This is a genomic window from Pseudomonas serbiensis (genome assembly GCF_030580745.1).
Lineage (GTDB): Bacteria > Pseudomonadota > Gammaproteobacteria > Pseudomonadales > Pseudomonadaceae > Aquipseudomonas > Aquipseudomonas serbiensis.
In genome coordinates this window covers 1-114,775 of record NZ_JAUQOO010000016.1, presented here as the reverse complement: position 1 = coordinate 114,775, position 114,775 = coordinate 1, and the positions used below count along the sequence as shown (strand labels likewise).

Here is a 114,775-nt window from a genome sequence, read left to right as displayed (position 1 = left end):
CGGGATCGGAGGCCACTTGCTGGTCTACAATGGTTTTAAGATAAGCATACGCACCGGGGTAATTACCCTGAGCTTGCAAATTACCTAACGTAGAGACCTGGCTTGGGTTAAGGCTCAAAATGCTCATGACATCCCTCTCAGCGAATACCAATAGATTCAAGTAGTTTCAATAGCTTTTCATTCAGTGCTTCAAAATCATCACGAGCAATATCAAACTGGTATAACAGTTCAGCACCCCCCGACAAAATCCGATTGCCTTCATATGTACTCAAACCACGAGTCACGTATACGACTTCGCTCCCCTTATCGACAAAGGTATAAATCACCCGACCGCGAACTTCGTATTTCGAGCGCCCCTTATTGATTGAAACAGGCTCGAAACCGCGCAAACCAACCTGTGAACGAGCAACGGGTATCTCGACGCGACGAATACGTACAATGACTTGATTACCTTGTGCCTTCCCGGGAGACACAATACTCATGTCATCGGTATTAACACCAAAAGTCACGACGCTCGAAGAGGTCGACTGCAAAATGTCACACGTCGCCGAGGAAACACTAAATTTCATTCGAGCAACGTCACAGCGACCCTCGTATGATTGAGAGGTCTCTGGAAGTAAAAGTACGACCAATAAGAAACAACAGCAAAACAGTAATAAAGAACGCTTCAAACTGCTCATCCTTGCTCTTGGCCACATAGAAATTTCTTCTACCGCTCCCTCAAACTCTCCGACGCATGCTGCTGCAACGGACTCAGGAAGTACTCAATCACCCGTCTCTTATTAGTCTTCACTTCCGCCGTCACCGCCATACCCGGCGACAACTTGATATCCGTGCCATTGATATTCAGCGTGTCGCTGTTAAGACGAATCTTGCTGCTGTAGATCAGCCCACGCTTTTCATCTTCGATGGCGTCACTGGAGACGCTGATGACTTCGCCTTCGATGGTGCCGTACTTGGTGAAGGTGAAGGTTTCGACTTTGACGGTGACGGGCTGGCCGGCGCGGACGAAGCCGACGTCCTTGTTTTCCAGCATGGCTTCCACTTCCACAGGCTGGCCATCGGGGACGAGGATCATCAGGGGTTGGGCGGGGGTGACGACGCCGCCGACGGTGTGGACGTTCAGTTGCTGAACGGTGCCGTCCACCGGGGCTTCGAGGGTGGTGAGGTCTTCCTGATAGCGGGCTTTGGTGAGGTCCTGGCTGAAGGCCGCGATTTTCTGGTCGGCCTGTTGCAGCAGGTCGAGCATGGCGCGGCGGGTCTGGGCTACGACGCCTTCGCGGCGGCGTTCGGCTTCCTGGCGGGCGGCGGTGGATTGCAGCACGCTGGCTTGCTGGACGCTGAGCTGGCGTTCGAGGTCGAGACGGGCCTGCTCCTTTTCCAGGTAGGCATGGCGTGCGATGTATTGCTTTTGCAGGAGGCTTTCGTAGTCGTTGGCCAGTTTGGTGGCGATGGGCAGGGTTTTCTGCAGGCTCGCGACCTGGATGCGGGCGGCCTGGATATCGGCCTGGCGTTGCTGGATCTCGGCTTCGACCAAGTCCAGGCTGCTGCGGTACTCCTGATATTGGCCTTGCAGCCAGCGCTCGGCGGCAAGCACGTGTTCGGGGTCGGCTTCGGGGATGGTGCCCGTCAGGTCCCGAGGCGGTTTGCGCTGGTTGATGGAGTCGAGCATGGCGGCAGCGCGGGCGCTGTCGATGCGGGCTGCCAGCAGGTCGCTGCGTACGCGGCCGACATCGGCATCGGCGGCGGTGGAGTCCAGTTCCAGCAGCAACTGGCCAGCCTTGACCGACTGTCCGTCACGCACATGAATCGCCTTGACCACCGCCGTCTCGCTGGACTGGATGGTTTTGGTCTTGCCGCTGGGGATGACCTTGCCGCTGGCGGTGGCCACTACATCGATCCGGCCCAGACAGGCCCAGAGCAATGCCAGTGTGGCAAAGGCCATGATCGCCCACATGAAGATCCGCGGCGCGGGGTGGCTGGGTTTGTCCTGCAACTCAAGGGCTGCGGGCAGGAATTGCACTTCATGGGCCAGACGCTTGGGCGCATCCATTTCATGACGGCGACGCCAGGACTGGCGCCATACCCGGCGATAACGTTGCAGCAGTCCGTTTGATTCGGCGTTAGACATGACCGCCTCCTTGCTGCAGGCGATGCAGACGTGAGTAATGGCCAGCCTGATGAGTCAGCAGTTCGGCGTGGGTACCTTGTTCGACGATCTGTCCGCGATCAACGACCACGATACGGTTGGCATCGCGCACCGCCGACAGCCTGTGAGCGATGATGATCACGGTGCGGCCTTTACAGATGGCCTGCATGTTTTGCTGGACGATGCGTTCGGACTCATAGTCCAGCGCACTGGTGGCTTCGTCGAAAATCAGGATGCGCGGGTTGCCCATCAAGGCCCGGGCGATGGCGATGCGTTGGCGTTGACCACCCGACAGCGAGGCCCCGTGCTCGCCGACCATGGTGTCGTAGCCTTCCGGCAGTTCCAGAATGAAGTCATGGGCCCCCGCCAGTCTGGCCATTTGCATGACGGTTTCCAGCGGCGCGCCGGCATCGCTCAGGGCGATGTTTTCGCGGATGCTGCGGTTGAACAGCATGTTGTCCTGCAGCACCACACCGATCTGTCGACGCAGCGAGGACACATCAGCCAGCGCCAGGTCCATGCCGTCCACCAGCACGCGACCACGCTCGGGTACATAAAGCCGCTGCAACAGGCGTGTCAGGGTACTTTTACCCGACCCCGAGCGACCCACTACGCCAATCACCTGGCCCGGCATGATGGTGAGGTTGATGCCGCGCAGGATCTCAGAACCGTCAGGGCGATAGCGGAAATGAACCTGATCGAACTCGATGCGGCCCTTGATGGGCGGCAAGGCGCTGCGAGTGGCCTGGGAAAGTTCGTTACGAGTGTTAAGGATGTCGCCCAAGCGCTGAACGGAGACACCAGTCTGCTGGAAGTTGGTCCACAGTTGCGCCAGACGCATGATCGGCTGGGCCACGCGCCCGGCCAGCATATTGAAGGCAATCAACTGGCCGACCGAAAGCTGGCCGTCGATCACCAATCGGGCGCCGAACCACAAGGTCGCGACGGTTACCAGCTTGCCGATCAGGGAGACGCTTTCGTTGGCAATGGTGGACAGGTTCTGGGTCTTGAAACCGGCAGCGACATAGCCTGCGAGCTGGTTGTCCCACTTGCGGATGGCCTGGGGCTCCACGGCCATGGACTTGAGGGTATCGATGCCGTTGACGGTTTCCACCAGAAACGCCTGGTTCTCGGCGCCGCGAGCAAAGCTGTCATTGAGGCGCTTACGCAGCACCGGGGTAATCAGCACCGACACCAGCACATACAAGGGCAGCGACAGCAAGACGATCAAGGTCAGCCAGCCGCTGTAGTAGAACATCACGGCGATGAAGACCACCGAGAACAGCACATCCAGCAGCAGGGTGATGGCGTTGCCGGTCAGGAAGTTGCGGATGTTTTCCAGCTCACGAACCCGCGCCACGGAATCCCCCACGCGACGTGCCTGAAAGTACGACAGCGGCAAGGTAATCAGGTGACGAAACAGTTTCGAGCCGAGTTCCACATCAATGCGGCTGGCGGTATGGGCGAAGACATAAGTGCGCAAGCCCGACAGCGCCGACTCGAACAGCATGACGCCAGCCAGACCGATGGCAATCACGTCGAGCGTCGTCAGGCCGTGATGCACCAGCACCTTATCCATCACCACCTGAAAGAACAGCGGCGTGATCAGGGAGAAAATCTGCAGGACGAAGGACACCAGCATCACTTCACCCAGCAACTTGCGATATTTGACGATGGCCGGGATGAACCAGGTGAAATCGAAACGGGAGGACTCGCCCGGTGTGCCGGCTTCCGAGCGGATCAGCACCAACTGGCCGGTCCAGCGTTCCTGCAAGGCCTCGAAGGTAATGACTTCAGGACGCTGGGCGAGAGGGTCATGGATCAGCGCATTGCCTTGGTCCAGACGCGCGATGATAAAGAAGCCGCCGTTGTTATCCGCCGCGATGGCAGGCAGTGGCGTGCGGTCCAGACGCTCTGTGCTGGTTTTGGCCACCTTGGCCTTGAGGCCGAGCTTGCGTGCAGCCAGCAGCAGGCTTTCCAGGGGCAGATTCTGGTCGGGGCTGCCGAACTCATGGGCGAGTTGATCAGGCGAAGCCGCCACCTGATGAAAGCGGGCAAGCATGACCAGCGAGGCCAGGCCAGTGTCGAGGCGCGGGGCGCTTTCGGGCACCGCAGTGCCCATTCCTGAATCGTTCATAGCGCTTCCCTGCCGACATGCCACTTGGATGGGCAAATCTGATCAAGTTGTTAAACAGTAGCAATAAGCCACTGTGACGAGTATCACACTTTTTGAAACTAATGTATCGACATCGTTACTTTTGAGCTACGCACCCTAAAAAACCTTGCTCAAAGCCCTGGCGGCAGAAAATCCCGGGCCGGGTCATAGTCCTGTTTCAGGTACAAAGCGAGCGCCTTGAGGTCATCGGGGCTGAGGGTGCCAGCCGCCTGTTTAAGCCTGAGATTGTCGAGAATGTAGTCATAACGGGCATCGTTGTAGTCACGGACTGCCGCGTACAACTGGCGCTGGGCATTGAGCACGTCAGCAATATTGCGCGAGCCGACATCCACACCGACCTGGTTGGCTTCCACGGACTTCTGGCCAGACACAATGCTTTGCCGGCGGGCCGTGATCTGCTCTATCCCGGCGTTGATACCGCGAAAGGCATTGCGCGTGTTCAACACCACTTCGCGGCGGCGGTCTTCCTGTTCGTCCTGGCTCTGATAAAGGCGCTCGGTGGACTCCTTGATCTGGGAGTTGGTCATCCCGCCCGAATAAAGGGGAATGCTGAGCTCAATGCCGATGCTGCTTTGTGCAACCTTGTCGCGATAACCGTTACTGCCAAAATCGGTAGGGTTGCTGTAGCCAAAACTGTCGTTGTCGCCCTTGCGATAGGAGGCCACGGCATCGATGGTCGGCGCATGCCCGGCCTTGCGTTGATTGAGCGTCTGCTCGGCGGCAGTGACCGCATGTTCGCTGGCTTGCAGCTCCAGGTTCTGCCGCACGGCGGTATCCACCCAGGCGCGGGCATCATTAGGAACAGGCGCTTCGACCGGCAGTTGATGGCCCATGCCGGCAATCGAGGTGTAAGTGTGTTTGGTCAGGCGCTCCAGTGCCTCATAGGCATCGTCCACTCTTCGCTGGACCTGCTGACGGTTGGCGCGGGCATTGTCATAGGCAGCCTGAGCGTCATACACGTCGGTGATGCTAGAAGCACCGTCTTCCAGACGACCCTGAGCCTGATCGCGCTGGCGCAACAGTGCAGCCTCTTCAGCCTGGGCAGCGGCAAAACCGTCCAGTTGGCGCAGGGTTTCAAAGTAGGCTTGAGCAGCCGTCAGCACCAGCGTCTGCTCTTGAGCGGAAAGCGTCAGTTCGGCCTGGCTCACGCTCGACTGTGCTGCTTTCAACTGGAACCAGCGATCGATACGGAACAACGGCTGGTTGAGGTTGGCACGAAAGGTCGTGCCGCTGCGCTCGCGATTCAGCGAGGGCTCATCCCGCTCCAGACGGGTTACTTCAGACGTCGCCCCGGCGGTCAGATTCGGAAGCAGTCCTGCCCGCGCCTGCGGAACCGCTTCGCGCTGGGCCTTGTAGGCATGGCGTGCAGCCGACAATTGCGCATCGCTGACTGCTGCGGCCTGATAAACACCTAGCAGATCCGCATGTTGCCCAGACAAATCACGTGATAAAGCCGAGCCGCTGTATGCACAGGCGCAGCACAGGATGACAAGGCCAAGAGAAAATGAGGGATTCATCTACGTTCCATGCAAGAAAGGAATTCCTGAGCGTCATTTAATTGGCTCGCCATGGGTTCGGCGTAAAAAGGAAAAGCTTTAGGTCGTAAAAACGGTATTTTTTAAAGCAGGCATCCATGCCCTCTTCCCTCCACAAAAAACTCTCGAAACACCTCAGTCTTTGTTTTTCACGTTCACATTTGGGCGCTAAGCTTGGGCCATGGATGACTCAGACTATTTACGCCTGCTCACGAGCCAGGCCGAACAAGCCAACTCCTTCCTTTCCAATGCGCGAAAGTGGGAGCGCGAGCGTTGGGTTTGTCAGCGGCTGCTGCAAGGCCTGAATATTTCCCATCGCCACGAAGACTTCCTGCCTGCGGGTCAGGAGCCTCCTGACGTGCTGTTTCGGGATGCCTGCTTCGAGGTGTTCTTTGTTCTGGATGAAGGGCGACGCCTCAATGATGAGTGGCGCGAGGAGCTGGAACGACGACGTAGCGCGTTCTCGCTGAGCCAGTTGGTACGACGGGAGGCCAAGCCCAAACGTATTCCGGCGTCAGAGCTACTGCGAAGGCTGGCGCCTACACTGCGCAAGAAAGCCAGTAATTACCGTGAGCGCGGCCTGAATCTGGGCGAGCTGGATATCATCGCTTTTGCCAGCCTCAAACGCGAAGTGCTGGACCTCAACAGCCACTTTCCACCACCGACTGAATACCTGCGCCAGGGCTGGCGCTCGTTGTCGCTGGTAGGCCCGACCTTCGCCCGAGTATTGTTTGCCCATCCGGATGCTCCGGATTTTCTGCGAACCAACCTGGGACGCAGTGTCGTCTTCGATGTTGGAATCAGTTTATGAGCCCCCTGCAAGAACTGCTGGCCGATGTGCCTCAACAAGGCCTGGTGCGCTGGATCGGCGTGCGTCCGCAGTCACGCCTCGACATGATCGAGCTGCAAGCCGTGGAAGCTCGTCGCGAAGCAGGATTGACCGGGGATCACTCGCGTCCCGGCCCCCGTAATGCTCGGCAGGTCACGCTGATTCAGTGGGAACATCTGGCGGTGGTCAGTTCACTGCTGGGTCGCCCTGTGGATAACCCCATCGTGCCGCAGGACCTGCGCCGCAACCTGGTCATCAGCGGCATCAACCTGTTCAGCCTCAAGGGCCGACGCTTCAGGGTCGGTCAGGCGATCCTGGAAACCACCGGCTGGTGCCAGCCCTGCGCCCGGCTTGAGCAACGCCTGGGGCATGGAACCTTCCAGGCTGTACGTGGCCATGGCGGAATTACTGCCCGAGTGATACAAAGTGGAATCATCCGACTGGACGATATGCTGCGAGTAGAACCCTTGGATCTGCCCGCGGTATAACGTACTGACAGCAGGCAACGTCTGCGAGAGGCAAAAATGAGCAGCCGTCTGAACCCGGACGACCAAAGACGTGTCCAACACTACCTCAACGCCCCCCAGCATCAAGTCGAGCGCAGGCCTTTTCGGCCATGGCTGCTCCTTGTTCTGGTGCTTGCCGTGGTCATCGGTCTGGGTCTGTTGAGCCGTTTACTGAGCTATCTGACGCTATGAGCAGCCTGGCGCTCGCGAAGATCGAGCTCTCACCCCCGAATTCCTTAAACCTTCCGAGTAATCCTTATGACTCATCGTATTGTCATCGTTGGCGGCGGCGCTGGCGGTCTGGAACTGGCGACCCGCCTGGGTAAAACCCTGGGCAAGAAAGGCACAGCCAGCGTGACGCTGGTAGACGCCAATCTGACTCACATCTGGAAACCCCTGTTGCACGAGGTTGCCGCCGGTTCGCTCAACTCTTATGAGGATGAGCTGAACTACGTGGCGCAGGCCAAGTGGAACAACTTCCAGTTTCAACTCGGGCGCATGACCGGGCTGGATCGTGAAAGCCGCCAGATTCACCTGGCCGCCACGCTGGACGAGAACGGCGCAGAACTGGTTCCGGCACGCAGCCTGGGTTACGACTCGCTGGTGCTGGCCGTGGGCAGTACCACCAATGATTTCGGCACCAAGGGCGCAGCCGAGCACTGCCTGTTCCTGGACAGTCGCAAACAGGCAGAACGCTTCCACCAGCAACTGCTCAACCACTACCTGCGCGCTCACGCAGGACAAGCCGACAGCGCTCAGGAAATCACCGTGGCCATCGTCGGCGCTGGCGCAACCGGTGTGGAACTGGCGGCAGAACTGCACAACGCCGCCCATGAGCTGGCGTCTTACGGACTGGGCCAGATCAAACCGGAAAACCTGCGAATCACAGTGATCGAAGCCGGCCCACGGGTGCTGCCCGCCTTGCCTGAGCGCATTGGTGCGCCGGTACATAAAACCCTGGAGAAGCTGGGCGTTACGGTTCTGACCAATGCATCAGTCAGCGAAGTGACTGCCGAAGGCCTGATCACGGCCAGCGGCCAGGTCATTCCGGCGGTCTTGAAGGTGTGGGCAGCGGGCATTCGGGCACCGGCTTTCCTGCATGAACTCGACGGGCTGGAAAGCAATCGCATCAACCAGTTGCAAGTGCTGCCGACTCTGCAAACCACGCGAGATGAAAACATCTTTGCCTTTGGCGACTGCGCTGCCTGTCCGCAAAAAGGCACCGACCGCAACGTTCCACCCCGCGCCCAGGCCGCTCATCAACAGGCGTCGTTGCTGGTCAAATCGCTGCGTCTGCGGATCGAGGGCAAGGAACTGCCGGAATACACCTACAAGGATTACGGCTCCCTGATCTCCCTGTCGAGCTTCTCGGCTGTGGGTAACCTGATGGGGAATCTGATGGGCAGCGTGATGCTTGAAGGCTGGCTGGCGCGGATGTTCTATATCTCGTTGTACCGCATGCACCAGATGGCGCTATATGGCACTTTCCGTACCTTGATGTTGATGCTCGGGAGCAAGATTGGTAAAGGGACCGAGCCAAGGATGAAGTTGCACTAAGCGTAAGCTGTAAGCTGTAAGCTGTAAAGTTTAAATAGGCGCCTGGAGGTTCAGGCGCTTATTTCGTACTTTTTCATTTTCGAATACAGTGTCGGGCGACTTATTCCCAGCGCCAGAGCGGCTTTGGAGACGTTGAAGTTCATGGCTTGCAGTGCAAGAAAAATGGCTTGTTTTTCGGCATCGTGCATCAAGGGCTGATCAAAGTCAGGGCGTATCGCCTGATGGGAAACAGCAGACTGCCTGACAAGCTCATTGACTTCATTAATATACTCTTCCTCGGACCTGAAGCGCCGGGGAGCATTGACAAGTTTCCGAACCACCCGCTTCAACTGTGAAATGTTTTCTTTCCAGTCCTGTTTTTTCAGAAGTTTGCAAAGACGAGCGGGAATAGCTGATCTTTTACCCTGCGTACTTTCCTCATTCCAGAAAAAGCTCGCATACAGCTCCACATCTTTTGGCCTTTTGCGCAAAGGTGGCAGCTCAAGATTATGACGACTCAATATCCCGAGCAGTTTTGGATGCAGCCTCTGCTCGTGAAGTACCACGTCCATCGCATCGGTTGTGGCCATGACAATCTTGAGCCCGGATGTTTTTCCATATGCTTTCAGGGCTTGAACAAGGTACAACTGTGTTGATACGGGAAGCACATCCACGCCATCAATAAACAAGGTTCGGTTATAGGCATCCTGAAGAATATCGGGATGAAATTCCCACCTGCCGGTTTGATCATCCGCGATGACATACGACAGGACCTTTTCCTTGAAATCCGAAACAGACAACCCAGGGCAGTCGATGACCAGCATACCTTTTTGGGTGCTTTCATCCACACCATGAATCGCTTGTGCAAAGGTGCTCTTTCCGGTGCCCGGCTCCCCAGAGATCAACACGACTTCGCTCAACCCGGCATAGTGCTTCGCAATATCCAGTGCGCTCAGAAAGAGCGTGGACGCTCCCACCAATGTATCGAACCCGATGCCTGACTCCCTCCTCAGACCTGGATCGGGAAGCGTGGGCGCTGTAGAAAACCTTCTGAATATATTTACAACGGAAACAATTCTGCCGTCATCATCTGCAATGGGTATGGCGGTATCCACCAGCGGAATCTCGTCTTCACCCCGCAGAATGACAACCTTCTTGTTTACATAACCACGCTTCTGCTTGAAGACATCACCAATGACAGGCTCAAACCCGAGAAGGTCGCGAAACTGGCGTTTCGCATCGTCTATCTTGAGAATCTTCTTCCCGGCGTCATTTATGTATTTGAGAAAACCTGACTGATCGAGGACGAGCAAGCCGTCTTCAATCAGCCCGCTCACAGCATCTCGCTCGCGGATGGACTGCCTGAGAAAGATTGAAAACTTGTTGAGCAGAATATTTTGCCCAAAGAAGTGAACACCGATACGGCCGACCACCGACAGGATATTTTCATCGACTTGCGCCCTGCCGTCTTTCTTGATGGAAACGACAAAAAACATATCGACTTGATCGGGCAATATCTTCCAGTACAGCAAATGCGCATGACTCTTGTCTGAGGGTAATACCCCTGAGCGCTCTTTCAGGTCTTGAGGCAGCACACTCGGAATATAAACCAGGCCACGAGACGCAACAACACTACTGTTATGATCATAAATGGCGAGCGAGAAACTGTACTCGCCAACAACAGGAACCAACACATCCCACACCAGGTTCAACTCATAATCAAAATCACAAGGCTCGCCGTGGCGCGATGCCCTCATTCCATTGATGCCCACTTCATAGCCTGCCATGTAGATTATCGCTCTCTTTCTACCATAAAATCACACCAGCCTGCAGGCCCGCTCAAATTCGGTTAATCCTTTACCGCTCAAGCACTGCGAAGATATGACCACCCCCACATAAATGTAAAGTTTTTTTACAACAATTCAAAAAACGCCCTTACCCCATTCTCTAAGAATAGAATCTTTTGTTATTTGCAAAGCATTAAAACGACTGATAGTTTACCGAGCATATTGTGGAATCTCCATACGCTGAACTTACCCGGCAGTATCAAGGGATATCTCGTTTCCCACCGTGGAGTTATTTCATGCTAGAAGCCAAAGAATTATATAAATTTTTTGGAGAGAAAATGGTATTGGACGGCGTCTCCATTTCACTTGAAAAAGGAAAGGTTCTGGCACTTTGCGGCCCCAGTGGCTGTGGAAAAAGTACTTTACTGCGGATCTTGAGCGGACTTGAGCCGTCCACTCGTGGCTCGGTTCTTCTTGGCGATACTCCCATCAACCGTGAAGCCTTGCGCAAACCTGAAGTACGTGGCCGTATTGGCTTTGTTTTCCAGCGCCCGGCGCTTTATCCCAATATGCGGGTGATGGAAAACATCACGCTGGCCTTGCGTAAAGTCAGGCAACTGTCTCATCAGGACGCGCAAGAGAAGGCTTATGAAGCCCTTTGCAAAGTTCGCCTTACCGACAAAAGCACGGCCTGGCCCGCTACGTTGTCCGGTGGCCAGGCTCAGCGCGCATCCATAGCCCGCGCGCTGGCGCTTGAGCCGGATGTACTGCTGCTGGATGAGCCCACTTCTGCTCTGGACCCGGAACTTGTCCATGAAGTGCTTGAAGTCATGCGCGGTCTGGCCCGCGGCGGGACAACGATGGCCGTGGCAACCCATGAGCTTGCCTTTGCCCGGGAAGTCGCTCATGAAGTGGCCTTTTTCGACCAGGGCAAAAACCTCGAAACACAACCTGCCGAGGACTTTTTCAGAAGCCCGCAAACGGATCGGGCCGCTCGGTTTATCGAAAGTATCCTACATCGCTAATAACGTATTAATAAAAACTCTCCGCCATACCGTTACAACACACTGACCTCTACCGATAGCGGCCAGTGAGAATGACTGTATTCCGAAACAACCTACTGGATACTTATATGGGGTATGCCTATGAAAACAAACTTGTTATGGGCAGGGATTCTGGCCATCTCCTCTTGTCTTTCTCTGCCAGCCGTCGCAGCCGAACCGGTATCGATACTGGATCAGGTCAAACAGCGCTCAAAGCTCGTTATCGGCGTAGACCCCAGCGCCCCGCCCATGGCGCAGATCGGCGCGGATGGTCAGAGCGTCGGTTTCGCACCGGATCTTGCCCGTGCCGTGGCTAAAGAGCTGAATGTGAGTGTCGAGTTCAAACCCATCTCCGGAGCCGTTCAGATTCCCGCCATCAAGAACGGCGACATCGATGCGATGTTCGGGTCGACCACACCCACTGTAAAACGTGAGCAGGTACTGGATTTCACCATCGTTTATAACTGGGACTATGTAGTGCCGCTGGTTCGGGCCGGTGACAGTGGCGATATCAAGACCTACACGCCACCCAAACGTGTTTCCACGTCCAAGAACAATTACGCGGCTCAACTCTTCAAAGACCTTGTGCCAACCGGCCAGGTGACGTTCTTTGACAACTACAGCGATGCCGTTGAAGCCCTGCGCTCCAATCAGACAGATGCCGTGCTGCTCAACAGTTTTTCAGCCAAGGCCTACGCCAAACGTTATGGCGACAGCCTGAAGATTGGCGAAGCATTCTTTACCGATCCACAGGCAATCATCGTGCGACAGAACGATTCACTCTGGCGTAATTATCTGAACCATACCATTCAGAAGATCTGGGCCCGTGGCGAGTTTGCCGAACTGTACGAAAAGCATTTTGGCTACAAACCTGAATTCACCCTCTGGTCTCAATACAGACTGCAGCCAGGTATCGAGAATTGATATCGTTCTGGGATGAGGCGAGCACTCTGTTCGCCTCGGCTTTTACCACGACTCTGCTTTTGGCCGTCATAAGCCTGGGCATTACTGCAATCCTCAGTGCGCCTGTCGCTCTGGCACTGCATGCCAGGTCTGCATGGGCCCGGGGATATGTAGACCTCGCGATGAAAGTCCCTTTGATCGTCAAACTTTTCGTGTGCTTTTATCTTCTGCAACTCAATCCACTGATATGCGGAGTCATTGCGCTTGTACTGCATCAAGTCGGGTATTGCGCCGAAATCCTGTCGGGAGGGCTGAGAGCCGTTCCCACCGAGTATGAAGACGCTGCTCTGAGTTCAGGTTTGTCATGGTCGAGAACCGCTTTTTCAATCCGGCTACCGGAAGCCTTGCGTCTGGTCGCTCCCTCGCTGGTACTGCAAACCGCAGAAATCATTAAAAACACCTCGATAGTCTCGCTCATTGGTGTTGTAGAACTCACCGGCGCATCGGAAACATTGCAGTCTCAAACCTTTGAATACTTGCGCGGTTTCCTCGCCGCAGCGGCCTCCTATGCAGTGCTGACACTCCCGATAATGGCCGCCGGCTATTTCATGGAAAAAAGATTACGGAGCAGGATATGAAAACCGTCCTGTCCATTATTGGCAGATACCGATTGCTGATCATCCTGGCTCTTTTTGGTGTATGGGCTCTGCTCGATCCGATCTGGAAAGAACTGGCTTCGTCCTGGCAGTTTTTTCTGGAGGGTCTTTATACGACAGCCATCTATTCCCTGGCAGGCGTAGTACTGGGTTTGCTCTTCGGTGGATTATTGGCAAGTCTGCGGCTTGCCGGAGGCCTTGCGGGTTTTATCGGGGGCTTCATTGTTGTAGCCACTCAAGCCGTGCCGCCGCTCTTCATTATCAGCGCAGCCTATCTGGTATCACCGGAGGTATTACCGTTCAGAGTGACACCCGCAACGGCCGCAGTCGTGGCACTGACCGTGATCGGGGGAAGCTATTATTGCGAAGCCCTGCGCAGTGCAATCGCGGGAGTCGAACAGCTACAGATCGAAGCCGCTGAAATCACCGGCCTGTCACGCAGAACAACATTGCTTCGCATCATATTGCCCCAGGCGCTTATCTCCTGCGTCCCGGCGCTGGGCGCGATCTCCATTGTGGTTTTCAAGCTGTCCACACTGCTTTATCCACTCGGAATTACCGACTTCTTCAGAACAACCGTACTGGTGAATAACCGGGTGGTTGCGCCTTGGCAGTGCTACGCACTTATTGCCGGTTTTTACTATGTCATGAGCGATGTTCTGCAGTGGGTCATCAACCGGATATCCGCACGCATTTCCGGCAATTCAACCCTGGAGCACGAGAACCAGAGCGCCAAAGTTGCCGTTAGTTGAAACCTCATACAAGGAGTAGACCATGACCACTCAACGCCAACTGCACCTGGCTGCATTCGGCGCTCTTGGGGGTAACCACATTGCCTCCTGGCGTCATCCGAAAGCCGACACTGCCCAGGTGCTCAGCGCCGCCTACTACAAAGACTTCGCCCGACTGGCCGAGCGAGGTCTTTTCGACCTGATCTTTTTCCCGGACATTCTGGCCGTCGCACAGGACCGGGATAAAGACGGCTTTAAAAACATTGCCAAGGGCATTCCCTTTCGGGCGGAACCTATCAGCACGCTCGCACTGATTGCCGGTGTAACGGAGCATATTGGTCTGGTGGGCACGGTATCGACAGCACACACGCAGCCCTTCAATGTTGCCCGCACCTTCGCCTGGCTGGATCATCTCAGCGGCGGGCGCGTCGGCTGGAATATCGTGACGACTGCCAGTGAAGCGGAGTCGCGCAACTTCGGGACAAGCCTGCCGCCCCATGACGAGCGGTACGCACGCGCTGAAGAGTTTGTCGCCGTGGTACGAAAGCTTTGGGACAGCTGGAAGGATGATGCCATTCTCGGCGACAAGGAGAACGCACGGTTTGCCGATCCGGCACGGGTGAATCCCGTCGGCCATGAAGGCCGGTTCTATAAGGTTGAAGGCCCGCTTAACGTACCTCGCTCACCTCAAGGCCATCCCGTGCTGTTCCAGGCTGGCGCTTCCAATGTCGGCAGAAGCTTTGCTGCCCAGACTGCCGATGCCGTGTTCTTTGCAGCTCAGACTCGCGAGGACGCGCAACGAATCGGCTCGGATATCCGTCGGCTGGCGCAGCTCCACGGGCGATCGGCCGAAGGGGTACGCCTGCTGCTGGGTGTTCTGGTTATTGTCGGTGAGACCGAAGAGCAGGCCCGTGAGAAACAGGCCGAGCTGGGGCGTTTGCTGGAACCCGAGGTGGGTAGAGCCCTGTTATTTGAACTCATTGGTGTCGACCTGTCTGACTGGCCGCTGGACGGCCCGTTTCCAGAACTCGATCCCGCGGCCGTTCCCGGTATTAAAAGCCGATATGAATTACTTCGGGACATGGCGAAACGTGAGCAGATGACGCTCAGGCAGGTCATCGAGCGCGTCGCCAGCGCGGCAGGTCATCTTGTAGTGGTGGGTAATCCACAGCAGGTAGCCGACCAATTGCTGGACTGGTTCGATGCGGGGATCGTGGATGGCTATGCGGTCATGTGGCCACATCTGCTGGGAGGCATGCAGGACTTCGTCGACCTGGTCATACCTGAACTGCAACGACGTAATGCTTACCGCACCGCTTACACGGGCAATACGCTGCGCTCGCACCTGGAGTTGCCCGATATCGACTTGCCGGCGTGAAGCCGGGGGCAAATGCCCGGCAAAGCAAAGCCCCATCTCAAGGCAGGTGGGGCTAAAAGGATTGGGTCAGATTTTTTGACCCGAGACTTACACAATGAACTCTGGGTAATTGATAGACAGCGGAATTTCTTTATGCGGATTGAAAGAGTCGTAGGGATTTGAAATATGCCCTTTCTTGGTCGGATGCCGCGTAAAGAAAATCAGCATGTCCCGCGTGGCTCGTGAATCACTCACGGAGGCATGAACAGGCGAGAGACTGTGTTTGCGTTCATGATCGACGATCAGCAATGTATCCAGAAACTTTTTGTGCTGTGCCTGCCCCAGACGATATTCGGGGTTGGCTTCATTCCAGCGGGTGCCATTCTTTTCTCTGTTGTCATGGATAAACGTGATCGCACTGTTATCCGTAATATTCTCTTTGCCCAACAGAGTTGTCATCGTATGGTCGACCCCATCGGCATGCACTCCCTCCAGGGCAGGCTCTCCGAGCAATTCAGGTGTCGTGATGGTTCTCAAGTTGAAAACCGTGGACACCAGGCTGGTGGAATCATAATCAAGGCTTGGCCGCGGGCTTATAGAAGTGTCCTTGATCAAGTAGGCCTTGAAAAGCAGCAGCGCTTGAAACGCACGGTTCAATTGCAGATCGTCACCAATCCCCCTGAACTCTCTGACTTTCCCCGAGTCATGGCGAACAAAGTCTTCCTGGGCAGAAAGAACAAAAGGTTGAAACTCTATCCTGTTGATCTTTGAGTTGGCGAAGTCCAGCTCAAAACGCCCGTTCCTTGATTCGCGAAAAGGCAGGGTTGGATCAGGAGGCAGGTTATCGCTGACACTCTTGAGCGCTTCAAGATCCTCGTCCGTGGCCCCCAAGCCTTTTACGATTCTCGTTACATCATCCCCGTCCAGAGAAATGAAGCTTTCCCTGACATACGCGGATTTTACTTCAGACAAAAAACTGACCAGATTAAAACTACCCATTTTAAACCTCATTTAAATGATTGCTGCCATGCACTGATGAGTTTGATATCACTGAGACGTTTGGCCACGAGGATACGTGGACCACTTACTTAATATGCTTCACCCCTCCTACACCATTGACAATCCCGAAAACCAAACTCAAAATCCTTTATCACTTTATGTCTTCAGGGAAGAACATGTTAAAAGCAAGGTTTCACAATAATGCCGTCCTGCTTATTTCCTGCCTGTTCGTTGTGCTGTGGTCCACCGGCTTTATCGTTGGAAGAATGATCGTTGGCTCCGCGTCTCCCAACATCTTTCTTGCCAGTCGTTTTTTTCTTTCCTTTTTACTGTTCACTTTCGCAGCGGCCTTGCTGAAAAAAATATGGCCTCCACTTAATGAGTGGCACAAGCACATATTCGCGGGCCTGCTCATTAACGGTCTTTATCTGGGCGGAAGCTACTGGGCCATTTCAAAAGGATTGCCCGCCGCCCTGATGGCTCTGCTGGGTGCCCTGCAACCGCTGCTGACGGTCGTGATTTCGATAGCCTTTCTGAAGGGAAGAATCGCGCCCCTTCAAGCGCTGGGCATCTTCATTGGACTTTCCGGCGTAACCCTTGTCCTTTCCCCGTCATTTCAAACAGGCAGCCACATTGATTACTCGTTTTCAGTCTTGCTGATTGCCATACTTTCCGTTTTCTCGATAACGTTTGGCACCATCCTGCAAAAGACTTCACTTGGAAAGTCTGAACTTCTGCCCTCCATGGCCATACAGAACCTGTTTTCATCGGTTGCTGCACTGATATTTATCCTGCTCCTTGACGAGTCACACCTGATCGTCAATGCAAACTTTATATTTTCTCTTGCCTGGGCCGTATTGGTCTTATCAGGATTGGGAACGCTGTCCCTGGTCTGGCTGATCAGAAACGGGGACATGACCAAGACAACATCCCTGTTACTACTCGCTCCGCCTTTGGCGGCATTAGAGGCTTGGGCCTTTTTTGGAGATAAGCTCGTGCCGATACAGATTGCCGGGTTTATCCTTTCATTACTGGGCGTCTGGTTTTGCAGGGTAAAAATTGCTCCCCCTGTTACCCAATAGCTCTAATCACTTCTGTTTGCCGATAATTCCTCAGCGAAACCGCTGAGGAATTATCGCAACCCTCACCCAGACTTGTGGCCCCGTGAGAAACTCCAGATCTTTTGGACCTCCATTGAAAATGGTGAGTTTTAACTCCATTTGATTGTGTCGTCAGGAGTGGTTTATTTCTTGTGAAAATTTAGAGTAGATAATAATCACGGGCTAATATTTGGCAACTACCATTTTTCAACATGTTTATTCCAGCCTGGAATATACTTCGACTGACACGTGGTTCTGTAAAGAAACATTACACTGAGGTGTGATTTTTCAGAGTTTACTTTCCACACAAATAACCTTATAACTTCTTTTTATAAGAGCACTTCGGATAGCTTTTATCCGGGACCGGACTCTTCGCGAATGAATTCGCTCCTACGCCGTTTTAAACGCAGCATGACCGCCGTGTAGGAGCGAATTCATTCGCGAAACTGTTTATTGTGCGGTGAGCACAGCAGGAGGTGTGTTCTTTTTCATGGCGAAGATCAAACCGGCCATAATACACAGCGCACCAATGGTCCCGGCAAACCCCAGAGACTCGCCAAAGAAGGAAAATGCAAACAAGGTGGCAAAAAGAGGATCACTGGTTTCGATGATCTGGACCTTGCTCGCCTCTCCCTGATGCACAGCTTTGGTCGTGAAATAGAAGCCGCCAATAGTGGGCAGCAATACCAAGGCCGCGATTGCCAGTAGCGAAATACCGCTTGGGAATACAAAGCCCTCTCTGAGCAAAGGCACCGACAGATAAAGACTGCCGAAACCAAAGAGCCAGGCCAGTTGTGGCAATCCACTCCCCATGTTCATCAGTTTGGAAGTGAAGATGAACAAGGCATAACCCAACCCGGCCAGCAGCGCGAGAGTGACCCCAAGGTAGCTGCCGCTGATCTCTCCTTCGTAGCTCAGAATCAGGTAGACGCCCGCGAGGATGGCTGCAAAAGCGACGACTTTGTTGAACCCGATTCGCTCACCGAGGAACAAGGCAGACAGGATGATGGTCATGCCTCCAGCGGCATAAAGCAGAAATGCCACCAACGGGATGGACGCTTCCTGAAAGGCCCAGGTCTCGAAAAAGTAGAGGCAGAATATTCCCAGGAAGGCGAGCACAGCGAATTGAGGCCACTTGCTGGCCAGTGCCAGAGTTTCGCGCCTGCGCTCCTGAGTGATAGCGCAATAGAGGGCAATGACAAGAAAGGCTCCGAAACACTTCCAGAACGCAATCTGATTGGACGTTGAACCGTTTGCAAAGCCCACACGGGTCAAGGCTCCGATAGTACCGTTCAGAATCGCGGCAATCAGGGCATAAAACTCTGGGCGTTTAAATAAGCTGGCACTCATGGACATTCCTTACCTGGAAATGGAGAAGCCGCGTCATCGATGAAACGGCGGCATGCTTCCTTGCACAATGCGCTGGATTTTATAGCGCACAAAAGAAAAATGCCCGGTTTCAGCAGTCATGCTGGAACCAGGCATTTTCAGTCGCATCAAAAGCAGCGATTTTACTCTCTGCTGTTGTGCTGATATATGGTCGGGGTAAGGGGATTCGAACTCCTGACATCCTGCTCCCAAAGCAGGCGCGCTACCGGACTGCGCTATACCCCGTTGAAATCAAGACACCTCAACAAGCTGCCTGCGATCTTATGCTAATGGCATCAGATCTTTAAGATTCGGCTTCAAAGATGACTTTGAAACCAAAAATGGTGGGTCGTGTGGGATTCGAACCTACGACCAATTGGTTAAAAGCCAACTGCTCTACCAACTGAGCTAACGACCCAAATTATGGTCGGGGTAAGGGGATTCGAACTCCTGACATCCTGCTCCCAAAGCAGGCGCGCTACCGGACTGCGCTATACCCCGACTGAAACAACCTTGAATCTGGTGAAATCTGGCTCCACGACCTGGACTCGAACCAGGGACCCAGTGATTAACAGTCACTTGCTCTACCAACTGAGCTATCGCGGAACTTCAATTTCAGATTCAACTTACTGCATTGAATCAACTCGCTGTTAACTCGTTAATTCAACCTCTTCGACCTTTTCGCTTCGTTTGCAACGTTGCGTTCACGTCTCTGAGGCGCGCTATTCTACATTTTCAAAAACACCTGTCAACCCTCTAAATTGCTTTTAAGACAATGATTTGCGATTTTTTTTCAGATCGCCTGCGCACTCCCTGCAAACCCGATTCCTGCACCGCCAGCCGCCCCTATAAAAAAGGGCCCTCACCAGGAGAGCCCTTCCGTACGGCTATATAAAGAAGCAATCAGCCAAAAACGATCTCGCCATCCACCACCTTGCCGGTGATGCTGGAGCCTGGCACGAAGCTGCCCGACAGGATCAACTGGGCCAACGGGTTTTCGATCCAGCGTTGTATCGCACGCTTGAGAGGCCGTGCGCCATACACTGGGTCGTAACCAATGGCGATCAGCTTGTCGAGGGCTTCCGGGCTCAATGTCAGGGAAAGCTCGCGCTCTGCAAGACGGCTGCGCAGACGTCCCAGCTGAATCTCGGTAATGCCCGCGATCTGATCCCGCGCCAACGGCTCGAAGATCACCACTTCGTCGATCCGGTTGATGAACTCCGGCCGGAAATGTGTACTGACCGCATCCATCACCGCAGCACGCTGAGCTTCACGATCACCTACCAGCTCCTGGATCTGTGCAGACCCGAGGTTGGAGGTCATGACAATCACGGTATTGCGGAAATCCACCGTGCGACCATGGCTATCCGTCAGGCGCCCATCCTCCAGCACTTGCAGCAGAATGTTGAAAACGTCTGCGTGCGCCTTCTCGACCTCATCGAGCAGGATCACCGAATAAGGCTTGCGACGAACAGCCTCGGTCAGATAACCGCCCTCTTCATAGCCGACATAGCCCGGTGGCGCACCGATCAGGCGAGCGACGGAGTGTTTCTCCATGAACTCGGACATATCGATCCGCACCATGGCCTCTTCGGTATCGAACAGAAACTCAGCCAGCGCCTTGCACAGCTCGGTCTTACCGACACCAGTCGGGCCCAGGAACATGAAGGAGCCGCTCGGGCGATTAGGATCGGACAACCCGGCACGGGAACGACGCACGGCGCTGGCCACAGCCACTACGGCTTCACTCTGGCCTATCACACGCTTGTGCAGCAGGCTTTCCATTTTCAACAGCTTCTCACGCTCGCCTTCGAGCATTTTCGACACTGGAATGCCTGTCCACTTGGAGACGACTTCAGCAATTTCCTCTTCGGTCACCCGGCTGCGCAGTAACTGGTTTTCCGGCTTGCCGTGCTGATCGACCATCTGCAGGCTGCGCTCCAGATCCGGAATGATGCCGTACTGCAATTCAGCCATGCGGTTCAGATCACCGCGACGACGGGCCGCTTCCAGTTCCTGGCGCGACTGCTCGATTTTCTGCTGGATCTGCGCCGAACCGGTCACTTCAGCCTTTTCCGAAGCCCAGACCTCTTCAAGATCGGCGTACTCACGTTCCATACGCTCGATATCGAGTTGCAGCTTTTCCAGACGCTTGATTGCCGCCTCGTCCTTTTCCTTCTTGAGGGCCTGAGATTCGACCTTCAACTGGATCAGACGACGCTCAAGACGGTCGAGCACTTCTGGTTTGGAATCGATTTCCATGCGAATGCGGCTGGCCGCTTCGTCGATCAGGTCGATGGCCTTGTCCGGCAACTGGCGATCCGTGATGTAGCGATGGCTCAGTTTGGCGGCCGCAATAATCGCACCGTCGGTAATACCGACTTTATGGTGAACCTCGTAGCGCTCTTTCAAACCACGCAGGATGGCGATGGTGTCTTCTTCGCTAGGTTCTTCCACCAGCACTTTCTGGAAGCGGCGCTCAAGGGCAGCGTCCTTCTCTATATATTGGCGATACTCGTTGAGCGTGGTCGCGCCGACGCAATGCAGCTCGCCACGAGCCAGAGCCGGCTTGAGCATATTGCCCGCATCCATAGAGCCTTCACCTTTACCGGCACCGACCATGGTATGCAGTTCGTCGATGAACAGGATGATCTGGCCTTCCTGTTTACTCAGCTCATTGAGCAGCGACTTCAGGCGCTCCTCGAACTCACCACGGTATTTGGCACCGGCAATCAATGCGCCCATGTCCAGCGATAGCAGACGCTTGCCTTTAAGGCCGTCCGGAACCTCGCCATTAATGATGCGCTGCGCCAGACCTTCGGCGATGGCGGTCTTGCCCACGCCGGGTTCGCCGATCAGCACCGGGTTGTTCTTGGTCCGCCGTTGCAGGACCTGAATGGTCCGGCGAATCTCATCGTCCCGCCCGATCACCGGATCAAGCTTGCCCTCTTCGGCGCGCTTGGTCAGGTCGACGGTGTACTTGTCCAGAGCCTGACGCGACTCTTCAACATTGGGGTCATTGACCGCGCCACCGCCACGCAGGTTATTGATGGCATTCTCAAGCGCCTTCTTGCTCACGCCCTGACCGAGCAGCAACTTGCCCAGCTTGCTGTTCTCGTCCATGGCGGCAAGCAGCACCAGCTCGCTGGAAATGAACTGGTCGCCCTTCTGTTGCGCCAGACGATCAGCCTGATTGAGCAGGCGCGCCAGATCCTGGGACATGTTGACGTCGCCGGTAGGGTTCTGGATTTTCGGCAGATGGTCGAGCTCTTTGCTCAACTCTTTGCGCAGGCTGTTGATGTCAAAGCCCACTTGCAGCAATAAAGGCTTGATGGAGCCGCCTTGCTGTTCGAGCAAAGCCTGCATCAAGTGCGCAGGCTCGATGGCTGGATGATCCAGGCCCACGGCCAGCGATTGGGAGTCTGATAAAGCCAATTGCAACTTGCTGGTCAATCTATCGATACGCATTAGTCACCTTCCTTCAAAGCAGGCCGGAGCAATGAACACACCTATAACGAAAACCTGCTGGATAGTCAGTTAGATGTGGACGATTCTGCGGGTTTCAAGCTCGACTTGATTGATGCACATCAGCCCGACGCGCAAGCCAGCCATAACGGGCTGCACCAGGAGGCCTGCAATCAGGCTTGATCTATCCAGATCAGCGAGGCAAAACGGCCAGTGGTGGCACTACGGCGGTAAGAAAAGAAACGTGAGTCAGTGAACGTATCCAGTCCGCCACCATGGACTGATAAAACACCATAGGCGGCCAGCCGTAAACGTGCAAGGGCGTAGATATCGGCCATGAAACGCCCGGCATTGGCGCTTGGGATAAAGGCATCGGCCGTTTCAGGATGGGTTGCCATGAAGGTTTCCCGAACCTCTGGACCAACCTCGAAGGAAGGCTGCCCGATGGCTGGACCAAGCCAGACCATGATCTCCTCAGGTGCAACCTGCAAACTGCTGGCAGTCGCCTCAAGCACACCTGCCGCAAGGCCACGCCAGCCGGCATGTGCAGCAGCGACTCGGGTGCCATCGCGACGACAGAACAGAGCGGGCAGGCAATCGGCGGTCATGATGGTGCAAGCCACGCCGGGCGTGTCGGTCCAGCTTGCATCGGCCTCGGCCACCGAGGAAGGATCGGCATGCGCCACAACAACACCGTGTACCTGACGCAACCAGGCAGGCTGCACATTCAGTTGCGATGACAGGTATTGGCGATTACTGGCGACTGCTTGCGGGTTGTCACTGACGTGATCGCCCAGATTGAAGCTGTCGAACGGAGCCTGGCTGGCTCCGCCCGAGCGGGTGGTGATGCAGGATCTGACGTGCGCAGGCGCAGGCCAGTCTGGAATCAGCCAGTCACTCACCCGATGAATGCCTCGCGGTCCTGCTTGAGCAACGACAGCAGCCAGACGAAATCGTCAGGCAGTGGCGACTCCCAGCTCATGCGCTGGCCGGAGACCGGGTGATCCAGCTCCAGGAAACGGGCATGCAGCGCCTGACGCGGGAAAGTCTTCAACGACTCGACCATGGTCTGGCTGGCTGCTGGCGGGATACGGAAACGACCGCCATAAGCCGGATCGCCCACCAACGGATAGTTGATGTGCGCCATGTGTACGCGGATCTGGTGAGTGCGACCGGTTTCCAGCTTGACCCGCACGTGAGTGTGGGAGCGGAAACGTTCGAGCACGCGGTAATGACTGACCGCCTGCTTGCCGCCTTCCATTACCGCCATGCGCTGACGCTGCTGACCATGACGCCCGATCGGCGCATCGATCTTGCCGCCAGCGGTGACGACACCGATGACGATGCATTCATAGATGCGGCTGACACTGCGGTTTTGCAGTTGCGTCACCAGTTGAGTCTGGGCCTGAATGGTCTTGGCGACCACCATCAGGCCCGTGGTGTCCTTGTCCAGACGATGCACGATACCGGCGCGCGGCACGTTGATGATGTCCGGGACGTGATGCAGCAAGGCATTGAGCAAGGTGCCGTCGGCATGACCGGCGGCAGGATGCACCACCAGGCCGGCGGGTTTGTTGATCACCAGGATCTGGTCGTCTTCGTAGACGATATCCAGCTCGATATCCTGAGCAACCCACTCGCCCTGAGCTTCCTGCTCGGCAATCAGTTGCAGGACAGAGCCACCGTGAACGATGTCACGCGGGCGCAGGACACCGCCGTCCACAGTCAGACGGCCGTCCTTGATCCAGGCGGAAAGGCGCGAGCGCGAGTGCTCTGCGAATAATTGTGCGGCGACTTGATCGAGGCGTTGACCGCCCAATTCGGACGGCACCTCTGCGCGAAGTTCTATATTTTCGGACATGGCCAGACTAGAAGGCGCGGCTAGCCTTTGGTTTCGGCAGCGCGCTTGTGGTTAAATACGGCGTCTTTTGCCCCGCGGGTCTTGCGGGGCGCTCATCATAACAGGACGGCCCCGCCCAAGACAGCAGGCCGTTATAGGGACGCAAGCCGCCATGCAAGTGAAACACCTGCTGCTGATCGCCATCCTCGCACTGACTGCGGCCTGTTCGTCGAAGGAAGTCATCGACGAGAACCTCAGTGAGGTCGAGCTGTACCAGCAGGCGCAGGCCGACCTGGACAACAACAGCTACAACAGCGCCACCGAGAAGCTCAAGGCTCTGGAATCACGCTATCCGTTCGGTCGCTATGCCGATCAGGCACAGCTTGAACTGATTTACTCGAACTACAAGAACAGTGAACCTGAGGCCGCCAAGTCCGCTGCCGAACGCTTCATTCGCCTGCACCCGCAACACCCTAACGTCGACTATGCGTACTACATGAAAGGCCTGACCTCCTTCGACCAGGACGTCGGCCTGCTGGCGCGCTTCCTGCCACTGGACCAGACCAAACGTGACCCGGGTGCTGCACGCGACTCGTTCAACGAGTTCGCTCAACTGACCAGCCGCTACCCGAACAGCCGTTATTCGCCTGACGCCAAGCAGCGCATGATTTACCTGCGCAACCTGCTGGCGGCATACGAAATTCACGTAGCCGACTACTACCTGACACGTCAGGCCTATGTCGCCGCCGCCAACCGTGGCCGCTACGTTGTGGAAAACTTCCAGGAAACACCTTCGGTCGGTGATGGCCTTGCAGTGATGGTCGAGTCCTATCAGCGCCTGCACCTCGACGATCTGGCAGCTACCAGCCTCGAAGTCCTGAAAGCCAACTACCCGAACCACCCGCAACTGGCTGACGGCCAGTTCACACCTCGCCAGGCCGAAGCCGACAACCGCACGTGGCTGTCGAAAGCGACTCTGGGCCTGATCAATGGCAGCGCGCCTTTGCCACCGGGCGAAACCCGCGCCAACCAGGACATCCAGAAGCAGTATCAGGATGCCAAGGACGCCATCCCGAAAGAATTGCTGCCGGAAAACCAGGCAGAGCTGGATGAGCAGGCCAAGGAAGCTGAAGAAGCCAAAGGCAACAAAAGCCGCTCCTGGTTCAGCTACATGACACTGGGTCTGTTCGACTGAGACCGGTGATCACAAGAAAGAGGCCTGCGGGCCTCTTTTTTTGTGCCACACATTTGCGGGAGCGGATCGGGCGGCGCTCCGCTTATCCGCGATGACGGCCTCTTCGCGAATAAATTCACTCCTACTTCATTCCCGCCTGCGCCTTGGCTACACTGCGGGCTATTCAATCATTAAGCTGGTAGTCATGATTCGCATAATTATGTGGGTCGCGTTGATCGCGGCAGTGGTGTGGTTCGTCAAGCGCCTGCTCAACCCTCCTGCCCCCAAAAAACGTGAAGAACCGCCAGAAACTGCGGCATCGCCCATGGTACGTTGCGCCCATTGTGGCGTTCATCTTCCTCGTGATCGTGCATTGAGCCAGGAACAACAATGGTATTGCAGCGAGTCGCACAGGCTAGAAGGCCCAGCGACTCGTGACCGCTGAGACGCTTTCACTCGGCAGCCCCCAAGCGCAACGGATTCTGCGGCTGTATCACCTGTATCGACTGACCATCGGCATCGTGCTGGTGCTATTGATCTCCAGCGATCTGGACACCGAACTGTTGCAACTGGCCAACCTGAATCTGTTTCGGGCTGGCTGCTGGCTGTACCTGGTGTTCAACATTCTGGTTGTGGTGCTGCTTGAACGCCCCAGCCATAAAGTCCAGCTCTTCAGCCTGGCAGTGACCGATGCGGTGATGCTGTCAGGGCTGTTCTATGCCGCGGGTGGTACTTCCAGCGGCATTGGCAACCTGCTGATTGCCTCGGTCGCCATCAGTAATGTCCTGTTGCGCGGTCGCCTCGGTCTGCTGATCGCCGCTGTCTCTGCCATCGGCATCATTTACCTGACCTTCTACATCAGCTTCATCAGCCCGCTGGCCTCGAACGACTATCTGCAGGCCAGCACACTGGGCGCCTTGTGTTTTGCCGCCGCCATGCTGGTACAGGCGCTGACCGCCCGTATGCAGGTGAGCGAAGTACTGGCAGAACAGCGCGCCGCCGATGTCGACAACCTCGAAGAACTCAATGCCCTGATCCTGCAACGCATGCGCACCGGCATTCTGGTGCTCGACTCGCGACGACAGGTCCTGCTGGCCAATCAGGGTGCATTGAGCCTGCTGGGCCACGAGCAACTGGTCGGTCAGGTCATCGACCAGTATTCGCCACAACTGGTTGATCGCCTCAGGCAATGGCTGATCAATCCGATCATGGCGCCACGCAGCATCTCGACCTCCGCCATCGGTCCGATCCTGCAACCGAGCTTCGCCGCACTCAATCGGGGTGACCAGCGCCAGACGCTGATTTTTCTGGAAGATCTCTCACAGGTTGCCCATCAGGCCCAGCAGTTGAAGCTTGCCGCACTGGGCCGCCTGACGGCCGGCATCGCTCATGAGATCCGCAATCCGCTGGGCGCCGTCAGCCATGCCGCGCAATTGCTCAATGAGTCGGAGGAGCTGTCAGGACCGGATCGGCGGCTCGGGCAGATCATTCACGACCAATCGCGACGCATCAATGTAGTGATCGAGAACGTCCTGCAACTGTCCAGACGCCGCGAAACCGAACCCGAGCTGCTGGACCTGAGAGCCTGGCTGGAGAATTTCGTAGCAGATTTTCGCAGCTCTGCGCCTGCCAACCAGTTGGTCCACACCGAAATAGGCCAGGGCATGCTCACCACGCGCATGGACCCGGAGCAACTGAATCAGGTGCTGACCAACTTGCTGCAGAATGGCTTACGCTACAGCGGCATGAATCATGAGACAGCGCAGGTCTGGCTGAAGCTGTTTCACAACCCGGAAAACGACTTGCCTACCCTGGAAGTCCTTGATGACGGGCCTGGGGTGTCCGAACAGCATCTGGCCAAACTCTTCGAGCCCTTTTTCACCACAGAAAGCAAAGGTACGGGCCTTGGCCTCTACCTTTCCCGCGAGCTGTGCGAAAGCAACCAGGCACATCTGGATTACACCCTTCGCCATGAGGGCGGTAGTTGTCTGCGCATCACTTTCGCTCACCCGTTCAAGTTGAGCTGAGCATGACCCAACGGCAAAAGATCCTGATAGTCGATGATGAGCCGGACATTCGTGAACTCCTGGAGATCACGCTCGGCCGGATGAAACTCGACACCCGTAGCGCCCGCAATGTAACCGAGGCCAGAAACTGGCTGGCTCGCGAACCCTTCGACATGTGCCTGACCGACATGCGCTTGCCTGACGGTAATGGCCTGGAACTGGTGCAGCATATTCAGCAGGTTTACCCACAAACGCCTGTGGCGATGATCACCGCCCATGGCAGCCTGGATATGGCCATCCACGCACTCAAGGCAGGTGCCTTCGACTTTCTGACCAAGCCGGTAGATCTGACCCGGCTTCGCGAACTGGTCAGCAGCGCCTTGCGACTGCACCCCGGCACTCAAACGGAACGCAGCATCGACAGCCGTTTGCTGGGCAACTCACCACCGATGCGCGCCCTTCGCAAGCAAATCGACAAACTGGCGCGCAGCCAGGCTCCGATCTATATCAGTGGCGAATCGGGTAGCGGCAAGGAACTGGTCGCCCGCTTGATCCATGAGCAGGGGCCACGCATCGATAAACCCTTCGTGCCGGTCAACTGCGGCGCAATCCCGTCAGAGTTGATGGAAAGCGAGTTCTTCGGCCATCGCAAAGGCAGTTTTACCGGCGCTCATGAAGACAAGCCGGGCCTGTTCCAGGCAGCCAATAACGGCACGCTGTTTCTTGATGAGGTGGCTGACTTGCCGCTGGCCATGCAGGTCAAACTGCTGCGTGCCATACAGGAAAAGTCCATACGCAGCGTCGGCGGTCAGCAGGAGCAAGTGGTGGATGTGCGCATTCTATGTGCCACCCACAAAGACTTGAGTGCCGAGGTTACTGCCGGGCGCTTCCGGCAGGATTTGTATTACCGCCTGAACGTCATCGAATTGCGAGTGCCGCCCTTGCGTGAACGGCGCGAAGATATCGATCAACTGGTCGGCAGCGTTTTACAACGCTTGGCCACCAACTGCGGTCAGGCGGCAGCGCGCCTCCACCCGCAGGCACTGGAAACCCTGAAAAGCTATCGCTTCCCCGGCAACGTTCGCGAGCTTGAGAACATGCTGGAGCGCGCCTATACGCTCTGCGAAAACGATGAGATTCACGCCAGCGACCTTCGTCTTGCTGAATCCGGCACACCTCAGGAGCACGATGGCCCCAATCTGGCCGACATCGACAATCTGGAAGATTACCTGGAAAGCATCGAACGCAAACTGATCCTGCAGGCCCTGGAAGAAACCCGCTGGAACCGGACCGCGGCAGCGCAGCGCCTGAGCCTGTCATTCAGGTCGATGCGTTACCGGTTGAAGAAGCTGGGGCTGGATTAAGTGAAGTGCGGGAGCGAATCGGGCGGCGCTCCGTTCATTCACGAAAACGCCCCGCCGACGCATACGGAGCCGGATCGATGATCGGCTCACGCCCCACCAGCAGATCAGTCAGCAACTGGCAGGACGCAGGTGCCAGCACCAGACCATTACGGTAATGCCCGCAATTCAGCCAAAGCCCATCGAAGCCGTCCAGCGGGCCGATAAAGGGAATGCCTTCGGGCGAGCCGGGGCGCAACCCTGCCCATTGGGCGACAGGTTCGGCGTTTGCCAGTTCGGGAATCAATTCGATGGCCGAAGCCTTGAGGCTTTCCAGCGCCGAAGTGGTCGGCGTCTTGTCGAAGCCTTCATGCTCCAGCGTACTGCCGATCAAGATATGACCGTCACGACGCGGGATCGCGTAACGCCCCTTGGCCAGCACCATGCTGGACAGAAAGTCGGACGCACACTTGTAGAGAATCATCTGGCCTTTGACCGGCTCGACAGGCAATTCCAGGCCCAGGGTCTTGAGCAATTCGCCGCTCCAGGCCCCCGCTGCCAACACGACCCGATCAGCCGGAATATCGCCCGTTTCCGTGCAGACACCCCGAATGGCGTTGCCCTCGCGAACGAATCCCTTGACCTCGCATTGCTCACGAATCTCGACATTGGGCAGCGCCAGTAACGCCGCCTTGAGGGACTTCACCAATCGCGGATTACGCACATTGGCCACATCAGCCATATAAATCGCACGTGAGTAGCCTTGCCCCAGCGCCGGCACAGCATCGTGAACGGCCGACACATCGACACTGCTCAATGGTCGCTGCTCGCGGGCCGCCCACTCCAGCGCTTGCTGTTCATCGTCCAGATCCAGCCAGTACAAACCGGTCTTGTGAACTTCAGGGTCAACGCCTGTCTGGGCAAAAAGGCGCTCGGCCAGATGCGGGTAAAAGTTCTGGGACCAATGCGAGAGGGCCGTAACTGCCGGGCTGTAGCGCCATGGATAGAGTGGCGACACGATCCCGCCGCCCGCCCATGAAGACTCCTGACCGACGCCGGAGCGATCAAGCAACACGACACTGGCCACCTCGGCGGCAAGGTTGAAGGCAGTCAACAACCCGATAACACCACCACCGACGATCACTACATGTTGCTTGTGCATTTTGGTCTCTAGGCAAAGAAAAAGGAGTTAACGCCCCCAGCAGTCCTTGGTTGTCACGCCGCTGGTGGCGCCTGTATTGCTGATTGCCCCGGTGTTCTTGATGACAAAGCTGCCGCACTTGTCGCCGTTCATGAGCGAGCCAGCGACAGGGCTGGCGGTCAAGGTGAAGTCTGCGGCATTGAGGACCGAGCCAATACCGTAATAACTATTGCCGGTACTCAATCCTGTTGCTCCGACGTAGGTGCCATTTCTTGAAAAGAAACGCTCAAGCGCCTGAGTCTGCTCCGAAAGCAGGCTGGCAATGGCCGAGCGCTGGCTGCGCTTCGTGTATTCGACATAACTGGGGTAAGCAACAGCCGCCAGAATACCGACAATCGCAACGACGATCATGAGTTCGATCAAGGTAAAGCCTTTGGATACTGCTCGCATGAATCACCTTCCCTACTGAATTTGTCGCCACATGATGCGTTGGAAGACGTTGGCACTCCCGCCTTTCTCAAGCAGCTTGATCGGTGTTCCGCCGCTGGAGTCGATCAGGTATTTGTTATCGTTGTTGCCATTGGTGCCAGCAACGATGGAAGCAACCACAGGAATCCCCGTACCGATGCCAAGCCCGGCCACAATCGTGTCGCCACTGGTTATATCGTTGTCACCGTTGGTATCGAGCACCTGGTAATTGAGCATGCCGCCCGTAGCGGGATCCAGCTCGAAAAGACGCCCGGTCCCCGTACTTTCACAAGGATCGGTGGAGTTCACCGACGCTGTGGTGAAAATGATACGGCCACGGGAAGTCTGTGCAGGATAGATGATCCGCTCGCCCAGATAAGGCGCAGCGGTTGCCAGTGGCAGATACCAGCCTTTTTTGACAACCCAGTCCACATCGTTGCTGGTGGACGTGAAGTAAGTGTAGCCATTGCCGGTCACCGAGCCCGTGATCGCCTGGGCTTGCAGGTTGCCTTCAACGATATTGCCCGACTCGGCATCCCAGATGGCATAGAAGTCCTGCAAGGCACTGGTCTGCTTGTCAGTGGCCTCACTGAATTTACCAGTACCGAAATACACCAGTTTGCCGTTGAGTGGATGATCCAGCAGCAGCGGCTGAACGGTAATCGGCTGGTTGGCCCCCCTTGGCGCAGTGAACAGTGGTGAACCATTGAAGGCGACCCGCCAGCTGGAAGCCGCCGCACCACTCATGTCGAACTTCCACATGCGGCCCTTGAGATCCCCGGCATAAGCGGCCTGAACGACGTTCTGCGAGTTGACCCGCAGCTTGACCGAGGACAGGCCGTTGTCTGTCTCACCACTGACGACAAGCGGCGTCTGGATTTCCGTAATGAATGCGCCGGTATTGGCATTCAGTACATACAGCGAAGCCCTTCCGGTAAAACTGCCGTAGCCATTGCCCACGACTACGATCCCGGTTCCATCAGCCATCCGCGCTACGTCTGGCTTGGAGTAGGAGTAGCCAAGGTTATTGAATCTGTTATTGGTATCGGAGGTATCAGGAGCCTTGACCTCCCAAAGCGCCTCGGGGGTATTGTTTGTGCCTTCAAAGAGTTTGATTGCGAAGAATGCCTTGCCGCCCGCCCCAAGACCGGAGAAAGCGACTGTACGCCATGCCGAGCCCGCCGATAATTGAGTATCGAAAACTGCAATCTGGCCATCAACCGTGAACCTGTGAACCCCGGAGCCGTAGTTGGTTGCCGAAATGGTTGCAAGGGACGACAGCGACGTGGAAGGCATATAGGCGTATCGCCGTACTCCGTTCCTGGCATTGATGACGTTGAAGAAACCATCGTTGGCATTGGCCAGAAGGCTGTAGGTCATATTACTGGCCTTGTTGGCTAGGTAGGTAGTGTAAGTGGTGTCCCCTACCAGATCGGCAGCTGTCTTTTCGGTGGGTAAACCCGCCCCCAATGACGAGTTGATGGTATCGCCCAAGAGCCGGGTACGGGTGCGCAGCTTGGAGTTCGCGGTTCCTTTGGCCCAAGCAATGACCTCCGGTCCCGTGACTCCTGTTGGCAAGGTCGAGTTGAATGCAAGCTGCTGTGCCGGGCTGAAGTTGGCGTATTCCAACGTGATTCTCGAGGGGATGGCTCCCGTACTCCATGACTCGAAAACAGGTGCAGTAGAGCCGCTGACAATCGTGGTATCTGTCGTCCAGACAGGCGTGCCCAAAGCACCGGTCGTGGCATTGAGATCGTAGGCCCTTATGGTTCCATGCCAGTCAGTCGGATCATAAAGTGTTTGATAAAACTGCGTACCCGCCTGAAGTGTAGAAGAGCTTGAAGTACCACCACCTCCGGAACCGGCCTTGGCATAGATATCACTCAAGGCAAGGTTCAGTGCAGTATTCAAGCCTGCACTGTCGTTGGTCTGAAAATACTTGCCACGCCCATGGGCACTATCAGCGGCATCAATAAGCATCTGGTTCGCCGCTGTAAATCCAATGGTGTAAGTGCTCATATTCTGCAGCGTGAAACCATCATTATCCCAGCTTCTTCCGGTCAGGTCTGTCGACGGAGTGCTGGTCGCCTTTCGCATATCGATGTCATACGCAAACTGTGCGACATCATCCAGATAAAGAGCATCGCCCTCACCATCACCACTTCTAGGATTCGTTCCGTCATTGGCCGCATTCAAATCCCAGTTCGGCAATGATCGAGTCGTATTGGCTACATCATCAGGATCATCAGTGGGCAAATTTCTATCATAGGTAGGCAAACCATCGGTGACAACCACCCCAAAGTTTTTTTGGCAGCGATATTGAATAGGGCTCGTATAGGTTGACGGAGCACCACTGTAACTAGAATAAGGAGTCATACCACGGAAATAGCGTGTTATTTCATAGTATGTTTCCGCCAGTGGAGTATTAGAATCCCCCCTCAACGCTCTGATTGCCGTATTAAGAGCATCTACGTTACGGTTTGCCTGATCCTGTGAAACTCCCGTAGTGTTATACGTCGTCACAGGAACCGGAGAAAGATCCGTGACTACCCTGGAAATCCGGCCGCCAGGCCCCGGATCCGTTCCAGCTGGAGGGTTAAAGGTAGCCAGGCCAATCCTGAGGGATTTGTTATTGGCAACCAGATTCAAGGAGACATTCCGCGCAACATTCATACGATAGTCATTAGGAATGACATTATTGATTGTAAAGTTCCTGACAGTCGTATTATTTGCTCGCGTCAGATCAATCAGATAAGAAAGATAATCCGCTGTATACCGAGTAGAGCTTTCGTTTGCATCCCCCGCAGGATCAGGCAACAAAAGGCAGTAAGCGACATTATTACGTACGAGGTATGTATAATTACCCCCACACCCCCCCGCACCTGCTGAACTCAAAATGAGCGTATCATCTCCCTGAATATCCACAGCTCTGCTGCACACTGAAAAAAAGCAACCATATAACTGTAAATAGGTTATTGCAGGTCTGTTCGTCACAGTAGAATCAAAACCCGACGCCCAGATAATGTTGTACATACTTCCGGAATTATCCACCATCAACATCACGTTCGGCGCAACCGCAGGCGAACTCAGCAATGGCACCTGCGCCGGAGTAAACGCATAAACCGGAGCCGACAGATAAAGCGCAGCCAAAGCACCATATACATACTTCAATCCACGTCGAAGTGTCTTAGCAATTGGCATAAATACTCTCCAGCACCGTTCTCGATGTGCCTTGAATGGCGACTGCCGTGACACGGTAAAGCGTAACGGTGCCTGTACAGGTCGGCGGACGTTTTATGGGGTTGGTCGTGGTTCCCAGGTTCTGGACTCCATAAAAACCGCCAGCCGCGGCGAGCCAGTTCACCCCTGACGAACCATTCGTGCCCGCCGCCGTGAGTGTGGTGGATTCAGCAGGCGGAGCGCATGTCGCAGTACTGTTGCATCTGGTCGAAGTGAAACCCACCATCTGGATCGACGACTCACCCAGTCGCAATACCGCTTCGGCTTTCTGAAAAGACTGATTGCGCACCGCGACGCTGCCCGACATCTTCTCCTGCAAGGTGGCGTTCTGCATGGAGGAAATCCCCAGTAATGTCAGCAGCAACAGGAATACCAGACTGACCAGCAACACCATCCCGGATTGTCGGGCCGGGAATGTCGGCATGATGCAAAACCGCTTTGTCTTCATTGCATACGGCCCTTTAAAAGCGATTGCGCAGGTAGGCAACCACATTGTACTGCTGGTTTTTGACACGCCCGTCCGGGTCTTGCAGGGTCAGGCTGATACGAACGCTGCGTATGTCGGGCGCACTGGCAGCCGAAATCGTCGAGGTGTAGGTCATGGGGTTACCCGCCATGCCAAATGAAACCGAGAAGGCACTGACGTTTTGCAACAGCGGCTGGGCAGCCCCGGCTGTGCCGTATTTGATGGTCAGGTTCTGGCCAGTGAGTGTGTAGACCAGCTGGCGCATCGGGAACGCCGTTTGCCCTGCCAAAGGCGTTCTTGCACCAGCGTAAAGCTGGGAAAAGGTCTGGCAGTCGGAAATGATTGTCCAGGTAGGTGAACTGCCGGTTGTACCGATATCGGAAGTCACCAGAGTCAAGGTGTTGTTGGCGTTATCCCACAGAATGGGGTTATCGAGTGCAGCAGGCCATGCAATGGCCGGAGACACAGGCACATAGTTGCTGAACCCCAGGCAGCCATACATCCCGGTCATACGGATTTCCTGCACCAGCTTGCTCAGCACGAAGCGCGCATCTTCCTGCATGCGGGCCGAAGCATTCTGGGTCAGGAACGTGCCTCTGGAAGCGGTGAATATCTGAATGATGCCCATGCTGACCACCAGCCCCAGCACCAGCGCCACCATGATCTCGATCAGGCCAAAGCCTCGGGATGACTTCTTCATGGGTTCACCCCGATACGTGAGGTCAGGGTAAAGGTCTGCATGGTGTTACCCGAGGCAGTTCCGCCGGATGCAACGGTGCTGGAACTTGCAGCCCGCGTATCGTCCCAGGTGATGGTGATGGTGACGGCCGGCGCGCCGCTGACATCGATGCTGGCGGTGGCCGTGGAGCCCGCAAAATTGGTGATATTGGTCTTGAAATCGTAAAGGTCCTGATCCCTGGCCCTGTTCGCATTGGCCGTCGGGGCCGCAGCCAGATTCGCCAGAGCATAGGTCGACAGCACGTTGGTGGTGCCGTTGGAGACCGCATTGCCATCCACATTCGCCCGAATGCGGTCCATCATGTCGTAGGCAATGAAGCTCGCCTGGCTGGTCATGGTCGAGCTGTCGGTGTACTTGAGAGCATTGAGCTGAATCGCAGCGGCACCCAGCAGGCCAATGGCGAGTATCAGGACCGACACCAGTACTTCGATCAATGTCATGCCTGTCTGGCGATGTCGGGTTTCATAACGCATCAGCAAGTTCCGCCCAGAATGATCCGGCCCGTCAAACAAATATTAATGTTCCTGGTAAGCGAGCCCCGCGTGTAGGTCATCGTCACCGCCGAGGTTGGAGCATACAGCGCACCCAGGTTATTGAACTCGAGCGCCGTAACACTAGCGCCAGTCGTGACGTTTACAGCAGTCAGGGTTGCTCCACTGCTCATGGCCGCAACCTTGCGCAATGCAGTCGGTGTCGCGGAAGTATCGGAAGCCAGATAGACCTGCAACTCGGTCTTCCAGTCAGCCCCGCTGGTTGGCGCAATACGTATCGTCACACCCCGGTTTATCGCCTCAAGACGCGCATAGTTGAGCGCCCGCTGCAAATCGTTGACCTCGGTATCGACCTTGTTGTTCTGGATGGAGCTGGTAAAGCTCGGAACAGCGATAGCAGCCACGATCGCCACCACAGACACAGTGACTAACAATTCAATGAGGCTGAAGCCCTTGGACATATAACGCATTGGGTGTCTCCTAGACGTTACGACTATAAGGCAGCAGCGATGCCTGAAAATCTCTAGCAGGATATACGGTTGTTTTGCGATGACGAATGCCCGGATGGCGTTTGGAACAAGGTTTTCCAGGGAGGGAAAACAATGAAGCATGCAGGATTCACATTAATCGAGCTACTGATCGTGGTTGCCCTCGTGGCCATTCTTGCCAATGTCGCCAGCCCGACCTTTACAGACCTGATCGATGCCAATCGAAGACAGGTTGCAGCACTGGAACTCGCCAGCGGCATACGCTCCGCACGGGTTGCGGCCATCACCCGCAATCAGGTGGTGACCCTGCATGCCATTGAAGGCAACTGGAGCAACGGTTGGCGAATCATCACCGACACCAAAGGCAACGGACCGGATGATGAAGATACCGTGCTGGTCGAACGGGCAATCGATGGAAAAACGCGCATTATCGGCAACAGCAAGATTGCGCAGTACATCAGCTTCACAGGACTAGGAGGTCTCAAGAAGGCTGCCAACGGCACCTTTCACGTCTGCGTCCGTGATCAGCCCGTCAGCCACTATCGCGTGATAGTGGCCATTACCGGCAGAGTCAGGGTCGAGGATGAAAAGATACCGACAGATCTGTGTGCCTGACCTCAAGGCAGAGACTTGACCCGCAGTTCCTTGGGAACGGAGAACGTGATGTTCTCTTCGCGGCCCGCCAGTTCATCGGCACCGGTCGCGCCCCAGGCCTGCAATTGCTGGATCACGCCGCGCACCAGCACTTCCGGCGCAGAAGCACCCGCAGTGATACCGATGCGTTCGATACCGTCGAACCAGCTGCGCTGCATATCTTCGGCACCGTCAATCAGATAGGCCGGTGTCGACATGCGTTCGGCCAGTTCGCGCAAGCGGTTGGAGTTGGAGCTGTTCGGGCTACCCACCACCAGAACCACATCGCATTCATCGGCCAGTTGCTTGACCGCATCCTGACGGTTTTGCGTGGCGTAGCAGATATCGTCCTTGCGCGGCCCGCCAATGGCAGGGAAACGCGAGCGCAGGGCGTCAATCACCCGACTGGTATCGTCCATGGACAAGGTTGTCTGTGTCACAAAGGCCAATGCATCCGGGTTGCGCACCTGCAAGTTGGCGACATCCTCTTCGTCTTCCACCAGGTAAATCGCACCGCCATTGCTGGCGTCGTACTGCCCCATGGTGCCTTCGACTTCAGGATGGCCTTCATGACCGATCAGAATGCACTCACGGCCATCACGACTGTAACGGGCCACTTCGATATGCACCTTGGTCACCAGCGGACAGGTTGCATCGAATACCTTCAAGCCGCGACCTGCCGCCTCGGCGCGCACGGCCTGGGAAACACCGTGGGCACTGAAGATGACGATGACGTCATCGGGCACCTGTTCCAGCTCTTCGACAAAGATCGCACCACGAGCGCGCAGGTCTTCGACGACGAATTTGTTATGAACGACTTCATGACGCACATAAATCGGCGGACCAAACACTTCCAGGGCGCGATTGACGATTTCGATCGCGCGGTCCACACCAGCGCAGAAGCCGCGGGGGTTGGCGAGTTTGATTTGCATGCTGTGCCTCGTATTTACGTGCGGAGCAGCCCGGCCGAAACCGGGCTTGGTATCTGGCTCAGGAAGCCAGAATCGCCTTGACCTCGAAGATTTGCACTTCAAAGTTTAGTGTCTTGCCAGCCAGAGGATGGTTGAAATCGATGGTGACCTGCTCATCATCGAACTTCTTCACCACGCCCGGCAGTTCAGTATTGGCCGCATCGTTGAAGATCACCAGCAATCCTTCGGACAGCTCCATGTCCTGGAACTGCGAACGCGGGATGATCTGCACATTTTGCGGGTTGGGCTGACCAAAGGCATTCTCTGGCGGCACCTGGACGGTCTTTCTATCGCCAGCCTTGAAGCCGAAGATGGCGGCCTCAAAACCAGGCAACAGATTGCCATCACCCACCTTGAACGTAGCCGGAGCCTTGTCGAAGGTGCTGTCGACGGTGTCGCCGTTTTCCAGATGCAAGGCAAAGTGCAAGGTGACTTGCGTATTTTGACCGATGCGCAGCTCGCCTTGAGCCGATGACTGTTCAGCCATTAGCGGGCTCTCCTTCTTTCTTGCTCTTGAACATATCCACAGCAAGCATGACGGCGCCGACGCTGATTGCGCTGTCGGCTACGTTGAAAGCCGGGAAGTACCAACGGTTTTGCCAGTGAACCAGAATGAAGTCGATGACATGGCCAAGCACGACACGGTCATAGAGATTGCCGATAGCGCCCCCCAGGACCAATGCCAGGGCAATTGCCAGCCAGGTGTCATCACGGCCAAGCCGCTTGAGCCACACGACCAGCACGGCACTGACAACAATCGCAATCAGGGCAAACAACCAGCGCTGCCAACCGGCGCCATCGGCCAGAAAACTGAAGGCAGCCCCGGTGTTATAGGCCAGGGTCCAACTGAAGTAATCGGGGATGATAACGATCTGGTCGTACATCTCCAGCCGGTTCTCGAAGTAATACTTGCTGGCCTGATCTACGATCAGGACCAACAGGCTCAACCACAACCAGCCCAAACGACCGAAACGGCCCGTAGCGCCTGGATTAGGCATAGTGACGAACCTCGCCAGCGCCGCTGATGTTGTCCACGCAACGACCGCAGATTTCCGGATGCTCAGGGTTCACGCCAACGTCTTCACGGTGATGCCAGCAACGGGCGCACTTCGCATGACCGGACTTGACCACTTTCAGCTTCAGGCCTGCAACCTCGGTCACCACGGCATCGGCAGGTGCCGACAACAGAGGCGCAACACTGGCTGTGGAGGTGATCAGCACGAAACGCAGCTCGTTGCCGAGCTTCGACAGATCGGCAACCAGCGAATCCTCCGCATACAGGGTCACTTCAGCCTGCAGGTTGCCGCCGATGGCTTTGGCAGCGCGCAGGTTTTCCATTTCCTTGTTGACCGAAGTCTTCACCGCCATGATCCGCTCCCAGTAGGCGCGGTCCAGCTCGAAGCCCTCAGGCATTTCGCTCAGGCCTTCGTACCAAGTGTTGAGCATCACGGACTCGTTGCGCTCGCCCGGCAGGAACTGCCACAGCTCGTCGGCCGTGAACGCCAGGATCGGAGCGATCCAGCGCACCAGCGCCTCGGAGATGTGGAACAGCGCAGTCTGGCAGGAACGGCGTGCCTTGCTGTCAGGAGCCGTGGTGTACTGACGGTCCTTGATGATGTCCAGATAGAAGCCACCCAACTCCTGCACGCAGAAGTTGTGGATCTTCGAGTAGACGTTCCAGAAGCGGTACTCGCCGTAATGCTCTTGCAGCTCGCGTTGCAGCAGCAAGGTGCGATCCACAGCCCAGCGATCCAGCGCCAGCATGTCTTCGGCCGGCAGCAGGTCAGTGGCCGGATTGAAACCGGACAGGTTCGAGAGCAGGAAGCGAGCAGTGTTGCGAATCCGCCGATAGGCGTCTGCGCTGCGCTGCAGGATCTGATCGGAAACCGCCATCTCACCGGAATAGTCAGTGGCCGAAACCCACAGGCGCATGATGTCGGCACCCAGAGTGTCGTTGACCTTCTGTGGCGCGATGACATTACCCAGCGACTTGGACATCTTGCGGCCGTTTTCGTCAACGGTGAAACCGTGGGTCAACAGCTCACGGTACGGAGCGTGATCGTCGATGGCACAGCCAGTCAGCAGCGAGGAATGGAACCAGCCACGATGCTGGTCGGAACCTTCCAGATACAGGTCCGCACGCGGGCCGGTTTCGTGGCCCATGGAGTGCGAGCCACGCAGGACGTGCCAGTGGGTGGTGCCGGAATCGAACCAGACGTCCAGTGTGTCGGAGATCTTGTCGTACTTCGGAGCTTCATCGCCCAGCAGCTCGGCAGCATCCAGCTTGAACCAGGCTTCGATGCCCTCTTTCTCGACACGCTGAGCGACTTCTTCCATCAACTCGACGGTACGTGGATGCAGCTCACCGCTTTCCTTGTGCAGGAAGAACGGGATTGGCACGCCCCAGTTACGCTGACGAGAGATACACCAGTCAGGGCGGTTGGCGATCATGGAGTGAAGACGCGCCTGCCCCCAGGCCGGTACGAACGTGGTGTCTTCGATAGCCTTGACTGCGCGCTCACGCAGGGTGCCGCCCGCGACAGGCTGCTTGTCCATGCCGACGAACCACTGCGCAGTGGCGCGGTAGACCAGCGGCGATTTGTGGCGCCAGCAGTGCATGTAGCTGTGAGTGATGGTTTCGGTGTGCAGCAGATTGCCGACTTCGGCCAGCTTGTCGATGATGTTCTGGTTGGCCTTGAAGATGAACTGGCCACCAAAGAACTCCAGAGACTCGACATACACGCCGTTGCTCTGCACCGGGCTCAGGATGTCATCGTTGCTCATCCCGTACTGCTTGCAGATATTGAAGTCGTCCATGCCATAGGCTGGAGCACTGTGAACCACGCCGGTACCCGCGCTCAGCTCGACGTAGCCAGCCACGTAGAGCGGCGACAGACGGTCATAGAACGGATGACGGAAGTTGATCAGCTCAAGCTTCTGGCCGACAGTGGTCGCGATGACCGAGCCTTCCAGCTTGTAACGTGTCAGGCAGGACTCGACCAGTTCTTCAGCCAGAACCAGCAGCCTGTCACCCACATCGACCAGCGCGTAGGTGAACTCTGGATGGACGTTCAGCGCCTGGTTGGCCGGGATGGTCCACGGCGTGGTAGTCCAGATCACGATAGCGGCTGGTTTAGCCAGCGAAGCCAGGCCGAAGGCCTCGGCCAGTTTCGCTTCATCCGCAACCGGGAATGCGACGTCGATGGTCGAGGACTTCTTGTCCTGATACTCGACTTCCGCTTCAGCCAGGGCCGAGCCGCAATCGAAGCACCAGTTCACGGGCTTGAGGCCCTTGAACACGAAACCACCCTTGACCATTTCGGCCAGCGCACGGATTTCGCCGGCTTCGTTGGCGAAGTTCATGGTGAGGTACGGATTGTCCCAGTCGCCCAGCACACCCAGGCGGATGAACTCGGCCTTCTGACCTTCGACCTGCTCGGCGGCATAAGCGCGGCACAGTTCACGGGTCTTGTCGGCGGACAGATTCTTGCCGTGAGTGACCTCGACCTTGTGCTCGATCGGCAAACCGTGGCAATCCCAGCCCGGAACATAAGGCGCATCGAAGCCCGACAGGGTCTTGGAGCGCACAATCATGTCCTTGAGAATCTTGTTGACGGCGTGACCGATGTGAATATTGCCGTTGGCGTAAGGAGGGCCGTCGTGCAGAACGAACTTTGGACGATCCTTGCCAATTTCGCGCAGCTTCTGGTACAGGCCAATGCTGTCCCAGCGCTGCAGAGTTTGCGGCTCGCGCTGGGGCAGGCCGGCCTTCATCGGGAAGGCGGTGTCCGGAAGGTTTAGCGTGGCTTTATAGTCGGTCATTTCAGGCTCTTGGTTAGCGGTTGACCATGCCAATGGGCACGGGCGGCGGCGACGTCCGCATTGATCGCCGTCTTGAGCGCCTCCAGAGAGGCAAAACGCTGCTCATCACGCAGCTTGTGGTGGAAAGCCACCGTCAAACGCCGGCCATAGATATCACCGGCAAAATCCAGAAGATGTACCTCAAGGTGGGCACTGCCATCACCTGCCACGGTCGGGCGCACACCGATATTGGCGACTCCCGGCCAGGCTTTGCCATCGATGTTCGTACTGACCAGGTAAACCCCGCTCAACGGCACACGACGACGCTTGAGTTGCACATTGGCCGTGGGCGTACCCAACTGGCGTGCCAGCTTCTGGCCATGCAGAACCCGTCCGGTAATCTGGTACGGGCGACCGAGCAAACGCTCGGCCAGGGCAAAATCCGCGACAGCCAGCGCATTACGCACCTTTGTGCTGCTGACCCGGACACCATCTATTTCAACGGTCTGCGCCGCTTCTACGGTAAAACCATGGGCATTACCGGCTTGTTGCAGGAAGTCGAAGTCGCCGATGCGGTCGCAACCGAACCGGAAATCGTCGCCTACCTCAAGATGCTGCACGCCCAGCCCGTCGACCAGAATGGTCTCGACGAAGCTGGCAGCGCTCAGTTTGCTCAGTCGCTGGTTGAATGACAGGCACAAGACCCGGTCAACACCTTCGGCGCTCAGCAGCTCAAGCTTGTCACGCAACCTTGCCAGACGCGCAGGAGCGGTGTCAGGGGCGAAAAACTCCCGCGGCTGCGGCTCGAAAATGACCACGCAGCTGGGCACGCCCAACTCGACAGCACGTTCACGCAGACGCACCAGAATAGCCTGATGACCGCGGTGAACACCGTCGAAGTTGCCAATCGTGGCGACGCAGCCCCGATGCAAGGGGTGCAGGTTGTGGAGACCTCTAACCAGCTGCATAACGCACTTCTTGCTCATAAAGTGGCCGATTATAACCACACACGGTCCCGGACGACAGGCAGCATGCCAAGACCAGACAACAGCTGCCGGGTCGCAATGCGAAATTCCGACAGCCACCACTTAAAACAACGTCTACATGACAGCCTTTCGGGCAAAATCCTTGAGACGAAAACCCAGCAACAGCAACATGCCGAAATAAACCACCACACCCGCCACGACCAGCGCGCCCAGGCGCACGAAACGCTCAAGCATATGCCCTTCGCTCCAGGCCGGCATTACATGCATCAGCCCTAGCAGGACTGCCGACATGGCCGCAACGGCCAGGATCAGCTTGAACAGGAACTTCGCCCAGCCAGGCTGTGGCTGAAACAGCTCCTGCTTGCGCAACTGCCAGAACAGCAACCCGGCGTTAATGCACGCCCCTACACTGATGGCCAGAGCCAGACCCGCATGCTGCAACGGCACGATAAACGCCAGATTGAGCAACTGGGTAACAATGAGGGTGAAAACGGCGATTTTCACTGGTGTGCGAATATTCTGCTGGGCATAAAAACCGGGAGCCAGCACCTTGATCAGGATGATCCCCAGCAATCCTACCGAATAAGCCACCAGCGCACGCTGGGTCATGGCCGCATCCAGCGCGTCGAACTTGCCGTACTGAAACAGAGAAACGGTCAACGGCTCAGCCAGCAGGCCCAGCGCCAGTGTGCAGGGCAAGACCAGCACAAAGCAAAGACGCAAACCCCAGTCGAGAATCCGTGAATATTCCTGACGATCCTTGTTGGCATAGGTTTTCGACAGGATCGGCAACAGGATCGTCCCCAGCGCAACCCCCAGCACACCGGACGGCAACTCCATCAGGCGGTCGGCATAGTACATCCACGACACAGAACCTGCGACGAGGAACGAGGCAAATATCGTGTTGATAATCAGAGATATCTGACTGACGGAAACGCCAAGGATCGCAGGCAGCATCTGCTTCATCACACGCCAGACACCCGAGTCCCGCAAATTGAGACGCGGCAGGACCAGCATGCCGATCTTCTTCAGGTGTGGCAGTTGATACAGCAACTGCAACAAACCACCCGCCAGTACCGCCCAGCCCAGCGCCATGACCGGCGGATCGAAATAAGGCGTCAGGAACAGTGCAAAGAAAATCATGCTGACGTTAAGCAGCGTCGGCACGAACGCAGGCACAGAAAAACGGTTCCAGGTATTGAGAATCGCACCGGCCATGGATGACAGGGAGATCAGCAATATATAAGGAAAAGTCACCCGCAGCAGATCTGCGGTGAGGGTGAATTTTTCCGGAGAATCGACAACGCCCGGCGCAGTGGCCCAGATCACCCAGGGCGCAAAGATGACGCCCAGCAATGTGACAAGCGCCAGCGCCAGCGTGAGCAGGCCCGTGACATAGGCCACAAAGGTGCGGGTCGCCTCTTCGCCCTGCTGGCTTTTATATTCGGCAAGGATAGGCACAAAGGCCTGGGAAAAGGCACCTTCGGCAAAGATCCGGCGCAGCAGATTAGGCAGTTTGAAGGCAATGAAGAAAGCATCCGTTGCCATCCCGGCCCCGAACGTGCGGGCAATGATGGTATCGCGAATGAAGCCCAGTACCCGGGAAAGCATGGTGATAGAGCTGACGGCTGCTAACGACTTGAGTAGATTCATTGAAAGAGTGTCGAGTCCTGGCTAAAGGATAGGCGTTCGGGCCTTCATTTATGCGATACTGCGCGCCGCAAAAAGCCCGGAGCGAAAGTCCGCGAGTTTACAGGTCGTACGCCGGAAATAAATATCCGGGTTCAGATAGCGACCACTCAGCGGAACACCTCAACTGCCCTTGACAAGTGACAAACTCATCGGCATGATTCGCGGCCTATTTTGTTAGCTATTTCATAAAAGTCTTTCGAGGAGCTCGACGGTGGCCAACACACCTTCCGCCAAAAAACGTGCAAAACAGGCTGAGAAGCGTCGCAGCCACAACGCCAGCCTGCGTTCCATGGTTCGTACCTACATCAAGAATGTAGTCAAAGCCATCGACGCAAAAGACGCAGAAAAAGCGCAAGCCGCTTACGTTCTGGCTGTTCCTGTTATCGACCGCATGGCCGATAAAGGCATCATCCACAAGAACAAAGCTGCTCGCCATAAAGGCCGCCTGAACGGTCACATCAAGGCTCTGAACCTTGCTGCTGCCGCCTAAGCGATCTGCTTGTTAAAAAACCGACCCAAGGGTCGGTTTTTTATTGCCTGCAATATCGCGAACAAGGGGAAGAATTCGCCAATGAATCCCCCCCCCTACGAAACCATCAAATCACGGCGTAGCCGCATGCGGCCACGGCAGGATCGGAATCGCGGTCACCGCATTTTGCGGGCTACCCTCGATAATCCGGTCGCTGTAGACCAGATAAACCAGCGTATTGCGCTTTTCATCCAGGAAACGCACCACCTGCATCGTCTTGAAGACCAGCGATGTACGCTCCTTGAACACCTCCTCACCATCCTTGAGCGGCGGCTGGAAGCGAATCGGCCCGACCTGACGACAGGCAATGGAGGCTTCAGCACGATCCTCGGCCAACCCCAGACCACCCTTCACACCACCCGTCTTGGCGCGTGACAGGTAACAAGTCACGCCCTCGACCTTGGGATCATCAAAAGCCTCGACCACGATCCGGTCATTGGGACCGACAAACTTGAACACCGTGGAGACCTGGCCAATCTCTTCAGCCGCAGCCAAAGCAGGCATGACCAGCAGCGCCGCCAAAAAAGCCTTCATGACTCGCATCGAACCTTCCTTTTTTGAGGGCCTGACTCAAACGAGAATCAGATTATCCCGATGAATCAGCTCGGGCTCAGCCATGTAGCCAAGCTCACGCACAATGGCATCGGATGACTGGCCAATGATCTTCTGCGCCTCGACAGCACTGTAGTTACTCAGCCCACGGGCAATTTCCCGACCATCAGGCGCAACACATACAACCATTTCGCCACGACGGAAGCTGCCCTGAACCACCTTTACACCCACAGGCAGCAAGCTCTTGTGATCATTGACCAGGGCCGCCACCGCACCACCGTCGAGCACCAGCGTGCCGCGAGTCTGCAAATGACCAGCCAGCCACTGCTTGCGGGCCGCGAGCATTTCACGCTCAGGCGACAGCAATGTACCCAACTGCTCACCCGCCTTGAGGCGCGCCAGCACCCGATCGATGCGACCACCCACAATCACCGTATGAGCACCGGAACGAGCCGCCAGACGCGCCGCACGCAATTTGGTCTGCATGCCGCCACGACCCAGAGCACCGCCCGTGCCACCAGCCACCGCATCCAGCGCCGGATCGTCGGCACGCGCCTCATAGATGAGCTGAGCCTCAGGATTATTGCGCGGATCAGCATCAAACATACCGTCGCGATCCGTCAGGATAACCAGCAGATCAGCCTCGACCAGGTTGGCCACCAGCGCCGCCAGCGTATCGTTGTCACCGAAACGGATTTCGTCGGTCACGACCGTGTCGTTTTCATTGATAACCGGCACAACACCCAGCTCAACCAACGTACGCAAAGTGCTGCGAGCGTTCAGATAACGCTTGCGATCGGACAGATCGTCATGAGTCAGAAGAATCTGCGCGGTATGCCGATCATGCTCGGCAAAGCTCGACTCCCAAGCCTGCACCAACCCCATCTGACCGATGGCAGCAGCAGCCTGAAGCTCATGCATCGCACTGGGTCGCACAGACCAGCCCAGGCGACTCATACCGGCAGCGACCGCCCCGGAAGAAACCAGAACCAGCTCGACGCCCGCCTCATGCAGCGCCACCATCTGCTCCACCCACACACCCATGGCCGAGCGATCCAGCCCCTTGCCATCCGCCGTCAGCAGGGCACTGCCGATCTTCACGACCCAGCGCTGGGCACCCGTCACTTTGCTGCGCATCATCTTCCAACCTTAGCCAGAGAGTTTCTTAATACGGATTCGAGATACAAAAACGCCGCTATCAGTCAGTAGCGGCGTTCAAGTTTACTGCAAGCGATCAGTCTCGGACGTAAATGATTTCCGGACCATCTTCATCGTCCACATCATCTTCATCCCAATCGTCTTCACCAATGTCATGCACGCTCTTCACGCCGCTACGACGCAGGGCACGCTGATCGTCCAGCGCCTGCAACTGGGCACGCGCCTCGTCTTCGATGCGCTGATCCAGCTCGGCAAGCTCTTCAGCATAGCCAGGCTCTTCGATCAGACGCAGGCTACGCTCTTCAAGGTAGCGCATGATGTCGCGAGACAACTGCTCGGTACCTTCCTTCGCGATGGCAGAGATCACGTAGACCGGCCCCGTCCAGCCGAGACGATCGACAATCTCCTGCTTGCGAGCTTCCTGCTCTTCTTCAAGAATCTGATCGCACTTGTTCAGCACCAGCCAGCGATCACGCTCAGCCAGGGAAGGACTGAACTTGATCAGCTCATTGACGATGACCTCTGCCGCGTCCGGGGCACTGGTTTCATCCAGCGGCGCCATATCGACGAGGTGCAGCAACAGGCGCGTACGCGCCAGATGCTTGAGGAAGCGAATACCCAGGCCAGCACCATCGGATGCACCCTCGATCAAGCCGGGAATATCGGCAATGACGAAGCTCTTCCAACGATCGACACTGACCACACCCAGGTTAGGCACCAGGGTCGTGAACGGGTAATCAGCCACTTTAGGCTTGGCCGCAGACACCGAACGAATGAAGGTGCTCTTGCCCGCATTCGGCAAGCCCAGCAGGCCGACGTCAGCCAGCACTTTCAACTCCAGCTTGAGATCACGCTGATCACCCGGCTTGCCCGGTGTCGTCTGACGCGGGGCACGGTTGGTACTGGATTTGAAACGGGTGTTACCCAGGCCATGCCAGCCGCCCTGAGCAACGAGCAGACGCTGGCCGTCCTTGGTCAGGTCGCCGATGATTTCCTGGGTTGTCGCATCGATCACGGTCGTTCCGACCGGCACGCGCAACACCAGTTCTTCACCCTTGCGACCCGTGCAATCGGCGCTGCCGCCATTCGAGCCGCGCTCGGCGTCGAAATGACGGGTATAGCGATAGTCGACCAGCGTATTGAGGTTTTCGTCGGCGATCATATAGACCGAACCGCCATCACCACCGTCGCCGCCGTTAGGGCCACCGTTTTCGATAAATTTTTCGCGACGGAAGCTCATGCAACCGTTGCCGCCGTCACCGGCTTTTACTCGAATGGAAACTTCATCTACAAACTTCATAACGCACGCCTCCCGCCACAGGGACGAGCAGAACCACATAAATACATAAGACTCTTGCAAAAATGAGCGTTGCGATACCGATCAGAAACCAGCGACCCGGAAGGTCCACATCACAACAGCCCGCACAAACAGTTTTGCAAGAGACTCACCAACCTCTACTACAAACAAAAAAGCCCCGTCGCAAGACAGGGCTTTTCAAGCTACTGCGCAATTACGCTGCGGAGACTTCAGTCTTCGGAACGATGCTCACGTAGCGACGACCGAAGGCGCCTTTAACCTGAAACTTGATCACGCCTTCCACTTTCGCGAACAGGGTGTGATCTTTACCCATACCAACGCCATAGCCAGCGTGGAATTGGGTGCCGCGCTGACGCACGATGATGTTGCCTGGAACGATAGCCTGGCCGCCATACATCTTCACGCCAAGGCGTTTGGCTTCTGAGTCGCGACCGTTACGGGTACTACCACCAGCTTTTTTGTGTGCCATGAGTCAATTCTCCAAATGAGGATTAGGCTGAATTAAGCCTGAATACCTGTGATTTTGATCTCGGTGTACCACTGGCGGTGGCCCATACGCTTCATGTGGTGCTTACGACGACGGAACTTGATGATGCGAACCTTGTCGTGACGACCTTGCGAAACTACTTCAGCCACGACGGTAGCGCCAGCAACAACTGGAGCACCGATATTGACGTCGTCGCCATTGCCAACCAGCAGGACGCGGTCAAAAGTGACGGATTCGCCAGTAGCGACTTCCAGTTTTTCAATTTTCAGGTATTCACCTGGGGCGACTTTGTACTGCTTGCCACCGGTAACAATTACTGCGTACATGGTATTTCTCCGAAAATCCTGCTCACCCAGCTCTTTATAAGAAGAGTATCGGCTGGCATGGCTGCATCAGGCTGGAACGGCCTGCTTGCAATTGCGTAAGGCAGGTGCTGCCCAGGAAAGTTAGGGTGCGCGATTGTACGCAAGGCAAGGATGGGTTGCAAGGCCCCGGACGGCATACCTTGACATGCCCTACCCTGCAACCTAGCATGCGGCGCAACCTATCTGGAGCACTTGTCGCTGATGCAACCCCAAGCCTTCTACCGCGCGGTGGCGGACGACTTTAGTGCCGTTGACCTTATCATCAAGAAGCAACTGACGTCGCGCGTACCGCTGGTCTCGAAAATCGGCGATTACATCACGTCAGCCGGCGGAAAACGCCTGCGCCCGCTGCTGGTACTCCTGTGCGGCAAAGCCCTGGGCCGCGAAGGCGACGACCTGCGCCTCCTGGCCGCCACCATCGAGTTCCTGCACACCGCCACCCTGCTGCATGACGATGTCGTCGACATGTCCGGCATGCGTCGCGGTCGCTCCACCGCCAATGCCCTGTGGGGCAATGCCCCAAGCGTACTGGTCGGTGACTTCCTTTATTCGCGCTCGTTCGAGATGATGGTCGAACTGGGCTCGATGCCGGTCATGCAGATCCTGTCCAAGGCCACGCGGATCATCGCCGAAGGCGAAGTCCTGCAGTTGTCGAAGATCCGCGATGCCAGCACCACGGAAGAAACCTACATGGAAGTGATTCGCGGCAAGACAGCCATGCTGTTCGAAGCCTCGACCCACAGCGCTGCCGCCCTGTGCAACGCCAATACCGAACAGAGCGAAGCCCTGCGCACCTTCGGCGACCATCTGGGTGTAGCCTTCCAGCTGGTCGACGATCTGCTGGACTACCGTGGCGATGCCGAAACCCTGGGCAAGAACGTCGGTGACGATCTGGCCGAAGGTAAACCGACCCTGCCGCTGATCTACACCATGCGTGAAGGTTCGCCGGAACAGGCTGCACTGGTTCGTCAGGCCATTCAAAAAGGCGGCCTGGAAGATCTGGAAAGCATCCGTGACGCCGTCGAAAAAGCCGGCGCCCTGGATTACACCGCGCAACTGGCCCGCGACTATGCCGCACGCGCCATCGCTTGCCTGGATACCCTGCCGCCAAGCGAATACCGCGACGCCCTGGTAGAGCTGAGTGAGTTCGCGGTCGCCCGCACTCACTGACACTCGTCGGCAAGACAAGAAGCCCGTCCTCCGTGACGGGCTTTTTCATGGACGCAGATCAACCATCGGGCAGAAAATGCGAATTAATCTCAAATAGAAGCTTGCTATTATCGTAATAGGAATTATTCTCATCAAATCGAAAGCAGGAGATGGAACATGACTTATTTGATCGATGCATGGCTGGACCGCCCGCAACCCTATCTGAGAATTCTTCACCGCGAGACCGGGGAAGTCTGTGCCGTACTTGAGGAGGAAGCGTTGGAGGAGTTACGCGATCAGGGCGACCTTGATGTAAACAGCCTCAACTCCAGCGAGCCGATGGTGCTCAAGGAACTGGTGCGTAATCTGTTTCTGTTCTGTTATGCGCGGGCATTGCGCCCGATAGGTGAGTTGCACTGAACATGGCTCATTCACGCACTGCTGCTGAACGAATCAACGCGATTCGTTCAGCAGCCATCTGCATCAGGCAATAACCGGATTACAGAACGGCCAGCAGCTCTACGTCGAATACCAGGACGCTGTGCGGTGCGATGCTGCCAACGCCTTGAGCGCCGTAAGCCAGCTCGCTCGGCACGTGCAGGCGCCATTTGCTGCCAGTGTTCATCAGTTGCAGTGCTTCGGTCCAGCCAGCGATAACACCGCTCACTGGGAATTCAGCAGGCTCGCCACGATCGTAGGAGCTGTCGAAGACAGTACCGTCGATCAGGGTGCCGTGGTAGTGAGTGCGAACCTGATCTTCACGGGTAGGCTTAGGGCCCTCGCCAGCGGTCAGTACTTCGAATTGCAGACCGGAAGCCAGAGTGGTCACACCTTCGCGCTTGCCGTTCTCAGCCAGGTAAGCCAGACCAGCGCCAGCAGCCTTTTCAGCCTTGGCAGCCGCTTCGGCCTGCATGATTTCACGGATAACCTTGAAGCTGGCGGACATTTCTTCCTGACCAACACGGCTTGGCTGACCAGCGAACGCATCGCTCAGACCTGCCAGGATGGCTTCCAGGTTGACGCCCGGTGGCGGGTTGTCACGCAGTTGGTCGCCCAACTGACGGCCAATGCCGTAGCTGACGCGGGTTTCGTCGGTGGACAGATTGACTTCGGACATGACGCTGCTCCGTAGAGGGACACCCAGACAGCAGACAGCGGGAAAAATCGCCATTCACCCTGATGCGCCCCGAACCAAAAGGGCAAGCAGCCTAGCACAATTGGCTGTGACGCCCTATCGCAGTCAGGACCAGGATGAATGAAAGGAGATCGGCAGGCGCATCACAGACCGGTCATTGACCGGCATGCCACACAGTTCGTCATGAACGACCGCATGGACCAGATAGAACGGCACCACCGGCAAGGTCTTGAGCAGATCCCGGGCATGCTCGACCGAGCGCAGATGCATCGTCTTGCCCTCAGGGCTCTTCAACATCCGGGAACCGCCCTCCATGCATACTTCAAGCAGGTAGATACCGCCTTCGATGGAAATCAGATTCAGCTCATCGACACGCCCCGCATGGGCATGATCGGTAAATTCCTGAACATTCATGATCGAACCTCGCAGTTGCTCTGGAAGAATCAGTACCGGTTTTCTACCTCATCAAGGCACAAGACGCCAGAAACGAAACCGCCCGCCCTCTTTGTTCATCACTGAACACAGAGGGCGGGCGGCAAGATGCTGAGCAGCTCTTAGTGTTTCGTCAGCTTGTCCAGATACCCCATCGCAAACGCAGACACCACAAAGGTCATGTGAATGATCACGTACCACATCAGGTATTGCGGCTCGATGTTCTTGGCATCCATGAAGACGCGCAGCAGGTGGATGGAAGAAATCGCCACGATAGAGGCCGCGACCTTCATCTTCAGCGATGAGGAATCCATCGTGCCCAGCCAGTTGAGCTTTTCCTTGTTCTCGTCGATATCCAGTTGCGAGACGAAGTTCTCGTAGCCGGAAATCATCACCATGACCAGCAGACCGCCCACCAGCGCCATGTCGATCAGCGACAGCAGGACCAGGATCAGGTCAGCCTCGGCCAGGGAAAAGATATTGGGGAGAACGTGGAATACTTCCTGAAAGAATTTCAGGCCAAGAGCCAGCAACCCGAGGGACAACCCGAAATAGATGGGTGCCAGCAGCCAACGCGATGCGTACATCGCATTCTCGAAAAAACGTTCCATTGAGACTCGCCAGTGATTTGGAATGACGGGCGAGTATATCAGCGAGAACCCGCAGCTCTAGAGTTGCGACAAAATGACACAGAAAAACCTTCACCAGTCATGGTGAATACGGCCTGTGCCCCACACCTAGAAGGGAAACGAACGCTGATAGCGGGCAATGTCACTGTTGATACGGCGCAGTTCACCTTGCATATGCAGCCTCCAGATCGGCACATCGCCGGCACCTTGATAACCATGCAGGACAAGGCTTTCGGAGATGGCGAGCAATACCGACTCAGCGGCCAGCAGACCACGGAACGGCCCTTGAGACTTGATGGCTGAAGGCTGTTCGCCGGACATCCCGGCGGCGAAGAGCAACATCCACATGCCTCCATCGTCGGGAAGAGGCCGGATGACACATTCAATGCGGGTCATCAGCCCCAGGCATTGACGGGTAAGACAGAGGCTACGCGGCATGGCGAGTTCCTCGTTAGCGACAGTATTCGTCATCCCCTGTTCAAGCGAGTGACGCGCCAGTCCATTTGGCCACTGCGGTAATCACACAGAATAGAAGAAAAGCCTCAGAACAAAAGCAGGCCGGATGAACGGCATCCGGCCTGCTTTCTGTATGTATCGACTTCAATGCCGCCTCGCGAATGAATCTCCCACAGACGCTGTGGTTCCGTAGGAGCGACTTCAGTCGCGAAGAGGCCCGTATACCCAGAGAATACGAGTCTTAGGCTTTTAGCTCGGGCTCCTTCTCCAGTTCTTCCTTGAGGTCTTCATCGCTGAGCATTTCCGCGATATCGCGCAAGCGCTCCACCACGCGGGCGTTGACGCTGCCTTCGGGGAATTCGCCATTCTCGTCCGGCGTACCGGCAGGCTCGCCGACCAGCAGGCTCAATGCCTCGTCCGCCTGACGCACCGCATACACATGGAACTGCCCGGCGCGCACGGCTTGCAGCACGCGCTCATCAAGCATCAGGGTTGCGACGTTGGCCTGCGGAATGATCGCGCCCTGCTCTCCCGTCAAACCACGGGCTTCGCAGAGACGGAAGAAGCCTTCGATCTTCTCGTTGACCCCGCCCACCGCCTGCACTTCACCGAACTGGTTGATCGAGCCGGTAATCGCAAAGCACTGCTTGAGCGGCGTACGCGAAAGCGCCGAAATCAGTGTGCAGGCCTCACCCAGCGAGGCGCTATCGCCATCGACATAACCGTAGGACTGCTCCAGCGCGATACTGGCCGAAATCGCCAGCGGGAATTCCTGCGCATAGCGGCTACCCAGATACCCCGTAAGAATCATCACGCCCTTGGAGTGAATCGGCTGCCCGAGGTTGACCTCACGCTCGATGTCGACAATGCCACTGCCACCGGGGTAGACCGTTGCCGAAATGCGCGCAGGGACACCGAACGCCGAATCACCGACCTCCAGCACCGTCAGCCCGTTGCACTTGCCGACCGCAGCACCGTCGGTATCGATCAGGATGATACCGGCCAGCATGTCGTCGAGAATCCTGGCCGAGACACGCCCGGTGCGCGTGGCCTTGGCCTTGAGCGCACGCTCGATGTGCCCGGCATCGGTCTGCTCTTCGTTGGCCAGTTGGCGGATGAAATCAGCCTCGCTGACCAACTGGAACAAATCACCGATACGCGCCGACAGGCGCCCCTGATGCTCGGCCAGACGCGCACTGTAGGTTGCCAGACGGGCAACGGCATCAGCCGTCAGCGGCGCCATGCCTTCTTCCGAAGTACGGGTTTTCAGCAACTGGGCGAACTGCTCCAGAGTTTCGTCGACCATCGGGATTTCTTCATCGAAATCCACCAGTACCCGAAACATCTCCTGAAAGTCAGGGTCCAGGTCCTGCAAGGTGTAATACAGCGAACGCGCACCAATGATGATGATCTTGACGTTCCACGGGATCACTTGCGGGGTCAGCGTGACTGTCGCCAGACGCCCCATCTCGCCCAGAGGCGACTCCATTTTCAACTTGCGCGATTGCAGCGTGCGCTTGAGCGCATCCCAGACAAACGGCTCGCTGAGCATCTTTTCCGCTTCAAGAATCAGGAAACCGCCATTGGCACGATGCAATGCACCGGGACGCAACTGGCGATAGGTGGTGTAGAGCGCACCCTGGTCTGTGCTGTACTCGATACGGCCAAACAGGTTGTCATAAGTCGGATGCGGCTCGAACACCACAGGCGCGCCACCGCTATGGGTATGACCCACCACAAGGCTCGGGCTGTATTGCTCTTCCAGAAGCTTGCGCGCCTGGGCATCGGTCTTGCTGTCATCGACCAGTTGCTCGACAACCGTCTTGAGCAGATAGACCTGCACCGCCTGCAAATACGCGCAGACGGCTGCGTTCTCCGCATACTTTTCTGACAGTGGCGCCAGAATAGGCTGCAAAGTCAGGGTAATGGTTTCTTCGTTCAAGTGGCGCAGTTGATTACTGGACTCACGCTTCCATTGCGGCAGGCTGGCCAGTTCTTCGTTCAAGCGCTCTTCAAGACCGGAGATATCTTCGTGGAAACGCTCCCGCTCGGCTTCCGGCAACTGGGAGAACTCGGCCTCGTCCAGCGCCTTGCCATCAGCCATTGGCGTAAAGGCAATATTGGAGCTGTCGCGGTACAGCGCAATGTCCTTCTCCAGCGCCAGGCGCTCGATCACGTCCAGAGCACGGTCATAGCGCTGGTTGAAGGCGCGGTCGATGGCGCTCTTCTTCTGCTGATACGACGGGTGCTCGAATACCGCCGGAAAGGTCGCCAGCAGGTTATCGATCAAGACGCCGATGTCGGCAATGAAATCCTGAGCGCTGCCCGGTGCAAGCTCCAGTGCCTTGGGCTCGCGCGGCTCATCGAAATTATTGACGTAGACCCAGTCCGACGGGGTCTGCATGCGCTTGCCCTCGGCCTTGAGGTAGCGTTTTACAAACGAAAACCGGCCCGTGCCGGGCTCCCCCATGACAAACACGTTATAACCGGGACGCGGCATGGCGACCCCGAACTGCAAGGCCTCTACGGCTCGCTCCTGGCCGAGGACACCCCGAAAGGGCTCCAGATCATTGGTCGTCGAAAAGCTGAACTGTTCAGCGGAAAACGGGCGTGTCAGCGCTTGTGGCGCTAGACGAAGGCTGGCTGCGACAGAATCGGGCATCAGTGTTCCTTACATCAGGCGGGGCAGATGTCGGCATTCTGGCGCTCGCCGGACAAGACTTGCAAGACGGGAAAGCCCGGAATGTCCGTTCCCGCCGCGAACATGGCTGCGGGAACACAAAAAACCCTCATGACGCGAATAAATCTGCAATCGGCCACGGAACCCTTGGAACCGACCTAAACTCCAAACTGCGCATGTGGTTACAAATAGCCATTTGCCTTGATGTATCGGTGGTGCGAGAAGTCAGCAAACACAAGGCTTGTCACGCCAAACCGGTTCAAGAACCCCGACCTCGGTTGACATAAAAGAGAAAAAAGCTATGAAACGGATTCTTCTTGGAACGCTCTTCACCGCAGTCTCTATCAACGCTATGGCACAAGCACCCGGCGGTCCTGATTGCGGCTGGGGCAACATGCTGTTCGAAGGCCAGCGTGGCACACCAGCTCACTTCCTGGCATCCACCACCAACGGCACTTCCGGCAACGCCACCTTCGGCATGACCTCCGGCACCAACGGCTGCTCCACCAACGGCGCACTGACCTACGGCGGCAAATCCTGGCTGGCCATGAACGGCATGATGGATGAGCTCTCCAAAGACATGGCCATGGGCCAAGGCGAGGCACTGACTACCTATGCGGTCGTACTGGGCGTTGCACCAGAAGATCGTGCGCATTTCGCCGCAGTCACCCACGAGCACTTCTCGCAAATTTTCAGCAAAGCCGACACCACCGCTGAAGACGTTCATAGCAACACACTCAACGTTCTGAAAAACGATCCGACCCTGGCCAAATACGCTACCCAGGCCTAAAGTCGTTTGCCCGCCTTTCGGCTCCGAAGGGCGGGTCCCCATCTCCTGACAAGTTGCTCTCTATGCTCAAACGTCTTGCGTACCTGGCGCTGTGTGTCTGTGCCCCGTTGTCTGCCGCTCCACACCTGAGCGCAGACCGTTTGCAGCAATTGGCCAATGAACCTTTCTGGCTTTCTCTGGGCCATTACGAAGCAGGCAAGCTGGGCGGCTGGCGCAGTTACGTCGACGACCCCAGATTCTTTCTCTCTGCCGAGGGTGCCCATGACCCCAAGGCGGAGCTGAGCGCCACCCTTGAAGCCCTTTACGCACCTGTCGGTAACGAGCAGACACATGCACAGTGCGTCTATCCATCGCGCACTCGCTGGCTGCGCGACCAGTTGCAACTGACCGACCTGCCCAGCGTGGATTGCAAGGAGTTCAAGGCCTGGTTCAAGGATGTTGCCCCTGACAGCACGGTCTTGATCTTCCCTGCGGCCTACCTCAACAGCCCGTCCTCGATGTTTGGCCACACACTGCTGCGCATCGACCCGGCCAGCGCCAAGACCAGCGGTACAACGCTGCTCAGCTACGCCATCAACTTCGGCGCCTATATCGAAGGCATGGACAACAGCATTCTGTACGCCTGGAAAGGCCTGATGGGCGGTTATCCCGGCCTGTTTGCGCTGGTGCCCTATCAGGAAAAGCTTTCTGAATACCGCAGCCTGGAAAACCGCGACCTGTGGGAGTACCGCCTGAACCTGACCACAGCCGAAACCGAACGCATGGTCGAGCATGTCTGGGAGCTGAAACAGATCCGCTTCAGCTACTTCTTCTTCGATGAAAACTGCTCTTACCGCCTGCTGGAGCTGTTGGAGGTGGCCCGGCCAGGCCTGAAGCTGACCCCTCAATTCGGGCTGACGGCCATTCCCACCGATACCGTCAAGGCTATCAAGGCTGCGGGCCTGGTAGAGAAAATCGAATACCGCCCTTCCCGCGAGCGTGAATTACTGAGCCGCGCCGAACCACTGAGCCCGGATGAACAACAGTGGGTATTGCAAGTCAGCGCCGACCAGACACAGCTCAAAGACAACCAGTACCTGGCTCTGCCCAAGGAACGTCGAGCCCTGATCCAGGACGCGGCCTATCGGCTTGAACGCTATCGTGCAAACGGCCTGGAACGGGATGCCACCCGCTCGCAACGCAGCTTTGAGCTTTTGCAGGCCATCAACCAGAACCCGCCTCCGCAACTGGATATCCAGCGCCCTGGCCTGCCGGAAGAAGGACATGAGTCGCGAACCTGGCAACTGGGCGCGGGCAGCCGCAACGACCGGGCCTTCGCCGAATACGGTCTGCGCATGGCCTATCACGACCTGAACGACAACGCCTACGGCTTCCCGCTGGGAGCACAGATCGAGATTCTTCAGCTCAAACTGCGCCAATACGAAGGCAATGACTGGCAGGTGCAGCAACTGGATCTGGCGACCATCCGCTCTCTGACGCCACGTAATGCCTTGCTCAAGCCCTGGTCATGGCAAGTAACGGGCGGGCTGGAACGTGTGTTGGGCAAACATGGCGACGAAAACCTCGTCAGCCATGTGAATGGCGGTGCCGGTGGAACATGGCAACTGGGCGAGGAAGTGCTGGGCTTTGCCTTGGGCACCGTGAGGATCGAACACAACAATGACTTCTCGGCGTTCGTCTCGCCGGCAGCCGGGTTCAATACAGGCGTGCTCTGGCGCAACCCGCTGGGCAACCTGAGCCTAGAAGCCAAGGGCGATTATTTCACCAACGGCGAAGTACGGCGCAGCATCAGCCTCAACCAGCAATGGGAACTGTCCCGCAACCTGGGCCTGCGCCTGAGCGCCCAGCGCGAGTTCAGCCAGATGGCCACCCCGCAGAATGAAGTGATGCTTGAAGTGAAGTGGTATCACTATTGAGCACGCACTCATCAAAAAACACACATGGCGGTAGGAGCGAACTCATTCACGAGCCCCCCGTATATCCAAAAGAATCCATCGCCTTCAATGGCGTCTCGCGAATAAATTCACTCCTGCACAGGCAGGGCACTCCATAGAATTTATCGACACATCTTTTACAAATAACTCACAAGCCGCCCACTACACTTAAGCCACCTGTAGAGGAAAACAGAAATGAACCTGCGCTGGGTGTTGTTGTGGCTGGTTGTCGTGCTGACAGGCTGTCAGTCCGCCCATGATCATTTAGTGGCCCAAGGTTACCCACCGGCATTCGCTGACGGTTTTCAGGATGGCTGCGGCAGCGGCAAGGAAGCAGCCGGAGCATTTACCGGGCAGTTCAAGAAGAATGTCCCCCGCTATCTCAAAGACCCGCTTTACGCCGAAGGCTGGAACGACGGATTCCGTCAGTGTCAGGCCATGGCCGACAGGCGTGACCGGCTCGACCCCGGACAAGTCTGGAATGATCGCGACCGCGACTGGGAACGTGAAAAAACCCGAAGTGCCGCCAAGGCCTATCGTCCAGATTAAAGACGCTTCGCAACATTCGACGAAACCAATCAGATGCAACCATGGCCCAAGCTCCAAAGAGGAGAACACACCATGAGTCGCGCTTTCGTCAACGAAGACAATGCCGCCGCAGGGGCCAGCCAACCGGTCGAGCGCCTTGTCAGCACGCAACCGAACTATGTAACAGCCCACGGGCTCTTGCTTTTGCAACAGCAAGTCAATGAATTGCATGCACAGCACAGCTCACAAGCGGCCCTGGGTGACAGCGCCGATAAACAACGCCTGGCCGATCTTGAACGGGACCTGCGCTATTTCACCCAGCGCCTGCAAAGCGCGCAGGTGGTTACGCCAGCCATCTCAACAGAACAGGTACAGATCGGCAGTTGGGTGACATTCGCGGATGAACAGGACAATCGCCAGCGCGTGCATCTGGTCGGAGAGGATCAGGCCGATGCAGCCAAGGGGTTGATCAACTGGAGTTCGCCACTGGGGCGTGCATTGCTGGGGACGCAATTGGGGGACGAGGTGTTATGGAAGCGCCCGGCCGGGGATCACGTCATCGAGATCGTATTGATCGAGCCCGATGACGGAGCAGCCGGGGCGTAGCCATTCATCGCAATGCCGTACAAGGCGGCATTGCGACGAGAGGCCTTATCAGGCCAGCTTCTTGTGGCGAACACGATGCGGCTGTGCCGCTGCATCACCCAGACGCTTTTTACGATCGGCTTCGTATTCGGTGTAGTTGCCTTCGAAGAAGACCGCTTGCGAATCGTCTTCGTACGCCAGGATGTGGGTTGCCACACGGTCCAGGAACCACCGATCGTGAGAGATCACAATGGCGGCGCCAGGGAAGTCCAGCAGGGCTTCTTCCAGCGAACGCAGGGTTTCCACGTCCAGGTCGTTGGACGGTTCGTCGAGCAGCAGCACGTTGCCGCCCTCTTTCAAGGTCAGCGCCAGGTGCAAGCGACCGCGCTCACCACCGGAGAGGTCCTTGACGAACTTCTGTTGGTCGCCGCCCTTGAAGTTGAAACGCCCCACGTAGGTGCGCGACGGGATTTCGTAGTTGCCGATGCGGATCTGGTCCGAACCATCGGAAATCTGCTGGAAAACGGTCTTGCTGCCGTCCAGGTCGTCACGGCTTTGATCGACACAGGCCAGTTGCACGGTTTCACCGATTTCGATGCTGCCCGAATCCGGCGTTTCCTTGCCCATCAGCATGCGGAACAGGGTCGATTTACCGGCACCGTTACCACCGATCACGCCAACGATGGCGCCTTTAGGCATGGCAAACGACAGATTGTCGATCAACACGCGATCGCCATAGCCTTTGCTGACGTTCTTGAACTCGATGACCTTGTCGCCCAGGCGCGGGCCGGCCGGGATGTAGATCTCGTTGGTTTCGCTGCGCTTCTGGAATTCCTGCGACTGCATTTCTTCAAAGCGTTGCAGACGGGCCTTGGATTTGGACTGACGCGCCTTGGCACCTTTGCGAACCCACTCCAGCTCGTCTTTCATGGCCTTTTCATGGGCAGACTGCTGCTTGGATTCCTGGGCCAGACGCTCGGACTTGGCTTCCAGCCAACCCGAATAGTTGCCCTCGTACGGAATGCCTGCGCCGCGGTCGAGTTCCAGAATCCAGCCAGCCACGTTATCCAGGAAGTAACGGTCGTGCGTGATCGCAACCACAGTACCCGGGAAATCGTGCAGGAAGTGCTCAAGCCAGGCGACCGAATCGGCATCCAGGTGGTTGGTTGGTTCGTCGAGCAGCAGCATGTCCGGCGCGGACAGCAGCAGGCGGCACAGGGCAACACGGCGTTTTTCACCACCGGACAGCACGGAAACCTTGGCATCCCAGGCTGGCAGACGCAGCGCATCGGCGGCGACTTCCAGTTGGCGCTCCAGGTTGTGGCCATCGCCAGCCTGCAGGATCGCCTCCAGCTTGGCCTGTTCGGCAGCCAGCTTGTCGAAGTCGGCATCAGGGTCGGCGTATTCGGCGTAGACCTGATCCAGGCGGGCCTGGGCGTCCTTGATGACGCTGACCGCTTCCTCAACCACTTCACGAACGGTCTTGTTCGGGTCAAGTTGTGGTTCTTGCGGCAGATAACCCACATTCAGCTCAGGCATCGGACGCGCTTCGCCGTCGAACTCGGTATCGACACCGGCCATGATTTTCAACAGCGTGGACTTGCCAGAGCCGTTGAGACCCAGAACACCGATCTTGGCGCCCGGGAAGAAGGAAAGGGAGATGTTCTTGAGGATTTCACGCTTCGGCGGCACAACTTTGCTCAGCCGATGCATGGTAAAGACGTATTGAGCCATGGAATGAAAACCTAGCGTCTGTGAGGGTGACTGATAAAGCGCGAGCTTTTATTTGTCTATGCTACTTGCCGCCGTGCCATTCCAAGCCTTGAATGAAACAGACAGAGAAGGGACTTCTGCATCCGGGCAAATATAAAGCTGGATCGATGTTTGCAAACAGTGGATTCACTCTTGCAGGAGTCGGTTTACAACGCGCATCGGGCAAAGCTACCCGAATGCGGCCTGTAGGGCAAACGATCCGGCCCCGCAGGACTGGCACTTAGCTACAAGTCAGGGCATGCTAGCCGCCCTTTGGGCGTCGGGCTTATATTGCATAATGCACTCGCTGCTTCAGTCCAGTAGTCAGGAACAACGATTTGCCAACACCAACGCCCTCCACGCCATTAGAAACAGCCAAAAGCACAACGATTGTGCCTTTGCGTAGTTCCTTGAAAGGGCTACTGGCAGCGCTGGTTCTACTGATGCTTGCATTGTTGCTGTGGCAACTGCTTGAGCAGTTTCATCAGACGCAAGAGCGGCAGCGGCAGCGCAGTCTCGACTACAGCACTCAACTCGCCGACCGCCTTAGCCTCAACATGGCTCTGAGCGCCCAGATCACCATGAACCTGCTCGATGAGGGATCCCCCTCGGGCAGTAATGCCTCGCAACAGAAGCCGCCACTGCAAAGACTGCGTGAAACCGTACCGTCCTTGCGCAGCGTCGCATGGCTCGGCCCTGAAGGCGACGTAATCAAAGACAGTGCGGAAGTTACCCTTGACGGTGCGTTTCTAAAGAGTGCGCTCCAGCAGGCATTGGGTCGACCTTATTTCTACACCAACTCCGAAGACGGTTCGCAGATATACATGTTCGTACACCAGGCCGAAGGCCTTGGCGGTGCCTACTGGGCAGTACGCATGGCTCCGGATGCACTCAAGGCGCTGATCCAGCAGCCCAGCCAGGACTTTCAGCATCTATGGCGGCTTGAGAACCGCGTGACCCAACGAGTCATCCTGCGCGATGCCTCGCTGCAAACCGACTCCGGGAACACCGAAAGCGTCCTGCTGCAACCACTGAGCAACAGCGACTGGCAACTGCACGGCCTGTTCGATGCCTATAAGGCACGCCAGGAGCTGCTTGCGCCCCTGATCGTGAAATGTGTAGTCGGCCTGCTGTTTTCGCTGCTGCCGCTGGCCGCAATCCTCAGCCTGCGCCGTCGTCAGCGCCAACTGCTGGAAAGCCGCCGCCGCTATCAGGACATATTCGAAGGCGCGGGCGTTGCCATCTGCGTACTGGACATGTCCGACCTGCCCGAACAGCTCGAAACCTTCCAGATCCGCACCTCGGAAGACTTCGACCGTTTTATCGAGATCCAGCCGGGGCTCCTGAAGCGACTGCTGCAACAGTTACGCATCACCGAAGTCAACCAGGTTGCCCTGAGCCTGTTGAATATCAAGTGCGGCGATGAGGCCTGGCAGCAACTGATCGAAGGCGAATCACGCGCTCGTCCCGGCATTGGTATCCAGGTGATTCATGCCGTCCTGAACAGGCAGCAACGCCTTGAACTGGAAATTCGTCTCACTCAGGAGTCCGGCCAGGACCAGCATCTATGGCTGGTATTAAGGCTGCCTGAAACTCAGTCCGATCATGATGCGGTGATCCTCAGCATCGGCGACATCACCAGCCGCAAACAGATAGAGCTGTCATTGCAGGAGCGGGAGCGTTTCTGGTCAGACGTGGTACGCACCGTGCCAGACCATCTGTATGTGCAGGACGTACTCAGCCAGCGCATGATCTACAGCAACCACCATCTGGGGCAGACGCTGGGCTACAGCAAAAGCGAGCTGCATGCCATGGGTGAGTTCTTCTGGGAGATACTGCTGCACCCGGACGACGCCCAGATCTATCAGGACATGCGCCTGCGCCAACGCCATCATGGGCACAACGAACTGCTGCAATGTGCCCTGCGCTTTCGCGACAAGGACAACACCTGGCGCTGCTTCGATATCCGCGAACAGGCGCTGGCCCGGGACAAGGACGATCTGGTCACACGCATCATCGGCGTCGCCAAGGACGTCACGCGGCAGGTGGAAGCCAGCCAGTCCCTGCGCGACAGCGAGCAGCGTTACCGGATGCTCGCCGAGAGCATCAGCGATGTCATCTTCTCCACCGACAGCCTGCTTGAAGTCAACTATGTCAGCCCGTCGGTCCAGAGCGTACTGGGTTACAGCGCCGACTGGATCATCAAGAATGGCTGGAGCTCCACCGTTGCCAACCCGCAACAACTCTCGGGCTTCTACAACCTGATAGCGCGCATCAGGAAAGTACTCGACAAGCCGCAGGAGCTGGCCCGGTTGCGCAGCGATGTCCCGACCCAGATCTATTTGTTCGATTGCCTGCGCGCCGACGGCCGCAAGATTCCTGTAGAGCTGCGGCTGGTCCTGGTATGGGATGAGAGCGGCATATTCGAGGGCATCCTGGGCGTCGGTCGCGATATCAGCATCCAGCGTCGCGCCGAAAAAGACCTGCGAATGGCCGCTACGGTTTTCGAGCACTCGACGTCCGCGATCCTCATTACCGACCCGGCGGGCTATATCGTCCAGGCCAACGACGCCTTCACTCGGGTCAGCGGCTATGACGTGTCACAAGTGCTCGATCAATTACCGAACATGCTTACCGTGGATCGAGAGCAGGAAGCCCACCTGCGCTATATCCTCAAACAACTGAACCAGCGCGGCACCTGGGAAGGCGAAGTCTGGCTCAAGCGTCGCAATGGCGAGCATTACCCGGCCTGGGTCGGCATCACGGCCGTGGTGGATGATGAAGGCGACCTGGCCAGCTACGTGTGCTTCTTCAGCGATATCAGCGAGCGCAAGGCCAGCGAACAGCGCATTCATCGCCTGGCCTATTACGACGCCCTGACTCACCTGCCCAACCGCACGCTGTTCCAGGACCGTCTGCATTCGGCTCTGCAACATGCCGAAAGACAGCAAGCCTGGGTGGTCCTGATGTTCCTGGACCTGGATCGTTTCAAACCGATCAACGACTCGCTGGGCCATGCCGCCGGCGACCGTATGCTCAAGGAAATGGCCACACGCCTGCTCGCGTGCGTCGCCGACGATGACACCGTCGCACGCATGGGGGGCGATGAGTTCACCCTGTTGCTGCAACCGGGCGCCACCCGTGAGATAGCCCTGAACCGCGCCATCCATGTTGCCGAGCAAATCCTCAACAGCCTGATCACGCCTTTCGTGCTGGAGGGACGTGAGTTCTTCGTGACCGCCAGTATCGGTATCGCTCTGAGCCCGCAGGACGGGAACGAGTTGAGCCAGTTGATGAAAAACGCCGATACCGCGATGTATCACGCCAAGGAGCGCGGCAAGAACAACTTCCAGTTCTACCAGACCGACATGAACGCCACGGCTCTGGAACGCCTGGAACTGGAAAGCGACCTGCGCCACGCCCTGGAGCAGCAAGAGTTCACGATTTACTACCAGCCTCAATTCAGCGGCGACGGCAAACGCCTGACCGGTGCCGAAGCGCTGCTGCGCTGGCGCCATCCTCGTCGCGGCCTGGTGCCGCCCAGCGAATTCATTCCGGTTCTGGAAGAACTCGGTCTGGTGGTGGAAGTCGGGGACTGGGTATTGGCCGAAGCCTGTCGTCAGCTCAAGAGCTGGCATCAGGCAAAAGTGCGGGTCCCGAAAGTGTCGGTGAATATTTCCGCAAGACAGTTTTCGGACGGCCAACTGGGCAACCGCATCGCCCGGATGCTGGGCGAAACCGGCCTGCCACCGGCCTGTCTGGAGCTGGAACTGACCGAAAGTATCCTGATGCGCGAAGTCAATGAAGCCATGCAGATGCTCGATGGCCTGAAGAATCTGGGGCTGAGCATCGCGGTCGATGACTTCGGCACCGGTTACTCGTCGCTGAACTACCTCAAGCAGTTCCCCATCGACGTCCTGAAGATCGACCGCACCTTCGTAGACGGCCTGCCATCGGGTGAACAGGATGCTCAGATCGCCCGCGCTATCATCGCCATGGCCCACAGCCTGAATCTGGCGGTGATCGCAGAAGGCGTCGAAACCCACGAACAGCTGGAATTCCTTCGCGAACATGGTTGCGACGAAGTACAAGGCTACCTTTTCGGTCGCCCGATGTCGGCCTCGCAGTTTGAAGCGCAGTTCAGTAATGATGCTTTGTTCATGTTCGACTAGGTCGAACAGGAACACAGCGGCAAGCTGCAAGTTGGGAGCTTCAAGTAAAAGCAAAAGCGGACCGTGTGTTCTCGCATATGTCCGCTCTTGCTTGCCGCTTGTAACTTGCAGCTTGCAGCTTCCCCTCCTACTTGCCGTCTGCTCATCCGACAAATGAACCCCTTTCATATGCCAGATAAAACGCGATGGGGTAGAATGCCCCCCTTTTCCGCTCCAACCCTCGAGGACTGCCATGTTCAGCCGTGATTTGACTCTCGCGAAGTACGACTCCGATCTTTTTGCCGCAATGGAGCAAGAAGCCCTGCGCCAGGAAGAGCATATCGAGCTGATTGCCTCGGAAAACTACACCAGCCCGGCTGTCATGGAGGCTCAGGGCTCGGTCCTGACCAACAAGTACGCCGAAGGCTATCCGGGCAAGCGCTACTACGGTGGCTGCGAGTACGTCGACGTCGTTGAACAACTGGCCATCGACCGCGCCAAGGAACTGTTCGGCGCCGATTACGCCAACGTCCAGCCACACGCTGGCTCCCAGGCAAACTCCGCTGTTTACCTGGCTCTGCTGCAAGGTGGCGACACCATTCTGGGCATGAGCCTGGCTCACGGCGGTCACCTGACCCACGGCGCCAGCGTCAGCTCCTCGGGCAAACTGTACAACGCCGTTCAGTACGGCATCGACGCCAATGGCATGATCGACTACGACGAAGTCGAGCGTCTGGCCGTCGAGCACAAGCCAAAAATGATCGTTGCTGGTTTCTCTGCCTACTCGCAGGTTCTGGACTTCGCCCGTTTCCGCGAAATCGCTGACAAGGTCGGTGCTTACCTGTTCGTCGACATGGCTCACGTAGCCGGTCTGGTTGCCGCTGGTGTCTACCCGAACCCGGTTCCATTCGCAGACGTGGTCACCACCACCACCCACAAAACCCTGCGCGGCCCACGTGGCGGCCTGATCCTGGCTCGCGCCAACGCCGACATCGAGAAGAAGCTGAACTCGGCTGTATTCCCTGGCGCACAGGGCGGCCCACTGGAGCACGTCATCGCCGCCAAGGCTGTCTGCTTCAAGGAAGCACTGCAACCGGAGTTCAAGGCCTACCAGCAACAAGTGGTCAAGAACGCCAAGGCAATGGCTGGCGTGTTCATCGAGCGCGGTTTCGACGTGGTTTCCGGCGGTACTGAAAACCACCTGTTCCTGCTGTCCCTGATCAAACAGGACATCTCCGGTAAAGACGCAGACGCCGCCCTGGGCCGCGCCTTCATTACCGTGAACAAGAACTCCGTCCCGAACGACCCACGCTCCCCGTTCGTCACCTCCGGCCTGCGCTTCGGCACCCCGGCAGTGACCACTCGCGGCTTCAAGGAAGCAGAGTGCAAGGAACTGGCTGGCTGGATCTGCGACATCCTGGCTGACCTGAACAACGAAGCGGTGATCGACGCCGTTCGCGAGAAGGTCAAGGCCATCTGCGCCAAGCTGCCGGTTTACGGCGCTTGATAGCGTAGTTGCTGGTTACATGAAAAAGCCCGGGCTCTTGAGTCCGGGCTTTTTCATTTATGGTGGGGCCTGCGCGCGACCTGACGAGTAGATACATAGCGCCAGCATTGCAAACACGATACAGACAAGCGTGAATGGCCCTGACTGACCCGGCGGTAAAACACTGGCTATCAACCCACAGCAGGCCGCCATCGCCTGATGGATAAAACCGGTCAATGCCATGGCGGCTTAAACCTCAGCAACGGCCTCGCGCACGAAGTCTTCGTAGGTGCGCAGCGGGTGCCCAATGATGGCCTGAAGCTTTTCTACCGTGCCTTGAGTTGATTGCATGCCGAAGGCCTGGATACCCGACATCATCAGGCGCATGTCATAAGCCAGCCAGGTGGGACCATACGAAGCCAGTTGTTCTTCAAAAGCAGCTACGTCATCACCCCCGTAGACGATCTCACGCCCCAGAGCAGCACTCCAGATATTCGCCACGGACACACCGGTGAGCGCTTGCGGCCCAACCAGCTCCAGCGTTACACGATCCAGCGCAGAAGGTGCTTTATCGCGTCGCAGCAGCTCTGCAACCGCGACATCAGCGATATCGCGTGCGTCAATCATCGACACGCCCGCCGCGCCGATCGGCATTGGGTACACCGAGTAGTTCTGAATAGTCTGTTGGACCATGCGCTCGTTTTGCATGAAGTAAGCCGGACGCAGGACAGTGGCAGGCATATCGAGGCTCTCGATCATGCGTTCAACCGTATGCTTGCCCGTGAAGTGCGGGACATTGGTGAATTTGTCGGCATGAATCACCGACAGATAAACAATGCGCTCAATACCCGCCTCGCGCGCCAGGTTCAGCGTGATAAGGGCTTGAGTGACCTCATCAGGCGTCACGGCATTGAGCAGGAACAGGGTACGCACCGACGAGAGCGCAACGCGCATCGACGCTACGTCAGTGAGGTCTGCGACAACTTCAGTGACGCCAGCCGGGAACTCCCGCTTACCCGCTTGGCGAACAAGGGCTTTGACTTCGGCGCCCGCGCCAGCAAGGCCTTGAGTGACCAGTGAACCAATGGTGCCCGTGGCGCCAATAACCAGAATGCTCATGTTTGAAACTCCTGAATGGGATTTAAAGTGAATCAGCGAGTGAAATCCGCAACGACCTTGCCCGTCCGTGAAACGGTACGATTGCGTTCGATTGCTCTGGGGATATCAGAGAAGCCAACTACGTCACCGATTCTCGATTGAAGCGTGCCGCCAGCGACTTCCCTGGCCAGCCTCTCCAGCAATTGAGGATCAGGTTTATTCATGAACCAAAGGCTTCGGCGATTCGCGGGCGTTCGGGCAAGAATGTCGGGCGATGACGTGCCGACAACGACACCGTCCTGCGCCAGCACCTGCCACGATCGGTCCAGTACCTCACCCCCGACGTAGTCGAGCACCAGGTCAATATTCCGGACGACGTTTTCAAAACGTTGGGATTGGTAGTCAAAGACAAAATCGGCGCCGAGGCTGCGCACGTAATCCAGGTCCGCCGTGCCCGCCGTTGCGAAGACCTCGGCACCAGCCCGCTTGGCGTACTGCACGGCATAAGCGCCTAGTCCTCCTGCTGCGCCATGAACCAGGACTCGCTGGCCCGCAAAGATCGGCCCTGCGTGATGAAGACTGTTCCAGGCTGCCACGGCTGCTACAGGCATGGCAGCCGCATGCAGGTCGTCCAGTGCCTCAGGTGTCGGGGAAAGGCTCGCTTCGCTGACTGTAACGAACTCAGCGTACGCGCCCAGTCCACCCATGGCCCCCATGACACGGTCGCCAACACTGAAACGAGACGCACCGGGCCCCACCGCATCGATCACCCCAGCCATCTCGGCGCCCAACACGATAGGCAATGAAAGCGGGAAGGCATTGCGCACATGACCTTCACGAACCTTCCAGTCGATGCCGTTCACGCCAGCGGCTCGAACCCGAACCAGAACCTGGCCCTGCCCTGGTGCTGGCTTCTCGATCTCGGCAACTTGTGCGGCATCAGCACCGCCGTAGGCGCGGATCAGTACAGCGCGTTGGATGGTGTTCATTGGAACTCCTCATGTCATGTCCAGATGATGTGAAAGTATTCCGTTGCACTTACAAAACGAAGACCACAAAATCCAGACACCTCGTTTCAAATATGGAACACCATGAACATCAATGCGCTGATCGATTTCATTCTCGTCGCTACCAATGAGGGGCTGGGGAAGGCAAGCCGTGCGAGCGGTATTTCCAAAGCCACCTTGTCGCGTCGAATCGCCGACCTTGAAGAGCAACTGGGCGTAAGGCTGATCGAGCGCAGCGCGCGGGGCTTGAAACTCACCGAGGCAGGTGAGTTGCTGATGTCTCGAACTGAAGGGCCGCTGAGCGAAGTGACCGAAGCCATGACGGCAGCACGTGAGGGCGTTTCAATACCTCGCGGACGTTTGCGAGTGGCGGCCCCGATCCTGTTCTCGCAGCTCGCGATGGGACGTATTGGTGCCGAGTTCTGTGCGGCCTACCCGGAAGTCTTTATTGAGGTCGTAGCGGAAGATCGCATGGTGGATCTGGTGGAGGAACAATTTGACGTCGCCATTCGGATCAACCCAAGCCCGGACAGCAGCCTGGTCGGAAGGTGCTTCGCCAAGGACCGGTTGATCGTTGTGGCGGCGCCTGAAATACCCAGGCCCATGCCCGGCGCAATCAGACCCGTTCCCGGTATCGTGACATCGACTTTCCAGCCCACGCACTGGAGTCTCGATGGCGGTCAGTTGGTCTTGGAGCCGATCCCGAAAATGCGATTCTCTTCGTTACTGATGGTCCGCGATGCAGCTATCGCCGGTGGCGGTGCAGCCCTCATTCCCCAGTCCATCGCCTGGAACCAGCTTGCCAGCGGTGAGTTGGTTCAGTGGGGAACGGTGTCAGGTGTGGAGCCCGCACTTTGGGTCTTGCACACATCCAGGCGGCTTGCGGCTCCAAAGGTTCGCGCATTCGTCGACTTCATGTGTGACAAATACTCGGACATGTCTCTTGTTCTGAGGGGATAGAACCCATTAAGCCTGACCCGGGTGCCAGCTATTGGCCGACTCTGTTGAAAACAGTCGACTTTCAACAGAATCGACCGGCAACGGACGATGGCGAACCCATAGCCAGCAACGCCGCTTTTCATAAAACCCGTTACGCCCCCACCATCGCGGAAAACGCCGCCCGAATCTTCTCCTCAGGCAACTCATCGGCAATGAACACGATCACGCTTTCGCGTTTTTCGTCTTCTGCCCATTCGGTATCCCAGTCGAAGCCATAGAGTTTCAGCACGCCCTGGAACACCATTCTCCGGGGCTCGCCTGCGATATTGAGCACGCCTTTGTAGCGCAGCAGTTGTTTGCCGTGATCTTCGAGCAGTTCGTTCATGAACTCGCTGAGCTTGTCGATATCCAGCGGTTTGTCGCTGCGCAGCACCAGGCTGGAGATGCGGTCGGCGGATGTTCCAGCCGGGGCAAGCGGGCGCAGGGTGACGCCACCACCGAGGTCGGCATTGAGGTTGAAGCCTCTGACATCCAGCAATTCGGCCAGATCGATCTTGCCGTGTTCAACGATACGAATCGGTGCGCGGCGGTTGATACGGGTCAGGCGGGACGAGAGGGCCTGGAAGGCTTCTTCATCCACCAGATCGCGCTTGCTCACCAGCAGGCGGTCGGCGAAGCCTATCTGTGCCTGGGCGATGGTCTGGGCCAGGTGGGTGTCGGCATGGGCAGCATCCACCAGCGTGATGATGCCGTCGAGGATGTAGCGCTCGCGCAGTTCTTCATCGATGAAGAAGGTTTGCGCAACGGGAGCCGGATCGGCAAGCCCGGTGCATTCGATCACCAGTCGGTCGAAGGCAATTTCACCGCTGTCCAGGCGCTCCAGCAGCAGGTACAGAGCTTTGGTCAGGTCGGTGTGGATGGTGCAGCAGACGCAGCCGTTGGACAGCGTCATGATTTGCACGGGATCGGTGCCGAGCAACTGGCTGTCGATACCGGCCTCACTGAATTCGTTTTCGATTACCGCGATTTTCAGGCCGTGTTCGGCCTTGAGCAAATGGCGCAGCAGAGTGGTTTTGCCGGCTCCCAGAAAACCGGTCAATACGGTGACGGGGATGGGTTGCGCAACAGTCATGTGTACTCCAGCAATTCAATATGTCCGGTATATCGCCTTCCCGGATGAATCCGGTCCTACAGAGTAATACCGATCAGTCCTGCAGAGACCTGTAAAAACGACAACGCCACAGGTATTGGCCTGTGGCGCGTCGATTCAGACAATAACGCAGATCAGAGGGTCAGCAACACTTGGGACCACCCTTGCCGCCGTAACGAGCCTCTTGTCGTTCCCGAAAGAACTCCTCGTAGCTCATCAACGGCTTGTCCGGGTGTTTGGCCTGCATGTGTTCGACATAGGTGTCGTAGTCAGGCATACCCACCATCAGACGCGCGGCCTGACCGAGGTATTTCCCGAGGCGACTCAGGTCATTGAACATGGGCTGATCCTCTCTTCATGACCGTTATCACACCTGTGATCCCGGAGGCATGGCCTGGTATGGCATTTCCTTGTCGCTGCGCTCTTTCTTGATCCACGCCGCACGGCCGACTTTCAGCGCGTAGAACAGGATGCTGGACACGACGAACAGGAACAGGATAGTCAGACCGGCGTTGGTGTAAGCGTTGAAGATCACGTGCTGCATCTGGTCCATGGTCTTGGCCGGAGCCAGGATCTGACCGGCATCCGCTGCGGTGCTGTACTTCTTGGCCAGTGCCAGGAAGCCAATGGCAGGGTTGGAGTCGAACAGCTTGATCAGGCTCGCGGTCACGGTGCAGATCAGCAGCCAGGATGCAGGCAGCAAGGTCACCCAAACGTAACGCTGACGCTTCATCTTGATCAGCACGACACTGGCAAGCATCAGGGCAATACCGGCCAGCATCTGGTTGGAGATACCGAACAGCGGCCACAAGGTATTGATGCCACCCAGCGGGTCGATCACACCTTGATAAAGCAGGTAACCCCACAGTGCGACGCAGCCACCTGTACCAATGGCGTTGGCCACCCAGGACTCGGTGCGCTTGAGAGCAGGTACGAAGCTGCCCAGCAGGTCTTGAAGCATGAAGCGACCGGCACGGGTACCGGCGTCCACAGCAGTCAGGATGAACAGGGCTTCAAACAGAATCGCGAAGTGGTACCAGAACGCCATGGTGTTTTCACCCGGCAGGACCTGGTGCAGGATCTGCGCGATACCGACCGCGAGGGTCGGAGCACCACCGGCACGGGCCAGGATGGTGTTCTCGCCGATATCCTTGGCCACAGCGGTCAGTTGCTCGGGCGTAATGGTAAAGCCCCAGTTGCTGATGGTTTGTGCCACAGACACCACATCACTGCCCACAATTGCAGCCGGGCTGTTCATGGCGAAGTACACACCCGGCTCGATCACCGAAGCGGCAACCATGGCCATGATGGCGACGAAGGACTCCATCAACATGCCGCCGTAACCGATGTAGCGGGCGTTCTTTTCGTTATCCAGCAGCTTGGGCGTGGTGCCCGAGGAGATCAGTGCATGGAAGCCCGACACCGCACCACACGCAATGGTGATGAACAGGAACGGGAACAGCGCGCCTTTCCAGACCGGACCTGTACCGTCGGTGAACTGGGTCAGAGCCGGCATTTTCAGCTCGGGTGCCAGAATCAGGATGCCGATGGCCAGCGCGACGATGGTACCGATCTTGAGGAAGGTAGAGAGATAGTCACGCGGTGCGAGCAGCAGCCATACCGGCAGCATTGCCGCCACGAAACCGTAGCCCACCAGCATCCAGGTGATTTGCACACCGGTGAAGGTAAACATGGGGCCCCAGACCGGATCCGCAGCCACCGAGCCGCCTATCCAGATGGAAAGCAGCAGCAGAACCACGCCGATGATGGAGATTTCACCAATGCGACCCGGGCGGATGTAGCGCATGTAAACGCCCATGAACATCGCGATCGGGATTGTCGCCATGACCGTGAACATGCCCCACGGGCTTTCAGCCAGGGCCTTGACCACGATCAGCGCCAGCACCGCAAGGATGATGATCATGATCAGGAAGCAGCCAAACAAGGCAATGGTGCCGGGAATGCGGCCCATTTCCTCACGAACGATGTCGCCCAGGGAGCGACCGTTACGGCGTGTGGACAGGAACAGGATCATGAAGTCCTGTACCGCGCCCGCCAGAACCACACCGGCAATCAGCCAGAGTGTGCCGGGCAGGTAACCCATCTGCGCGGCCAGTACCGGGCCGACCAATGGGCCTGCGCCTGCGATGGCTGCGAAGTGGTGTCCGAACAGAATGTGCTTGTTGGTCGGCACATAGTCCAGACCATCATTGTTGACCACGGCCGGGGTTGCCCGCAGCGGGTCGAGTTGCATGACATGGTTAGCGATGAAAAGACTGTAGTAACGATAAGCGACCAGATAAATAGCTACAGCAGCGACCACGATCCACAAGGCATTGATTGCCTCGCCACGACGTAGTGCCACCACCCCCAGGGCACAAGCCCCAATAATTGCGAGAAGCAGCCAAGGCACGTGGCGCATTAGGCTATTGTTATTTTTCATTTTCTTATTCCAGCAGAGTTGACTAGAAGGCAAGCACTCCGAGTTTAGCCCTGTCAGAGCGAAAGGCCACCCCCAACGATGGTCTAGAACACTTTTGACAGGTCAAAACTCAAATATCTGACTCGCACGGGGCCAGATTCCTGCCGTCGCGTACACCAGACAATAAAAATCGCCCACAGGCTGTTCGGCAACCCCGTTCAGGTCTATCGTGCGTAGACAAGGGTGCCATTATCAATGGCATGTCCGCTGGCTCACATGTCAGTCGATACCACGAGAGCTCACTTGATGACCGACTCCCCCTCAGATCGCCGTCGCTTCAAGCGCATCGCGTTCGATGCCAGGACCGACCTCAACCAGGGCAGCAACAACTGGAAAGTGCAGTTGCTCGACCTCTCTCTGAAAGGACTCCTCATCGAAAGGCCGGAACCCTGGACGGGTGACCCGAACGAGCATTTCCTGGTCGACATCCATCTCAGCGACGATGCCTACGTGAAGATGGACGTGAAGCTGACCCATGACGACAACCATCACCTGGGGTTCGTCTGCCTGCATATCGGACTGGAATCGATCAGCCATTTGAAGCGGCTGGTGGAGCTTAATCTCGGGGATCCGGCAGAGCTGGATCGTGAGCTGGCGGCGTTGATCGAGATTTGAGTCCGAGACTGAGTTCCGATCAAAATCACTTTGTGGGAGGCAGCTTGCTGGCGACTTCAGCGTACAGACGCATAATATCTGTCGATTTCAAGGCCTTTTTCGCCAGCAAGCTGCCTCCTACAAGTTTGTTTTGGCCTTGACTGATCAGCCCTACTCGAACAACGCATCCAGCGCCTGTTCCAATCGGGTGACCGCAATGATCTGCAAACCGGCTGGCGCTTCCTTCGGTGCGTTGCCCTTGGGCACGATAGCCCGCTTGAAGCCATGCTTGGCGGCCTCTTTCAGGCGCTCCTGACCGCTGGGCACCGGCCTGACTTCGCCGGAAAGCCCCACTTCCCCGAACACCAGCAGATCATGAGGCAATGGCCGGTTGCGCAGGCTGGACATGACAGCCGCCATCAACGCCAGGTCAGACGCGGTCTCGAGCACTTTCACCCCGCCCACCACATTGAGGAACACATCCTGGTCATGGGTCGGGATTCCACCATGGCGATGCAAGACCGCCAGCAGCATCGCCAGACGATTCTGATCCAGCCCCAGCGTCACCCGACGCGGGTTGGACATGTGACTGTCATCCACCAGCGCCTGCACTTCCACCAGCATCGGGCGCGTGCCTTCCCAGGTCGCCATGACCACGCTGCCGGGCACTTCTTCCTGAGCACGGGTCAGAAAAATCGCTGACGGGTTGGAAACTTCCTTGAGCCCTTTGTCCGTCATGCCGAACACGCCCAGTTCGTTGACGGCGCCGAAACGGTTTTTCACCGCCCGCAGCAAACGCAGTCGTCCATCCGATTCGCCCTCGAAATAGAGAACGGTATCCACCATATGCTCCAGGACACGGGGCCCGGCCAGCGCACCTTCCTTGGTCACATGGCCGACCAGGAAAATCGCCGTGCCGCTCTGCTTGGCGTAACGCACCAGCAGGGCAGCGCTTTCACGCACCTGCGCCACGCCACCGGGAGCGGATTGCAGTTGCTCGGTGAAAATCGTCTGGATGGAGTCGATCACCATGACCTTGGGATGCTCGACACGCGCCGTGGCGATGATCGACTCGATACAGGTTTCGGTCATCACTCGCAGTTTGTCCTGAGGCAACCCAAGACGCCGAGCGCGCATGGCCACCTGTTGCTGGGACTCTTCGCCCGTTACATACAGGGCTGGCATGCGCTCGGCGATATTGCACAGGGTTTGCAGCAGAATCGTGGATTTACCGATACCCGGATCGCCACCGATCAATACGACAGAGCCGTCCACAAGGCCGCCGCCCAGGACCCGGTCCAGCTCGTTGGAGTTGGTCGAGAAGCGTGGAATCTCTTCGACACTGACTTCGGCAAGGGTCTTGATCTGGGCCTGCGAGCCTGCCCAACCGGTACGTCCGCTGGGCGCAGCTGCCGCGCCGCTTTCCAGCATGGTTTCAACCAGCGTGTTCCAGGCGCCGCAATCACTGCACTGGCCAGCCCATTTGGGAAAAGTCGCACCGCACTCAGTGCAGCCGTACAAGCGTTTGGCCTTGGCCATGACAACCCCAGTCGTAAAAAGCAGCATGATAACGCAGCAAATGCCGCGCCGCCGGAACTCGGTTTTTGCCGATCCGGATAAAACTTACCGCACCAACCCCGGTCGATTGCACATGTACACAGCAGGATACACATTGCTCCATTACACTGAATCCGGTCATCTCCCTCTGTAACAAGGAATCACCCATGAGCGTACTAAGCGAATTCAAGGCCTTCGCCGTCAAAGGTAACGTGGTCGATATGGCCGTGGGTATCATCATTGGTGCAGCGTTCGGCAAGATCGTTTCGTCATTCGTCGGTGACGTGATCATGCCACCGCTGGGCCTGTTGATCGGCGGCGTGGACTTCAGTGATCTGGCCATTACCCTGAGAGCAGCCGAAGGTACGACGCCCGCCGTGTTGCTGGCTTACGGCAAGTTCATCCAGACCGTTCTCGACTTCGTCATCGTTGCCTTCGCAATCTTCATGGGCGTCAAGGCCATCAACCGCCTGAAACGCGAAGAAGCCAAGGCCCCGACTCTGCCGCCAACGCCGTCCAAGGAAGAAGTCCTGCTGGGCGAGATCCGTGATTTGCTCAAAGAGCAGAACAAGCCAGCGGCGCCGGTTACTGTGGACCCTGGTCGTCCAGTTTGAAGCAAGACTGTGGGAGGCAGCTTCAGAAATCGCCAGCAAGCTGCCTCCCACAGATTCGCGAATGACTTACCAGTAATTCTCCACCACAACCTGCCCTGGCCGACGGGTCAGGTTCAGTTGCATGTTCCGCTGTTTGAGCACGGCCCTTGTGTCGTCGATCATCTGCGGATTGCCGCAGATCATCACCCGCGAATGCTCGGGCGTCAGCTCGACACCTGCAGCACGTTCCAGCGCGCCATTTTCGATCAGGCTAGTGATGCGACCATGCAAGGCGCCGGGGTGCTGTTCGCGGGTTACGGTGGGCAGGAACAGGAACTTGTCGGCGTACTCGGCCAGATAATCCCGCTGCATCAACTCGGCAATCAGTTGTTGATAAGCCAGCTCCCTGGCCTCACGGGCGCTGTAGACAAGGATGATCCGCTCGAATTTATCCCATATCTCGAAGTCCTGAAGGATCGAGAGAAAAGGGGCAACGCCCGTGCCTGTGGATAAAAGCCACAAGTCTCGTCCATCGACAAAGCGGTCAGGCGTCAGATATCCGGTCGCCAGTTTCTCCACCAGCAAGGTGTCGCCTTCGCGCAGACGACTCAACTCACTGGTGAACTCCCCGTTTGGCACCACGATGGAGAAGAACTCCAGAAACTCGTCATGAGGCGCAGAAACCATGGAATACGCGCGCCATACCGTGCTGCCGTCGGCCTTCGTCACGCCAAGGCGAGCGAACTGCCCGGCACGAAAACGGAACCCGGGATCGCGGGTAGTACGCAGGGTGAACAGGTTGTCGGTCAACGGCGTCACACGCAGCAGTGTTTGCCGGGTGAACTTGTCTTCGCTGGCGGTCATGGGACGCTTCTGACTCCGGAGCTGGAAAAGGCCTCCAGTGTCCCCCAAAGCGCGCTCGATAAACACCGGCTGTTTGTAGTGCTTTGAGCGACTCCCACACAGGCGATTTAGAGTATTTGGTTCTTGGGCCGGTATTCATTAGTTGAAAGCCTGTACTGCCTGAAAAGCCGCAACCAAGCTCCCATCAGCGTTCCAGCCATAAAGACATCCCTTTGGATACATAAAAGCCATCACACCACTCGTCTAGATAGCCACAACCGCAATTTGTACTCGATGGATTTTTTCTAGACTGCTTAAACAATACGAAACATCTCGCCATCAAAGGCATGGAGGCGATCATGGGATCCATGGAACTCAACTCACCATCCCCATCTCACGCAAAAAACCTTACCCATCGAGAAATCGAAATCCTCAAATGGTCCGCAGAAGGCAAGACAGCGGGCGACATCGCAATCATCCTGAGCCTGAAAGAGCGCACCATTCATTTTCATATCGCCAGCGCGATACAGAAAATGGGGGTTTGCAACAAAACGGCTGCGGCCGTGCAGGCCGCCTTGAGCGGGATGTTCTGAGGAAGTCGGCCATCGGCCACCAACATGGAGGGTGCCAAACAGTAAAAAGCACGTAAACTTGCCGATCTCAGCGAGCCCATCCGATGCAGGGCTCGCATGACATACGTCGATTGCCCCAGAGTTTTTGTGCCCATGCCCGTGCTGACCAGTCCTTTCGCTCAACTTGATCTCATTCGCCAACCCGAACAACAAGATGAGCCCTTGCAGGCATTCGACGCGGCTGACGAATACTTGCTCAATTACGTGGCAGAAATCGGCCTCACCCTTCAGAGCAAGGTGCTGGTACTCAACGATAGCTTCGGCGCACTGGCCGCAAGCCTGGCGCAGCATGCAACGGTGGTCAGCAGCACCGACTCGTATCTGGCGGCACAGGGTCTGGAAAAGAACCTGACCCGCAACGGCATGGCCTACGACGCCGTACCCGTGATCCCGGCCAGCGAGCCGCTGACCGGCCCTTTCGACTGGGTGCTGATCCGGGTTCCCAAGACAATGGCTCTGCTGGAAGAACAGCTCGTTCGTTTGCAAGGCCAACTGGCTCCGGATGCGCGAGTGATCGCAGCGGCAATGGTCAAGCACTTGCCGCGCTCAGCCGGTGACCTGCTGGAAGAATATATTGGACCGGTACAGGCATCGCTGGCCGTGAAAAAGGCACGCCTGCTGTTCTGCACGCCAGAGCCTGGAGAGGTCCTGAGCTCGCCTTACCCGACCCGCTACACGCTCGATCAACCCGCCATCGAGCTGGTCAATCATGCCAACGTTTTCTGTCGCGACAGCCTGGATATCGGCACACGGGCCTTCCTGCCTTATCTACCCAAAAACCTCGGCTCGGCCAGAGTCGCCGATCTGGGTTGCGGCAACGGTGTACTGGCAATCGCCAGTGCTCTGGATAACCCGGATGCTCATTACACGCTGGTGGACGAGTCGTTCATGGCCGTGCAGTCGGCCGCAGAGAACTGGCAAGCGGCGCTGGGAGATCGCGAGGTGGTGATTCGTGCTGGCGATGGTCTGGCCAGTCAGGAACTGGACTCGCTGGATGTGGTGCTCTGCAACCCGCCCTTCCATCAGCAACAGGTGGTCGGTGACTTCCTGGCCTGGCGCATGTTCCTGCAAGCGCGGGCATCGCTGGTGGTCGGTGGCGCGCTGTATATCGTCGGCAACCGCCATCTGGGCTATCACAGCAAACTGGCGCGCTTGTTCCGCGGTGTTGAGCAAGTCGCCGCAACACCCAAGTTCGTGATTCTCAAAGCCCGCAAATAAACCTCAAAAAAAACCCTCCGCAAGGAGGGTCATGAAGCCGTGTCCACGAAACACGGGATGGGAATTCAGCGCATGGCAATCAGTGGGTGGTCAATCCCGCTGCATTCATGAACATGCGCATCAGGCTGGCCACGATGAACAGCGCAAAGACACTGCCTGCCCAGATACCGGCCAGCCAGGCCAGCCGCTGCCAGAGCGGCTTGCTCATCGCTGGATCCTTGTCGTGCATGGAATCTTTGCCAGACATCGCCAATCTCCTCTGATTTAAAAATGAGGCGCTGTACGAAATGTTTTCGAGCGAAGGTGAGGCAAGGCAAAAACAGGCGAGGAAGCGGAGTTTACTGGGTGTAAATGAGCATTCCGAGCCTGTTTTTAACGCCGCATCACCGAGCGCAGATACATTTCATACAGTGCCTAGTGATAACCGTCTTCAGCAGTCACCTTCCCGCGAAACACGTAATAACTCCAGAAGGTGTACCCCAGAATGAACGGGATGATGAACAGCGTGCCCACCAGCATGAAACCCTGGCTCTGAGGCGGAGCCGCAGCGTCCCAGATGGAGACTGACGGCGGAATGATATTGGGCCACAGGCTGATACCCAGCCCGCTGTAGCCCAGAAAGATCAGCAGCAGTGTCAGCAGGAACGGCGTGTAATGGGCATTGCGGGCCACCGCCTTGAACAGGCCGTACATGGTGACCAGCACCAGAATCGGCACCGGCATGAACCAGAACAGGTTAGGCAGGGTGAACCAGCGCTGCGCAATGTCCGGGTGTGCCAGCGGAGTCCAGAGGCTGACAATGCCAATGACCGCCAGCATTACCAGAGCCAGAGGACGCGCCAGGTCATGCATCGCCTTTTGCAATGATCCTTCGGTCTTCATGATCAGCCAGGTGCAACCCAGCAGCGCATAAGCCACGATCAATGCCAGACCGCAAAACATCGGAAACGGTGCCAGCCAGTCCAGTGAGCCACCGGCAAACTCGCGATTGACCACCGGAATGCCTTCGATGAAAGCCCCAAGCGCTACACCCTGAAAGAAGGTCGCAACCAATGAGCCGCCAATGAAAGCCTTGTCCCACAGGTGACGCTTTTCTTCCGTGGCCTTGAAACGGAACTCGAAGGCCACGCCGCGGAAAATCAGCCCCATCAGCATGAAGATCAGCGGCAGATAGAGTGCCGACAGCACCACCGCATAGGCCAGGGGAAAAGCGCCGAACAATGCCGCGCCGCCCAGTACCAGCCAGGTTTCATTACCGTCCCAGACCGGGGCAACGGTGTTCATCATCACGTCGCGGTCGGAGCTGTCTTTCATGAACGGGAAGAGAATCCCGATACCCAGGTCAAAACCGTCCATCACCACGTACATCATGATGCCGAAGATGATGATGACCGCCCAGATCAGTGGAAGATCGATACCCATGACTCAGTTCCCCTTGCTCAGGCTGTCGAGGTTGTCGCCATCTTCGGAGCCTTCTTCGGCAGCGGAGAGCGGACGGGCTGGCGTACGTTTCTGGCCGGGACCGCCGGTCGGCGTATGTTCGACGTGTTTCTTCGGCCCTTTGCGCACCAGACGCATCATGTAACCGAGGCCGGCGCCAAACAGCAGGAAGTAGACAACCACAAACAAGACCAGGGTGATGCTCATTTGCGTGACGCTGTGCCCGGACGATGCATCCGCCGTGCGCATCAGGCCGTAGACGACCCAGGGCTGACGACCGATTTCAGTGGTGAACCAGCCAGCCAGGATCGCGATCAGCCCCGATGGCCCCATCCACAAGGTCAGGTACAGGAAAGGACGGTTGCTATAAAGCGCATCGCGCTTACGCAGCCAGAGGCTCCACAAACCGGTAAAGATCATCAGGAAACCCAGGCCGACCATGATTCGGAACGACCAGAACACAATGGTCGAATTCGGCCGGTCCTCAGGCTTGAACTCCTTGAGCGCCGGGACTTGCTTGTCCAGACTGTGGGTCAGGATCAGGCTGCCCAGATACGGAATTTCAACGGCATATTTGGTCCGCTCTTCCTTCATGTCGGGCCAGCCGAACAGGATCAGAGGCGTTGGCTCGTCACCGACGTTCTCCCAGTGACCTTCGATGGCGGCGATTTTCGCCGGTTGATGCTTGAGCGTGTTCAAACCATGGAAGTCACCGACCACAGCCTGCAACGGCGCGACCAGCAAAGCCATCCACATGGCCATCGACAGCATCTTGCGGACCTGAGGCGTATCGCGACCGCGCAGCAGGTGCCAGGCCGCCGAAGAGCCGACGAAGAACGCGGTCGCCACGAACGCGGCAATCGACATGTGCGCCAGGCGATACGGGAAGGACGGGTTGAAGACCACCGCAAACCAGTCGGTAGGGATCACGCGACCGTCGATGATTTCAAAACCTTGTGGCGTCTGCATCCAGCTGTTGGACGACAGAATCCAGAAGGTCGAGATCAGGGTGCCGATGGCGACCATGACCGTCGAAAAGAAGTGCAGGTTACGGCCGACACGGTTCCAGCCGAACAGCATCACGCCGAGGAACCCCGCTTCGAGGAAGAACGCCGTCAAGACCTCATAGGTCAGCAGCGGTCCGGTAACCGCACCGGCAAAGTCGGAGAAGCGGCTCCAGTTGGTGCCGAACTGATAAGCCATGACCAGCCCGGAAACAACACCCATGCCGAAGTTGACGGCAAATATCTTCGACCAGAAATGGTAGAGATCGCGGTAAATGTCGTTGTTGGTCTTCAGCCACAACCCTTCGAGCACAGCCAGGTAACTTGCCAGACCAATGGTGATGGCAGGAAACAGGATGTGGAACGAAATCGTGAATGCGAACTGGATGCGGGCAAGGTCTAGTGCCTCCAAACCGAACATGATTCTTCCTCTATATCAGGTGATACCGGCCTTTGGCAGCAAGCCATCGGCGATTGCCCCACGGTCATGGAGTCCGGCGCATCGGAAGTCTTCTGATGAGTATCTCGATGCTGGTTTCATGCTTTCGGTTCACATTTCATGCGCAAGGGCAATGATGCAGGTCAACCGACGTTAAAAGAGTAGTCCCATTCAGACCCGCAGGTTGTGTGGTCTTTTGCCGCGTGGCGAGTTGCCTCACCCCGAGTGCGCGGTGTTTTCACGGATGAATTCGCCCACACATGGCGTGCGGGGCGGGATGGAGCCATTCACAGAGCAGCAACAGCCGCAACCTGCTGGTATGATGCGCGGCTTTTTCCGACTCGCAAAAATGGCGGGCTGCTGCGTCAGCCTGTGCTTTGCTTCTGGAGTCGAATCATTCACGACGCGGGCCGCGTTACGGAGAGCCAGACATGCTGGAAAGGCTGTTTCAACTCAAGGCACACAACACCAACGTGAGGACCGAGATTCTCGCGGGCGTCACGACCTTCCTGGCCATGGCTTACATCCTGTTCGTCAACCCGAGCATTCTTGGCGAAACCGGCATGGACAAGGGCGCGCTGTTCGTCGCGACCTGTCTGGCCGCGGCCATTGGTTCGGCCGTGATGGGCCTGATCGCCAACTACCCGATCGCCCTTGCGCCGGGCATGGGCCTGAACGCCTTCTTCACCTACACCGTGGTCCTGCACATGGGCCATACCTGGCAGGTCGCGCTGGGTGCGGTCTTCATTTCGGCGGTGATGTTCTTCCTGCTGTCGCTGTTCCGGATTCGCGAATGGATCATCAACAGCATTCCCCTGCCCCTGCGCTCGGCGATTGCAGCAGGGATTGGCCTGTTCCTGGCACTGATCGCTCTGCATAACGCCGGCATCGTGGTCAGCAACCCGGCCACCATGATCGGCATGGGCGACCTGAAACAACCGGCTCCGGTTCTGGCGACCCTGGGCTTCTTCCTGATCGTTGCGCTGGATCAGCTCAAGGTGCGCGGCGCAGTCCTGATCGGCATTCTGGTCACTACCCTCGCCTCCATTGCGCTGGGCTTCACACCGTTCGGCGGCGTCGTGTCGATGCCACCTTCCCTGGCTCCGACCTTCCTGCAACTGGACATCATGGGCGCGCTGGACGTTGGTCTGGTCAGCATCATCTTCGCCTTCCTGTTCGTGGATATCTTCGATAACTCCGGCACGCTGATCGGCGTCGCCAAACGCGCCGGGCTGATGGGCAAGGACGGGCACATGCCGAAGATGGGCCGTGCGTTGATCGCAGACAGTACAGCGGCCATGGCCGGCTCGCTGCTGGGCACATCGACCACGACCAGCTACATCGAATCCGCAGCCGGTGTCAGCGCCGGTGGCCGCACAGGCCTGACCGCCATCGTCGTCTCCGTGCTGTTCCTGCTGGCATTGTTCTTCGCGCCACTGGCCAGCAGCGTGCCTGCTTTCGCCACGGCACCGGCATTGCTGTTCGTCGCAGTGCTGATGGCGTCCGGCATGGCTGAAATCGACTGGGACGACCTCACTGTCGCGGCCCCCGTGGTGATTACCGCCCTGGCCATGCCTTTCACTTACTCCATCGCCAACGGCATCGCCTTTGGTTTCATTTCCTGGACAGCAATCAAGCTGCTTTCGGGACGCGGGCGCGAGCTGAACTCGGCGCTGGTGATCCTGTCGATTCTGTTCGTGATCAAGCTGGGCTGGTTCAACGCATGAGTGTTCCTTTCGATCCCGCGAGCTACGACCGTCAGCTCGAAGAAAAAGCCGTCCGGTTGCGTGAGCTGCTGGCTCCCTTCGACGCACCCGAGCCGCAGATATTCGACTCGCCGCGCGAGCATTACCGCCTGCGTGCCGAGTTTCGCCTGTGGCGCGAAGACCAGAAGCGCTATTACGCGATGTTCGCCCCCGGCGACAACAAGACGCCGATCCTGCTCGAAGGCCTGCCCATCGCCAGCGAGCGTATCAATGCGTTGATGCCTGTTCTGCGCGAGCGCTGGGAGGCCAGCCCGACGCTGAACCACAAGTTGTTTCAGGTGGACTTCCTGACCACCCTGGCCGGCGATGCCATGATTACCATGTGCTACCACCGCCCTCTGGACGATGAATGGCAAGTCGAAGCACAGGCATTGGCGGCAGAGCTGAATGTCAGCCTGATCGGCCGCTCCAAAGGCCAGCGTCTGGTGATCGGCCACGACTATGTGACCGAAAAACTGGAAGTCGCCGGTCGCACGTTCAGCTATCGCCAGCCTGAAGGCGCGTTCACCCAGCCAAACGGCACGGTGAACCAGAAAATGCTCAATTGGGCTTATGACGCGCTGGGCGAGCGTGATGACGATTTGCTGGAGCTGTATTGCGGCAACGGCAATTTCACCCTGCCGCTGGCCACCCGCGTGCGCAAGGTACTGGCGACCGAAATCAGCAAGACCTCGGTGAATGCCGCGCTGAGCAACCTGGATGACAACTCGGTGGATAACGTCACGCTGGTGCGCCTCTCCGCCGAAGAGCTGACCCAGGCGTTGAATGACGTACGGCCTTTTCGCCGTCTGCAGGGCGTGGACCTGAAGAGCTATGAGTTCGCCAACGTGTTCGTCGACCCGCCACGCGCAGGCATGGACCCGGACACCTGCGAGTTGACCCGCCGTTTCGAGCGCATCCTGTACATTTCCTGCAACCCGGAAACCCTGGCCGCCAACATAGCCCAATTGCACGACACCCACCGGATCGAGCGTTGCGCGCTGTTCGACCAGTTTCCTTATACGCACCATATGGAATCAGGGGTTTTGCTGGTCAGGCGTTGACTGACTTTCGCGAATGAATTCGCTCCCACCTTGCAGGAACGAATTCATTCGCGAACAACACCACACAAAACTATTTAGTTACTTCATGTGTAGCGCTCCATCGGCTAAGGTATAACGCCACCCGCGTATTCACCGCTTCGATGGATAACTGTCTTGAGTTCTGAATCCCCCGCCTCATCAGTCAAACTGTCCCGCGCACCTGGTTTCATCAACTTCATCCTTGCACGATTGCTAGCGGTCTTCGCCATGCAGATCCAGGCCATAGTCGTGGCCTGGCAGGTCTATGACATGACCCGCGAGCCGATGGCGCTGGCCTATGTGGGTCTTGCCCAGTTCATCCCCATGTTGCTGCTGCTCATGCCGGCCGGGGACCTGATCGACCGCTACAACCGCAAGCTGATCCTGAGCATAAGCTGGGCGGTGCAAGCGCTGTGCGGGCTGATTCTGCTGCTGTTTTCGGCACTCAAACTGCATGACCTGCGTCTGATCTACGGCGCACTCGTGCTTTATGGCTGCGCCCGAGCATTCACCGGCCCTGCGCTGCAAAGCCTGCTGCCGCAGATTGTGCCCAGGGAACAACTCGCCTCGGCCATCGCCACCAACAGCGTCATCATGCGCTGCTCCACCGTGGCCGGGCCGTTGATCGGGGGCGGCCTGTATGCGCTGGGTGGCGCAGAACTGACCTATTCGACCTGCGTGCTTTCATTTCTGGTGGGCATTCTGTGCCTGAGCCGGGTCGCAACGCCTTTTGCCGGCAAGCCTGTGGATCTGGGTGACGGAGCCTGGCAGCGCTTTACCGCAGGCATCGCCTTCATTCGCTCGCGACCGATCATTCTGGGCACCATTTCTCTGGACCTGTTCGCGGTCTTGCTGGGTGGCGTGGTAGCACTGCTGCCGATCTACGCCCATGAAGTCCTGCATCTGGGGCCGCAAGGGCTGGGTGCGCTGCGCGCCGCCATGAGCCTGGGCGAACTGGCCACCGGGGTTTACCTGAGCATGCGGCCTCTGGATCGCAATGTCGGCATGACCATGTTCCTGGCGGTAGGTGTGTTCGGCGTGGCGAATCTGGTATTTGCCCTCTCTACCCTCTTCTGGCTGTCCTGCCTTGCCCTGCTGATTGCCGGGGCCGCGGACATGGTCAGCGTCTATATTCGTTCGGCTCTGGTGCAGTTCTCGACACCGGATGCCATGCGCGGTCGGGTCAATGCGGTCAACATGCTGTTTATCGGCTCATCCAACGAGCTGGGTGAGTTCCGCGCAGGCACCAGCGCGTCCCTGATCGGCCCGATCCCCGCTGCGATCATGGGTGGTCTGTGTACGCTGGGTGTCGTCGGTGCCTGGATGGTCGGCTTCAAAAGCTTGCGGCGAGTGAATCACTTTGCCGATGCGTCGCCGCCTGTAGAGAACGAGCAACGGGCAAAACCGGTGTGACACCCGATGAGTCCATACAGTTGGACGGCCGGACTGGCGGAGTGACGTATCACCAGCAACACTCTCTAGAGTTCAGCGGAGGACTTCCAGAATGCTGTGGAAAAAAGGCCGACGCAGCGACAACGTAGTCGATGCCCGCGATGGCAGTAGCGGCGGTGGCGGCATGCGCATCGGTGGCAAGGGCCTCAGCCTGGGCGGCGTGGTGATTATCGTCGCCTTCGGTTTGCTGACTGGCCAGGACCCGATGCAGATCCTCGGGCAACTCACCGGGGAAATGACGCAACAATCCCCTCAAGTCAGCCCGCAGACCCGACAGGCACCGCCCGCCAACGATCAGCAGGCCGAGTTTGTGCGCAGCATTCTTGGCGACACCGAAGATACCTGGCGCGCCGTGTTCGCCCAGAACGGTCGCCAGTACAAGGACCCGGTTCTGGTGCTGTTCCGCGGTCAGGTAAACTCGGCGTGCGGTTTTGCGACCTCTGCCACAGGCCCTTTCTACTGCCCGGCCGATCAGCAGGTTTATCTGGACCTGGAGTTTTTCCGCGAGATGTCCCAGCGCTTTTCAGCCGCCGGGGATTTCGCCCAGGCTTACGTCATCGCCCATGAAGTGGGCCATCATGTGCAGACCCTGCTGGGCATTTCAGCCAAGGTCCAGGCGGCTCGCCAACAAGGTCAGCGCATGGAAGGCAACAACGGCCTGCTGGTCCGCCAGGAGTTGCAGGCCGACTGTCTTGCGGGGGTTTGGGCCTACAACGCACAAAAGCGTTTGAACTGGCTTGAGCCGGGTGATATTGAAGAGGCACTGAATGCGGCAAACGCCATTGGCGATGATCGCTTGCAGCAGCAAGGCCGTGGCCGGGTCGTACCGGATTCCTTCACCCATGGAACGTCCGCCCAGCGAGTACGCTGGTTCAAGACCGGTTTTGCACAAGGCCACATCAACCAATGCGATACATTCGCCGCCAAGAGTCTCTGAGCACATGATTAAACCGCTTCTGGTCCTGTTGTTAAGCACTGCCTTTGCGAGCTTCGGCGCTCATGCCGAGGATCAAGCGGTAAAATCGATCAGCCCGGATCGCCTGACCATCAATGGCAGCCAGGCCACACTGGGCCTGAGTCAGGAATGGGTTCATCCCAAACCCCGGATCGAGCGCGTCGTGATCGTGCTGCATGGTCGCCTGCGCAATGCGCAGACCTACCTGCGCAGCATCGAGCGGGCAGCCAACCAGTCCAAGGAGCGCAGCAAGACCCTGCTGATCGCCCCGCAGTTTCTGGACGAGAAGGATATCGTTGCTCACCACCTGTCCGACTCGATCCTGCGCTGGCGCCAGAACAGCTGGATGGAAGGTGCCACCGCCGTCGATCCCAAACCGATCAGTTCGTTTATCGTCATTGACCATATCCTCAAGCGCCTGAGCGACAGCAAGCTGTTCCCCAACCTCAAGGAAATCGTCATCGCCGGGCATTCCGGGGGTGCCCAGGTGGTGCAGCGTTACGCGATGATTGGCGGCAAGGAAGATGCGTTGCTCAACCGTGAAGGCGTGAAACTGCGCTACGTGATCGCCAACCCTTCTTCCTATGCCTATTTCGATGCCGAGCGTCCTGAAACGGTTTCGGCGCAAAGCTGCCCCAACTTTGACGACTGGAAGTACGGGCTGAAGAAAATGCCGTTCTATTCAGGCAAGGAAAAGCCTGTGGACATCGAAAAGGCCTATGTGAAACGCGATATCACCTATCTGCTGGGCGAACTGGACACTGACCTCAATCACCCGGCGCTGGACAAGACCTGCGCCGCCGAGGCACAGGGCCCGAACAGGCTGACTCGCGGGCAGAACTACTTCAAGTACCTGCAAAAACGTCACCCGGAAGGGCTGAACCAGCATCTGGTCATCGTGCCGAAAGTCGGACACAGCGGTGACGGGATCTTTACTTCGCCTGAAGGACAGGCGGTTTTGTTCAAACCGTTCTGATTGCGCAGCGTTCGCGGATGAGCGGTGCGCCGCTCATCCGCGAAGATCACTGATCCAGCATCCCCCGCAATGCCACACAATCGGCGACATGCCAGTCAGCCAGCTCCGGCCACGGATTTTCAGGCAGGTTGACCAGCACCGTCTTTGCGCCTGCCGCCCGGCCACAGTCCAGGTCATGACGGTAATCGCCGATCATGACCATCTGCGCAGGGTCAACGTCCCATGCACCAGCCAGCTTGAGCAGACCGGCGGGGTTCGGTTTTGGCGTCGCTTCGTCTCGCCCCAGTACATCCTCTTGCGCAAAGCAGTCCGCCAGCCCGATGGCTTCCAGCGTGATGTAGGCCAGTTCACGGGCGTTGCGGGTCAGAATGCCAAGACGATAGCCGCGCCCGGCCAGCTCCCGTACCAGCTCGACAGCCCCTGTCGCCGGCCGTGAGGCCAGCGCCAGCTCGCGCTCATGCTCCAACAGCCATGCATGTTTGGCCGCGCAGACATCGGCAGGCAATGCCGCCAGATGTCCGAGAATGTCGTCTTCCAGCGGGATCTCCAGTGCTCGCCTGATGGCCGGGAAGTCATGTACGGAAATCGTCAGGGTGCCGTCCATGTCGAACACCCAGTTCTGAATATGCTTGAGGCTCATGACCAGTCCTTGCGATGGCGAATCAGCCCTTCCTGGCTGACCGACGCGACCAGTTGCCCGGCGCGGTTGAAGATACTGCCGCGAGAGAAACCTCGGGAGTTGCCTGCCCATGGGCTGTCCATTGCATACAGCAACCATTCATCGGCGCGCAGATCGCTATGGAACCACAGCGAGTGATCCAGGCTGGCGACCTGCATGTCACGCTGCCAGACCGTCTTGCCATGAGGCAGCAAGGAAGTGGTCAGCAAGTTGAAGTCCGAGGCATAGGCCAGCATGTATTTATGCAGCGCCGGCACATCCTTCAAGGTGCCATCGGCACGGAACCAGACGTATTTGACCGGTTCGCCGGGCTTGGGATTGTAAGGGTCTTCGGCGGTTACCGGGCGAAACTGAATAGGCTTGGGGCACAGAAACTTGTCGCGCATCGCCTCGGGGATAAGGTGCGCACGCTGAGTCAGCAGCTCCAGCTCCGATGGCAGGTTTTCCGGACCGGCGATCTGCGGCATCGTGGTCTGATGCTCGAATCCCTCTTCGTCATACTGGAACGAGGCGCTGCACGTGAAGATCGGCTTGCCCTTCTGGATCGCCGTCACGCGGCGGGTGCTGAAGCTGCCGCCGTCACGGACACGGTCAACCTGATAGACCACAGGCAAGGCGGCATCGCCAGGACGCAGGAAGTAGCCGTGGAGGGAATGAACATGGCGGTCTTCTTCCACCGTCTGGCTGGCGGCCGACAGCGACTGGCCCAGCACCTGCCCACCGAACAGTTGGCGAAAGCCGAGGTCCTGGCTGCGACCGCGAAAAAGGTTCTCCTCGATAGGTTCCAGCGTCAGCAGCTCGACCAGATCATCCAACACTTGGCTCATTCACGACTCCTCGCACAAAACATACCCGCGCACGCAAGGCCTGCGCGGCAGGGTTGAAATGATACAGAATTTAACGCGACTGGCTGAATCAAGGTTTGAGCGTGTTGAGCCACTGTTCACGGTTTATTCGATACAGCACATGAGGTTTGAGCGGGTGCCCGTCAGGTAAACCGGGATGCTCGAAGTTATCGGGCGGATTGTTCTGCATGCCGATGGCTTGCATCACTTTCTGCGAGGGTTCATTGCTCACCGCCGTGAACGACACGATTTCCTCCAGCCCCAGGCGCTCGAAACCACAGCCCAGAACGGTCCATGCCGCCTCGCTGGCAAAGCCCAGCCCCCAATGCTCACGCGCCAGACGCCAGCCGATTTCCACCGCAGGCGTGAAATGCGCATCGAAGCCCACCACTCCAAGCCCGGTAAAACCGATAAAAGCCCCGTTGTCCTTGCGCTCAAGAGCCCAGAGACCAAAGCCCAGTTCAGCGAAATGACCGCGCACGCGCCCGATCATGGCAGCACTTTCAAGGCGGCTCATGGGCTCGGGAAAGTAGCGCATGACCTGCGGGTCCGCGCACATGGCGGCGAATGTGGGCAGGTCATCATCACGCCATTGCCGCATCAGCAGCCGTGCGCTATCGAGTTTGAGTATCGGCTCCATCGATTCCTCCCTGTAACCACGCAAATGATTGCGCCAGTGTAGCCTGTCGACGCTCAAGGTTGCTGTGCGACGGCCTGCATTACTGGCACTATCCGGCTTCGACCCCAGACCGGACGTAAAATGTCCCTGCCGCTTATCTATCATGATGACTACAGCCCGCACTTCCCGGCTGACCATCGCTTCCCCATGGACAAGTTCCGCCTGCTGCGCGATCACCTGGTCGACAGCGGCCTGATCACGGACGCCCGGCTTCTGCGCCCGGAACTGTGCCCGGCCGACATTCTGGCACTGGCTCATGACCCTTCTTATATTCAGCGCTACATGAGTGGAGAGCTGTCACGCGAGGACCAACGCCGGCTGGGCCTGCCATGGAGCGAAGATCTGGCCCGACGTACCATTCGTGCAGTGGGCGGTTCTCTGCTGACAGCCGAACAGGCACTGAAGCATGGCCTGGCCTGCCATCTTGCAGGCGGCACCCATCATGCGCACTACGACTACCCGGCCGGGTTCTGCATCTTCAACGATCTGGCCGTCATCAGCCATTACCTGCTGGCCAGCGGCCGCGTGGGTAAAGTACTGATCTTCGACTGCGATGTGCATCAGGGCGACGGCACGGCACGTATCCTCGCCGACACCGACGACGCCATTACCGTGTCGCTGCACTGCGAAAAGAACTTCCCGGCCCGCAAGGCACAGAGCGACTGGGACATCCCGCTGCCCATGGGCATGGGCGATGCGGACTACCTGAAAGTCGTCGACGACCTGCTCAACTACCTGCTACCCATCTACCAGCCGGACCTGGTGCTCTATGACGCGGGAGTGGATGTTCACAAGGACGACGCCCTCGGCTACCTGCGACTGACCGATGAAGGCCTGGCCGCACGGGACGAAACCGTCATGCGTCATTGCCTGGGCCGTGATATTCCCGTGATGGGTGTTATTGGCGGCGGCTACAGCAAAGACCGCAAAGCCCTGGCGCGGCGGCACGGCATATTGCATCACAGCGCGCAGCGGGTATGGGTGGAGATGGGGTTGGGTTAGGGTTTACCAGTTGGTTGGTGGTAAACGACGGGTGTGAAAAATGCGCAATATCTGCAAGCACCCACCGCGCACACGGTAGGGAATGATGTATGGACGGTCAGGCAATACCCATTCCCGAGTGCCACTGAGTCGCCCTTCACGCCCCATCGCCGGAAAAAGAGCCAACTGCTCGACGCCAGCCTTTATCGCCCGGACGAAATCGGCAGCAGCTTGCGGACTATCCACTGCAATGTAAGCGGCTTCGTCATCGAGATTCTTCAGCGCTGTTCTTAGCCACTCAACGCGCATTGCCGGTCCACTTGTCCATCATGGCGCTGACATCTTCATCGCTGGCAAAGTCTCCTGCATCAGCCTCCTGAATGGAACGCTGGATCTCGGCAATCTGCCAGGCTTCACGATCGAGATACTCGCGCAAGGCATCGATAGCCAGGAACGACTTGGTACGCCCGGTGGCTTTTGCAAGGCTGGCAAGGGTGGCCGCCATTTCATCAGGTAAACGTATAGACATAGTGGACATGATGACCTCCAGAAAGAACACTCAGTACATAACCATACATTGTCATACACCGTACTACACCCATACACCGACGCGAAATCAGGCCAATATTTGAATCTCGGGTAGAATGCCCAGCCACTCATCACTGACACCCCGCCCACCATGACCGACTCAAAATCCCCAACGCCTTCATCCGTCGCCATCATTGGAGGCGGCCCCGCGGGGTTGATGGCGGCTGAGGTGTTGAGTCAGGCCGGGATCAAGGTCGATCTGTATGACGCCATGCCGTCGGTGGGGCGCAAGTTTCTGCTGGCGGGTGTGGGCGGGATGAATATCACTCATTCGGAGCCGTACCCGGCGTTTCTGTCGCGCTATGCCGAGCGTGCGCCGATGATCGCGCCCTTGCTGCGCAGCTTTGATGCCGATGCGCTGTGCAAGTGGATTCATGAGTTGGGTATTCAAACGTTCGTGGGCAGTTCGGGCCGTGTGTTCCCGACCGACATGAAAGCCGCCCCGCTGCTGCGGGCCTGGCTCAAGCGCTTGCGCGAAGCGGGCGTGGTGATTCATAACCGCCATCGCTGGTTGGGCTGGAATACCGATGGCAGCCTGCGCATTGCCTCGGTGGAGGGTGAACTGGCCCTCAAGCCCGATGCAACATTGCTGGCACTGGGCGGTGCCAGTTGGGCTCGCCTGGGCTCCGACGGTGCCTGGCTGCCTTGGTTGCAAGCGCGCGGTGTTGAGACTGCGCCTCTCCAGGCCGCCAACTGTGGCTTTGAGGTTTCGGCCTGGAGCGAGCTACTGCGTGGCAAGTTCGCGGGCTCGCCCCTGAAGAATATCGCCATCGGCCTGCCAGACGACACGCCTCGCCTTGGCGAGTGCGTGCTGACAGAAACCGGTGTGGAAGGCAGCCTGATTTATGCACTCTCGGCCAGAATTCGTGAGCAGATCAATCGTTCAGGCTCAGCGACGGTGCAGATCGACCTGTTACCCGGCAAGACGCTCAATGATGTGCAAAAAGCCCTGAGCAAACCTCGCGGCTCGCGCTCGATGTCCAAGCACCTGCAAAGCCAGTTGGGGCTGGACGGCGTCAAGGCCGCGCTCCTGCGTGAACTGGCGACAAAGGAAGCCTTTGCCGATCCCGCCTTGCTGAGCCAGGCCATCAAGGCACTGCCTCTGAACCTGATCAAACCCCGCCCGCTCGATGAAGCGATCAGCACCGCAGGCGGCGTGACGTTCGAGGGGCTGGACGAGGGTTTGATGCTCAAGCAACTGCCGGGCGTGTTCTGCGCCGGTGAGATGCTGGACTGGGAAGCGCCGACCGGCGGTTACCTGCTGACCGCCTGCTTCGCAAGCGGCCGGGCTGCCGGGCTCGGAATCATTGACTGGTGCAGCCAACAGGCAGGAGAGAATTCCTTCGCGAGACGTCATTGAAGGCGATAGATTTTCTTTGGATGTTCACAACCTTCGTGGGAAGGAGCTTGCTCGCGACAGGGCCAGTGAAAGCTGAAGAGATGCTTTGCCTTCAATGCCGCCTTCGCGCCCAAGGTCGCTCCCACAATGGGTTGAAAGATCAGGGCTTTTTCTTGCGCGGCCCGGTGTTGAACACAGGCACCTTGCGCACCGCTTTGACCACTGGCGCAGGCTCGGTATCACCGCTGTCGACCCACTTGCCCAAATTACGCTTGCCGCCTGAGACCTTGGGCTTTTTCGGCTTCTTGGGTTTCTTGAGGATCTGCCCGCTGGCGTCGGTGGTCGGTACGCGATGCTCTGGCTCGAAATCCTGCTCTTCCTTGCGCACCAGTGTCTGACGGGTCAGCACTTCAATCGCCGACAGCAACTCGACTTCATCGGCACAGACCAGCGAGATCGCTTCCCCGGTAAGACCCGCACGCCCGGTACGCCCGATGCGGTGGACGTAATCCTCGGCCACGATAGGCAAGTCCAGATTGACCACGGTCGGCAGGTCATCGATATCCAGACCACGGGCCGCGACATCGGTAGCCACCAGAATCTGTACTTCACTGGCCTTGAAACGGTCCAGAGCACGCTGGCGGGTCGCCTGGGGCTTGTCGCCATGAATACCGTCGGCATTGATACCCAGCCCTTGCAGACGCTCGACCAGTTGATCGACGCCGACACGGGTCTTGGCGAACACCAACACCTGGCTCCAGCGCTGCTTTTTCAGCAGGTGGATGAACAGCTCGGTCTTGCGCTTCTTGTCGACCGGCACAACCCACTGCTTGACCGAAGACGCCGCCACATTGCGCGGGCTGACTTCAATGCTCAGAGGATCGTTGAGCATCTGCGAGGCCAGCAGGCGGATCTCGTCGGAGAAGGTGGCGGAGAACAGCAGGGTCTGGCGGCGTTTGGGCAGCGCTGCATAAATCCCGCGCAGTTCTTCGGCAAAGCCCAGATCCAGCATGCGATCGGCTTCATCGAGAATCAGGGTTTGCAGTTGCGAGAACTTGACCGCGTTCTGGCGATGCAGGTCCAGCAGACGGCCTGGCGTGGCGACCAGTACATCCACGCCCTTGCGCAGCTTCATCATTTGCGGGTTGATGCTCACGCCGCCATACACGGCATAGGTGCTCAACGGCAGGTGTTCCGCGTATTGGCGGATGCTTTCATGCACCTGCTCGGCCAGCTCACGGGTCGGGGCCAATACCAGAGCGCGCACCGAATTGGGGGCGACTTTCGGGCCTTCCATGGTCAGGCGCTGCAACAGCGGCAAGGCAAAGCCGGCGGTCTTGCCGGTGCCGGTCTGGGCGGCGGCCATCAGGTCACGACCGGCCAGCACCGGAGGAATCGCCTGTGCCTGAACAGGCGTCGGGGTCTGGTAGCCGAGTGCATCGAGGGCACGCAGCAAGGGTTCGATCAGGCCGAGAGAGGCGAATGTCATGGGGGTACCGTTGGGGAATTCACTGCAAGGCGCGCAGTTTACCCTGTCCGGCCCTCTCAGGTTAGCTTGCGCGTACCGATAACGATCGACAGACAAGAAGCAGCAACGGAAATCTAAAACCCACGCTGACGCTTGAGCGCTTCACTGATTTTTGCGGCTGGGACTTTTTGCAGCGAGCACAGCAACTGGTGGGAAACCCCGGCGATACCGTGGGTCTGACGCAGTTCGTTGGTCAGATAGGCCGTCAGGTTGGCGGCCATCTCGGCATCGGCCATGGCCCTGTGAGCCTTGCCGGTGTTGGGCAGGCGGGCATAGCTCGTGAGAGTGCCGAGCTTGTGATTCGGAGCTCCCGGCATCAGGCGGCGCGCCAGCAACATCGAACAGGCAAAGCTTTGCTCGCGGGTACGCTGGATACGTGACAGTTCGTAATCCCAGAACTTCTGGTCGAACGAAGCGTTGTGCGCCACCAGAGGTGTTGCACCGACAAAATCACAGACATCGTTCATCACCCGCTCGGCCGAGGGTGCCGTGCGGATCATGCTGTTGCTGATACCGGTCAGGCCTTCGATAAAGGCTGGAATACGCACCCCGGCGTTCATCAGGCTCTGATAGCGATCGACGATACGCCCCTGCTCCATGATGACCACGGCAATCTCGGTGGCCCGACAGCTATGGCCAGGAGAAATACCGGTGGTTTCAAAGTCAATGACAGCGATACGTTCCAACACGGGGTGCAATCCTTAAAAAATAATCATCACTTGAGCAGCAACGCGCCTTCGATCGGCACGTAGCGACTGGCAGCACGAATCAGCGAATTGGCCGTCAACCCCGGAACCCCGTAAGCCACGGCTTCGACGCCATGCTTGTCGATGATGCGTTCAAGCAACAGATCGAAATCTCCGTCACCTGACGCCAGCACCACTTCATCCACCTGCGGCGCGACGTCCATGATATCGATGGTGATCCCAACGTCCCAGTCGCCCTTGGCCGAGCCATCGCTGCGCTGGATGTACGGTTTGAGTTTGACGGTGAACCCCAGGTTGCGAAGGATCTGCTGGAATTGCTGCTGCTTGCTGTCACCACGATCGATGGCGTACGCAAACGCCTGGACTATTTGCCCACGCTTGCTGATATCCGCCCACAACGCGGCGTAATTGAAATGACAACCATGCGCCTGACGCACGGTGTAATAGAGGTTCTGTACATCAGCGAACACCGCGATCTTCTTCACCGCAATTCCTCATGACGCAGACAAGATTCGTCAGCCGGTGCAGCAGTATGCCATGAGAGAGCCTGCGGGATTCGCTCCTGCCGCGCAGGAGCGAATGAATCCGCTCTATCCGGCTCAGACGAACGAATCATCGTCCGAAAACATATCGCCACCATCCCCGTAGCTGTCATCAGCCATATATTGCGAGTCCTGCTGACCCCAATTGTCCGAGTCATTGCTTTGCACGGGCTGGTCGTGGATGACCTCGACAATTTCTTCAGGCTGGTTGTGGTGGCCGAACAGGCTGCTGATGCCTTGCGCCAGCATCACACCGCCCGCCACACCGGCTGCGGTTTGCAGAGCGCCACCCAGAAAGCCGCTGCCTTTGGGCGCAGCAGGTGGTGCAGCATAGTTGCCGGGCTGCGCAGGTGGCGGATTGAAACCCGCGCCATCACGCCAACCACCGCCAGAAGCCTGTGCAGGCTGGGGCTGTGGAGCACGCGATGCGCTACCACCAAAGATACTCGACAGAAAACCGCCACTGGCCGGCGCTGATGCTGCCTGGCCCCTGGCCTGCTGGAGTTCGGCCTGAAGCTGCTGGATCTGCTCGTCACGCTGCTTGAGCTGAAGATTCAACTGGTTGACGGCTGCTTCCTGAACCAGAATCGCCTGCGCCATGTAATACGCAGCGGCAGGCTGGCGGGTGAGATGCTCCTTGATCCGCGCTTCAGCCCCCGCGTCCCGGGCTACCGAGACTGTTTCAGCACTTTTCAGCTTAGAGAAAAGTTCGTCGATCAGGGTTTGCTCTTGGGTGTTCATGGCGACCTCGCTGGATTGCCGTTAAAAATCTTCGTCCAGCCGAATGAATGGACTTCACTCAAGTAATGGGGCTGGGCAAGCGCTGTTCAACCGGATGAACAAAAAGTTAAGAAAGCCCTGCCCCGGTCATTGCCGCCCTTGGTTCGACAAAAGGCATGGGCTAAAGTGTCGACCTGCTTTTTGCCTGTGACCTACCCACATGAACCCGCTGAACGTTATCCAGGACTCGCTCTACTTTTTCAGGCGAAACCTGGGAAGCATCCTGATGCTGTGCCTGCCACTGGTGGTACTTGAAGCGCTTGCCAAACAAGCACTGGGCAACGCACTGGGCGCCAACACCACTTTCGCCTATGAACTGCTGATCGGCCTGCTGTTCTATCCGCTCTACACTGGCGCGCTGATCCTGTTTCTCGATGCCCGCACACGGGGCGAGACGCCTCTGGTACGTGACCTGCTGGCCATGGCCCTGCGCCTGTGGCCGACCTTCGCGGTGCTGTCGGCACTCAGCACCCTGCTGATTCTGTTCGGGCTGTCGCTGTTCGCAATCCCCGGCATCTGGGTGATGGTCAAACTGGCGTTCTGCGAATACCTGCTGGTGTTACGCAAACTGACGCCATTCATGGCCATGCGCGAAAGCATGCTGATGACCACCGGCCACTTCATGCGCATCCTGCTCTGTGTGTTGTGTGTCTATATCCCCCTGTCGCTGCTGGAAGGCCTGGGGCTTTACCTGTTCCCGGAACCCCAGAGCCCTGCGGTGTCACTGGTGCTCGACAGCCTTGGCAGCTTCCTGCAACTGTTCACCACCATCGTGATGTTTCGTCTGTTCATGCTGGTCAGCGAGCCTGCGGACAAGGCCTGAGCCACGAAACGGCTGCCAAGGACTGGCGGCTCGGCTATGCTCGTTCGCTAACCCGTCACTGAGCGCCATGCGCTCCAAGTCGAGCCGATGCCCCGTTTCCTCTTGCGTCTGACACTCATTGCCCTGGCCCTGACCGGCCTTGTGCTGGCAATGATCCATAGCCTGACCTGGCGCCCGGAAGACCGGGAACCCGTCACGGCCATCTGTACCTCCCAGGCACCACCGCTGGTGCCGGGGCAAGCGCTGAAAGTCATGACCTGGAACATTCAGTACCTGGCGGGAAAACGCTATGTGTTCTGGTATGACATGGCAGATGGAAGCGGCGAAGACGAACGCCCGACCCACGAAGATATCGCCTACAACCTCGATGAAGTGGCGCGGGTCATCCGTGACGAACAACCGGATATCGTCCTGCTGCAGGAAGTCAGCGACGGCGCCAAGAATGCCGACTACCAGAACCAGCTGGCCCTGCTTCAGGAGCGGGTGACCGATCTGTACCCATGCAGCACAGAGGCGTTCTACTGGAAGGCAGACTTCGTGCCGGACCTGCACATCCGGGGCAGTGTCGGCATGAAACTGGCGACCCTGAGCCGCTATCGCATCGATCACGCCGAGCGGCTGCAATTGCCGGTGCCTGAAGCCAATATCATCAGCCGTCAGTTCAAGCCGCGCCCCGCCTTGCTGGTGAGCTACCTGCACTTGCGCGATGGCGGACAGCTCGCGGTCATCAACACCCACTTGAGTGCGCCGAACAGAGGCGACGGGACACTACAACGCCAGGTGCAGGTCACCGGCAAGCTATTGGACTCCCTTGAGAGCAGCGGCACGCCCTGGCTGATCGGCGGCGACTTCAACCTGTTGCCGCTGGGCCAGTACCAACGCCTGCCAGCAGAACAGCAAGCCAGCTATAACGCAGACAGCGAACTGCATGAGCTTTGGGAAAAGTACCCGATGATTCCCGCCAATACTGAAGCCAGCGGTATTGAGCGCAGTAAGTGGCTGACCCACTTCCCCAACGACACACGGGTGAGCGGGCCGGACAGAACCCTTGATTACCTGTTCTACAGCCCGAGCCTGAAGCGCATCGATGCCCGGGTTCGCCGGGATGACACGCTGCTCATTTCAAACCACTTGCCGCTCATCGGGCGCTTTCTGTTGCCGGTTCAGGAGGAGAAGCCTACGGCTTTCGAGATTGTGCCCGAGCGCCAGGTTGAGCGAGATGTAGAGCAAGGCGACCGGTAACAAACGCAAGCGGCTCCGTTGTCAGCGCTCCATGGATTAAAACTCGGTTATGACAGTTACACCTGTCGTCTCGAACCGATCCATGTTCACAAGTGCGTCGATGGACTGTTCCAGGCTGATGGTTTTGCCGACGAGCTTCTCAGGTGCCAATTTGCCAGAGGAGATCATTTCGATCATGGCGTCATAACGGTGTGCCTGCATTCCGTGGCTGCCGTAGATTTCCAGTTCATACGCGATGACCTTGCTCATCGGAATCGCCGGCTTCGCATGGTCAGCGAGCATCAGGCCAACCTGGACGTGCCTGCCCCGACGGCGCAGGTTATTGATGGAGTTGAAACAGGTGGTCGGATGGCCCAATGCATCCAGCGAAACATGGGCGCCGCCCTTGGTGATTTCCAGAACCGCTTCGCTGACATCCGCAACGCGGTTGGCATTCACTGTCGCAACAGCACCGAGCGAGCGGGCCAGTTCAAGTTTGTCGTCCGAGATATCGATGGCGATAACGTTGGCCCCGATGGCTTGAGCAATCATGACGGCTGACAGGCCAACACCCCCACAGCCGTGTACCGCAACCCAATGCCCCGCCGCGACCTTGCCCTGATCAACGACCGCACGGAACGAGGTGACAAAACGGCAGCCCAGGCTGGCGGCAGTCGCGAAGTCCATGCTTTCAGGCAGTGCGACCAGATTCAGGTCCGCCTTGTGGATGCCGACGTATTCAGCAAAGGAACCCCAGTGAGTGAAACCTGGCTGAAACTGGGTGTGACAGACTTGCTGGTTACCGCTGTTGCACTCCGGGCAGGCACCACAACCGCCCACGAACGGCACGGTCACACGATCACCGACCTTCCATTTAGTGACGTCCTTGCCCACCTCCGCCACGACCCCGGCCAGTTCATGCCCCGGAACATGCGGCAGTTGAATGTCCGGATCATGCCCCTTCCAGCCGTGCCAATCGCTGCGGCAGACGCCAGTCCCCAGTACCTGAATGACAACGCCATGACGCTCTGGAGTCGGGTCTTCGACGGTCATGAGACGCGGCGGCAGGGAAAAGGCTTCGTAGACTACAGCTTTCATGAAAAACACCTCTGCTGGGACAGGCACGACAACGAAAAAACACCGACTGAATAGCGCCTCCAGTATGAATGAACCCGGTGAAATTACCTTTCAAGCTGCAATTGACGCCGCACAACAACTGAAATTAAATTTCATTTAAATATTCAAAATGAAAGATTCCGCCATGATTGAACAGCTGGACAAGGTAGATATTGCAATCTCGGATCGACTGCAGCGCAACGGCAGGCTGTCGAATGTCAAACTGGCGGAGCAACTTTCCCTCAGCGAAGCCTCTTGCTGGCGAAAGCAGAAACGCCTTGAAGAAGACGGAGTGATCGAGGGCTATCAAGCAATCCTGAACCGCAAGAAACTGGGGCTTGGGGTGATGGCATTCGTGCAGATTTCCTGCACGGACCATAGCGAGGAAGCTACAGCCAGGTTTGAAAAGATCATTGAATCGGCACCGCAAGTGCTCAGTTGCCACAACACAACCGGCGAAGCGGACTTTCTACTTCAAGTCGTTGCAAAAGACCTGGACAGCTACAGCCGGTTTGTTGAAAAAGTCCTGAGAAAACTTCCAGGCGTATCGAGCATTCGCTCGAACCTTTCACTGCGCGAGATGAAGACCACCAATCGACTGCCGGTGACTGAGTTGTTGAGTATTTAGAGGCCTGACCCAACTGGAATGCGAGGCGGCAAGCCGCCTCACACAACCTGTGCTCTAGACCTTTTCGATCCAGCCTGCGGGCGCTTCGATATCGCCGTTCTGGATACCCGTCAGTTCGTTGTACAAACGCTGGGTAAGAGGGCCGGCTTCATGTTCGCTATGGAACACATGCAGCCGATCCTTGTAGTGGATACCGCCAATCGGTGTGATAACCGCCGCTGTTCCACAAGCGCCTGCTTCCTTGTAGTCGCCCAGGTTATCGATGTAGACATCCTCTTCCACCGCATTAAGCCCCAAGCGGCTCTGGGCCAGCTCGATCAACGATGCGCGGGTGATGCCAGGCAGTACCGAAGGTGAACGAGGCGTCACAAAGGTATTGTCGTAAGTGATGGCAAAGAAGTTGGCCGAACCGACTTCCTCGATCTTTTTATGGGTCAGCGGATCGAGATAGATGCAGTCGGCAAAACTGGCTGCCCGCGCTTCTGTGCCGGGCAACAGGCTGGCGGCATAGTTGCCTCCCACCTTGGCGGCGCCAGTGCCATTGGGGGCTGCGCGGTCATAGTCCGAGATGACGAAGTTGCTGGGCTGCAATACGCCCTTGAACAGCGCACCGACCGGAATACAGAACACGCAGAAGATGAATTCCGGCGCGCTACGCACACCGATATTGTCACCGACGCCGATCACGAAAGGTCGCAGATACAACGAACTGCCTGTCCCGTAAGGAGGCAGAAACTTTTCGTTGGCTTTGATCACCTGCTTGCACGCATCGATGAACTGCTCAGTCGATACCGTCGGCATCAGCAGACGCGAGCAACTGCGTTGCATGCGCGCAGCATTCTGATCGGGGCGAAACAGGTTGATGGAGCCGTCCTTGCAACGGTAGGCCTTCATCCCCTCGAAACACTGCTGGCCATAATGCAGCGCAGTCGAGCCTTCGCTGATATGCAGGTGGTTGTCTTCGGTCAGATAACCTTCCTGCCACTCACCATCACGCCAGTGCGAAATGTAGCGAAAGTCGGTTTTTCTGTAGCTGAAACCCAGGTTATTCCAATCCAGTTGCGGATGTTCCATGTCACGATTCCTGATGACTGTTACGCGCGGTGTTTATTGGTTCCAGATGATGCTCAGTGCGTCATCGAGCCATTGGTGATAAGCATTGGCTGCTTCGTCCGAGGCATGCACCGAGAAGATGAAGCCCGGATACCCGCCAAATGCCGGAGGCGGTGGCGACACATGCCCCGCCTCGAAGAAGGTCACGACTCGTGCGGTTTCAGGATGCTGCTCGACCTTGTCCAGCCCCGAGAAGCCACTGAAACGGCCATCGCCGCGCAAAGGAATGATGTAGTTCGCAGCCACTCGGGCAGCAGGAAGTACATCGGGCAACGCTGGAGTCGGCAAGCCAAGGGCAGCAGTCATGCACAACTTTGCGAACGAGACGCCAGTGCTCTGCTCCACCACAAAATGCGACACACCCGAGCCACCGATACGGGCACCGATTTCAATCACATACGGTTGCAGCCCGGCATCCAGGCGAAGCTCCACGTGCGCTGCGCCCATGGTAATGCCCAAGGCCTTCACGCCTTCACGCGCCGCCTCACACAAGGCCACGATCAACGGATCATCGATATCCCGGCGCTGACGATAGATTGTTTCTTCAAACCAGGGACCTTCGGGCTGTCCCTTGTCGCCGACTGCCAGGACATGCACGCCTTCGATATCGACAAAGCACTCCACCACGAACTCTTTACCGGGCAGATACTGCTCGACCACCAGGCCCACAGCCTTGTCCTGATCGTAGAAACGCGCCAGGTCATTGCTCTGAACATTCCATACGGCCTTGATAAGACCGGGGAGTTCTTCTGCGGTCCTGGCCAGCATCACACCGGTGCTCGACCAGCCGGAAAGCGGCTTGATCACCAGAGGCAGGCCCAGAGCATGGACTTGCGAAAGGTCTTCAGGATTGTCGATGTAACGGAACCCCGGTGATCTCAAGCCAGCATCGGCGAACGCCTGACGCATCAGGTACTTGTTGCGTGCCAGCGCCGCGACTTCAGGCTCGATGCCAGGAGTGCCGATTTTTTTCGCCGCCAGAGCCGTCCAGATGATCGCCTCTTCGCGAAGGGTCATGACCCCGCCGATCCCGCGCTCCTCGACTCCGGCCGCAAAGGCCTCCAGAGCCACCTGCGGCTCATCGAAAACCGGCAGTTGCCAGGTCGACGTGACCGCTGGCAACCGGGCTGGTGCGCTCTCGGTCGTGTCGTAAATCAGTACCAGCTCAATACCCGCCGCTTGTGCAGCTTCAAATACAAACGACAACTTGGCACTGCGATGGCAAACCAACGCCAGCTTTTTCATTTCATTTCCTCACTAACCGGGAATCGTGGGAGCGGCGCTTCAATTGCCATCCCGAGACACCCGATGCATCGACAAATAACAGGGTGATCCCGACGACAGCCGCAATCATCGCAATGACTTTCACTGCACCCAACGACGCGCCGGAGCCGATCAACCACTCACCCGCGACCACTGCGAAAGGAGCAAGCAGGCCTATGGCGTTGGCGTACAGCACGCCGCCTTCGGCCAGAACCTTCTGGTACAGCACATACACCGGAGCCGAACACGCAGCCCCCAGAATCAGCACCTTGAGAACATCCTCAAGGCTCAGCCGCAACAAGGGCGCCGGATCAAGAATGAACAGCGGCGCGAAGGTTGCGGCAGAGATCAAGGTGACCCAGGCCAGCGAGGTGAGCAGAGGTAAATCCTTGAGATAACGCTTGGACAGCAGGCCATAGACGGCATAGGAAAACGCCGCCACCAACGCCAGGGCGATACCTGCCGCACTGACCGCGCCGCCTTCATTGCCGCTTGCATTGAACGCCAGTGCAGCCGCACTGACGATCAACACGCCACTGAGCTTCAACCATGAAAAACCCAGACTGCGAGACAGGAAACCCAGCAGATAGGTAATGCCCGGAATGGTCGCAAGGACCATGGTCAGATCGCTGGCCTTCAGTGTTTTCAAGGCGCCGAAGCTACAGGCGAAATACAGGGAGAAACCCAGGACCGACAGTATGAAAAACCCTGGCATCCTTGATCGCAACGGGATAGAGGCCAGTGCCGCCCGCTCACGAAATGCCACGATCAGCCACAGGGCAGCCGTCGTCGCCCACAGCCGGAGCCCGACGGCATGCATTACCGGAATGCTGCCAATCAGGTTCTTGGACAACAGCCAACTGACCGAAAACAGCGCCAGAATGGCAAAGGTGAATAGCAGCAGCCGCCCTTTCAAGGCACTCAACGAGGCAACTCCTCAAGCACCCGGCGCGCATAGTGCGAAGTCGGGAAATTGAAGCGTGCCTGTGGACTCTGCGGAGCGCCCAAGTGCTTGTGGACATAATCTCTGGCGCCAGCCAGATAGGCTTCGTCGTCCAGACGCTCCAAGGCTTCGATATCGGCAATCACCGTCGATATCTGCTCGCCAAGACGCTCGGCATCGAACTTGAGACGACCGGACTCATCCTCGACCAACGCCTTGGCATTCATCAGGATCTCGAACAGTAGAATCCCTGTCCCGGCATCGAACGTCATGTGCTGCTCCGAGCCTTTCGGGTAACGGAACATACGCTCCAGCAGAATGAACTCGGCGATCTCCTGCCAGAAGTCAGGGCGATGCTGCTGCACCAGGCGCACCGTAATCAGGTCGCACTTGGTTTCTTCCAGAAGGCCGGTAAACCAGTTCAGCTTGATATACAGATTCCTGTCCAATGGACGCGGCCCGGTATGGTGCGCGTAGTCGTGGTAATAACCCCACAGACAACGGGCGTCATACGTGTCCGCCTCGGACATCTGGCGGCTGCTCAATTGACCGAACAGAAACTGGCTGTCGCGCCCAAACAAGCGGTCCGCTTCAACGACCGTCTGATCGTTGTAGATATGGAAAAACTTGCTGAAGAAGAACAAGGCAAACGCCTGTTTATCGACCTTGCTTTGCGCCGCTACCGACTCGGGGAACAACACAATGCAGTTGCCTTGCAGAAAGCCCTTCGACGCCGCCCCCAGCTTGATGCATTGAAACGGCGCGATGTATTGCTCCGTGTACTGCGCGGCATCGGCAAGGTAAGGGGTTTCGCTTCGATAACCGGTGACCAGCTCCAGCCGGAAGCCTTCAGGGTCCGGCCCGTTGGTCGCCCGCATCGGCGCCAGAAAGAACAAGGCTTCACCGGGCAAAGGCGTCTTGAAACTGGCCAGTGTCTTGTCGAACAAGGGCCGCTGATGCAACCCGCTCTGCACCCAGCGCCCCAGATCCTCAAGAGTCGCCGCCAGCAGCGCAGGAGACAGCCCGTCGATAACACTTGCCTGACGATCCAGCTCGGCGGTCAGCTCATTGATCCGGGCATAGTCCGCCGGGCCTGGGTCCTTGATACTCCCGTCCAGTTCCTGGCGGGCACGGATCTCATCGACAAGGCTGACGATTGCAGCGAACGGATCAGCCTTGTGCATGGTCGGCTCGCTTCAGCGAATGAACCAGAAATGCCATCGGCACCTGGCCGAAATCCTGAACGACGTTCAACTCATGACGATCAGCAGCCACCACCGTCGTGACACAGGCATCGGCCTTGCCCGTGCTACAGAGCACTGCGGCATCGGCATTGCTGTTGGCAAAAACCTTGTCGTACTGGCTGGCCACCAGGGATTGCGGGGCAGGATGGGTCGCTACACTCTTGATCTGATCGGGCGATGTACGGCTGGCCAGAACCATGGAATGGGTCGGCATGATAAAGCTGTCGCACAACTCCATATCACCCAGGCGGGTAAAGATAAGGGTATGCAAATCGGGATAAGCCGCGCAGCTCAGCAGGTAACCGTCCTGCTTTTCCGCCAGCTCGTCAAAGGCTTGCTCAAGGGTTTCATGCAGAACGATACGCGGCGCTGTAACGCCTGATGCCTTGCTATCGCCGCGAGAATCAAGCCACCACTGAGCGGCTGTTGCACAGTTGGTACCTTCGGGGCCAAGCGTATAGATAGTCGGACTACTAGCAGTAGGCATGCTATGACTTCCTTGTAAGCGTCCGCCAGACAGCGAACTAAAATCCATTTATGCAACCCATCCGGGACTGCTGTTCGGCAGGCAACTTACTGTAGGATTTTTCCTAACGCAACGTGTAATACAAAAATAACGCCAGCGACTCCCCGCGCTTGTAGAGGCTGTCGACGAGCGCAGGCAGGGACAGGTCGCGCCAGGCTCTGTACGAAATATTTTCGGGCGAAGGTGCCTGTTTAACGCAGCATCACCGGGCGCAGCTCACCTTTAACGTAGATGAGACGACAGTAGCGATTAAGCATTTTCTATGCATCCGTACTGACTGCACTTCCTCCCCCCCGCCGCAGTGGGGTTGAAGGCCGTATTGCAACTGAAGCCGCTCTAGACTGCCTTCCACATCAAAGCAGCGAGTAGCGAGGTCATGCTCAAAGCGCTTGAGAACGAGCTGCAAAAGCCCTATCCGCGTGATCACTTCTCAGGCTGTATCCCCGCTCACTAGGAGCTTCAGGGGCGATCTGTCAACGATTCATGTTACGGAAGGAGGTCTTTGCGAAAACTGTCAATCACTTCTTGTTAAGTGACTCCACCCATAGATCTAACTTATGGAATAGCTTCGGATACCTTCCCTTCAAATCCTTCTTAACCTCGGCATACGTACTGCGCCAGAAGTTGGCCAAGTCCTGCGTCACCTGCACCGGGCGTGGGCCGAGGACAGGAGGTCCTGACATCTCAAAGGACGCTGCTCGTGATCGGAGAGGTAGGCTATTTCAGCACAGCAGGCGGGGCTGCGCTGAACTTGATCGGAGAATCCCCTAAAAATCTTCAAAAAGTTTGATTATAGTGCAGGTCGCTACAAGTTTTTCGCAGATCATAGCGCTTTTTCCACGTAAATCAACCAATCCGCACTATAAAGCCAAAAGCTGATCTGCAAATCTTTCCGTTTGAGGTCGATCTCCGCTTAACCCCATAATAATGGTTTCTACGAACCACAAGTATTCTATAAGCATTTCTCTGCCGGCCTTACTCTCAACAAGCTTACATAAACCAGAAATATATGCATCATACTCACCCATCTCATCCGAATAGGCTGCAATACCGATAGGATCCCATTGTTTATGAACGGCCTCCCGCACATAGCCATACAATGTGGACTTCATGCCAGCCCTCATCTTACCTACCTCCAAGCATTATGGTAATTACAGCTCCACCTTTAAAAGCAACTACTAAATTAGCCTTGCTAGAATTATCATCATAAACCGTGCATTTGATTTATTTCTTGGCGCACTAGTACCATTTTTATAGTCCTCGCAACTACCGACGGAGTATAGCCACGCTCTTGCGCTCCATAAAATTGCGTGACCACTGTAATTCTACCCTCAACAATACCTGGCGAATTTCGCGAACCAGAAATGCTCAAAAATCCAGAAAAAAAATATTAACTTTAATTAGAAAAATTTGCCCCCCCTTTGAAACCATATACTCACATTCCAACGTAAGCGAGCCACCACCCACACATTCTAATCTTGATTCTGAGGTATTATGTTGGGCTCCAGAATAACTTCCGGAGCCTTTGCCATGATGCGCCCTTCATTCTTAATTCCTAGGAGTTCAGCTGGCTGCTCAACATTTTAAAAATAACTAAAAGACAACGTTGACTGCAGGTAAAAAACATCTGAAATTGTCTCTTTTGACAGATAACCATCCTGAATATCATCCGACAACATGACCGGCAAATCCAAATTAAATTCCGTAAACTCAGGCTTAACCTCACCCTGAATCTTTAGAACATGATCCAGACCACCAATATGTGAAATTAACTCTGGAATCATTTCGCACATATCAAAACCCTCCGAAAACTCCAGAGAAAAAACCACATAAGAACGTGCTAATAACGCCCTGGCACCAGGCTTCACATGCTCGCCCTTGTTACCAAACCGAGATGATTTTAGGCCCACCAGTTCAATGACCTGAACGGCGGGCATATCAAAACCACGAAAAGTCAAAGACACCATTTTTTTTCTTTTAGTCAACGAATTCATAAAACCTCCTTCCCCGACCCTCTCCTACCGTCCCAAATCCACTTTCGGCCTGTGGTCTTATCATTATAAATATTAACTTTTGAATCACCTCGACCTTTCTTTGCATCATGAGCATCATCATAGCCAGCCTCTTGAGCCACATCATTGGCTTCTTTATTTCCTTTGATCTTATCTAGATTATTTTCATCTGGCTGATCCTCATAGGAATTATTAAACATTTTCTCAAGAGCAAAAACACCTAGTCCGGCCCCTATCGCACCACCTAAAACTCCGCCAACGATAGTGCCAGGACCTGGGCATACTAAAGTACCCCATGTTGCTCCAATTTCAGCACCTGGAAGAGCAAGAGCAACAGTACCCTTGGGATCAAAATACCTAAGTGGATTGCCGAGAGCATAACTGTAAGTATTGAGTCCTCCACCAAGCCCAATCGGATCGCTCTGGATGTACCGTCCAGTCTCGGAATCATAATCGCGGAAATAGTTGTAGGTCAGGCGGGTCTGCGCATCATAGACCTGCCCAGGAAACCGGAGCGCTACGATCGTCGCCTTGCCATCACCGTCAACATCTTCTTCAGGCGCACCCACGCCATAAGCATCGCTGTTCCAGCGCCACAGCAACGCTTGTGTGCTATCAGTTGCCAATCTTGGTGTATTCAGATGGTCAGAATGCAGGTAGACCAGCTTGCTGTTGCTAATCTCTCCTAGCGACGAAAAATTGACCGTCAGTTGGGCAAGGGGCATGTCATCCAGCCAGAACCAGTATTGGCCGCTGGTTTTCAGGCCGTTAGCATCGTAAAACGTCTGGCCAATGAGCTTGCCGCTCAGGTCATACAAATACGCTGTAGTGCCTACAAGCGCCTGGCTACCCATTTCGTAAGTACGCTTGGTAATGCGTTGCCCCAAGGCGTTGTATTTGTACTCGGCGACTTGGTAAATACTGGCTTGATGAACCTGGCTCAGCCGCCCCTGGCTGTCATAGGTATAGCGTCGCCCGTTGAGTTGAGTGTGATTACCGATCAGATCCGTTGCTAATGTCGAACCATTGAGGCTGACCAGTCGATTGCTGTCGTCGGCGTAAGCCAGGGACTGGGTTTCACTGCTATCGCTGCTGTTCAGGTTGCTGGTAATGCGCTGAGTCCGGTTACCGGTGGCGTCGAAGCTATAACCTTTCCTGGTGGTGTTGGTCTGCTCCTGAGTCAAACGTCCCAACGCATCATATTCGTACTGCACCGCCCCCCAGAGGCTATTGGTCGTAGCACTGATATTGCTGTCAGCGTCATAGCGATAAGTCGTTTGCCAGTTACCGACTTGTTGCTGTGTCAGTAGATAGTCCTGATCGTATGTTTTCGACAGCAGGATGCCGTTGCCCCAGGTCAGGGACTTCAGCGGGCCAAAAGGCAGATACGCGATACTACTGGCCAGAGTGACTGTTCTACCACCGAGTGTTAGTTTGATACCGGTCACTTGGGCTGCGCTGTTGCGGGTGTACGTTAAAGCTATATTCGACGGGTATCCGATCTGAACAAGATTATTGGCTGCATCATAGCCATAACTTATATTTTCGTAATAATCCCCAGCATTGACACCTACCGAACGGTGTTGGTTGGTCAGATTGCCTTTGGCATCATATGTGTACGTCAATACGCCTGCGCTGTCTTGAATACCGGTACGGCGGCCGATACCGTAATTACCATTCGCCGTCTGATCATAGAGAAATTTGATATCAAGAGCAGGAGTAGCAGGATAGCTTTTACTGACCAAGCGGTTCAGCGCGTCATACTTATAGTCGGTTACAACGCCACGGGCATCGGTACTGCGAATAAGGTTATTGGCTTCATCATAAGCGAAAGTACTGGTACCGGAATCTGCACTTATGCTGCTGGTCTGATTGCCTTGGCTGTCATAAGTGTATCGTGTCGTTACGCCACGCGGATCGACAACTTGTGTGACCTTATCATCAGGGTTGTAACTCAAGGCAGTAACGCCCTGCAGGGGATCAACAATCTTACTGAGACGATTCAGGGCATCGAAAGCCTGCTGCGTTTTGTGATCGCGCGCAGTGGTAGAGCCAGCCTGATTGTCATTCAGGTCGTAATCATAACGCCGGGTCTGGTTATCAGCACCCACCGCCTTGATCAAGCGTCCCAACTCGTCGAACACTCGCCGCTGGAGGTGAACAATTGCTCCATTGCTGTCTTTTATAGTGTCCGAAGTGCGGTTACCCATCGAGTCAAGCGTGTAGTCAATGCTTTCACCGAGCAGGTTCGTCACCCCAATAAGGCGTCGCGCGTCGTCATAGCGGTACTTTATCCAATTACCATCAGCCATGGTGATTTGCAGAATATCGCCGACTTCATTATAGCTATACTGCGTGGTCGATGAGTCAACTGTTCGGCTGGCAAGCCATCCTTGCGGGGTATAACCAAGTGTTGTGGCTACTCCATTAGGATCGGTGACAATCTGTGGATTGCCATAACTGTCGAAATTACCAAGGGTATAAACATGGCCAAGCGCATTGGTGACAGTCGTAAGATTGCCTTGAGCATCATATGCATACAAAGTAATGTCACTGACATCCGTTCGGGCACCGTCGACACTTGCGACCTGACCCAAAGATGTATAAGTGTGATTGATAGTGCTGGCATGAGCAGAACATGCAAGCCATGCGCAGGCGAGGCCTGCGATCAGCTGACGCGAAGAAAAAGCAAACATGCTAAGGTCCTTCAGATAATAACTACTCATCGGGAAGTAATCTGCCGAGTGAGTTCCCGTCCTTGATTGTCGTAGCTATATGCAGTAATACGATTGGGTTCAATAACTTTAACTGGTAATGATCGATCAGGGTCCCACTCAGTTGACGTAGTTCGAGCCACAGCAGTCCCAGCTGCTTCAGTACGACTAGCCTCCAGGCCACGAGCATTGTAGGAGTAGGTTGTAATCAGTCCCTTGGCATCAGTTTTGGTCAATATCTGGCCTTGGGAATTATAGGTGTAGGTCGAGTTACTTGCCGGACAATTTGGCGTTGGTTCACCTTCGATTGCGATGATTCTCTTAACACCATCAATCTGCTTATAACGGTACACCGTAGTTTTGCCTAGCTCATTGGTTACCGAGCTGGAACCATCTGCATTGTAAAAAATCTGGGTCAGCCCTGCTCCACCGCTGTGCTGACTACTAATGGCTCTGCCTCTTTCATCATAGGACCATGTAGCAAAGCGAACACCGCGCTCATCGGTAATCCCCGTCAGCAATCCAGCGTTGCGCGTATCTTCATAATGATAGCTTCGGGTTGAAACCACCCCATTTACATTTTTTGAAAGACTGGTTAAGCGCTGAGCTTGATATAGATACTGTATCTTCGTCCCGCCAGATTCAAGCGTTTTTATCTGACCGAGAATATCTTCAGAAAATTTTACTGACTGGCCTGCTTCATTAGTGACGGTGACATTATATTTATCACGCGAAACGTTGTGCACTAAACCTTGCTGATTGACGATCTTGGTCAGCTGCCCACCTTCAGAAAAGCTCATGATCGAGCCATCCAAGGATTTGAAAGTCCACCCTGCATCAGTAACAACCAGTGAACCCAGATCAGTAGAAGAGGAGTACTTACCATCAGCCAATTTAAACAAAGACTCTCGCCCATCCGAACGGACTAGAACCACAAAATCCGTACCAACATTCAGAGTACTTGAATAGCTATGCCTCCAAAGCCCATCCATACTATTATAATAGCGCCCGACAACTACAGGACTAGCAGCTCCAACCCTAAAATCCTCTTCATACTGAAACTTGTTACCGGTCGCGGCATTAATTGGATTACCGACTTGCATAGAGGGGCTTTTGCAGGACAACTCATCGTCCTCTGCACCTTTTTGCCCATTAAAACTGCACTGCGCTGTTGTATAATTTAAAGTAGCACCTCCTTCACAAGAAATTGTTTTTTTAAAAATAGTCCCCCAATGATTACCCCACCCTCCAACAGTCAAATAAAAGCACTCATACCCCCACGGAGTATCCCTATTAAGATGCGGCGCATATGAATTACTCCCAGCGGGCGCATACTCATAAAATAGATACTCACATCCTTGCCACGGCTTTGAAAATACAGTAATACTCCCATTCGGCCCCGAATCCCAGTAAGTAAACTCTTCCGCCTTCAAGCCCGAGCAGCTAATAGCAAAAAATAAAAACAACGCCATCCCAAAACACTTCATATACCTGTTCCATCCAGTGAACACACTATAAAAGCCTATCAAACTTTCAAAAACCACTTTAATTCACGAAGCCCTCCCCATGCTAAAGCCAATACATTCCGCTACACACTGAGCAAGAAAAACCCCAAACAACTTATTAAAAACCACAGCACCACTGCCCCTGCCAAGCTCTGCCAAAATAGTATTTATGATACGCACGCGGCAGTCAACAACCGCCGAGACAACATTAACTCTAAGTGTAAGTGAGTCATCCTCTTTAAATAATGCAGCCACTCTCCAGCTGTAAAAACTCACCGTACATTCAAAGAAATTTACCGCCTTCAATCACGTCTCGCGGATAAATCCGCTCCTACTCAGCACGGTAGTTGATATTTCCGCTAACTCTTCCTCGGCTTAACCCGCGCAGTAGCCTCCGCCACCAACGGATCATCCGGCCAGTAATGCTTCGGATACCGCCCTTTCAAATCCTTCTTCACTTCCGCATAAGTACTGCGCCAGAAGTTGGCGAGGTCTTGCGTCACTTGCACAGGGCGGCGGGCCGGGGACAGGAGGTGTAGTTTGACGATTTGCCGTCCATTGGCGATTCGCGGGGTGTCGGACAGGCCGAACAGTTCTTGCAGGCGGACGGCGAGGATCGGGGGGTATTCGCTGTAATCCAGGCGCACCGATGAGCCGGATGGCACGCTCAGGTGATGAGGGGCCTGTTCGTCCAGGCGTTGGGGCAGTGGCCATGGCAGGAGGTTGTGCAGGATCGATGAAAGATCCAGGTTGCCGAAATGGCTGAGTCGGGTGACTTTGCCCAGATATGGCAGCAGCCAGGACTCCAGGGTTTCGAGCAAGGCAGCATCGCGAACGTCCGGCCACTCGCTGGCGTCCTGTTTCTCCAGGTCCAGTTGGCGGAGCAAGGTCACACGGGCTTGCCATTGGCGAAGCTCCGGCGTCCACGGCAACAGCTCCAGCCCTTTGCGTCGAACCAATCCCAGCAAGGCCTGGCCTCGGGCGGACTCATCAAGGCCGGTCAGTGGCTCGCGGCTGAGAATAAGTTCGCCGACCTTGCGTTGACGCTCGGCGCGCAATACGCCTTCGCGTTCATCCCAGTCCAGTTGATCGAACTCGGCCACTTGTTCAGAGAGAACAGAGTCGAACAAGGCAGGATCGAATTCCGCCGCCAGATAGATCCGCTCTTCGCGCTGGCCCTGACGACTGCCAAGGTCGGCGATCACCAGCCAGGGTTGTTTCATCAGCGCATCGACTTCGGCGAACAGGGCTGCACGACCGTTGGCCAGCCTGTATTCGGCACCACCCGCACGGCGTTGCTGCGCAACCCGATCCGGGTAAGCCAGCGCCAGCAGGCAACCCAGCCAGCGTGAATGATCGGGATCGCTGACTGGCGTTGTGGCAGCGCCCCTCAAATAACCACGATATTGACGTGCCAGTTGTCTGGCCCGCTGCACACCGCCTTGAGCACCACGGGCGGCACGTTCGCTGCCTGCCAGCAAAGTCAGGCGACTGTGCAAGTCGGCTCCGGCACCGCGCAGGATATCCCGCTCGCCCAACAATGCCGCGACATCACAGGCCAGTTCACCCAACCCAAGTGCATGGCCGCGCAACAGCAGATGAGCGATTCGAGGATGCGCAGGGACTTGCGCCATCGCCTGACCATGAGTCGTCAACTTGCGCTCCTGGCCCTGCGAGTTGCTCAAGGCACCCAGCCGGACCAGCAGATCCTGGGCCTGTGCATAAGCCGCCACTGGAGGTACATCGAGCCAGACCAGTTGGCCCGGCATCACGCCCCAGCGCGCCAGTTGCAGTGCCAGCCCGGCCAGATCCGCCTGGAGGATTTCCGCCGAGCCATAGGCGGCGAGCTGGTCATGCTGGGCTTCGGACCAGAGTCGATAGCAGACGCCTGGCTCCAGACGCCCAGCCCGTCCTGCACGCTGGGTCGCGCTGGCGCGAGAGATGCGCTGTGTGTCCAGGCGTGTCATGCCGCTGCCCGGATCGAAACGCGGCACCCGCGCCAGACCGGCATCGATCACGACGCGCACGCCATCGATGGTCAGGCTGGTTTCCGCGATATTGGTCGCCAGCACAACCTTGCGCGAGCCCTTGGGCGCAGGTTCGATGGCTGCACGCTGAGCGGCAAGGTCCAATTCGCCATGCAACGGGCAGAGCAGGATATCGGCACGCTCGCCCAGGGCCTCGGCCAGTTGCTGATTGACGCGCCGGATCTCGGCTTGCCCAGGCAGAAACACCAGCAGACTGCCGGGCTCATTACCCAGAGCGTCGAGAACGGTCTGCACCACACGAGGCTCAATGAATTCGCCAGGCTGAAAGGGTCGCCCCCATTGCATGCTCACCGGGAACATACGCCCTTCGCTGCGTACCACTGGCGCATCGTCCAGCAGCGCGGACAGGCGTTCGCCTTCCAGAGTGGCCGACATCAACAGAATCTTCAGCGGCTGTTCGTCACGGAACAGGTCGCGACCGTTGAGGCTCAGGGCAAGCGCCAGATCGGCATCCAGACTGCGCTCGACCATTTCCCCATAATGTATTTTCTTGTCAATCTGAGAAACCCTTCTATTATCGGAACAAGAAAGAACTGTGGGCTGCAAATATCAATGACAGTCATCAAATACTCAAGATCACTACCCAACTACCCGCTCCAGTGGGTATCGGCGGAAGCTGAGGAGATAATCGGAGCGCAGATGGTCAATGCAGACGCTTCGGACAGCCACGCTCTGCGCCTGATCGAGTGCGTCGCCCACGTGTCAGAGACAACGCTGGGGGCGACCTGTCTGACTGATGGCTCGATTGAAAAGGTGGTTGGATTGCTCGTGGCGGCTCTTAAAGACGGCAGCCTCGTAGAGTTAGGCTCGCTGATACGCCGCAGGTACATCAGAAAATTCACATCGCTACTCGTGCCTGATCCGAGCAATGACAGCACATTCGACTCGGAGCACATCTCAGACGGGGCTGCAGAAAATTGGGGGCGGATGCTTGCAGCCTGCTCGAAAGACACCCTGCGTTACTGGGGCGGCTGGCCGTTGTTTAGCCGGAAGCGTCACACCAAGTACTTGAATATCCAGCAGGTCTGGATTTCCCATGGCAGCGCCTTCGCAGAGCAAGTCTACGGAGCCCTGCACAGCTACTACCTAAAACAGGCAAGGCCCGCCACCGCGGTTCACAACAGAGTCCTCAATCACATTGCCCTGAACCAAGACAAATGGCCGGTAGAAGCATTTCAAGACCCCGACCGGGTGAGCGAGCTTTTCACGGACGTGATGAACGACTCGTTCCTGGACATGTATGACCGTGATCGTGATACCGACGCGTACGCCCGCATCTGGAACACCAGCATGTTGTGCTTTGAACAGTCACTAATCGCCCGAGACATCTGGGCGGCCCCCTACGATGGCTTACCCAGAGCCCCGGTGAACGGAAGCGACACTCGCCATTGGCACCGCGTAGGCAAAGACGGCGGCGAGTTCATTGGCAAAACGATCACTCGTGCCCCCGTCGAGGTCACCGATGAGCACGCCATGAAAATCTTGTTCGAGGACGTCCAGTCTGACCTGAAAATCGTGTTGGACTGGGCGCAAGACAGGGCCCATAACCTAAGAGAGCGTGCTGTGCTTCGTAGGTATATCGGGACAAGATCAGACACCAATACGGTGCTGGCCGATCACAGCCCTGGATACATCTCAGAGTGCCGGACAATTGAAACCGACGGTTTCAGCAGCGACACTAATTACATCAATGCCACATATGGCAAGTTTCTGAAGGCAGAGCTGTCCTGCAACTTTGGCCTTCCCATCAGCCATAGCCTCTTCCCCTTTCAGTTACTACTTGTTAATCAGCAACCTGCAATTACACCGACATTTCTTTATGACCTGCGATTGTTCAAACCGAACGGAGACCCATATGGTTTCAGGCGTATTGACGGCGTATATTATGTTGCCGCTGACCGAAAACTGACCCAGTAGAGGCTGTTCTGCCGACTGAAAACTGACCCAGGTGTTCAACTGCTTCTGCTCACTTTTTGAGCAGGAGAACACAGGGTGATCAGCATGGAAATGTTG

At 56.9% G+C, this 114,775-nt stretch carries 102 protein-coding genes, 4 tRNA genes and 3 pseudogenes; 40 read left to right on the top strand and 69 right to left on the bottom strand.

Going from position 1 to position 114,775, the window contains the following annotated elements:
- Window positions 1-137: 137 nt before the first annotated feature.
- The 4 genes from Q6A51_RS19715 to Q6A51_RS19700 all read right to left on the bottom strand — a co-directional run bounded on the left by Q6A51_RS19715 (window position 138) and on the right by Q6A51_RS19700 (window position 5,842).
- Window positions 138-680, bottom strand: coding sequence for a hypothetical protein (locus Q6A51_RS19715; protein ID WP_304575526.1), 543 nt, complete (start codon window positions 678-680; stop codon window positions 138-140).
- Between the two features lie 29 nt (window positions 681-709).
- The gene (locus Q6A51_RS19710; protein WP_304575525.1) at window positions 710-2,131 is read right to left on the bottom strand and encodes an HlyD family type I secretion periplasmic adaptor subunit; all 1,422 of its coding nucleotides are present in this window, start codon (window positions 2,129-2,131) and stop codon (window positions 710-712) included.
- Window positions 2,124-4,286: a type I secretion system permease/ATPase gene (locus Q6A51_RS19705; RefSeq protein ID WP_304575524.1), complete on the bottom strand. Its 2,163-nt coding sequence runs from the start codon at window positions 4,284-4,286 to the stop codon at window positions 2,124-2,126. The genes Q6A51_RS19710 and Q6A51_RS19705 overlap by 8 nt, the downstream gene beginning before the upstream one ends.
- 149 nt (window positions 4,287-4,435) lie before the next feature.
- Entirely contained in the window at window positions 4,436-5,842 is a 1,407-nt protein-coding gene (locus tag Q6A51_RS19700; RefSeq protein WP_304575523.1) for a TolC family outer membrane protein, read from the bottom strand.
- A gap of 199 nt (window positions 5,843-6,041) precedes the next feature.
- On the opposite strand from Q6A51_RS19700, the gene Q6A51_RS19695 reads away from it, so the two are divergent.
- The 4 genes from Q6A51_RS19695 (at window position 6,042) to Q6A51_RS19680 (ending at window position 8,752) form a co-directional block, all read left to right on the top strand.
- The gene (locus tag Q6A51_RS19695; RefSeq protein WP_201006290.1) at window positions 6,042-6,671 is read left to right on the top strand and encodes a DUF1780 domain-containing protein; all 630 of its coding nucleotides are present in this window, start codon (window positions 6,042-6,044) and stop codon (window positions 6,669-6,671) included.
- A complete protein-coding gene (locus Q6A51_RS19690) occupies window positions 6,668-7,177 on the top strand; it encodes an MOSC domain-containing protein (RefSeq protein ID WP_201006292.1) in 510 nt (169 codons plus the stop codon). Before Q6A51_RS19695 ends, Q6A51_RS19690 begins: the two co-directional genes overlap by 4 nt.
- A 36-nt stretch (window positions 7,178-7,213) precedes the next feature.
- On the top strand, window positions 7,214-7,387 hold the full coding sequence (locus Q6A51_RS19685; protein WP_201006294.1) for a DUF3094 family protein: 174 nt from the start codon (window positions 7,214-7,216) through the stop codon (window positions 7,385-7,387).
- 66 nt (window positions 7,388-7,453) lie between these two features.
- Entirely contained in the window at window positions 7,454-8,752 is a 1,299-nt protein-coding gene (locus tag Q6A51_RS19680) for an NAD(P)/FAD-dependent oxidoreductase (RefSeq protein ID WP_201018749.1), read from the top strand.
- A 50-nt stretch (window positions 8,753-8,802) separates the two neighbouring features.
- Here Q6A51_RS19680 and Q6A51_RS19675 read toward each other — a convergent pair whose 3' ends face one another.
- Window positions 8,803-10,518, bottom strand: a complete 1,716-nt coding sequence (locus Q6A51_RS19675) for a sigma 54-interacting transcriptional regulator (RefSeq protein ID WP_304575522.1) — start codon at window positions 10,516-10,518, stop codon at window positions 8,803-8,805.
- Between the two features lie 296 nt (window positions 10,519-10,814).
- Here Q6A51_RS19675 and Q6A51_RS19670 point away from each other — a divergent pair, with 296 nt between their 5' ends.
- The 5 genes from Q6A51_RS19670 to Q6A51_RS19650 all read left to right on the top strand — a co-directional run bounded on the left by Q6A51_RS19670 (window position 10,815) and on the right by Q6A51_RS19650 (window position 15,229).
- Window positions 10,815-11,543, top strand: a complete 729-nt coding sequence (locus Q6A51_RS19670) for an amino acid ABC transporter ATP-binding protein (protein ID WP_304575521.1) — start codon at window positions 10,815-10,817, stop codon at window positions 11,541-11,543.
- 120 nt (window positions 11,544-11,663) lie between these two features.
- The gene (locus tag Q6A51_RS19665; protein WP_201018746.1) at window positions 11,664-12,485 is read left to right on the top strand and encodes a substrate-binding periplasmic protein; all 822 of its coding nucleotides are present in this window, start codon (window positions 11,664-11,666) and stop codon (window positions 12,483-12,485) included.
- Entirely contained in the window at window positions 12,482-13,102 is a 621-nt protein-coding gene (locus Q6A51_RS19660; RefSeq protein ID WP_201018745.1) for an amino acid ABC transporter permease, read from the top strand. The genes Q6A51_RS19665 and Q6A51_RS19660 overlap by 4 nt, the downstream gene beginning before the upstream one ends.
- A complete protein-coding gene (locus Q6A51_RS19655) occupies window positions 13,099-13,872 on the top strand; it encodes an ABC transporter permease subunit (RefSeq protein WP_304575520.1) in 774 nt (257 codons plus the stop codon). The genes Q6A51_RS19660 and Q6A51_RS19655 overlap by 4 nt, the downstream gene beginning before the upstream one ends.
- A gap of 22 nt (window positions 13,873-13,894) precedes the next feature.
- Entirely contained in the window at window positions 13,895-15,229 is a 1,335-nt protein-coding gene (locus Q6A51_RS19650; RefSeq protein ID WP_304575519.1) for an LLM class flavin-dependent oxidoreductase, read from the top strand.
- An 87-nt stretch (window positions 15,230-15,316) separates the two neighbouring features.
- On the opposite strand, the gene Q6A51_RS19645 is transcribed toward Q6A51_RS19650, so the two are convergent.
- Entirely contained in the window at window positions 15,317-16,207 is an 891-nt protein-coding gene (locus Q6A51_RS19645) for a 2OG-Fe dioxygenase family protein (protein ID WP_095067756.1), read from the bottom strand.
- A 176-nt stretch (window positions 16,208-16,383) separates the two neighbouring features.
- On the opposite strand from Q6A51_RS19645, the gene Q6A51_RS19640 reads away from it, so the two are divergent.
- Complete coding sequence (locus tag Q6A51_RS19640) at window positions 16,384-17,289, top strand: DMT family transporter (RefSeq protein ID WP_201018742.1); 906 nt, start codon at window positions 16,384-16,386, stop codon at window positions 17,287-17,289.
- A gap of 468 nt (window positions 17,290-17,757) precedes the next feature.
- Here Q6A51_RS19640 and Q6A51_RS19635 read toward each other — a convergent pair whose 3' ends face one another.
- The 8 genes from Q6A51_RS19635 to rluD form a co-directional block, all read right to left on the bottom strand.
- Entirely contained in the window at window positions 17,758-18,657 is a 900-nt protein-coding gene (locus Q6A51_RS19635; protein ID WP_201018741.1) for a DMT family transporter, read from the bottom strand.
- Window positions 18,658-18,844: 187 nt separating this feature from the next.
- A tRNA-Pro gene (locus tag Q6A51_RS19630) sits at window positions 18,845-18,921 on the bottom strand.
- 96 nt (window positions 18,922-19,017) lie between these two features.
- Window positions 19,018-19,093, bottom strand: a tRNA-Lys gene (locus Q6A51_RS19625).
- Window positions 19,094-19,099: 6 nt separating this feature from the next.
- Window positions 19,100-19,176: transfer RNA gene (locus Q6A51_RS19620), tRNA-Pro, on the bottom strand.
- 29 nt (window positions 19,177-19,205) lie between these two features.
- Window positions 19,206-19,281: transfer RNA gene (locus Q6A51_RS19615), tRNA-Asn, on the bottom strand.
- A gap of 297 nt (window positions 19,282-19,578) precedes the next feature.
- A complete protein-coding gene (gene clpB, locus Q6A51_RS19610) occupies window positions 19,579-22,143 on the bottom strand; it encodes an ATP-dependent chaperone ClpB (RefSeq protein WP_201018740.1) in 2,565 nt (854 codons plus the stop codon).
- A gap of 170 nt (window positions 22,144-22,313) precedes the next feature.
- Window positions 22,314-23,042 carry a peptidoglycan editing factor PgeF gene (gene pgeF, locus Q6A51_RS19605; RefSeq protein WP_201018739.1) on the bottom strand — a complete coding sequence of 243 codons (729 nt, stop codon included), beginning with the start codon at window positions 23,040-23,042 and terminating at the stop codon, window positions 22,314-22,316.
- Window positions 23,039-24,001, bottom strand: a complete 963-nt coding sequence (gene rluD, locus Q6A51_RS19600; protein WP_201018738.1) for a 23S rRNA pseudouridine(1911/1915/1917) synthase RluD — start codon at window positions 23,999-24,001, stop codon at window positions 23,039-23,041. Before rluD ends, pgeF begins: the two co-directional genes overlap by 4 nt.
- Before the next feature lie 151 nt (window positions 24,002-24,152).
- Here rluD and Q6A51_RS19595 point away from each other — a divergent pair, with 151 nt between their 5' ends.
- From Q6A51_RS19595 to Q6A51_RS19580, 4 genes are all read left to right on the top strand, one after another.
- Window positions 24,153-25,175: an outer membrane protein assembly factor BamD gene (locus tag Q6A51_RS19595; protein ID WP_201006320.1), complete on the top strand. Its 1,023-nt coding sequence runs from the start codon at window positions 24,153-24,155 to the stop codon at window positions 25,173-25,175.
- Between the two features lie 184 nt (window positions 25,176-25,359).
- The gene (locus Q6A51_RS19590) at window positions 25,360-25,599 is read left to right on the top strand and encodes a PP0621 family protein (protein ID WP_268939647.1); all 240 of its coding nucleotides are present in this window, start codon (window positions 25,360-25,362) and stop codon (window positions 25,597-25,599) included.
- Window positions 25,589-27,181, top strand: a complete 1,593-nt coding sequence (locus tag Q6A51_RS19585) for a sensor histidine kinase (RefSeq protein WP_201018736.1) — start codon at window positions 25,589-25,591, stop codon at window positions 27,179-27,181. Before Q6A51_RS19590 ends, Q6A51_RS19585 begins: the two co-directional genes overlap by 11 nt.
- Before the next feature lie 2 nt (window positions 27,182-27,183).
- Window positions 27,184-28,524: a sigma-54-dependent transcriptional regulator gene (locus Q6A51_RS19580; protein WP_304575518.1), complete on the top strand. Its 1,341-nt coding sequence runs from the start codon at window positions 27,184-27,186 to the stop codon at window positions 28,522-28,524.
- Between the two features lie 34 nt (window positions 28,525-28,558).
- Here the strand turns inward: Q6A51_RS19580 and thiO are convergent, their stop codons facing one another.
- From thiO to Q6A51_RS19545, 7 genes are read right to left on the bottom strand one after another with little or no spacing between them, the layout of a single operon-like run.
- Window positions 28,559-29,662 (bottom strand): glycine oxidase ThiO, encoded by a 1,104-nt coding sequence (thiO, locus tag Q6A51_RS19575; protein WP_304575517.1) that lies wholly within the window; start codon window positions 29,660-29,662, stop codon window positions 28,559-28,561.
- 27 nt (window positions 29,663-29,689) lie between these two features.
- Window positions 29,690-30,091 (bottom strand): type IV pilin protein, encoded by a 402-nt coding sequence (locus Q6A51_RS19570; protein WP_201006326.1) that lies wholly within the window; start codon window positions 30,089-30,091, stop codon window positions 29,690-29,692.
- Window positions 30,092-30,103: 12 nt separating this feature from the next.
- A complete protein-coding gene (locus Q6A51_RS19565) occupies window positions 30,104-33,310 on the bottom strand; it encodes a pilus assembly protein (protein WP_304575516.1) in 3,207 nt (1,068 codons plus the stop codon).
- Complete coding sequence (locus tag Q6A51_RS19560; RefSeq protein WP_374005046.1) at window positions 33,297-33,842, bottom strand: pilus assembly PilX family protein; 546 nt, start codon at window positions 33,840-33,842, stop codon at window positions 33,297-33,299. The genes Q6A51_RS19565 and Q6A51_RS19560 overlap by 14 nt, the downstream gene beginning before the upstream one ends.
- Window positions 33,811-34,515, bottom strand: a complete 705-nt coding sequence (locus Q6A51_RS19555; protein ID WP_201018731.1) for a PilW family protein — start codon at window positions 34,513-34,515, stop codon at window positions 33,811-33,813. Before Q6A51_RS19555 ends, Q6A51_RS19560 begins: the two co-directional genes overlap by 32 nt.
- On the bottom strand, window positions 34,512-35,027 hold the full coding sequence (gene pilV, locus Q6A51_RS19550) for a type IV pilus modification protein PilV (RefSeq protein WP_201018730.1): 516 nt from the start codon (window positions 35,025-35,027) through the stop codon (window positions 34,512-34,514). The genes Q6A51_RS19555 and pilV overlap by 4 nt, the downstream gene beginning before the upstream one ends.
- Window positions 35,027-35,515, bottom strand: a complete 489-nt coding sequence (locus tag Q6A51_RS19545) for a GspH/FimT family pseudopilin (RefSeq protein ID WP_201018729.1) — start codon at window positions 35,513-35,515, stop codon at window positions 35,027-35,029. Before Q6A51_RS19545 ends, pilV begins: the two co-directional genes overlap by 1 nt.
- Before the next feature lie 132 nt (window positions 35,516-35,647).
- Between Q6A51_RS19545 and Q6A51_RS19540 the strand changes: the two genes are divergently transcribed.
- Window positions 35,648-36,148: a GspH/FimT family pseudopilin gene (locus tag Q6A51_RS19540; protein WP_201018728.1), complete on the top strand. Its 501-nt coding sequence runs from the start codon at window positions 35,648-35,650 to the stop codon at window positions 36,146-36,148.
- Between the two features lie 2 nt (window positions 36,149-36,150).
- On the opposite strand, the gene ispH is transcribed toward Q6A51_RS19540, so the two are convergent.
- From ispH to murJ, 6 genes are all read right to left on the bottom strand, one after another.
- Window positions 36,151-37,098 carry a 4-hydroxy-3-methylbut-2-enyl diphosphate reductase gene (gene ispH / locus Q6A51_RS19535; protein ID WP_201018727.1) on the bottom strand — a complete coding sequence of 316 codons (948 nt, stop codon included), beginning with the start codon at window positions 37,096-37,098 and terminating at the stop codon, window positions 36,151-36,153.
- A 58-nt stretch (window positions 37,099-37,156) separates the two neighbouring features.
- Entirely contained in the window at window positions 37,157-37,624 is a 468-nt protein-coding gene (locus Q6A51_RS19530; protein WP_201006338.1) for an FKBP-type peptidyl-prolyl cis-trans isomerase, read from the bottom strand.
- Window positions 37,617-38,135, bottom strand: a complete 519-nt coding sequence (gene lspA / locus Q6A51_RS19525) for a signal peptidase II (protein WP_304575515.1) — start codon at window positions 38,133-38,135, stop codon at window positions 37,617-37,619. Before lspA ends, Q6A51_RS19530 begins: the two co-directional genes overlap by 8 nt.
- The gene (ileS, locus tag Q6A51_RS19520; RefSeq protein WP_304575514.1) at window positions 38,128-40,959 is read right to left on the bottom strand and encodes an isoleucine--tRNA ligase; all 2,832 of its coding nucleotides are present in this window, start codon (window positions 40,957-40,959) and stop codon (window positions 38,128-38,130) included. Before ileS ends, lspA begins: the two co-directional genes overlap by 8 nt.
- Window positions 40,956-41,906, bottom strand: a complete 951-nt coding sequence (ribF, locus tag Q6A51_RS19515) for a bifunctional riboflavin kinase/FAD synthetase (protein WP_201006344.1) — start codon at window positions 41,904-41,906, stop codon at window positions 40,956-40,958. Before ribF ends, ileS begins: the two co-directional genes overlap by 4 nt.
- Before the next feature lie 132 nt (window positions 41,907-42,038).
- On the bottom strand, window positions 42,039-43,577 hold the full coding sequence (gene murJ / locus Q6A51_RS19510; RefSeq protein WP_304575513.1) for a murein biosynthesis integral membrane protein MurJ: 1,539 nt from the start codon (window positions 43,575-43,577) through the stop codon (window positions 42,039-42,041).
- Window positions 43,578-43,827: 250 nt separating this feature from the next.
- Between murJ and rpsT the strand changes: the two genes are divergently transcribed.
- Window positions 43,828-44,106, top strand: coding sequence for a 30S ribosomal protein S20 (gene rpsT, locus Q6A51_RS19505; protein WP_003215870.1), 279 nt, complete (start codon window positions 43,828-43,830; stop codon window positions 44,104-44,106).
- Between the two features lie 111 nt (window positions 44,107-44,217).
- Here rpsT and Q6A51_RS19500 read toward each other — a convergent pair whose 3' ends face one another.
- The 5 genes from Q6A51_RS19500 to rplU form a co-directional block, all read right to left on the bottom strand.
- Window positions 44,218-44,688, bottom strand: a complete 471-nt coding sequence (locus Q6A51_RS19500) for a CreA family protein (protein ID WP_201018723.1) — start codon at window positions 44,686-44,688, stop codon at window positions 44,218-44,220.
- A 27-nt stretch (window positions 44,689-44,715) separates the two neighbouring features.
- Window positions 44,716-45,834, bottom strand: a complete 1,119-nt coding sequence (gene proB / locus Q6A51_RS19495) for a glutamate 5-kinase (RefSeq protein ID WP_304575546.1) — start codon at window positions 45,832-45,834, stop codon at window positions 44,716-44,718.
- Between the two features lie 97 nt (window positions 45,835-45,931).
- Window positions 45,932-47,155, bottom strand: a complete 1,224-nt coding sequence (gene cgtA / locus Q6A51_RS19490; RefSeq protein ID WP_201006349.1) for an Obg family GTPase CgtA — start codon at window positions 47,153-47,155, stop codon at window positions 45,932-45,934.
- Window positions 47,156-47,366: 211 nt separating this feature from the next.
- Window positions 47,367-47,642 (bottom strand): 50S ribosomal protein L27, encoded by a 276-nt coding sequence (gene rpmA, locus Q6A51_RS19485; protein WP_025261879.1) that lies wholly within the window; start codon window positions 47,640-47,642, stop codon window positions 47,367-47,369.
- Window positions 47,643-47,674: 32 nt separating this feature from the next.
- The gene (rplU, locus tag Q6A51_RS19480) at window positions 47,675-47,986 is read right to left on the bottom strand and encodes a 50S ribosomal protein L21 (protein WP_201006350.1); all 312 of its coding nucleotides are present in this window, start codon (window positions 47,984-47,986) and stop codon (window positions 47,675-47,677) included.
- A gap of 240 nt (window positions 47,987-48,226) precedes the next feature.
- On the opposite strand from rplU, the gene Q6A51_RS19475 reads away from it, so the two are divergent.
- Window positions 48,227-49,195, top strand: a complete 969-nt coding sequence (locus tag Q6A51_RS19475; protein ID WP_201018721.1) for a polyprenyl synthetase family protein — start codon at window positions 48,227-48,229, stop codon at window positions 49,193-49,195.
- A gap of 156 nt (window positions 49,196-49,351) precedes the next feature.
- Window positions 49,352-49,594: a PA4570 family protein gene (locus tag Q6A51_RS19470; protein ID WP_201006352.1), complete on the top strand. Its 243-nt coding sequence runs from the start codon at window positions 49,352-49,354 to the stop codon at window positions 49,592-49,594.
- A 79-nt stretch (window positions 49,595-49,673) separates the two neighbouring features.
- On the opposite strand, the gene Q6A51_RS19465 is transcribed toward Q6A51_RS19470, so the two are convergent.
- The 5 genes from Q6A51_RS19465 to Q6A51_RS19445 all read right to left on the bottom strand — a co-directional run bounded on the left by Q6A51_RS19465 (window position 49,674) and on the right by Q6A51_RS19445 (window position 54,488).
- Entirely contained in the window at window positions 49,674-50,291 is a 618-nt protein-coding gene (locus Q6A51_RS19465) for an FKBP-type peptidyl-prolyl cis-trans isomerase (protein WP_304575512.1), read from the bottom strand.
- Window positions 50,292-50,414: 123 nt separating this feature from the next.
- Window positions 50,415-50,723 carry a DUF6482 family protein gene (locus Q6A51_RS19460; protein WP_201018720.1) on the bottom strand — a complete coding sequence of 103 codons (309 nt, stop codon included), beginning with the start codon at window positions 50,721-50,723 and terminating at the stop codon, window positions 50,415-50,417.
- A gap of 140 nt (window positions 50,724-50,863) precedes the next feature.
- Window positions 50,864-51,352: a TIGR00645 family protein gene (locus Q6A51_RS19455; RefSeq protein ID WP_201006355.1), complete on the bottom strand. Its 489-nt coding sequence runs from the start codon at window positions 51,350-51,352 to the stop codon at window positions 50,864-50,866.
- A 126-nt stretch (window positions 51,353-51,478) separates the two neighbouring features.
- The gene (locus Q6A51_RS19450; protein ID WP_201018719.1) at window positions 51,479-51,808 is read right to left on the bottom strand and encodes a PA4575 family protein; all 330 of its coding nucleotides are present in this window, start codon (window positions 51,806-51,808) and stop codon (window positions 51,479-51,481) included.
- 259 nt (window positions 51,809-52,067) lie between these two features.
- Window positions 52,068-54,488 carry a Lon protease family protein gene (locus tag Q6A51_RS19445; RefSeq protein ID WP_304575511.1) on the bottom strand — a complete coding sequence of 807 codons (2,421 nt, stop codon included), beginning with the start codon at window positions 54,486-54,488 and terminating at the stop codon, window positions 52,068-52,070.
- Between the two features lie 319 nt (window positions 54,489-54,807).
- Between Q6A51_RS19445 and Q6A51_RS19440 the strand changes: the two genes are divergently transcribed.
- The 4 genes from Q6A51_RS19440 to Q6A51_RS19425 all read left to right on the top strand — a co-directional run bounded on the left by Q6A51_RS19440 (window position 54,808) and on the right by Q6A51_RS19425 (window position 58,364).
- A complete protein-coding gene (locus tag Q6A51_RS19440) occupies window positions 54,808-55,296 on the top strand; it encodes a DUF3015 domain-containing protein (RefSeq protein WP_201006360.1) in 489 nt (162 codons plus the stop codon).
- 62 nt (window positions 55,297-55,358) lie between these two features.
- Window positions 55,359-57,212: an Lnb N-terminal periplasmic domain-containing protein gene (locus Q6A51_RS19435; RefSeq protein WP_304575510.1), complete on the top strand. Its 1,854-nt coding sequence runs from the start codon at window positions 55,359-55,361 to the stop codon at window positions 57,210-57,212.
- Window positions 57,213-57,425: 213 nt separating this feature from the next.
- On the top strand, window positions 57,426-57,779 hold the full coding sequence (locus tag Q6A51_RS19430; RefSeq protein ID WP_201018717.1) for a hypothetical protein: 354 nt from the start codon (window positions 57,426-57,428) through the stop codon (window positions 57,777-57,779).
- A gap of 72 nt (window positions 57,780-57,851) precedes the next feature.
- Entirely contained in the window at window positions 57,852-58,364 is a 513-nt protein-coding gene (locus tag Q6A51_RS19425; protein WP_201018716.1) for a GreA/GreB family elongation factor, read from the top strand.
- Between the two features lie 48 nt (window positions 58,365-58,412).
- On the opposite strand, the gene ettA is transcribed toward Q6A51_RS19425, so the two are convergent.
- Window positions 58,413-60,077 carry an energy-dependent translational throttle protein EttA gene (ettA, locus tag Q6A51_RS19420; RefSeq protein WP_201006368.1) on the bottom strand — a complete coding sequence of 555 codons (1,665 nt, stop codon included), beginning with the start codon at window positions 60,075-60,077 and terminating at the stop codon, window positions 58,413-58,415.
- A gap of 461 nt (window positions 60,078-60,538) precedes the next feature.
- On the opposite strand from ettA, the gene Q6A51_RS19415 reads away from it, so the two are divergent.
- Both Q6A51_RS19415 and glyA read left to right on the top strand, forming a co-directional pair.
- A complete protein-coding gene (locus Q6A51_RS19415) occupies window positions 60,539-64,267 on the top strand; it encodes a sensor domain-containing protein (RefSeq protein WP_201018806.1) in 3,729 nt (1,242 codons plus the stop codon).
- 232 nt (window positions 64,268-64,499) lie between these two features.
- Window positions 64,500-65,753, top strand: coding sequence for a serine hydroxymethyltransferase (gene glyA, locus Q6A51_RS19410; protein ID WP_095067767.1), 1,254 nt, complete (start codon window positions 64,500-64,502; stop codon window positions 65,751-65,753).
- A 228-nt stretch (window positions 65,754-65,981) separates the two neighbouring features.
- Here the strand turns inward: glyA and Q6A51_RS19405 are convergent, their stop codons facing one another.
- Window positions 65,982-66,851, bottom strand: a complete 870-nt coding sequence (locus Q6A51_RS19405; RefSeq protein ID WP_304575509.1) for an NmrA/HSCARG family protein — start codon at window positions 66,849-66,851, stop codon at window positions 65,982-65,984.
- A 32-nt stretch (window positions 66,852-66,883) separates the two neighbouring features.
- Window positions 66,884-67,819, bottom strand: a complete 936-nt coding sequence (locus Q6A51_RS19400; protein WP_304575508.1) for an NADP-dependent oxidoreductase — start codon at window positions 67,817-67,819, stop codon at window positions 66,884-66,886.
- Between the two features lie 102 nt (window positions 67,820-67,921).
- Between Q6A51_RS19400 and Q6A51_RS19395 the strand changes: the two genes are divergently transcribed.
- Window positions 67,922-68,797, top strand: coding sequence for a LysR family transcriptional regulator (locus Q6A51_RS19395; protein WP_304575507.1), 876 nt, complete (start codon window positions 67,922-67,924; stop codon window positions 68,795-68,797).
- Window positions 68,798-68,927: 130 nt separating this feature from the next.
- Here the strand turns inward: Q6A51_RS19395 and yjiA are convergent, their stop codons facing one another.
- The 3 genes from yjiA to Q6A51_RS19380 all read right to left on the bottom strand — a co-directional run bounded on the left by yjiA (window position 68,928) and on the right by Q6A51_RS19380 (window position 72,369).
- Entirely contained in the window at window positions 68,928-69,908 is a 981-nt protein-coding gene (gene yjiA, locus Q6A51_RS19390; protein WP_304575506.1) for a GTPase, read from the bottom strand.
- 160 nt (window positions 69,909-70,068) lie between these two features.
- Complete coding sequence (locus Q6A51_RS19385; RefSeq protein ID WP_201006376.1) at window positions 70,069-70,266, bottom strand: YbdD/YjiX family protein; 198 nt, start codon at window positions 70,264-70,266, stop codon at window positions 70,069-70,071.
- A 27-nt stretch (window positions 70,267-70,293) separates the two neighbouring features.
- Window positions 70,294-72,369, bottom strand: coding sequence for a carbon starvation CstA family protein (locus tag Q6A51_RS19380; RefSeq protein WP_201018713.1), 2,076 nt, complete (start codon window positions 72,367-72,369; stop codon window positions 70,294-70,296).
- Between the two features lie 285 nt (window positions 72,370-72,654).
- Between Q6A51_RS19380 and Q6A51_RS19375 the strand changes: the two genes are divergently transcribed.
- Window positions 72,655-73,023 (top strand): PilZ domain-containing protein, encoded by a 369-nt coding sequence (locus tag Q6A51_RS19375; RefSeq protein WP_201018712.1) that lies wholly within the window; start codon window positions 72,655-72,657, stop codon window positions 73,021-73,023.
- Between the two features lie 150 nt (window positions 73,024-73,173).
- On the opposite strand, the gene radA is transcribed toward Q6A51_RS19375, so the two are convergent.
- Window positions 73,174-74,541: a DNA repair protein RadA gene (radA, locus tag Q6A51_RS19370; protein ID WP_201006382.1), complete on the bottom strand. Its 1,368-nt coding sequence runs from the start codon at window positions 74,539-74,541 to the stop codon at window positions 73,174-73,176.
- A 185-nt stretch (window positions 74,542-74,726) separates the two neighbouring features.
- Here radA and mscL point away from each other — a divergent pair, with 185 nt between their 5' ends.
- Complete coding sequence (mscL, locus tag Q6A51_RS19365; protein WP_201006384.1) at window positions 74,727-75,173, top strand: large-conductance mechanosensitive channel protein MscL; 447 nt, start codon at window positions 74,727-74,729, stop codon at window positions 75,171-75,173.
- A gap of 66 nt (window positions 75,174-75,239) precedes the next feature.
- On the opposite strand, the gene Q6A51_RS19360 is transcribed toward mscL, so the two are convergent.
- Window positions 75,240-76,016: a ferredoxin--NADP reductase gene (locus Q6A51_RS19360; RefSeq protein WP_201018710.1), complete on the bottom strand. Its 777-nt coding sequence runs from the start codon at window positions 76,014-76,016 to the stop codon at window positions 75,240-75,242.
- 338 nt (window positions 76,017-76,354) lie between these two features.
- On the opposite strand from Q6A51_RS19360, the gene Q6A51_RS19355 reads away from it, so the two are divergent.
- Window positions 76,355-76,588 carry a helix-turn-helix domain-containing protein gene (locus Q6A51_RS19355; RefSeq protein ID WP_201006388.1) on the top strand — a complete coding sequence of 78 codons (234 nt, stop codon included), beginning with the start codon at window positions 76,355-76,357 and terminating at the stop codon, window positions 76,586-76,588.
- 132 nt (window positions 76,589-76,720) lie between these two features.
- Window positions 76,721-77,845, top strand: coding sequence for a methyltransferase (locus tag Q6A51_RS19350; protein ID WP_304575505.1), 1,125 nt, complete (start codon window positions 76,721-76,723; stop codon window positions 77,843-77,845).
- Between the two features lie 79 nt (window positions 77,846-77,924).
- Here Q6A51_RS19350 and Q6A51_RS19345 read toward each other — a convergent pair whose 3' ends face one another.
- From Q6A51_RS19345 to Q6A51_RS19335, 3 genes are all read right to left on the bottom strand, one after another.
- Window positions 77,925-78,092 carry a DUF2474 domain-containing protein gene (locus tag Q6A51_RS19345; RefSeq protein WP_122318115.1) on the bottom strand — a complete coding sequence of 56 codons (168 nt, stop codon included), beginning with the start codon at window positions 78,090-78,092 and terminating at the stop codon, window positions 77,925-77,927.
- 167 nt (window positions 78,093-78,259) lie between these two features.
- Entirely contained in the window at window positions 78,260-79,267 is a 1,008-nt protein-coding gene (gene cydB, locus Q6A51_RS19340) for a cytochrome d ubiquinol oxidase subunit II (protein WP_201006391.1), read from the bottom strand.
- A 3-nt stretch (window positions 79,268-79,270) separates the two neighbouring features.
- Entirely contained in the window at window positions 79,271-80,710 is a 1,440-nt protein-coding gene (locus Q6A51_RS19335) for a cytochrome ubiquinol oxidase subunit I (RefSeq protein ID WP_201006393.1), read from the bottom strand.
- A gap of 449 nt (window positions 80,711-81,159) precedes the next feature.
- Between Q6A51_RS19335 and Q6A51_RS19330 the strand changes: the two genes are divergently transcribed.
- From Q6A51_RS19330 to Q6A51_RS19310, 5 genes are all read left to right on the top strand, one after another.
- Entirely contained in the window at window positions 81,160-82,455 is a 1,296-nt protein-coding gene (locus Q6A51_RS19330; RefSeq protein WP_201018707.1) for an NCS2 family permease, read from the top strand.
- Window positions 82,452-83,537, top strand: coding sequence for a tRNA (uridine(54)-C5)-methyltransferase TrmA (gene trmA / locus Q6A51_RS19325; protein WP_201018706.1), 1,086 nt, complete (start codon window positions 82,452-82,454; stop codon window positions 83,535-83,537). Before Q6A51_RS19330 ends, trmA begins: the two co-directional genes overlap by 4 nt.
- Before the next feature lie 153 nt (window positions 83,538-83,690).
- A complete protein-coding gene (locus Q6A51_RS19320) occupies window positions 83,691-84,968 on the top strand; it encodes an MFS transporter (RefSeq protein ID WP_304575504.1) in 1,278 nt (425 codons plus the stop codon).
- A gap of 91 nt (window positions 84,969-85,059) precedes the next feature.
- Entirely contained in the window at window positions 85,060-85,944 is an 885-nt protein-coding gene (gene ypfJ / locus Q6A51_RS19315; RefSeq protein WP_304575503.1) for a KPN_02809 family neutral zinc metallopeptidase, read from the top strand.
- Between the two features lie 4 nt (window positions 85,945-85,948).
- Window positions 85,949-86,938 carry an alpha/beta hydrolase gene (locus Q6A51_RS19310; RefSeq protein WP_304575502.1) on the top strand — a complete coding sequence of 330 codons (990 nt, stop codon included), beginning with the start codon at window positions 85,949-85,951 and terminating at the stop codon, window positions 86,936-86,938.
- Between the two features lie 46 nt (window positions 86,939-86,984).
- On the opposite strand, the gene Q6A51_RS19305 is transcribed toward Q6A51_RS19310, so the two are convergent.
- The 3 genes from Q6A51_RS19305 to Q6A51_RS19295 all read right to left on the bottom strand — a co-directional run bounded on the left by Q6A51_RS19305 (window position 86,985) and on the right by Q6A51_RS19295 (window position 89,102).
- A complete protein-coding gene (locus Q6A51_RS19305; protein WP_201018702.1) occupies window positions 86,985-87,578 on the bottom strand; it encodes an HAD family hydrolase in 594 nt (197 codons plus the stop codon).
- Window positions 87,575-88,444, bottom strand: coding sequence for an acyl-CoA thioesterase II (tesB, locus tag Q6A51_RS19300; RefSeq protein WP_201006405.1), 870 nt, complete (start codon window positions 88,442-88,444; stop codon window positions 87,575-87,577). Before tesB ends, Q6A51_RS19305 begins: the two co-directional genes overlap by 4 nt.
- A gap of 88 nt (window positions 88,445-88,532) precedes the next feature.
- A complete protein-coding gene (locus Q6A51_RS19295) occupies window positions 88,533-89,102 on the bottom strand; it encodes a GNAT family N-acetyltransferase (protein ID WP_201006407.1) in 570 nt (189 codons plus the stop codon).
- Between the two features lie 120 nt (window positions 89,103-89,222).
- On the opposite strand from Q6A51_RS19295, the gene Q6A51_RS19290 reads away from it, so the two are divergent.
- The gene (locus Q6A51_RS19290; RefSeq protein WP_304575501.1) at window positions 89,223-90,143 is read left to right on the top strand and encodes a histone deacetylase family protein; all 921 of its coding nucleotides are present in this window, start codon (window positions 89,223-89,225) and stop codon (window positions 90,141-90,143) included.
- A 3-nt stretch (window positions 90,144-90,146) separates the two neighbouring features.
- On the opposite strand, the gene Q6A51_RS19285 is transcribed toward Q6A51_RS19290, so the two are convergent.
- Together Q6A51_RS19285 and Q6A51_RS19280 are read right to left on the bottom strand one after the other, a co-directional pair.
- A complete protein-coding gene (locus tag Q6A51_RS19285; protein ID WP_201018700.1) occupies window positions 90,147-90,431 on the bottom strand; it encodes a type II toxin-antitoxin system RelE/ParE family toxin in 285 nt (94 codons plus the stop codon).
- Window positions 90,421-90,660 carry a CopG family ribbon-helix-helix protein gene (locus Q6A51_RS19280; protein ID WP_304575500.1) on the bottom strand — a complete coding sequence of 80 codons (240 nt, stop codon included), beginning with the start codon at window positions 90,658-90,660 and terminating at the stop codon, window positions 90,421-90,423. Before Q6A51_RS19280 ends, Q6A51_RS19285 begins: the two co-directional genes overlap by 11 nt.
- A gap of 141 nt (window positions 90,661-90,801) precedes the next feature.
- Here Q6A51_RS19280 and Q6A51_RS19275 point away from each other — a divergent pair, with 141 nt between their 5' ends.
- Window positions 90,802-92,070 (top strand): TIGR03862 family flavoprotein, encoded by a 1,269-nt coding sequence (locus tag Q6A51_RS19275; protein ID WP_304575499.1) that lies wholly within the window; start codon window positions 90,802-90,804, stop codon window positions 92,068-92,070.
- A 139-nt stretch (window positions 92,071-92,209) separates the two neighbouring features.
- On the opposite strand, the gene Q6A51_RS19270 is transcribed toward Q6A51_RS19275, so the two are convergent.
- The 4 genes from Q6A51_RS19270 to Q6A51_RS19255 form a co-directional block, all read right to left on the bottom strand.
- Window positions 92,210-93,538: a DEAD/DEAH box helicase gene (locus Q6A51_RS19270; protein WP_304575498.1), complete on the bottom strand. Its 1,329-nt coding sequence runs from the start codon at window positions 93,536-93,538 to the stop codon at window positions 92,210-92,212.
- A 113-nt stretch (window positions 93,539-93,651) separates the two neighbouring features.
- Window positions 93,652-94,263 (bottom strand): 3'-5' exonuclease, encoded by a 612-nt coding sequence (locus tag Q6A51_RS19265; protein ID WP_201006452.1) that lies wholly within the window; start codon window positions 94,261-94,263, stop codon window positions 93,652-93,654.
- Between the two features lie 29 nt (window positions 94,264-94,292).
- The gene (locus Q6A51_RS19260) at window positions 94,293-94,769 is read right to left on the bottom strand and encodes an NYN domain-containing protein (RefSeq protein ID WP_201006415.1); all 477 of its coding nucleotides are present in this window, start codon (window positions 94,767-94,769) and stop codon (window positions 94,293-94,295) included.
- A gap of 114 nt (window positions 94,770-94,883) precedes the next feature.
- Complete coding sequence (locus tag Q6A51_RS19255; RefSeq protein ID WP_304575497.1) at window positions 94,884-95,567, bottom strand: DUF2076 domain-containing protein; 684 nt, start codon at window positions 95,565-95,567, stop codon at window positions 94,884-94,886.
- A gap of 199 nt (window positions 95,568-95,766) precedes the next feature.
- Between Q6A51_RS19255 and Q6A51_RS19250 the strand changes: the two genes are divergently transcribed.
- Together Q6A51_RS19250 and Q6A51_RS19245 are read left to right on the top strand one after the other, a co-directional pair.
- On the top strand, window positions 95,767-96,429 hold the full coding sequence (locus Q6A51_RS19250) for a hypothetical protein (RefSeq protein WP_201018695.1): 663 nt from the start codon (window positions 95,767-95,769) through the stop codon (window positions 96,427-96,429).
- Between the two features lie 87 nt (window positions 96,430-96,516).
- Window positions 96,517-97,593: pseudogene (locus Q6A51_RS19245) on the top strand (endonuclease/exonuclease/phosphatase family protein); the annotation flags it as partial.
- Window positions 97,594-97,707: 114 nt separating this feature from the next.
- On the opposite strand, the gene Q6A51_RS19240 reads toward Q6A51_RS19245, so the two are convergent.
- A complete protein-coding gene (locus tag Q6A51_RS19240; protein ID WP_304575496.1) occupies window positions 97,708-98,748 on the bottom strand; it encodes a zinc-dependent alcohol dehydrogenase family protein in 1,041 nt (346 codons plus the stop codon).
- A 163-nt stretch (window positions 98,749-98,911) separates the two neighbouring features.
- On the opposite strand from Q6A51_RS19240, the gene Q6A51_RS19235 reads away from it, so the two are divergent.
- Window positions 98,912-99,394 carry an Lrp/AsnC family transcriptional regulator gene (locus tag Q6A51_RS19235; RefSeq protein ID WP_201006420.1) on the top strand — a complete coding sequence of 161 codons (483 nt, stop codon included), beginning with the start codon at window positions 98,912-98,914 and terminating at the stop codon, window positions 99,392-99,394.
- Window positions 99,395-99,448: 54 nt separating this feature from the next.
- On the opposite strand, the gene Q6A51_RS19230 is transcribed toward Q6A51_RS19235, so the two are convergent.
- From Q6A51_RS19230 to hrpB, 11 genes and pseudogenes are all read right to left on the bottom strand, one after another.
- On the bottom strand, window positions 99,449-100,468 hold the full coding sequence (locus Q6A51_RS19230; protein WP_201018692.1) for a branched-chain amino acid aminotransferase: 1,020 nt from the start codon (window positions 100,466-100,468) through the stop codon (window positions 99,449-99,451).
- Window positions 100,469-100,501: 33 nt separating this feature from the next.
- Window positions 100,502-101,752 (bottom strand): ATP-grasp domain-containing protein, encoded by a 1,251-nt coding sequence (locus Q6A51_RS19225; protein WP_201018691.1) that lies wholly within the window; start codon window positions 101,750-101,752, stop codon window positions 100,502-100,504.
- A gap of 1 nt (window position 101,753) precedes the next feature.
- A complete protein-coding gene (locus Q6A51_RS19220) occupies window positions 101,754-102,695 on the bottom strand; it encodes a DMT family transporter (RefSeq protein WP_236124317.1) in 942 nt (313 codons plus the stop codon).
- The gene (locus Q6A51_RS19215) at window positions 102,692-103,897 is read right to left on the bottom strand and encodes a DUF6421 family protein (RefSeq protein WP_201018690.1); all 1,206 of its coding nucleotides are present in this window, start codon (window positions 103,895-103,897) and stop codon (window positions 102,692-102,694) included. Before Q6A51_RS19215 ends, Q6A51_RS19220 begins: the two co-directional genes overlap by 4 nt.
- The gene (locus Q6A51_RS19210) at window positions 103,884-104,444 is read right to left on the bottom strand and encodes a type 2 periplasmic-binding domain-containing protein (RefSeq protein WP_201018689.1); all 561 of its coding nucleotides are present in this window, start codon (window positions 104,442-104,444) and stop codon (window positions 103,884-103,886) included. Before Q6A51_RS19210 ends, Q6A51_RS19215 begins: the two co-directional genes overlap by 14 nt.
- Window positions 104,445-105,001: 557 nt before the next feature.
- Window positions 105,002-105,139, bottom strand: a pseudogene (locus Q6A51_RS19205) (ATP-dependent helicase C-terminal domain-containing protein); the annotation flags it as partial.
- Between the two features lie 204 nt (window positions 105,140-105,343).
- Window positions 105,344-105,595 carry a hypothetical protein gene (locus Q6A51_RS19200; protein WP_304575495.1) on the bottom strand — a complete coding sequence of 84 codons (252 nt, stop codon included), beginning with the start codon at window positions 105,593-105,595 and terminating at the stop codon, window positions 105,344-105,346.
- A 471-nt stretch (window positions 105,596-106,066) separates the two neighbouring features.
- Window positions 106,067-106,477 carry a hypothetical protein gene (locus tag Q6A51_RS19195; protein ID WP_304575494.1) on the bottom strand — a complete coding sequence of 137 codons (411 nt, stop codon included), beginning with the start codon at window positions 106,475-106,477 and terminating at the stop codon, window positions 106,067-106,069.
- Window positions 106,474-109,221, bottom strand: coding sequence for an RHS repeat-associated core domain-containing protein (locus Q6A51_RS19190; protein ID WP_304575493.1), 2,748 nt, complete (start codon window positions 109,219-109,221; stop codon window positions 106,474-106,476). Before Q6A51_RS19190 ends, Q6A51_RS19195 begins: the two co-directional genes overlap by 4 nt.
- Window positions 109,218-110,681: a DUF6531 domain-containing protein gene (locus Q6A51_RS19185; protein ID WP_304575492.1), complete on the bottom strand. Its 1,464-nt coding sequence runs from the start codon at window positions 110,679-110,681 to the stop codon at window positions 109,218-109,220. Before Q6A51_RS19185 ends, Q6A51_RS19190 begins: the two co-directional genes overlap by 4 nt.
- Window positions 110,682-111,073: 392 nt before the next feature.
- Window positions 111,074-113,242 (bottom strand): annotated as a pseudogene (gene hrpB / locus Q6A51_RS19180) (ATP-dependent helicase HrpB); the annotation flags it as partial.
- A gap of 72 nt (window positions 113,243-113,314) precedes the next feature.
- On the opposite strand from hrpB, the gene Q6A51_RS19175 reads away from it, so the two are divergent.
- Complete coding sequence (locus Q6A51_RS19175) at window positions 113,315-114,679, top strand: hypothetical protein (protein ID WP_304575490.1); 1,365 nt, start codon at window positions 113,315-113,317, stop codon at window positions 114,677-114,679.
- Window positions 114,680-114,775 lie beyond the last annotated feature (96 nt).

What these genes read in the sequence shown, in the direction of transcription:
- Q6A51_RS19385 (WP_201006376.1), bottom strand. Translation starts at nt 70,266, where the DNA reads ATGTTCAATGACCTGAGTCGCCTCGGGAAATACCTCGGTCAGGCCGCG.
- Q6A51_RS19560 (WP_374005046.1), bottom strand. Translation starts at nt 33,842, where the DNA reads ATGTGGTTGCCTACCTGCGCAATCGCTTTTAAAGGGCCGTATGCAATG.
- Q6A51_RS19240 (WP_304575496.1), bottom strand. Translation starts at nt 98,748, where the DNA reads ATGAAAGCTGTAGTCTACGAAGCCTTTTCCCTGCCGCCGCGTCTCATG.
- Q6A51_RS19295 (WP_201006407.1), bottom strand. Translation starts at nt 89,102, where the DNA reads ATGGAGCCGATACTCAAACTCGATAGCGCACGGCTGCTGATGCGGCAA.
- Q6A51_RS19215 (WP_201018690.1), bottom strand. Translation starts at nt 103,897, where the DNA reads ATGCACAAGGCTGATCCGTTCGCTGCAATCGTCAGCCTTGTCGATGAG.
- trmA (WP_201018706.1), top strand. Translation starts at nt 82,452, where the DNA reads ATGAGTGTTCCTTTCGATCCCGCGAGCTACGACCGTCAGCTCGAAGAA.
- Q6A51_RS19570 (WP_201006326.1), bottom strand. Translation starts at nt 30,091, where the DNA reads ATGCGAGCAGTATCCAAAGGCTTTACCTTGATCGAACTCATGATCGTC.
- yjiA (WP_304575506.1), bottom strand. Translation starts at nt 69,908, where the DNA reads ATGACTGTTGCGCAACCCATCCCCGTCACCGTATTGACCGGTTTTCTG.
- rluD (WP_201018738.1), bottom strand. Translation starts at nt 24,001, where the DNA reads ATGTCCGAAAATATAGAACTTCGCGCAGAGGTGCCGTCCGAATTGGGC.
- Q6A51_RS19640 (WP_201018742.1), top strand. Translation starts at nt 16,384, where the DNA reads ATGTTAAAAGCAAGGTTTCACAATAATGCCGTCCTGCTTATTTCCTGC.
- Q6A51_RS19675 (WP_304575522.1), bottom strand. Translation starts at nt 10,518, where the DNA reads ATGGCAGGCTATGAAGTGGGCATCAATGGAATGAGGGCATCGCGCCAC.
- Q6A51_RS19475 (WP_201018721.1), top strand. Translation starts at nt 48,227, where the DNA reads ATGCAACCCCAAGCCTTCTACCGCGCGGTGGCGGACGACTTTAGTGCC.
- Q6A51_RS19250 (WP_201018695.1), top strand. Translation starts at nt 95,767, where the DNA reads ATGAACCCGCTGAACGTTATCCAGGACTCGCTCTACTTTTTCAGGCGA.
- rpmA (WP_025261879.1), bottom strand. Translation starts at nt 47,642, where the DNA reads ATGGCACACAAAAAAGCTGGTGGTAGTACCCGTAACGGTCGCGACTCA.
- Q6A51_RS19650 (WP_304575519.1), top strand. Translation starts at nt 13,895, where the DNA reads ATGACCACTCAACGCCAACTGCACCTGGCTGCATTCGGCGCTCTTGGG.
- Q6A51_RS19355 (WP_201006388.1), top strand. Translation starts at nt 76,355, where the DNA reads ATGGGATCCATGGAACTCAACTCACCATCCCCATCTCACGCAAAAAAC.
- Q6A51_RS19545 (WP_201018729.1), bottom strand. Translation starts at nt 35,515, where the DNA reads ATGCGTTATATGTCCAAGGGCTTCAGCCTCATTGAATTGTTAGTCACT.
- murJ (WP_304575513.1), bottom strand. Translation starts at nt 43,577, where the DNA reads ATGAATCTACTCAAGTCGTTAGCAGCCGTCAGCTCTATCACCATGCTT.
- Q6A51_RS19595 (WP_201006320.1), top strand. Translation starts at nt 24,153, where the DNA reads ATGCAAGTGAAACACCTGCTGCTGATCGCCATCCTCGCACTGACTGCG.
- Q6A51_RS19380 (WP_201018713.1), bottom strand. Translation starts at nt 72,369, where the DNA reads ATGAAAAATAACAATAGCCTAATGCGCCACGTGCCTTGGCTGCTTCTC.
- Q6A51_RS19280 (WP_304575500.1), bottom strand. Translation starts at nt 90,660, where the DNA reads ATGTCCACTATGTCTATACGTTTACCTGATGAAATGGCGGCCACCCTT.
- Q6A51_RS19635 (WP_201018741.1), bottom strand. Translation starts at nt 18,657, where the DNA reads ATGAGTGCCAGCTTATTTAAACGCCCAGAGTTTTATGCCCTGATTGCC.
- Q6A51_RS19175 (WP_304575490.1), top strand. Translation starts at nt 113,315, where the DNA reads ATGACAGTCATCAAATACTCAAGATCACTACCCAACTACCCGCTCCAG.
- Q6A51_RS19500 (WP_201018723.1), bottom strand. Translation starts at nt 44,688, where the DNA reads ATGCGAGTCATGAAGGCTTTTTTGGCGGCGCTGCTGGTCATGCCTGCT.
- Q6A51_RS19430 (WP_201018717.1), top strand. Translation starts at nt 57,426, where the DNA reads ATGAACCTGCGCTGGGTGTTGTTGTGGCTGGTTGTCGTGCTGACAGGC.
- ileS (WP_304575514.1), bottom strand. Translation starts at nt 40,959, where the DNA reads ATGACCGACTATAAAGCCACGCTAAACCTTCCGGACACCGCCTTCCCG.
- Q6A51_RS19580 (WP_304575518.1), top strand. Translation starts at nt 27,184, where the DNA reads ATGACCCAACGGCAAAAGATCCTGATAGTCGATGATGAGCCGGACATT.
- Q6A51_RS19310 (WP_304575502.1), top strand. Translation starts at nt 85,949, where the DNA reads ATGATTAAACCGCTTCTGGTCCTGTTGTTAAGCACTGCCTTTGCGAGC.
- ribF (WP_201006344.1), bottom strand. Translation starts at nt 41,906, where the DNA reads ATGCAGCTGGTTAGAGGTCTCCACAACCTGCACCCCTTGCATCGGGGC.
- Q6A51_RS19235 (WP_201006420.1), top strand. Translation starts at nt 98,912, where the DNA reads ATGATTGAACAGCTGGACAAGGTAGATATTGCAATCTCGGATCGACTG.
- Q6A51_RS19450 (WP_201018719.1), bottom strand. Translation starts at nt 51,808, where the DNA reads ATGCCGCGTAGCCTCTGTCTTACCCGTCAATGCCTGGGGCTGATGACC.
- Q6A51_RS19360 (WP_201018710.1), bottom strand. Translation starts at nt 76,016, where the DNA reads ATGACCGCCAGCGAAGACAAGTTCACCCGGCAAACACTGCTGCGTGTG.
- proB (WP_304575546.1), bottom strand. Translation starts at nt 45,834, where the DNA reads ATGCGCAGCAAAGTGACGGGTGCCCAGCGCTGGGTCGTGAAGATCGGC.
- clpB (WP_201018740.1), bottom strand. Translation starts at nt 22,143, where the DNA reads ATGCGTATCGATAGATTGACCAGCAAGTTGCAATTGGCTTTATCAGAC.
- Q6A51_RS19200 (WP_304575495.1), bottom strand. Translation starts at nt 105,595, where the DNA reads ATGAAGTCCACATTGTATGGCTATGTGCGGGAGGCCGTTCATAAACAA.
- Q6A51_RS19290 (WP_304575501.1), top strand. Translation starts at nt 89,223, where the DNA reads ATGTCCCTGCCGCTTATCTATCATGATGACTACAGCCCGCACTTCCCG.
- Q6A51_RS19395 (WP_304575507.1), top strand. Translation starts at nt 67,922, where the DNA reads ATGAACATCAATGCGCTGATCGATTTCATTCTCGTCGCTACCAATGAG.
- Q6A51_RS19685 (WP_201006294.1), top strand. Translation starts at nt 7,214, where the DNA reads ATGAGCAGCCGTCTGAACCCGGACGACCAAAGACGTGTCCAACACTAC.
- Q6A51_RS19400 (WP_304575508.1), bottom strand. Translation starts at nt 67,819, where the DNA reads ATGAACACCATCCAACGCGCTGTACTGATCCGCGCCTACGGCGGTGCT.
- Q6A51_RS19350 (WP_304575505.1), top strand. Translation starts at nt 76,721, where the DNA reads ATGCCCGTGCTGACCAGTCCTTTCGCTCAACTTGATCTCATTCGCCAA.
- Q6A51_RS19695 (WP_201006290.1), top strand. Translation starts at nt 6,042, where the DNA reads ATGGATGACTCAGACTATTTACGCCTGCTCACGAGCCAGGCCGAACAA.
- tesB (WP_201006405.1), bottom strand. Translation starts at nt 88,444, where the DNA reads ATGAGCCAAGTGTTGGATGATCTGGTCGAGCTGCTGACGCTGGAACCT.
- mscL (WP_201006384.1), top strand. Translation starts at nt 74,727, where the DNA reads ATGAGCGTACTAAGCGAATTCAAGGCCTTCGCCGTCAAAGGTAACGTG.
- Q6A51_RS19530 (WP_201006338.1), bottom strand. Translation starts at nt 37,624, where the DNA reads ATGGCTGAACAGTCATCGGCTCAAGGCGAGCTGCGCATCGGTCAAAAT.
- Q6A51_RS19665 (WP_201018746.1), top strand. Translation starts at nt 11,664, where the DNA reads ATGAAAACAAACTTGTTATGGGCAGGGATTCTGGCCATCTCCTCTTGT.
- glyA (WP_095067767.1), top strand. Translation starts at nt 64,500, where the DNA reads ATGTTCAGCCGTGATTTGACTCTCGCGAAGTACGACTCCGATCTTTTT.
- Q6A51_RS19715 (WP_304575526.1), bottom strand. Translation starts at nt 680, where the DNA reads ATGAGCAGTTTGAAGCGTTCTTTATTACTGTTTTGCTGTTGTTTCTTA.
- Q6A51_RS19645 (WP_095067756.1), bottom strand. Translation starts at nt 16,207, where the DNA reads ATGGGTAGTTTTAATCTGGTCAGTTTTTTGTCTGAAGTAAAATCCGCG.
- Q6A51_RS19285 (WP_201018700.1), bottom strand. Translation starts at nt 90,431, where the DNA reads ATGCGCGTTGAGTGGCTAAGAACAGCGCTGAAGAATCTCGATGACGAA.
- Q6A51_RS19460 (WP_201018720.1), bottom strand. Translation starts at nt 50,723, where the DNA reads ATGAATGTTCAGGAATTTACCGATCATGCCCATGCGGGGCGTGTCGAT.
- Q6A51_RS19465 (WP_304575512.1), bottom strand. Translation starts at nt 50,291, where the DNA reads ATGTCCGAAGTCAATCTGTCCACCGACGAAACCCGCGTCAGCTACGGC.
- Q6A51_RS19345 (WP_122318115.1), bottom strand. Translation starts at nt 78,092, where the DNA reads ATGTCTGGCAAAGATTCCATGCACGACAAGGATCCAGCGATGAGCAAG.
- Q6A51_RS19470 (WP_201006352.1), top strand. Translation starts at nt 49,352, where the DNA reads ATGACTTATTTGATCGATGCATGGCTGGACCGCCCGCAACCCTATCTG.
- pilV (WP_201018730.1), bottom strand. Translation starts at nt 35,027, where the DNA reads ATGCGTTATGAAACCCGACATCGCCAGACAGGCATGACATTGATCGAA.
- Q6A51_RS19540 (WP_201018728.1), top strand. Translation starts at nt 35,648, where the DNA reads ATGAAGCATGCAGGATTCACATTAATCGAGCTACTGATCGTGGTTGCC.
- Q6A51_RS19210 (WP_201018689.1), bottom strand. Translation starts at nt 104,444, where the DNA reads ATGCCTACTGCTAGTAGTCCGACTATCTATACGCTTGGCCCCGAAGGT.
- ettA (WP_201006368.1), bottom strand. Translation starts at nt 60,077, where the DNA reads ATGGCTCAATACGTCTTTACCATGCATCGGCTGAGCAAAGTTGTGCCG.
- Q6A51_RS19230 (WP_201018692.1), bottom strand. Translation starts at nt 100,468, where the DNA reads ATGGAACATCCGCAACTGGATTGGAATAACCTGGGTTTCAGCTACAGA.
- Q6A51_RS19555 (WP_201018731.1), bottom strand. Translation starts at nt 34,515, where the DNA reads ATGAAGAAGTCATCCCGAGGCTTTGGCCTGATCGAGATCATGGTGGCG.
- Q6A51_RS19415 (WP_201018806.1), top strand. Translation starts at nt 60,539, where the DNA reads ATGCTTGCATTGTTGCTGTGGCAACTGCTTGAGCAGTTTCATCAGACG.
- Q6A51_RS19670 (WP_304575521.1), top strand. Translation starts at nt 10,815, where the DNA reads ATGCTAGAAGCCAAAGAATTATATAAATTTTTTGGAGAGAAAATGGTA.
- Q6A51_RS19375 (WP_201018712.1), top strand. Translation starts at nt 72,655, where the DNA reads ATGACCGACTCCCCCTCAGATCGCCGTCGCTTCAAGCGCATCGCGTTC.
- Q6A51_RS19435 (WP_304575510.1), top strand. Translation starts at nt 55,359, where the DNA reads ATGCTCAAACGTCTTGCGTACCTGGCGCTGTGTGTCTGTGCCCCGTTG.
- thiO (WP_304575517.1), bottom strand. Translation starts at nt 29,662, where the DNA reads ATGCACAAGCAACATGTAGTGATCGTCGGTGGTGGTGTTATCGGGTTG.
- radA (WP_201006382.1), bottom strand. Translation starts at nt 74,541, where the DNA reads ATGGCCAAGGCCAAACGCTTGTACGGCTGCACTGAGTGCGGTGCGACT.
- Q6A51_RS19195 (WP_304575494.1), bottom strand. Translation starts at nt 106,477, where the DNA reads ATGAATTCGTTGACTAAAAGAAAAAAAATGGTGTCTTTGACTTTTCGT.
- Q6A51_RS19335 (WP_201006393.1), bottom strand. Translation starts at nt 80,710, where the DNA reads ATGTTCGGTTTGGAGGCACTAGACCTTGCCCGCATCCAGTTCGCATTC.
- Q6A51_RS19255 (WP_304575497.1), bottom strand. Translation starts at nt 95,567, where the DNA reads ATGAACACCCAAGAGCAAACCCTGATCGACGAACTTTTCTCTAAGCTG.
- ispH (WP_201018727.1), bottom strand. Translation starts at nt 37,098, where the DNA reads ATGCAAATCAAACTCGCCAACCCCCGCGGCTTCTGCGCTGGTGTGGAC.
- Q6A51_RS19455 (WP_201006355.1), bottom strand. Translation starts at nt 51,352, where the DNA reads ATGGAACGTTTTTTCGAGAATGCGATGTACGCATCGCGTTGGCTGCTG.
- Q6A51_RS19655 (WP_304575520.1), top strand. Translation starts at nt 13,099, where the DNA reads ATGAAAACCGTCCTGTCCATTATTGGCAGATACCGATTGCTGATCATC.
- Q6A51_RS19440 (WP_201006360.1), top strand. Translation starts at nt 54,808, where the DNA reads ATGAAACGGATTCTTCTTGGAACGCTCTTCACCGCAGTCTCTATCAAC.
- Q6A51_RS19710 (WP_304575525.1), bottom strand. Translation starts at nt 2,131, where the DNA reads ATGTCTAACGCCGAATCAAACGGACTGCTGCAACGTTATCGCCGGGTA.
- Q6A51_RS19445 (WP_304575511.1), bottom strand. Translation starts at nt 54,488, where the DNA reads ATGCCCGATTCTGTCGCAGCCAGCCTTCGTCTAGCGCCACAAGCGCTG.
- cydB (WP_201006391.1), bottom strand. Translation starts at nt 79,267, where the DNA reads ATGGGTATCGATCTTCCACTGATCTGGGCGGTCATCATCATCTTCGGC.
- Q6A51_RS19425 (WP_201018716.1), top strand. Translation starts at nt 57,852, where the DNA reads ATGAGTCGCGCTTTCGTCAACGAAGACAATGCCGCCGCAGGGGCCAGC.
- Q6A51_RS19225 (WP_201018691.1), bottom strand. Translation starts at nt 101,752, where the DNA reads ATGAAAAAGCTGGCGTTGGTTTGCCATCGCAGTGCCAAGTTGTCGTTT.
- Q6A51_RS19275 (WP_304575499.1), top strand. Translation starts at nt 90,802, where the DNA reads ATGACCGACTCAAAATCCCCAACGCCTTCATCCGTCGCCATCATTGGA.
- Q6A51_RS19680 (WP_201018749.1), top strand. Translation starts at nt 7,454, where the DNA reads ATGACTCATCGTATTGTCATCGTTGGCGGCGGCGCTGGCGGTCTGGAA.
- lspA (WP_304575515.1), bottom strand. Translation starts at nt 38,135, where the DNA reads ATGCCTAATCCAGGCGCTACGGGCCGTTTCGGTCGTTTGGGCTGGTTG.
- Q6A51_RS19330 (WP_201018707.1), top strand. Translation starts at nt 81,160, where the DNA reads ATGCTGGAAAGGCTGTTTCAACTCAAGGCACACAACACCAACGTGAGG.
- Q6A51_RS19705 (WP_304575524.1), bottom strand. Translation starts at nt 4,286, where the DNA reads ATGAACGATTCAGGAATGGGCACTGCGGTGCCCGAAAGCGCCCCGCGC.
- Q6A51_RS19185 (WP_304575492.1), bottom strand. Translation starts at nt 110,681, where the DNA reads ATGGCGTTGTTTTTATTTTTTGCTATTAGCTGCTCGGGCTTGAAGGCG.
- Q6A51_RS19565 (WP_304575516.1), bottom strand. Translation starts at nt 33,310, where the DNA reads ATGCCAATTGCTAAGACACTTCGACGTGGATTGAAGTATGTATATGGT.
- Q6A51_RS19700 (WP_304575523.1), bottom strand. Translation starts at nt 5,842, where the DNA reads ATGAATCCCTCATTTTCTCTTGGCCTTGTCATCCTGTGCTGCGCCTGT.
- rplU (WP_201006350.1), bottom strand. Translation starts at nt 47,986, where the DNA reads ATGTACGCAGTAATTGTTACCGGTGGCAAGCAGTACAAAGTCGCCCCA.
- Q6A51_RS19405 (WP_304575509.1), bottom strand. Translation starts at nt 66,851, where the DNA reads ATGAGCATTCTGGTTATTGGCGCCACGGGCACCATTGGTTCACTGGTC.
- Q6A51_RS19305 (WP_201018702.1), bottom strand. Translation starts at nt 87,578, where the DNA reads ATGAGCCTCAAGCATATTCAGAACTGGGTGTTCGACATGGACGGCACC.
- Q6A51_RS19690 (WP_201006292.1), top strand. Translation starts at nt 6,668, where the DNA reads ATGAGCCCCCTGCAAGAACTGCTGGCCGATGTGCCTCAACAAGGCCTG.
- cgtA (WP_201006349.1), bottom strand. Translation starts at nt 47,155, where the DNA reads ATGAAGTTTGTAGATGAAGTTTCCATTCGAGTAAAAGCCGGTGACGGC.
- Q6A51_RS19190 (WP_304575493.1), bottom strand. Translation starts at nt 109,221, where the DNA reads ATGAGTAGTTATTATCTGAAGGACCTTAGCATGTTTGCTTTTTCTTCG.
- Q6A51_RS19270 (WP_304575498.1), bottom strand. Translation starts at nt 93,538, where the DNA reads ATGACATTCGCCTCTCTCGGCCTGATCGAACCCTTGCTGCGTGCCCTC.
- ypfJ (WP_304575503.1), top strand. Translation starts at nt 85,060, where the DNA reads ATGCTGTGGAAAAAAGGCCGACGCAGCGACAACGTAGTCGATGCCCGC.
- Q6A51_RS19590 (WP_268939647.1), top strand. Translation starts at nt 25,360, where the DNA reads ATGATTCGCATAATTATGTGGGTCGCGTTGATCGCGGCAGTGGTGTGG.